Source organism: Paucisalibacillus globulus, assembly GCF_900184735.1.
Lineage (GTDB): Bacteria > Bacillota > Bacilli > Bacillales > Amphibacillaceae > Ornithinibacillus > Ornithinibacillus globulus_B.
The window spans coordinates 1-115,343 of record NZ_LT855395.1; the positions used below are offsets into that span (position 1 = coordinate 1).

A 115,343-nucleotide genomic window follows, 5' to 3' on the forward strand; every position below is an offset into this window, starting at 1 on the left:
GTCCGCCGCTAGATCCACTAACGTCATCCCGAAGGAATCAGTTAGTTTCACTCGCTCGACTTGCATGTATTAGGCACGCCGCCAGCGTTCGTCCTGAGCCAAGATCAAACTCTCCAAAAAAGTTTGTGTTTCTTAGCACTAAAAGCACGCTAGCTTTTAGAATTTCTTTTTAATAGAAAAAACAGGGTTGTTTTTTCTTACATACTGGTTGTTTTGTTCAGTTTTCAAGGAGCAAAATCTTTGTCGTTGTTTTAGCGACAAGAAATATCTTACCACACTAGCAATCTTAAAGTCAATCATTTTTTTAAAAAGTTTTTTTAAGAAGTTTTCACTAGTTCTTGCGGCAGATTTATAATATATCACGATTAAACACCTTCTGCAATAGAAAATATATATCCAAAATTATCCATTGTTATTATTATAACTATTTCTACTAAATTAAAAGGTCAATAAGCTAACCCCAACGCTATCCTCAATCCACGACATCTATAAAACCTCAACTCACTATAAAGCTAGAGGAGATACAATAGTAGAATATACTAAAGTACCCCCTCGTTATCCAATATCATTTAAATATAAACCTTAAACTAAAATACCAAACCCATAAATCATCTTTTCAATACTAAGAGTTACCTATCAACATACCTACCTAAAAACCGTTCCATCCTAACAACTGCTTCCTGCAATTGTTCAATCGAAGTAGCATAAGAACACCTAACATACCCTTCCCCACTCGGACCAAATGCACTTCCAGGAACGACAGCAACTTTCTCTTCCTTCAGTAAATTCTCCGCGAATTCTTCAGAAGTGAGCCCCGTCTTCTTAATAGAAGGAAACACATAAAATGCTCCACCAGGCATGTGACAATCTAACCCAATACGATTTAAGGATTGAACAAGCAGGTTTCTTCGTCGCCAATAGCTTTTCTGCATCTTCTCCACTTGCTCTGAACTATTGCGAAGGGCCTCAATAGCACCTAGTTGTAACATATGTGGTGCACACATAGTTGTATGTTGGTATATTTTCAACATGATGCTTGTCAACTCTTTTGGAGCAGCAATAAATCCTAACCTCCAACCAGTCATAGCAAACCCTTTCGAAAAACCATTAATTAATATAGTACGTTCAAACATTCTTGGTAGAGATGAGAAGCTAGTAAATGCTTGGTCATACGTGAGTTCCGCATAAATCTCATCTGAGACAACTATTAAATCATGCTTTTCCACTACTTCTGCAATAGCAGTTAGTTCTTCCTTGTTCAAACAAGTACCCGTGGGATTATTAGGTGAACAGATTAAGATTGCCTTCGTTCTTTTTGTGATGCTAGCTTCTATCAATTCGGGGGTTACCTTAAACCCATTCTCAGCATAGGTAGAAACGGAAACTGGAATACCACCTGCCATCGCTACGAGTGAAGCATACGCAACAAATGCGGGTTCAATAATCAAGACCTCATCACCAGAGTTTAATAACGTTCGAAATGTTAAATCGAGCGCCTGACTTGCCCCAACTGTAACAATGACTTCATTCTCCGGCTGGTAAGTGACATCGAACCTTCTATTAAGGTACGCACAGATTTCTTCCCGTAATTCTAATAATCCTGCATTTGCTGTGTAGGAAGTGAAGCCATCACTTAATGCCTCAATGGAGCGATCTCGAATATTCCAAGGCGTGATAAAATCCGGTTCCCCCACTCCTAGCGATATTACTCCCTCCATACCAGCTGCCAGGTCAAAGAATTTTCTAATTCCAGACGGTTGCAACTCTATTGCTCTTGTTGATATGTACTTATGGTAATCCCTAGTCATGGAGTGATCACCATTCTACGATCATCATCCTTGTCACCTTCCATAATTACACCATCATGCTTGTACTTCTTCAGCATAAAATGTGTAGTGGTAGAGACAACACTTTCTATAGTAGATAACTTTTCAGAAATAAATAATGCGATGTCCTTCATTGATTTCCCCTCAACCGATACCGATAGATCGTAGGTTCCTGACATCAAATATAAGGATTTCACTTCCGGATAACGATAGATTCTTTCTGCCACTTCATCAAAACCAACTCCACGCTTCGGAGTAACCTTGACATCTACCATAGCAACAATTGCTTCCTTACCTTCTATCTTGCTCCAATCAATTAACGCTGGATAACTAACAATAATTCCATCTTGTTCTAGTTGCTTAATGTGTTTCTTAACCTCTTCCTCGTCTAATTGAAGCTGCTCGGCAATAGACTTAGTTGAGACTTGATGATTTTCTTCTAGTATTTCGAGAATATCTAGTTGTTCTTGTAAAAGCTTCATTTGTGTTTTCACCTTCCGATTGGAAAATTTGACCCTCAGGCAATAGTATATTCTATTATTGCACCCTAAACCAACTATTCTTTAACTTGCCCAGCACCTTTGGGTATATGGACTCATTCGACAAATTAGGACAAAACTCGGGGAGTGCCAGGCACCATAAAATAGATAGTCGGTATATTATTTGGTACAATATTACAAGTTAAGAGTAATGTATTTTGGAGGAGATTGATGATGGAAGTTATTAGAGTGAAGGATTATGATGGGATGAGTGAGGAAGCAGCAAGCATTTTGGTGGAGCGAATTAATCGTCTTGATAATCCAGTTTTGGGATTGGCTACTGGTTCTACACCGGAAGGATTATATAAACGTCTGATTGAAGAATATAAACAAGGTAATGTATCGTTTAAAAATGTTAAATCCTTTAACTTGGATGAATATGTTGGCTTAGAAAAGAATGACCCCAATAGCTATTACTACTTTATGAAGGAAAAGTTATTTGACCATGTGGACATTTCACTTGAAAATGTTCGTGTTCCTAATGGGGTTGCCTCAGATTTACAACAAGAATGTAAGGATCATGAAGCAGCAATTCAAGCATCAGGTGGAATTGATGTACAGTTATTAGGAATTGGAGCAAATGGCCATATTGGCTTTAATGAACCTGGAACTCCATTTTCTAGTAAAACCCAAGTAGTCGATTTAGACGAATCAACCATCGAAGCAAACTCTAGATTCTTTGACTCCATTGAAGACGTTCCTACACAGGCAGTTTCCATGGGGATTGAAACGATTATGAATAGTAAAGAAATCTTATTACTTATATCAGGTGCAGGGAAAGCAGAAGCACTTGATAGATTAATCAATGGTGATGTGACAGAAGACCTACCAGCATCTGTATTGAAAAATCATCCAAATGTTACCGTAATTGCAGATGATGCTGCATTTACCGTAATAGATAGCAAATAAGAATATTCCCTGGGCGCTCCGGCTTTCTCTAAGCCAGAGCGCTTTTTTATATGGAATGAGATACACCTGTTAAGGAAAGATAAAAAGACGCACCCCCTTTTACCTTATTAAATATTGTCAACAACTTTCTTGCCAAATTACCATTATCATTCCATTGCTCCTATGGGAAAAAACTCCTACGATAAAGTTAAGGATTTATTATAAATACTATTTTTTGAAAGGGGTTTATTTAGATGGCTGAAACAAATGGTTTTCGTGCCAAAACACAGCGATTTGGTAGTTACTTAAGTGGAATGGTTATGCCAAACATCGCTGCATTTATTGCTTGGGGGTTAATCACAGCACTATTTATTCCAGATGGTTGGTGGCCAAATGAGGAGATTGCATCATTAGTTGACCCAACCATTAAATATTTACTTCCACTATTAATAGCATTTACAGGTGGACGAATGGTTTATGATTTACGAGGTGGAGTTGTTGGTGCCACTGCAGCAATGGGGGTTATCGTTGGTGCTGATGTTCCAATGTTCCTAGGTGCTATGATTATGGGACCACTTGCTGGTTACTTAATGAAGAAAATCGACCAATTATTCCAGCATCGTGTTCGTCAAGGATTCGAAATGCTTTATAATAACTTCTCCGCAGGTATTCTTGCTGCAATCCTTGCTATCTTCGGATTATGGGGAATTGGACCGATTGTAGCTGGACTAACTAACTTACTTGCATCAGGTGTAGAAGCAATTGTTGGTGCTGGTTTATTACCGCTAGCTAACATTATTGTAGAACCTGCGAAAATTCTATTCTTAAACAATGCTATCAACCATGGTATTTTAACACCACTTGGTTTAGAGCAAGCAGCAGAAGCTGGGAAGTCTATTCTATTCTTAGTAGAAGCAAACCCTGGACCAGGTTTAGGTATCTTACTTGCTTTCACTATCTTTGGTAAAGGTGCATCAAGAGCATCTGCACCGGGGGCTGCAGTTATTCAATTCTTTGGTGGAATTCATGAAATCTACTTCCCTTACGTATTAGCAAAACCAGCACTAGTATTAGCTGCAATTGCTGGGGGAATAAGTGGTGTATTCACATTACAGCTGTTTGATGCTGGACTTGTAGCAGCATCATCACCAGGAAGTATTCTCGCAGTATTAGCAATGACAGCTAAAGGAAGTTACCTTGGTGTAATTCTAAGTGTGGTTATTGCGACTGCTGTATCATTCATCGTCTCTGCTATAATATTAAGAACAAGTAAATCAGAAGAAAAAGATTTATCAGAAGCAACAAGCAAAATGGAAGAAATGAAAGGTAAGAAAAGCTCTGTATCAAGCGTATTAACAAACAATGCTACAGAAGCACAAGATGCTGAACCAACAGTCAAGAAAGCAGAAGATGTTCAGAAAATTATCTTCGCATGTGATGCCGGTATGGGATCTAGTGCGATGGGAGCTTCCTTATTGAAAAATAAATTCAAGAAAGCCGAAATCGATATCTTTGTAACCAATAAAGCAATTAACGAAATACCAAATGATGCTGATATCGTCATCACGCATAAAGACCTAACCGATCGTGCAAAAGCAAAGATTGCTACAGCGGAACATATTTCCGTTGAAAACTTCTTAAATAGTCCTAAGTACGAAGAGTTAGTGGATCGTTTTAAAAACTAATATGAAATAAATTGGCAAAGGGGGTGAACAGGTTTGAATTTTTCAAGTCGAGAACGAGAAATAATCACGTTTCTATTAAATGCAGAAAAGGATACAACGGTAAAAGCCATTGCAACCGAACTAGGCGTCAGTATCCGGACGGTCCATCGTGATTTGAAAAGTATCGAGAGTTTACTGTCTCACTACAACTTAGAGTTGAAGAAAAAATCAGGAGTAGGCCTTCATATTAACGGGAAAAAAGCTGATAAAGATGCATTTCAACAGGCAATTTCTAATGTGACTGTCGTTGACTTTTCACCAGAAGAAAGGCGAACCGTGATTTTAGCAACTCTTCTCGAAATGAATGAACCAATCAAACTGTTCACCCTTGCCAGTGAATTAAAAGTAACCGAAGCAACGATAAGCCATGATTTAGACCAGTTAGAACAGGAAGTATCCCTGTTCCATCTAACACTTATTCGTAAAAGAGGCTACGGTGTTGAAATAGTAGGAAATGAAACGGATAAACGAGCGGCATTAAGTGATTTAATTGCCAAATATGTTGATCCGTTTGAATTCGTTTCCCTGATAAAAGAGAACATCCAAAAGGAATCTGCCCATCAATTAAATGCCATTTCCAATCGATTATTGGATTTCATTAATCCGGACAGACTGAATATCATCGAAAAAGTTGTAGAAGATGCACGAGATGAATTGCCCTATGAATTAGCAGATAGTGCTCATATTGGTCTTGTGGTCCATCTTGCCCTAGCAATTGAGAGGTTGCAAAAGGGAGAGACAATTAAATTTGATCAAACCTTTCTACAGCAAATCGAAACAACCAAAGAATATGTAATTGCCAAAAAGATGATTGAGAAGTTGGCAGTGAAATTAAAGCAAACCATCCCAGAAGATGAAGTTGGTTATATTACCATGCATTTAATGGGGGCAAAAGTAAGAGTGGATCAGGACTATTTGCTTGAGGAATCAAGCATTGACATTGCTTTTCAGGCAAGGTCCTTAATTCACTATGTTAGTACCGGTGTTGGGGTTGACTTAACGAATAATTCAAGCTTACTACATGACTTAGTCGCCCATCTTAAGCCAGCAATCTACCGATTACAGCAAAACATGCGAATCGTAAACCCGCTACTTAATAACATAAGAAATGATTATTTGGATTTATTTCAGTTAATTCAAGACGGTGTACAGGAAACATTTCCTGATATGACCTTCCCGGAAGATGAAATAGGCTATTTAGTCCTACACTTTGCTTCCACTCTATTAAATGATAGGAAATCTGATTTACGCGCATTAGTTATATGTTCGACTGGAATTGGAACGGCAAAAATGCTCTCGACTAAACTCAGCCAAAAGGTACCAGAAGTGAAACATGTAGATAATCGATCATTTTTTGATTTGAAGCATTTAAATCTAGATTCATATGACCTCATTGTTTCAACTATCCCGCTAAATGGGTTCGAAGGAAAATATATTCAAACCTCCCCCATGTTAACAAACGATGAAGTGCATCGGATAAAGAAAATGGTCAATCAAAAGAAGCTAACAATCCATTCGAACAAGGCAACCTTTCAAAAAGAAGGTACCAAAAAACGTGATATGATGACAGAGTTGGAAGCACTAACGAATTACTCACAGGCTATCTTAGACCTATTACGCTCCCTTCATGTACAGAAGATGAAGGATAGACAAACAATGGAATCTATTTTACAGGTGGCCATGGCAACATTTGAGCGGGAAGAAAGAATTATCCATCCAAATAAGATTATTAAAAAATTGCAAGAGAGGGAAAAGCTAAGTGGACTAGGAATACCTGGCACATCTGCTGCGCTGTATCATACACGGTCAAAAGATATTATTCAGCCGATATTTAGCATTTTCACCCTTACATATCCATTAACAATTCAAGGTATGGATAATGAAAGCATGACAATCAACACGATTTTACTGATGCTTGCCCCAGAGAAGGCACAGCAAGAAGTACTCGAAGTATTTAGTTTCCTCAGTAGCCTCCTAATTCAGGACGAAGTCAGCTTAAGACTATTCTCATCAGGTGACCAGGAAAAAGTAAAAAACTATCTATCAGAGCAATATCGAACATTTCTGTTAGAAAAAAATCTATTATAAGAGGAGTGCATCATGGTATGACAAACGAAATTTTAAGTGTAAACAACATAAGGTTAAATCAATCATTCAGCGATAAAGAAGAGGCGATTCGTTTTACCGGACAAATTCTTGTCGATAACGGACATATTGAGGCTTCATATATTGAAAAAATGATTGAAAGAGAAAACCTAACTTCCACATTTATGGGTAATAACGTAGCAATTCCCCATGGTACGGAAGATGCTCGGGATCTTGTTCTAAAGACAGGATTATCTGTAGTTACCGTTCCTTCTGGTGTAGATTTTGGAGATGGAAATATGGTTAAAGTGTTAATTGGAATTGCCGGAAAAGGTGATGACCACTTAGAGATTCTCTCCAATATTGCAATCGTACTATCTGAAGAAGAAAACATCCAAAAAATCGTGGATGCAAGTACAGAACAAGAAATCCTCAGCATCTTTGAAGAGGTGAACTAAATGTTAGCTGTTCACTTTGGAGCGGGTAATATTGGCCGAGGATTCATCGGCCTTTTATTATCTCAAGCAAATTACGAAACCATCTTTGTCGATGTCAATGGGGCAATGGTGGATGAAATTAATCAAAAGCAAGAATACAATGTTGTACTAGCAGCAGAAAATAGTCAAACCGTAACCGTTAAAAACGTATCTGCTATAAACAGCATTGCTAACCCAGAAAAAGTAATCGAAGCCATTTCCAAAGCAGACCTTGTTACCACTGCAGTTGGCCCGAATATCCTTGCTATTATATCCGAACTTATAGCCAAAGGATTAAGTGCACGAGCAAAAACAAACAAGCAACCTTTAAACCTGATTGCATGTGAAAACATGGTCGGGGGAAGTGCTTTATTAAAAGAAAAAGTCTATAACCATATTTCAGCTGACGAGCATGCTGTATTCGATGAACTATACGGTTTCCCAAATGCTGCCGTAGATCGTATTGTGCCTAACCAAGTAAACAAAGATCCGTTAGAAGTGTCAGTTGAACCATATTTTGAATGGGTCGTCGAAGAACCAGCCTTCAAAGGAGAAGTACCAAAGATTGACGGTGTCACCTATGTACAAGACTTAAAGCCTTACATCGAACGTAAACTATTTACGGTAAACACCGGACATGCTGTACCAGCTTATGTCGGCCATCAACTGGGCTACCCAACAATCTATGAAGCAATGAAAGATAACCAAATCCAAGAAATCATTAATGGTGCATTAGCCGAATCCGGTGAAGCAGTCATCCAAACATACGGTTTCGACCGAGAAGAACACCAAGCATACATCAAAAAAATCATCGGCAGATTCCAAAACCCATACATCTCAGACGAGGTTACACGAGTTGCCCGCGGCCCAATCCGTAAGCTTGGAGCCAACGACCGCCTCATTCGTCCAGCAGGCATGTATATGGAAGTAACCGGTGGAAAAGAACCTACTTATTTAGCAAAAACAATCGCTGCAGCACTTAAATTTGTGAATGAAGAAGACGCAGAAGCAGTTAAATTACAGCAAATGATTGCGGAGAAAGGTATTGAGGCTACACTTAAAGAAGTCTCCGGATTAGATGCAGATAGTCCTTTACTGATGGTGATTATGAAAGAAATGGAGTAGAATTCCCGAGGATGGACATTCTACTTAATCTAATTGAATAACATGTTAAATAAAGTCGCGTGAAAGAATTACATTCACGCGACTTTTAATTTTATTAAGACATTTCTCGTTATATCGTATTGTCACGTGGTCGAACATAAATCCCACCCAATTTCTTATATCGATGAATTAAAACTAAAAACATAATCTCTATTACAATCCCAACTAATGTGGTAATTCCAATCAGACCTAAGAGCAATTCCTCATTTAAGTTAATCCCAATCGGGGTAAATAGATAACTAAGTAGCATAATCGTTATATAGATTTTAGAGAACTTCTTTGTCCAATTATATAACTCTTGATTCGTACTCTTTTCCGAGATTGCTAGCATGAGATGAAATAAATAGAATATGAGAATTAATCGTAATACACCCAGTGCAGTCTGATAAATCGACCATCCACTAAATCTATGTAATGTATTGATTTCCATGTTTGAAATGAAGACATCTGGGATGGAGAGAAAGATTAGAGCAAAAGCCCATGCCTTTGCTTTATTTCCAGCTGGAAATCTATTCGCTAAATAGGAAATACCCGTAAAAATCAATATATAGCCAATTGGATCAGGGAGGATATCTATAAACTCAAGATTAATTTCAATAAGAACGAATAAAAATCCCCAAAATATTTTACGAAACGCACTACTCATTGTCCTCCCCCTCTCTTTTCTCTGATAATTTCTCTGATTTGCTTTTCCTCTAGATAACTCAATTCATTAACATGTGCTTCTACATGAAATTCATCACCAGAGTCTGTAACTCCATAAATATCTATTGGGAATTCCAGTATGGTGGGATGATTAGGTCTTGCTTGTGTGTAGATACGTAACCATCCATCCTGGTCTATTGAGATTGGACCAAATGAATCGGGAAGTATACTCCCCACTTTTGAGTTCCATGATTCAAATTCTCCCTCTTCTAACCAACTTGGTAACTTCGACTCATCACTTGGCAGACTATTGCCACTTGCACTCACCTTGATCGCAACCTGATCTTCTACTTTCCCTTCAAATGGATGATCAATACGAATCACTTCATGTGGCATAGTTGAGGTGAATAACGTTTCTCCAAATCCATCACTACCACCTGACCCCCGTATAAATTGCAGGCCTTCTATTTTGGAATGCTGCGCTTTGGAAATAATCACTTCTCCTATATCCACCGTTTGCATTTCCCCATTGCCAAAATAAACATCCATCGAGCTGAATTGCCATGAGTCCTCCCCTTCAACCGGGATCGTATCTGCAGGGATTTCTATTGTTAAGGGTACCGAATAATAATAAGTAAATTCTTGGTGATAATGAAACTGAGGCTGCCCGTCAAATGACATCCCAGTGTAGTTATCGATCGTGTAACCAAATACATCTTCGATTATGACATAACTAACATGCGTTGGATTTTCTTTGTTAGTAAGATAATAGAATGTCAGTGTAACCATATCATTCCCTGGATACATTTCCTTTGCAATATAATGTTCTAGAAAAATAGGTTCTTCTAATTGGTGAGATTTATAGATTTGGTAATTAAAAACTCCACTTAGAATGATAGCTAAAATACCCATCCAAAATAGTTTCTCTTTCAAAATATCCCCCCTTGTTTGTTTAACACTTGCTTTCTGATCATGAACTTTCCTTTTTATATATTAAATATTCCATATATTCAACTGACTATTTAATCATAACCATTGATCGGTCAATATGTAAATAACAAATACGCTACCACGGAACCTGTCCCTATGGTATGCATTATACAAATGGATATGGCAAGTTCTAATATTATATAGACTTTATTGAAAATTCGATATATAATGTGCAGTTAACAGTAGCAAAGGAAAATACCGAAGAACATTACTGTAAGAACTATCGTGAGGTGAGTAGATATGAATCAAAGACGTCAATTTATTTCTGACCAATATCATTTTGTTGCCGAAGTGATTTTAATCGCTATCATTGTCGGACTACCAATCTATTATTACTATGATTGGATACCAACGTGGTACACTTTAATTCCGATACTCCCTCTATGTGTAATTTTTACCTGGTTAGAAAGAAAAGAAGTTGACTACAAACGGTATTACTTTATTTCGCCGTTCTTATTTGGGACATTTTTCTACTTAACTTTTCCTATATTTTTGAGTATGCTCCTTTCCCTTCTAATCGTGTGGCGATATTTACGTATTAGACGGCTTCTTCTCATTGGTCGGGAGACTAGATATATATTTTTAACGTCCTTATTTGCTCTTATCGTGTATTACATAACCGACAAGGCTATGTCTGTCGGTCTCCTAATCTTACAATTAGTCATTCTACTATTTGGTTATATGCTTAGTCATATTGCAATAATGGAAAAGAAGAAAAGAGATTTAGGGAGCTATCATGTAGTGTTATATACTGGCATTTTCCTCTTATTAGGTGGGCTGACAGCCTTTTGGGCTAGCGGTCAAGCATTTATTGGTAGAGCATGGGATAGCATGATTTATTTTTTCGCTTCTATTATAGGAAGGATTACTTACCTCTTTCAATTTGTTACTGATATTGGAAACGGGACGGAAGTGGAGGACCGTGAAACATGGGTTGCAATGGAACCCCAACTCGAGGAAGGCAGCTTTAGTATCTTTACTTTAATTGGGCTTGTTTATATTGGGATTTGTATCATTCTTGCCATTATATGTGTATTCCTTATGATACCAATCTTAACAAGAGATGACCCTGCACACGAAGGAACAGGAAAAAGAAATATCCTTAGAATTATAAAAAATGAGCTGAATATATATGATAAATTTGTCAAAGGTCTACATGGATCCAGACCTGGGGACAAGCACAAGGTAAGAAAAATGGTCCATGAATTCGAAAGAAAAACCATGCGGCAAAAAATTGGTAGAGGAAATTCAGAAACGTTAAATGAGTGGTTTGAGCGTATTGGATTGGGTGCTAGTGTGAATGTTTATCAGAAGGTAAGGTATGGTAATTTGGATGTGACGGATCGGGAGATGGAGTTATTGCGATTGGAGCTTGAGCGTGTGCAAGGACAGCATGACTAAGGGAAGGGAACAAAACCTAAATAATCACACCACTTCTATTCCCTCCCCTATTTTCTAAAAAAACATTGTCATCTCCACTTCAAACCTACAATATACTATACCGTCATTCATCTTAGACTAAGCAGGTGGTTAACCAATGGAATTCTACATCCACACCGCACTAAAATTAATCGCTGGCCTCATCGTAGTCGTCATTCTGTTCCGGGTACTAGGCAGAAAAGAACTTGCTCAAACTACTCCCATTGATATGGTATTTGTAGTGATTTTAGCTGATTTATTTGCTGGAATGGCTTCTGATAGTGAAGTTCATGTGGGAAGACTTATTTTTACTTTGCTACTATGGGGTACACTTATTTTGATATTGGAACGTATAAAAAGCCATAGGAAAATGAATAAGATATTAGAAGGTGAACCAAAGATTATTGTGAGAGATGGAAAAATAAACGAAGACTTATTAGATCGTGAGAATATGACGGAAAGAGAATTACTCATGCAACTACGTTCGAAAGGTATATTTGAAATAGAAGAAGTGGAACTCGCGATATTGGAGATTAGTGGGTATATCAGTGTGAAAAAGAAATGAATACCACGGAAAGAGGCTCCTCGGCACTTAAAAGACAAATAACTTATTTCACCTTTGAAGAGCTGAGGAACCTTTCTTTTAAATGGAAAAAAGATTTAAGTCAACAATTCTTCCACGACCAACTGAGACTTCAATCCCTCCGTACCATCCACTAGTGGTTTTGTGTCATTTGCAACACAGTCCACGAAATGATGGATCGCATCAACAAATCCTTTTTGCTTTAGGATAGTATCCCAGGCAGGTGACTTTTTTATCGTTAGCTCACCATGTTGTTCTATTTCCATCACATTTAAGTCCTTTACCCGAATGAGCGAACCATCCGTTAGCAGCTTGAGCTGTTCTATGTTAGTCCCCGCCTTTCGATGCATGGAAAGATGGAATGTACAATTATCTTCCCCTTCAAATAAATGCTGAGCAGAAGTTAATTGTTTCTCCGAGTTAGTAGTTAGCTGTTGATACTTAAGCTTTAATTCCCCACCATGAAACCATCTCATCAAATCAACAATATGTATGTAATCATCAAGCATCGTAAATCGATAATCTGCAGGACCAATACTATTTGCGCGATGTTTCTCCAAATAAAAAGCAGAAACATCCCCGGCTCTTTCTTTAGCCTCCACATACATTGGTGCAAAACGACGATTGAACCCAACCATCAGCTTTCGATGATGTTTTTCACTCAATTCTACTAGTTTTTCCGCTTCTTCAATTGTAGCGGCTAGTGGCTTATCGACATACACATCCTTACCATTTAGAAGCAACTCCGAAACCACTTCAAAATGGGACGCTGTTGAGCTATGGACAAATACCGCATCACTAGCTAGTATTAATGCGGACATATTATGAAAATCGTTAATTCGATATTGTTGGCATATCCTCTTCCTCTTTTCCGCATTAGGGGAAAAGGCCCCGACAAATTGCCAATTTGTTTCCTTCGTTAGAATGGGTAAATAAGCCTTTTGAGCAATATTACCTAACCCAATCATTGCAATTCTTGGTTGTCTCATGAAACCACTCCTACCGGGACGGGGGACAGGGAACCCTGCCCTCCCTTACCCTTCTATTCCTTCTAATCGACAAAAACTAACAAAAATCGGGGAGTGACAGGCACCTCTAAACCCAGATCCACACACTATCTTGGTAGGTTCTCCCCATTTGTTTCAATTATTTCTTTATACCAATAGTAGCTTTTTTTCTTGATTCTGCGGAGGTCGTGTTCTCCTTCTTCGTGTTGATTGACATAGACGAAGCCGTAGCGTTTTTGGAAGCCATTTAGCCAGCTTAGGAGGTCGGTAAAGGACCAGGTGCAGTATCCAAGCACTTCTACTCCGTCACTAATTGCCTCTTGTATTGCTTTTAGATGTGCTTGTAGATAATCAATTCGATAATCATCATGGATCGTATCGTCATCTTCTAGTTTATCATATTCGCCCAAGCCATTTTCACTAATCAAAACTGGCAAGTTATATCGATTGGTAATACGACGAAGCGCGATTCGAAGTCCGGTAGGGTCGATATTCCAATCCCAATTGGTTCTTTCCAAATGTTCATTTTGAGTAGTTTTAAATAGTCCTGGTATACCTGTATCTTGGCTAGTACCTTTCTTTCCTGATGTATTCATCTTCCCTTCGGATACACCGTCTAACGGATTCTTCTCAAAGGTTGTGGTTTGGTAGTAGTTTACTCCCATAAAGTCTGGTTTTCCTTCCTTTAATAGTGCCAGGTCACCACTTTCCATGGTAGGAGCCAAACCTTTTCTCACTAGATAATCCATTGCAACTTTAGGGTATGTTCCCCAGGCATAGATATCCATCCACCAATGTGCATTTAATTCCTCCGCATTTTCTGCAGCGAGAACATCTTCAGGTTTTGAGGATGATGCATAGGAAGGGGAATATGCAAAGCTCGGTCCGATCTTGCCGTTTGGTACATAGGTACGAAATGCTTTGATGGCACTTGCATTCGCTAGATTGGCATGATGATTGACTTGATAGAAAAGCTTTTCATCCTTCACTCCTGGGGGATGAAGTGCGGTTCGATATCCTAAGCCAGCAAATATATTCTGTTCGTTTAAAGTCACCCAATAGCGAACACGATCACCAAAATGCTTAAATAACGTAACCGCATAATTTGTAAAGTCTTGAATGATTTCACGAGATTCCCAACCACCATACTCATCTTGGAGTGCTTGTGGTAGATCCCAATGATAGATGGTTAATATCGGTTCAATATTGTACTTAATTAGTTCATCAATTAAATCGCTATAGAATTGGATACCCTTCTCATTTACTTCCCCTTTTCCTTTAGGAAAAATCCGGGTCCATGCCACGGAGAAGCGATAGGCTTTGAGTCCCATTTCGGCCATCAGCTTTACATCTTCCCTATAACGATGGTAATGATCAACCGCCGTATCACCAGTCGTTCCCTTAAAGGTTTTACCTGGAATTCGAACAAATTGGTCCCAATTAGAAGGTCCCTTGCCATCCTCATCCCAAGCACCCTCTACTTGATAGGCAGCAGAAGCAGAGCCCCACATGAATTCACTTGGAAAAGGTTTTAATTTATCATGTATCATCCTATTATCTCCTCCTGAATCGATTCTCTTTGTAAAAAGTGATAGAGTGCGCCAATTAAATTCGAGTCATTTCCAAATTGACAGGGATGTACTTGAATATCTAAGTATTCTTCATTTGGTTTCATTAGCGCGAGCTTTTCATTAATCTGATCAATGAGTCCTTCACGATTACTTATTGCCCCACCGATTAGTATTTTTTCTGGGTCAATAATGTACTGTAAATTATATATACCAACCGCTAAGCGTTTAATAAATTTTTCGATTTCATCCTGTACTTCCAGGTCCCCATCTTCTGCCATTTGAAACACTTTTAATCCATCCAGTGTATGAGGATCTATATTTTTCCGTTTGGCAACTTGCATAACTAATCCCCAGGTAGCTGCTAGTGAACTCCAAGTCTCTCCACTTGGTTGTTCCAAATAACCTTCGAGAATCATATAACCGAATTCACCACTAAATAAGTTAGACCCGTGTCGAATCTTTCTATCCAATACCAATGCTCCGCCAATCCCGGTACCGATAACAATACAAATATAATCATTAACTCCCTTGGCAGCACCAATCCATCCTTCTGCCAACCCTGCACAATTCGCATCATTCTCCAGTTCAACTCGAAGACCTGTACGTTCTTGAATTAGCTCCCTTATATTGGGACCGTGGATATAGGGAATAGCTGTAATACCTTTAATATAACCAGAGTCCACATCTACGGCCCCTGGCATACTTAAAGCGATACCACTTAGAACATACTTTTTTTGATACTCCTTCACTACTCCATCAATTACATTTACAAAAGAATCCATTCCGTCATGCGGTGTTGGAAGAGAAGATTTTTCTATAAAATGGCCTGCTTGATCCATCAAGGAATACTTGATTGCAGAGCCACCAACATCAAATACTGCATAATAGTTCACCAGAAAACCTCCTATCCCACACAATCCAAGTTGTTGTTATCTACTTAAAAGTCCAAACTATGGTCAGAATCTATTATTCGTTCCACATGATTCCCTAATAATGATTTCCGAGTCTGTAGATACTGGCTTTAACTTCGATTTTCCTTCAATTAAATCATTTAGCATATAAGCCGATAATTTACCGATTCGCTCCTTATCCTGCTTAACTGTCGTCAATTTAGGTTCACTATACCGGCATGCGGCAATATCGTCACATCCAACAACTCGAATATCACGAGGTGCACGTAACCCAGCTTCTTTTATTGCCCTAAGTGCTCCTAAAGCCATTAAGTCTGATGCAGCAAAAACAGCCTCCGGATAATCCTTCAACTCTAAGATTCTCTTCATGGCAATATAGCCACTTTCTTCCTGGAAATCACCATATTCTATCCACTCATCTTTTATATCAAGGTCAAACTGCCTCATGGCATCTTTGAATCCTTTTAATCGATAGTTCGAAATAACCGATTCCCGCATCCCACCGATATAGCCAATTTTCCTGTGAGAATTAAGATAAAAGTGTTCCACCACTTTTCTTGATAAATTCACATTATCTGTCATGACATAACTTGCTCTAGGGCCTTTCAACTCAATATCTATCCCAATACAAGGGAATCCACTTTCTGCCAGCTCAAACGTCGCACTTTCTACTTCTTCCCCCGCAATAATTAAACAACCATCTACATTAAAGTGCTTACACCTTGCTAAATAACTTCCTTTATCCTGAAGAAAATGTTCGTTAGAGAACATTAAGACATCGTAACCAAGTAATCCAATATTTTTCTTAAACGTTGAAATAACTTCATTAAAATATGGGTGTGTCATATCAACATTAATCTTACCCGCATAAATGAGGCCAATGAGATTGGATTTTTTCGTAGCCAGTGATCGAGCGGAGAAATTGGGTGCATACCCCATTTCATCAATAACGCTCATCACTTTGTTCTTCGTTTTCTCACTTACACCACTATAATTATTGATTACCTTTGATACAGTTCCTTGCGAGACTCCTGCCATTTTAGCAATATCTTTTATCGTTAACCCAAGCATGTTATCCAAGCCATCTAATCCCTTCTAATAAGTCTATCTATTACTAGATTACTAAGAGTCCTAACCTGAAACAATAGTGATTCAGGAATAATTCATTATTTTACAGAGCCCTCTGTAATACTAGAAATAAATAAACGGTTAAATAGTAGAAAAATAATTAATAATGGAACCGTTGCCCAAAATACTCCAGATAATATCATACCGAAATCAATATTATTCGTATTACTCAATTGCGCTAATGCCACTTGAATCGTGTAATTATCTGGATCTCTTAATATAGTAAACTGCCATAGGAATTCTCCCCAAACCGCAGTAAAGACAATGATTCCCAGTGTTGCGAAGGCTGGTAAGATAATCGGTAAAACGATTCTCCAATAGATTCTGAAGTTCGAACATCCATCTAATTTCGCAGCTTCTATTAACTCATCCGGAACCGCTCCTGAAATATATTGTCGCATCAAAAATATTCCTAGAGGATTCAAGAAGAATAAAATCATTACGCCCTGTAAGGTATCCAGTAGATCTGCTTTTGCAATTAAGAAATATTGCGGGATTAAACCTAACTGCGGCGGAATAATCATGGTTACTAGAATAGCGACAAAGAGAAAGTTCTTGCCGGGAAATTTAAACTTTGCAAACGCAAAACCTGCTAATGAACTAATAAATAGGACCACAATTGTAACAACAGCACAAAGTACAAATGAGTTCCACATTCCACCAAAGAAATCAATTTGATTTAATACCTTCTGAAAGTTCTCCACAAGCATATTTCCAGGTGTAAGGGTTGGTGGTATGGAATTATAAGCAGCACTTGGTCGTGTTGCCATTACAAACATCCAATAAAATGGAAAAAGGGAAAGAATAGAAGTGATAAATAAAAATACATAAACGAGTATTCTTCCAAATGATAGCTTTTTTCGATTTTTTAGAACCGGATTACTCATTTACTTCTCCCCCTTTTCTTCCCAAACCCTTGCGTTAATCTAAGATTAATGACTGCAAAGATCGTAATGAGAATCAATAGAATAATAGCTGTGGCGGATGCTGTTCCAAACGACTGTAATCTAAAAGCATCTCGGTATAAGTACATCACGATTGTCATCGCTTCATCCCTTGTGAATGCGTCAGCTCCTAAGAATACAGTTGGTTCAGAGAAGAGTTGCATTGCTCCTACTGTAGATGTAAAGACAGTCAGAATAATAAATGGCTTCATCATCGGAATGGTAATATACCTTAGTTGCTGTATCCTATTTGCACCATCAATAGTCGCTGCTTCATATAAGTCATTTGGGATACTTTGAATACCTGCTAAGTAAATAATCGTGTTATACCCTACCCATCTCCAGAACACCATCAGGGAAATGGCTATCTTCGTTCCCCATTCAGATGCTGCCCAAGCTATTGGATCCAGTCCAAAGAAATTCGTTAATACATAGTTGGCAAGAGATGATTCATGATTACTGAACAACACACTAAATATTAAGGCAACAGCAACCATGGAAGTTAAATAAGGCATAAATATCGTGATACGAAAGTAACTTTTGAACTTAAGAAAAGCCATATTCAGTAAATAAGCAAGAATTAGTCCGACAATCAATTGTGGTGCAGTTCCCATAATCCCCATGACAATCGTATTATAAACCGATTTCCAAAACAGAGGATCAGTCAAAACTAGTTCAAAATTTGCAAGTCCATTAAATGTCATTGGACTAAATCCGTTCCATTTTTGGAAAGCAAGATAGATACTAAAAAGCGCAGGATATAAGCCAATTAGTGCAAAGATAATGAAGAAAGGCGCTATATATAAATATCCTGAAATCATGTCCTTTTTTTCTTCAGACCTGAATTTCCTTCTTTTAAATATAGACACTTTCTTACTGCTAGAATCCATGGTTCACGCCTCATTTCCAATTCAAAATAGTATGGTGCCCTTTGACCCCATATCCTAAATCCATTTTGATGATCTATATATAGTCAGAATCACTCGATGTAAGGAGGTCGGCTTAATTACCTCCAAAAGTCATATTAAGCCGACCGGTTAAATTACCTTCTATCACTTCGACTCTATTAAAGTTTCTATCAAAATGGCATGAAAGTTTAATAGATTATCGTTTCATGAGATCTTCTGCACGCTTTATAGCTGCTTCCCATTCTTCTTCTGGATCAGAGCCGTTATTTTGAACATTTTTTAAAGCATTTAATATTTCGTTATGAATTGGGAAGTATTTTTCCCCTTTATAGCCAATACCCGCAATGTCTTGTGCAGCTTCTGCAAATACTGGAGCAGTGGCTTGACCGCCAAAGAATTCATCTTCATTTGTCTTGAATTCATCCATATCATATACAGATTGAGCAGAAGGGAATAAACCATGGCTTTGGAATGATTTCAGTTGATTTTCTGGTGAAACAAGCCATTCAATGAAATCATATGCTTCTTGTGCATATTCAGTTTCACTTGGCACTGCGATGTAGGAACCACCCCAGTTAGCAGCAAAATCCGTTGGCAAGGTAGCCACTCTCCACTTTCCAACAGCTTCAGGAGCATTGCCTTCCATCCAACCTTTTAACCAGCCTGCACCCAATTCTGCAGCAAACTCACCCTTATTTACTGCATTCGCCCACTCCGGACTCCACATTTCATATTTACCAACAATACCTAATTCATTTAAGTGAACTGCATAGTCATACGCTTTTTTCACTTCACTATCTTCCCCAAGGTTTAATTCATTATCAGGAGTTAGATAAGCTGTTTCAGCAGCATCTAAATAAGCTCTAAATGCCATTTCGATACTATCGACAAACGGCATGCCAGTTTCTTCTTTCACCTTGATCCCAGCTTCTTCAAATGCTTCTGGTGTACTGATCAGTGAAGCAACTTCATCCGGGTCTGTCGGAAGTCCTGCTTGTTCAAATAAATCGATACGATAATACAATGCCTTAGGACCGATATCCGTTGGAAGTCCAAACAGGAAGTCTCCATCTACATTCTCTCCACTTTTCCATTTCCAATCTAAATATTGATCCTTTACATCGTTTGCACCAAGATCATATAAATTCTCAAAGCGATCTTGCGCAACCTTGAAACGGTCAAATTGGTCAATCTCTAACATAGCGATATCTGGTGCACCACTTCCTGCTGATAATGATGTAAATAATGCATCATGATGATCAGCTGTTTCAGAGGATTTCACTTTAATCTTCACATTTGGGTTTTCTTTCTCATATTCTTTAGCTAATTCTTCATATCCAGTAGCACCAAACGTCCAAAAGTCCAATGTAATTTCTTTATCCCCACTTGTACCACTAGATTTCTCTGCATCCTTGTCACTACAAGCAGCTAATGTTAATGCAAGTAAAGAAGCCAGACCAAGCACAACAAGTTTTTTCATTCTTTTCAAGGTAATGCCCCCCATAATAATTTTTATCAGTTTACAAAATACCCATTAATGTACCTACACAGATGTTGTTAAACTTAATCATAAAGTTCTACAAACACCTCCTAGTATGAATAAGTCACTCTCTTTATGGAAACCGGTTTCCAAAATTCCATTAAAGAAATCGCTTACATTTTCATTTTAATGCCCTGTATGATAAAAATCAACTAAATTTTGAAACTATTTAAAATTATGTTTATAACGTTTTATCGATAGGATGATGGTGTTTTCGTGTTAGACCGCGGTGTGATAAGGGTTTTCTTGGGGTTTTTGTCATTTAGGACTAGTTGTTATATATAATCTACTATTTGGAAACCGCTTTCTAGATAGAGTATAAAAGGGACAGGTTCTCTTGGCTCTTAACCAAATGAGACGAGGAACCTGTCCCCATGGATTACCCACCATATTCACTTATAGCATCTAATGTTTTCTTCCGATTCTCCATTAATTGTTCATGATTTAATAGTTTATAAGTTAAGATGTCTAGTAAGAAAAATCCTGGTATTTGGGTGTTGATGAATTTATCATCCTGTATAAATTTATAGCTAGATATTAAGACAATTTCATCGACAACCTCTGTAAGCAAGGTGTCTTCGTAGTTTGTCACCGCAATGGTAGTGGCTCCATTTTCCTCCGCTAATTTAGCAGCGTCTATAACACATTGAGTTTTCCCTGAATTGGAAAAGCAGAATAATAGGTCATTCTCATCTAAGAGTGTACTTCTCATGAGCATAACATGTGGATCAGTAATGGCGTTCGAGTCCATACCCATCCGCTCAATTCTACTATTAAATTCTAAGGCAAGAAGTCCAGAGTTACCGATCCCGCAAAATAGGATCTTCTCCGCCTTCATTATTTTCTCTACAATCCCATTCACTTTTTCCTCAGAAATAAATTGCTGAGTAGACTTTAAAATCATATCGTAATAATGATAGATCGTATCAACGGTACCTTCTAATTTATTAGGTTCATCGGCATTCTTTGATAAAGAGTATTTCATTTCTTGAAAGGAAGAAAAGTGTATTTTTTTACAAAATCTAGTGATACTAGCAGCAGAAACATCCATTTCTTTTGATAAATCAATAATCGTTTTATGGATAATACTTTCTTTATTAGCTAACAAATATTCCGCAATTTTACGGTCCATTGCCGTCAATGCTGTGTTATATTGTTGAATTCGATTTTCAATATCCATGCTGTTATCCACTTCCCCAAATATTACTAATTCTACTATATCATATAGTATTGACATAAATGAAAGCGTTTGATACTATAACCTAGAAAATAATTTTCAAAAGGGTGAACAATAATGAAAAACTTTTTCGGTAAAGCACAACAATTTGGTAAGTCATTTATGTTACCGATTGCAATATTGCCCGCTGCAGGTCTACTACTAGGAATAGGTGGAGCATTATCGAATCCAAATACGATAAGCGCTTATCCATTCTTAGACACTGCATGGCTTCAAGCTATATTTACTGTCATGAGTGCCGCAGGAAACATTGTCTTTGCAAACCTTCCTGTTATCTTTGCAGTTGGGGTTGCCATTGGACTTGCAAAGTCTGATAAAGGTACTGCTGGTCTAGCCGCTCTAATCGGTTACCTGGTGATGAATGCAACCATTAATGCCGTCTTGATTATATCAGGTAATCTTGCGACAGATAATCTTGCAGGAGTTGGACAAGGTACAGCACTTGGTATTCAAACATTAGAATCCGGTGTATTCGGAGGTATTGTTGTAGGTATCATGGCTGGTATGTTACACAACCGCTTTAACAAGATTGAGCTTCCTCAGTTCTTAGGATTCTTCGGAGGGTCACGTTTTGTTCCGATTATTACATCGTTTGCAGCAATTATCTTAGGCGTTATCATGTATTATGTGTGGCCATTATTCCAAGAACTTATCTTTAATATTGGGGATATTGTAAATGCAACTGGCTACATTGGAACATTCTTCTACGGATTTATCTTACGTATGTTAGGACCACTTGGTCTACACCATATTTTCTACCTACCATTCTGGCAAACAGGATTAGGTGGTTCTTTAGAAATCGCTGGTCAACTCGTGCAAGGTACACAGAACATCTTCTTTGCACAATTAGGTGATGCAAATGTTACGCAATTCTTTGAAGGTACTTCCCGCTTTATGTCTGGTCGATTCATTACGATGATGTTCGGACTACTTGGTGCAGCATATGCGATCTATCGCACGGCAAAACCTAAGCATAAAAAAGTGGTTGGTGGATTAATGCTTTCAGCAGCCCTAACTTCTTTCTTAACTGGGATTACAGAACCATTAGAATTCTCATTCCTATTCGTAGCACCAGTACTTTACGTCGTGCACGCAATATTTGATGGATTAGCATTCATGCTAGCTCATATTTTCCAAATTACGATTGGACAAACATTCTCAGGTGGATTTATTGACTTTATCCTATTTGGTATCTTACAAGGTCAAGACAAGACGAACTGGCTATATGTCATTCCAATTGGTATCGCTTGGTTCTTCTTATACTATTTTGTATTCAAATTCTTAATCAACAAATTCAACTACAAAACGCCAGGTCGTGAAGATGAAAAAGCAGAGGAATCTTCTTCAAACGATGCAGCACCTGTTTCTAAAGAAGGTCGTCCATATGCTATCATCAATGCTCTTGGTGGTGAAGAAAATCTTGTCAATGTCGATAACTGTGCAACACGATTACGTGTAACAGTGAAAGACGGTGAAAAAGTCGATAAAGCAGCTCTACAACAAACTGGAAGTAAAGGTGTACTTGTGAAAGGTGACGGGGTTCAAGTTGTTTACGGTCCACAAGTATCCGTTATTAAAAATGAAATTGAAGAAGTATTAGAAGATAATTAAGTATTAGAAGATAATTAAGTATTAGAAGATAATTAGGAGTTGACATCATTGCTATTACCAAAACATTTAATTGTCTCATGTCAGGCTCTTCCAGATGAGCCGCTTCATTCCTCATTTATTATGAGTAAAATGGCCCTAGCCGCTTACCAAGGCGGCGCAAAAGGGATACGAGCAAACACAAAAGAAGATATCCTGGCCATTAAAAAAGAAGTTAATCTACCGGTAATCGGAATTGTAAAACGAGATTATGATAACTCAGATATTTATATTACAACAACATCCAAAGAAATTGATGAATTAATCGAAAGTGGTTGTGAAGTCATCGCAATGGATGCAACATTAAGAAGTAGACCAGAAAAAGATCTACAAGAATTAGTTAATTATGCACGTTCAAAAGCACCACATGTAGAATTGATGGCTGATATTTCTACAGTGGAAGAAGCAATAAATGCAGAAAAGCTCGGTTTCGATTATATCGGTACAACATTACACGGCTATACACCATATACGAGCGGTAAGAAGTTGTATGATAATGACTTTGCATTTTTAAAAGAAGTAATCGAAGCTGTTAACACCGCCGTTATTGCAGAAGGTAATGTAGCAACACCAGAAATGTTGAAACGTGTATTTGAATTAGACATTCATGCGGCAGTTGTTGGTGGAGCGATTACTAGGCCGAAGGATATTACGGCTAGATTTGTCGCTGAGATGTAGACAATTATAATTCTAAGAGACATGAATTGATTTTAAAAAGAGTAACTTCCTATATGGGAGTTACTCTTTTTGCCATGTTTCCACGATATATCTATGCAACTTTACTTCTCAATTTTGATAGGATTATTTGGAATAGATTCCTAATTTCTTAAAAGTGGGAGGGCTGATTGGTGGATGTTTAGCTAAACCTTTAATCTCCTAAAACAAAAAATCTTCCCTAACTCAACTAGTGAGCTAAGGAAGATGGTCTAAGATTCATGATTTACTACTCAATATTTGCCAATACAACATCATCGCCATCTTGGACAGCGGTATATTTCCAAACATATGAATTGGTTTCTTCATCGCCACTTTCATACATAACTTTTATTTCTTCATTTGTCGTGACAATCCAATTCTCCCCATCTTCTTCTATGTTGGAAATGGAGACACTAATCACTTCTTGTGTTACACCATTCTCATTTAGTCGCGCTACTAAATCACTTTGCATTTCATCTAAAGCACTGCCAACCTGAATATACGGACTGACCTTATCGTAATCATTAGAATTAATAGCCTCTACTAATTGGTATACATATTCTTCTGTAACTTGACTAATGAGGTCTGGGCTTACAGTATCCGACTTAGACACTGTCGTCACATTCGACTGGTAAAGTTCCTTAGAACCCTCTAGAGTTTTAGTAGCTTCAAAGTCGCCACTATACCATACATCTTCACATGCATTAATTAGCCATGTTTTATTATTCTTGTCATAGTTTAACTCAAGTAAACAATGGTCAATTCTTTCTTCTATTTCTGCCTTATCACCCGGGTCGTGAAAACCAGCAGTAAAATAAAACTTAGCTGGAACGGAAGCGCTAGTTTCGTCGTTAAAGTAGAATTGGTTAAAATCAATTTCTACTGAGTCTAATTGCCCTGTAAAGAGTTCTTCATAATCACGATAATAATCGAAGTTCGATGTGAATATATCTGCCAGTCGTTCCGTAACATTTGTAAACAGTGACACATCATAAGCTGCATGTGCTTTCACATAATCCTCACCATAAAGCAGAATAGAATCAGAAACAGTAGTAGTCAGCTCGTCAGGTACCGACGTTATTTCAATAGAATGGTAAGATTCTTCTAGCTTAATCGCGTCTACATTAATGGTTCCCCATTCGGTCTCAATGACAGGAGTCACTGTTGTTGCACCATCTAAGCTTACAGGTCCAAATCCTTCGATATAGAAATCTTCATTAAATTTCACCTGCTGGTCATTAACTTCTATATACGCATTGGTAATTGGCATATTGGTATAGTTCTCTAATTGTAAATAAACGTAATCTGCTTCAAGATTAATGTCATGGATAGAATAGCCATTGACAAGCGAGATCTTATCTTTACTATCAACTTCTGTGTAATCCCCTTTGAAACTACTTTCTACTTCATACACTCCTGGAGCAATTGGGCCATATACTGCCATTAAACCATCTTCTTGACTAGGTTTGAACTTTTTCCCATTAAAGGTAACCTCTACACCATCAAATGGAAGATATACTTCTATTGATTGTGGTTCTAGGCTAATTCGGTAACTATCGAATATACCTAACCACTTGCCATTTTTCTCCATGTCAAACAATGAATTGTAATCATAAAATTCCTTAGTAGTTTTAAAATCTAAATCTATGTATCCGTAATCCTTATTATCTAGTAATACAACAGCTTTAGCTTCTTCATCTGTAATAGCTTTATTCTCAACTAATACCAGTTTTTGTACTTTCTTGTAATCGTCTTCTGCCAATGCATCAATAAATCGTTCCAGCGTATTCTCTGGAGATGTATAAGATTTCCCCCATACAAATAAACCTGAAACCAATACTACTACAGCTGCTACGATACTATAGATTAATTTTTGTTTCGCAGTTAGTTTTTTTCTCTCTTTTGGCTTTGCCTCTGTTTCTTTTGGAACAACAGGGCTGGATTGCTCTAGTGATGCACCACAATGCTTACAAAACTTTACAGAAGCATCAAGTTTTCCACCACATTCCTTGCAGTACTTAACCATTCTCTACTCCCTCGCTTCACAAAGATAAAATTTGATAAAATTGTAATATTTCTACCAAATTATAATGTAATACCAATAGTTTGTTAAGCCTTTATACCCATTTATTTTTTACTATAATTCTTTTCACTCATAAATATTTATTCTAAATGAGTAAAAAATCCTAGCAATCTATTTAAAAATACACCATAATTTACTATAATTGTCATTGTAAGAAAAAGAGATTAATTCAAAATACCTATTAGGAGGGTAGCGAGGGTTATTATCTTGATTAAATTCATGAGTCTTTATTTATACAGCATTATTTTGGCGTTATATCTATTACATAAACAGAACTCATGAACTAAATCCAGTTAGATGGATATATACATATCCAAAGAATACTTATATGAGGAGAATTCGAATGTTAACTTGTTCAAACTGTGGTACAAAGCAGAATTCAGGAAAGTTCTGTGAAGAATGTGGTGGTTCTTTACAAATGGTAGAGACTTTGACCACGCCGGAAACAACTAATCAAACAAATCAAGCTACCCAGGCATCACAACAAAGTGCAGCGGCAACTGCAACAACCTCAAGCCAAAGCTCTAAACAAACACAAGAAACCGTTGAAGCGATTAAAGGTGGTTTATCTAATTATTGGTCTTATTTACTAGAATTAATTAAAAACCCAACAACTGCTTTCCAAACTAGCAGTGGAAACTTCATGAATGGAATCATAACGCTAATTTTATTTACGATTACATACTCACTAAGTTTATATTGGTTAGCTAATTCATTCTTCAAACAATCATTTGGTGGATTTTTGGAAGAGTCCCTTCCTTTCTTTGCCATAAATTCTAGATTAGTGTTCGGTGTCTTGGTTGTATTTGCTATTGCTCTTGGAAGTATCTTTGCTGTTACTAAACTAGCTAAGCACTCCGATGGATTTAAGACAGTGTTAGCACAATATGGTGCGCTTGTTGCGCCATTATTGGTGTTAAATGTAATTGCGATGATTGGTGGATTATCTACATCCGTTGTGATAACGATGTATCCTTTAGTTATTTCCAATATTTTAGCCTTTGTTATTATTCCTGTACTATATGTTTATGAGAAATCTTCCCAAGTGAATAATAAAGGACAAAAGGTATACCATAGCTTCTTAGTACTACTCATGATTACTATCGTGACCTATATTATTAGTAGCTCAATACTATCAAGTGCTCTAGAAGAAATAGAGGATTTAATGTATTACTTTTAATAAAGCTATGAGTATATTCTCTGCTTTTTAAATATATTGTTAGTTATACTATTATACATAGGTAAGGTACTTCCTTTCTGGTTTCTGTGGATTAACTAGAGGATTTACCTTACCTTTTTTATTTATTATTTATTTATACAAACTATTGTACGACACCGAGCATGCACCTGTAATCGAGGATCATGTGCCCGTCCAAGGTTACCATGTACCCGCAAACAGGAAGCTTGCGACCGGCCCAGGTTACCTTGTACCCGCAAACAGGAAGCTTGCGACCGCACCGGATTACCTTCTACCCGTAAACAGGAAGCTTGCGACCGGCCCGGGTTACCTTGTACCCGCAAACAGGAAACTTGCGACCGCACCATGTAATATTCCCCACCAGCCCTCCGCGTCTATTTTCCGCCAATTACGGAAAGAATAACTGCAGTCTTCCCCGTAATCTTTCCATCACTTCTTCTGGCACTTCCTTAATTTCGATATCTTCACCCAGAAATAATAGCCAATTTATTACTTCTGTTACTTCTTCTGACTGATTCACATCGATATAGGTCTTTATAATAGCCGTAGTTTGGAAAGGGTTGGTATAGGAAATAGTATATTTTAGTGGATGGTATTTTCTGAACTGGGCAATTGCTTTTGGTCCAAGTTCCAGGACGAGATTAATTTCTTCTTCTTGATGACGAATCTTTTCTATAATCTTTTTCCTACTCCACCTTTTTTTCGGAGAGTACGGTTCAACATTAGTCAGATTGTCAACGGAGAGAATCTTTCTCTGTTCATCATTCAAATCAAATCCTTCTAATAGCCATACGCTCTTTTCCCGATAGAGATGTAAAAGATAAATAGGGTAAGATTTTACAGTATTCTCTTCCTTGACCGTAATCCATAAATAACTATCCAATGAAAGAGTTTGAAAGAGCTGTTCTAATGTTGGATGTGGAAGGTCGGACAGTTCAAGCAGATCCGGGTTCTTGGGATTAGTCCCTTCAAAAAGCAGGATTTGGTTTAAGAAAACTAATGTTTCCTGCTGATTTTCCGATATTAGACCTAGTAATTTTTCCGCTAAAGATTGACGACTCTTTAGGTATGGAAGTTGAAGATTTCTTGACGCCATAAAGGCAATGAACAGTGCTTTCACTTCATCATCCGTGAAGCGTACCGGTGGTAATACAGAATTACTCATCACAAAATAACCACCATCTCTTCCAACTTCGGCTTCCAGTGGCATCCCCATCGCTTCGATTTCTCTAATATCTCGGATTGCTGTCGAACGAGAGATATTGAATTCTCGCATGATCTCTGAAATGGTAAAATGGGAGCGGTTATTGATATACCGCATAATGGTGTTTATCCGTTCAACTTTTTTCATGGGACCCCCTAAACAGTGTCACTTTTTGATACTATTAGATGCTATTATAAACGTAGCAAGTAAAAAAACAAATCTTTAACCCAATTTAAAAGGAGGATTTTTGGAAATGGCAAATTATTCATTAGAAGAAAAGGAAAGCTTTACGGTATTAGGTATAGGGACAGATCTTAAGAGTGATTACACCGATTATGCTGGTATTCATAAGGAGAAAGCGGACTTTTGGGAAACTGTACATCAGGATGGAAGTGTAGATCAGCTAAAAGAGATTGCTACAAATGAATATCTGTTTGTCGTGAATGAGGCTGTAAATAACAAGATGATGCATTATGTTGGTGTTATGACGAAGGAAACACTACCAGAAGCAACTAGACTGATCCAATTTCCTAAAGGAGAGTACATCGTTGTAAAGGGTGAGGCAAATTCAGAGGAAGAGTTAAGTAACACGCTTACTGGTATGGCCTTTGGCGAAGTTTTGGTGGAAGTAACCGATGTTGCTTATGTTGGTGGACCAAATGCGGCGGTTGTTATGGGACAGCGCGATGGCTTAAGCTATGGGGAAATGTGGATTCCTGTTGTTAGGAAATAGTTTAAACACCAGACTAGCTTAGCACACAAATTCTAACAAATAATTCTTCTAAAAGCAGCACTTGTCCATTAGATTTGGCGAGTGCTGTTTATTCATTTTGCAAAGACTTCTGCAACCTGCCTGCAATATTAGTTTAATCCGTCTACCCCCCCAACGTAGCAACGGAACGTTTCCAAAAAAAGCCCATAAAATGTTTTTAAGGCACTTGTGACCCGGTTATATATAGAATTCAAATAACCATTTAATGGAAAGATGGGTGGACTCTGAATGCAAGATTTCCTGCGATACAATCGACATAACCATCGCTCAAATCCTTTTAATCAAAATCGACAGCTAAATAGCAATGCATTTGGCGGGTCCACAGCAGATTTAGTCCAATTAGTGGGTAATTTATTTAATGTGGTGGGCGATTCTCTAGGGGTAATTGGTCAAGTTATGGCAATAAAAGATGCAGAACAACAAGACCAACAAGTGCAACAACAATTCCAAGACCTCCAACAGCAAATCGAACAGCAACAACAACAAATCCAACAGCTGCTAGAAATTAATCAAAACCAGCAAAGTCAACAAAACCAGCAACAAACCGGGCAGAATCAATTGCAAGTAGACCAATTTCTTCAACTCTTACAAACGCTCCAGCAAAATCAACAACAGGATCAACAACAAGAATTCCAACAGCAACTTCTAAATTTACAACAACAAGTGACGAAAACACAGGAACAACAACAGCAACAAATGGATTTGTTAAAGGAAATCATCCAGAAACTACCGGATCAGTGTTAGGTTGCATTCGAATTCAGGTATTGCACTTCCGGTTAGTCCTGCCCCAACAGATAGGACTAACTGTTCACATAAGCTCCCTCACAATAAATTAAACGTCATTATTTTAATAGGACGAGGGAAATTGTTTATCCCATCCAATCACTAGACACCCCCCAAGCGATCCAAGGTACCTGTCCCCGTGGCATGTTTCTTTATGAAATTCCCCTTGACAATTCTTTTAATATACTTTATTATTTTTCATAACTTTATGACAGAAATGCAATGAACTATTCTAGTAGCTTTTACATTCTTGAAAATTAGAGACCTGGTGGTTGCTGCAAACCAGGCAAGATGTATAGCGAAGTACAAATAGGGAGCTGATTTTTTTCCGGTTTCGGCCGTTATCTATTTGAGTGAGTAGAGAAATCTACTAATTAGGGTGGTACCACGGAGCTTTCGTCCCTTCTTTTGGGGATAAAGGCTTTTTTTATTTTCACTTTTTTGGAATATTACAACTTCATAATAAAATAAAAGCAATGAACTATTCTAGTAGGTGTACATTACTTGTAATCAGAGACCTGGTGGTTGCTGCAAACCAGGCAAGATGTATAGCGAAGTACAAATAGGGAGCTGATTTTTTTCCGGTTTCGGCCGTTATCTATTTGAGTGAGTAGAGAAATCTACTAATTAGGGTGGTACCACGGAGCTTTCGTCCCTTCTTTTGGGGATAAAGGCTTTTTTTATTTTCATTTTTTTGGAATACTACAACTTCATATAAGAATAAATGCAATGAACTATTCTAGTAGGTATACATTACTTGTAATCAGAGACCTGGCGGTTGCTGCAAGCCAGGCAAGATGTATAGCGAAGTACAAATAGGGAGCTGATTTTTCCGGTTTAGGCCGTTATCTATTTGAGTGAGTAGAGAAATCTACTAATTAGGGTGGTACCACGGAGCTTTCGTCCCTTCTTTTTGGGGATGATGGCTTTTTTTTATACAAAAAAGGAGGAAAATTCACATGAAAAAGGAAATGTCAGTTAGTCTTGCGTTATTACCAATTTTTGCAATCATCATTACTGGGTCATTATCTGTGTTTATTTGGGGAGCTGGTATGCACTTCCCACTAATATTTGGAATTATCGCGGCTGCAATTATTACGTTCTTATGTGGCTGGAAATGGGAAGAAATACAAACCATGATGGTTGACGGTGTAAGTAGGGCTTTACCAGCAGTTTTTATTTTACTTATCATCGGTACAATTATTGGTTCCTGGATAGCTAGTGGTGTAATCCCGACTATTATTTTCTACGGTTTAACCATTATAAAGCCTGAAATTTTTGTACCTATTGTTGCATTAGTGACTGGTATAGTCTCGGTAACACTTGGAAGTTCATTTACTTCAATAGCAACTATAGGGCTCGCATTTATGGTTATTGGTGAAGGTCTTGGTTTTCCCGCTGCACTTGTCGCTGGTGCTGTTATTTCTGGTGCTTACTTCGGGGATAAATTATCGCCAGTATCAGATACAACCAACGTAGCACCCGCAATGGCTGACACTGATTTATTTAGCCATGTTAAACATATGCTTTGGGATACCATTCCTGCATTTGCCATTTCAATCCTATTATTTTGGATTGTTAGTAATACGGATGCTGGGAACGGGATTACGGATGCATCAACAATTAATAGTCTGAAACAAGGATTAAGTGAAATATTTGTAATTCATCCACTACTGCTATTAATGCCAATCCTGACGATCGTTCTAATGATTAAACGTACACCCGCCATACCTACTTTGATTTCTGTTAGTTTACTAGGTGCCCTTTTAGCAGTTTTAGTTCAAGGGGTATCCATAGGGAACATTATTCAAACCATGACAAGTGGATTTACAGGTGGATCCGATTTCGATGCGATTAATTCTTTATTAAATCGAGGTGGGCTAACTTCCATGCTAGGAACGATAGCTATATTAATACTTGCTACAGCACTTGGTGGTATATTGGAAACCTCTGGGGCATTTCATGTCCTAACTAGAAAAATGATGTCAAAGGTTAGAAAAACTAGTTCCTTAATTACCTCTACGATTCTCACAACCTTTGTTGTTGCATTTTCTACTGGTGCTCAATTTTTAGCAATTATTTTACCAGCCAGAACTTTTGTAGATAAATATAAAGAAATGGGAATTGATACAAAAAACCTTTCTCGGGCAGTAGAGGCAGCAGGTACAGTTGGAATTAATTTAGTACCATGGGGAGTTCCTGCAGTGTTTGCGGCAGGCATTTTCGGTCTAAGTCCCGGAGAATTTATTCCGTATTCCTTCTTTGTATTTCTAGTACCTTTAGTTAATATTTTATTTAGTTTTACAGGTTGGACAATTTCTCGGAAAAATTATGAGTCTACGATAGAAAAAGGAGAGCATGCAGCATGAGTAAAGTTATTTTATCGGTTATTGGGACTGCACAAGATGGAGGTCTCCCACACCCAAATTGTTTTTGTAAGAATTGCAAACGGGCAATAAACGATCCCAAGATCAGACGTACAGCTTCTGCACTTGCAATTGTCTTACCTGAAGAGAAAAAATGGCACTTAATTGATGCAACACCTGATTTAAAAGAACAAATGAGCAAGCTTCAAATGAAATTTCAGTTAGAGGGAAAAATAATGAGTAGTACCTTTTTAACTCATGCACATATGGGGCATCTTCCAGGTCTGTTATTCTTAGGTAAGGAAGGAATAAATACGAACAACGTCCCTGTATTTGCCGGAGCTAAAATGAAAAATATGTTAGGGAATAATGCTCCTTGGCAACTGTTAACAAAACTTGAAAATATTATACTTAAGGATCTTCGAAATGAAGAGGCTGTAAAATTAAACGAACAACTTTCTGTCTTACCTGTATTAGTTCCACATCGGAATGAGTTTTCTGAGACATTTGCTTTTTGGATTAATGGACCAAATAAAAAAGTGTTATATATACCAGATATCGACCGCTGGGAGGAGTGGGAGATGGATATTGTTAATGCATGTAAGAAAGCAGACATATGTTTGTTGGATGGAACATTTCACTCTCCAAGCGATTTAGAACATATTGGACGTGATTTTAGGGAAGTTCCGCATCCATTAATGACAACGACAATGGATAAGCTTCAAGATTTAACATCGCAAACAAAAATATATTTTACACATCTAAATCATTCGAACCCTACCATAGTCCCAAATAGTGAAGAGCGAAAAGAGCTTTTAAAGAAAGGATTTTTTATTGCGGAGGATGGGCTAGAATTCGTTATTTAAAGGAAGGATGTAGAAGTGATTAAACAAGCTTTTGTTTAGAAATAGTAAGACATTCGCTCGTCTGTTGGCGAATGTCTTACTTTTTCTTATGTGGCGGAAAGAACTTATACTTCCTGACTGTAAAAAACATTAAACAGTTGGTTATGTTGATATATTCACGCCTCTAATCTAGAGCATACATTGCTGTGCAATTATTAATGGTGCTGCACAAGGAATGGGTGCTATGCACGGTCGCAAATTCGTAGAAGAAGGCGAGAAAGTAGCAATCACAGACCTTAACTTGGAAGGTGCACAAACACTAGCCGATGAATTAGGGGAAAACGCAATTGCACTTCAATTAGATGTTGCGAATGAAGAGAATTGGGTAGAAGTTGTTGCAAAAACAGAAGAAGCTTTTGGCCCAGTTAATGTACTAGTAAACAATGCAGGAATTGGTATTTTCAAAACACTAGAAAAACTAACCGTAAATGACTTTGAATTAACCTTTAAAGTGGACGAGCTTGGCGTATTCTTAGGAATGCAAAAAGTACTTCCTTCTATGAAGAAAGCTGGCGTCGGTTCAATTGTTAACATATCTTCAGTTGATGGTTTGGTAAGTGCTCCAACAGCGATTGCCTACAGTGCTTCGAAACACGCAGTAACTGGTATGACAAAAGGTGCAGCTACAGAACTTGGACAACATAACATCCGTGTAAATTCTGTACACCCAGGAATTATCAAAACACCAATGGCAGACCAACCAGATGTAGAAGAATACTTGAAACAACTAGAACAAGATATTCCATTAAGAAGAAGAGCAGAAGTGGAAGAGGTATCTAATTTAGTGGTATACCTTGCTTCTGATGATTCTAGCTATTCTACTGGAGCTCAATTTGTTGTAGATGGCGGAATGATTTCTGATCTTTAATCGATACCAAAAGACCCCTCGGGGTCTTTTTTTATTCTCTCTTCTAGAATAATCCCGTAAAATAAAAGAAACCAATCCCACCAATTATGGAGAGAATGGCTACCCTTCAATATATTTTCAAACTACCGATTACAGTTTTGCCCACCGTTCTTCTAACCAGCTCATAAATTGTTCGCCTTTATCACCTTCATAGGCATCATACACATCAATACGCATACGCTTTAATTTATCGGCAAATTCTTCTACGGTGTGATCCTTTGGTAAGCTTTTTTTCACGCGCAGAAAAATTTTATCTGTGCCTTTGAAAATATCAAAACGTGCAGGAGATGGCTTCTCTACGTCCTCACCAAAGGCCTTCAGTGCTTCATAGGCTGCGATTTGCACCTTGTATACAGTATCATGCTGCATACGATTTTTTAATAAGTCTACCACTTTGTCATGCTGATAAGCCGATAATGTTTCGACTGCTTCTAATCGCTCTCGCCAGCTAGACGTATAATTAGCTTGTTTCTTCAATGCTTCGTACTGCTCCGGTAAATCTGTCTTATACTGTTTCAAGTCATTGCACCTCTTTTTTTAACTAAAGGAAAAACGAATTCTTCTTTTGCTTCACTTATTATACGTGGTCCTCGTGAAAAAAGCGATAAATCGCAGTTAATAGGTCACCAAAAAGAATTTCACAACCATACGAGTTACCCTATCATGAATTATGTACCATTCTTCAGCAAAAATACTCTTCTAATTCAACAAGCACTTCCCCAATAAACTTTACAACCAACATTTCAGTTAAAGCTTGTAGACCATCATGAAAAAGTTCCACCTCTAATAGAATGATAAAAAGATCGCAACTATTGGAGGTGGAATGGTGTATTTTCTAAAAGATATTTCAGACGACGTCCGTTCTTCTCAATCAACTTTCTATCACTACAAAAGGACAAGGAAGCTTATTTTGGCATCCATTTTTGCATGCCTGGCTGCCATTTTCCAATCGGCAGGTGGCTATTTACCAGGGATAGGATATTTGATTAGCCCCCTTGCCACAGCACCTATTTTGCTATGCTCCCTGCTTTCCATTCCGTACGGCCTCATGTCTTATCTATTAACCATTATGTTGTTAGTTTTTCTTCAGCCCACAGAACTTATTATTTTTCCTTTTACAACGGGGATATTAGGTCTTGCTATTGGCGCACCCTTTCACTTTTTTAGAAAAAGAATCAATATTATCGCAACTGGCTCCGTTCTGTTAGCGTTTGGAATTATGAGTCTATTGTATCTGCTTCGTTTTCCTGTATTAGGTCCTGGTGTCTCTAATTCCTTTTCCCTTCTCACCATGTTGGGTATATTACTTTTTACTTTCCTTTACAGTTGGTTATGGGCTGAAATTGCTTTAGCCATCGTGAAACGACTAAAAGCAATTATCGTCGAATGACCATACTATCACTCAGTCTAAGGAATTATCTCAAAAACAGTGCCTTGGTTACGGTCTGTCACTTTAATAGAACCATAAACACCTAAATATAATCGGCTTTGATTCCAATTTGAACCCAAACTAACAAAGTAGGCTGACCCGGAACCAAAATCATGATTGACCTGAATCTCATGGAAATCATGATGTTGCCCATCAGAACCTACTGTAGTGTACGCTAAAGCCCCTCTAACTGGAGACTGCGGTACTTTCTTTGCCCCATCTGTAAATACAACACTACCTGTTAATGTAGGGATTTCATTCCCCATGTATGCTTGAACACCAGTGAGTGCTGTTCCTGCAAACTTATCTGGTCTGGCATCTTGATGAAAATAACTGGTTAGTGGCTGAAGACGGTTCCCCGAAAGTGCTACTGCCTCCTCGTAATAAGCCAATATTTTCTCATCCAAATTCGGATTAGTCGCACAGTCTCTTATGATTGGAGTAGGAAAGGCTCCTTCCCATCCTCGCCAGCCAAAATTAACTAAACTTTCACGGGGCGAAATAGCATTGGATTGTACAAGGCGTGAAACCGGTATCGGATTATATTGTATAAAAGAATACACCGACTCAACTAAATCTTGCCCGACATTGCCTACATATTTTATAAACTGGTTTTGAACCTGTTGATAAGATATGCCTGGAATATTCCGAACTCCCTTAGCCAATACCGTGAGCGTTTCTTGTAGACTAACAGGAAGTTCATTAAAACGCGTAGCAATAGGCGGATGATTGAAATTCGTATTCCTATTTATGTCTATTTCTATTATTTTCCCAGCAATCTCCATCTCATCTTGACTCAAATTGAAAGGGTCGAAACCAGACCCTCCATCCCCAGTTGTTAAAACAAGTCGCCCCGTTTCCGGTGAAAAATTTAGGCTATTGACACCATTATGGTTAGCAAATGGCCGTCTTAAATTAAGTAATGTTCGTCGCTTACTAGGCACGCCACTCGATGGTAAAAACCATTCCTCCACCGTATCAATATGGTCATATTGCGTCTCCCTATTTTCCCACCTTAAATTTAAAGTACTCGGATCACATGGGTCAGGCTGAAACTCCCCTTGTAACGCACCAGGTCCTTGGGTTCCAGCTACAGAATAATGAAGATAAAACAAACCATTGTCATAAAATTGAGGATGAAAGGCTAACCCAAGTAATCCCCGTTCATCATACCCACCGTCCGTGCCCAGAGTAATGATCCGATCGCGAATATCTAAAAAGAATACTACCTCACTATCCCCAACATAAAAAACCTCTCCAACCTGCGTTGCAATAAATAACCTTTCCACCTGTTCCCCCGGAAGAACTGCAGTTTTTATAACCGTAGGTAAATTCAACTTACTAACCAAAGGTCGTAATCTAACACGAACCTCACTCACCAACCATACCTCCTTCTTATAGCTAACTGTTAAAAAGAATATGTTAGTAAGTGTTCCATAAGTACAAAAAGCCATGAGGGCAAGTTCCTAGGCACGAGCCAAGGAACTTGTCCACATGGTCTATCATAAGTTTACGGCCAATACCAATACTGTGCTCCATACGAGTATTCTACCCGACTATCCGCATGAATAAAGGTACCTCCATTATAAACACCACTGAAACCGGAAGATTTTGCGGCATTCATGAGCGTTGTTAAGGATACTCCAGAAGATTTAATGTCCGCTGCAATTCCATATGTGTGCTGACTGTTTGACGCAGAACCCGGAATACTATTATTGTGAGAGATACTTCTAAAACCGGAGTTGACTGTGATTGGTTTGTTTCCGATTTTAACTCGAACCGCTTCTAGCTTATACATCATTCTACGCACATTTTCTCTAACCGTAGTCGAGGAGACTCGTCCACCACTAAAACCACTGCCATCCTTTGAATAGAATTCACTGTAACTAAAGTGCTTTGTACCATTAGAACGTTCTAAATCATTTAATTTTGCTTGCGTAGCCGGGCCAACAATTCCGTCAGCCACTAATCCATAGGCTCGTTGGAAACGCATGACCGCAACCTTTGTTCCAGGACCGAACTGACCATCAATAGCCACGTACGTACGTGTTGGGGAATCAGCAGCCCAACCTGCTACTCGTATTTGCAATTCACGAACATCCGAACCACTTGATCCTTCTTTTAATGTACGACTCCAACTATAGGCAGATGCTTCGTCTGTACTTATCACGGTGATCGCAAGTGTAATTAACAAAGTAAACCCAACAACCATCACTAGCTTCTTGAAAATCTTCTTCATTTTCCTACCTCCTAAGATTTTTACTTGTTGTATATCTTGGAAGTCTAAAAAACGGATTTGTCCTAAAACACCTCCCACTTTTATTAATCTCATGAATGATTAAATCTAGTAGTCTACGATAAGACTAACACGAAGGAGGACAAACAAGATATTCGTCAAATGGTCTAATTTTGGATAAGGACTTGTGGATGATTGACAAGACTGCGGTCAGACAAAGTAACCACGGGGACAGGTCCACTGGCTTCCCTTAACCACTTTTCTTACGCTTGAACTTCAAACTATACTCTTCCTCATAAATAATTCGATAGATACTAGTAATGAAGATTGCATTGGTTAAATTAAATGGGATATATAAAGGAACATCAAGTATGGTTAGCTCGATAAAGCTTGGGAAAAAGTACATCATGAAACACAATTGAAAAATAAAATATAAAGCAATCATTCCCAAAGTTCTAACAAACCTAAAAATCCACTCCTCATTATCCGGCTCATCATGGAACAAAAAATGGAAGATATCACGTTCATTCGGTAAACATTGCTTCACTAAGAAAAAGCTTAGTAGGGCATAAATAGGTATATGAATCGGGAAAAAGAAAACTTTAATATCGTTAAATTCATGTAAAAATAATTCCGTAAATAAATACAGATAGGTAAAACAGACAAAAACCACAATATAAAACTTTATCTTCTTTTCTATTTTTCTTGCAAACTCAAATTTAGTTTTGCTTTCCATCGAGAGAGACCATTCCTATCTTTAATGTACCCAGAACTAGTAAGGGAAGTGAGTGTCACGTTGATTCCTTCAGCCTCTGAGACACTATACTTGATATTATCTTAGCATATAAGCCGTAATATTCTGAGCAAATCTACTACATTCCGACAAATACCTAGCACACATAAATGTCGAAAAATACTATTTCAATAGAAAAAGTCTCCATTTTTGGGAATTTGTTAAGAAACAATACGAATCGTCTCCATTACATTCATTTATATTATCTGCTATAATAGGTAGAAGTTAGCACCTAGTACTAATAGGAGGGGATAGTATTGTTGAAAAGAGAAGATCTAATCGCACCCGAGAAGTATAATATCGTAATGGAATTCGAAAAGTATGCTCAAGATCCCAATCGACTTGCAGTTATTTGGGAAAATGAACAGGGTGACAGACGAGAAATTACCTATAAAAAACTCATCGAAAATGCCAATCGAATTGGTAATATTTTTCTAGAAAAAGGCCTTAAAAAGGGTGATAAACTACTCGTTATGCTCCCTCGCCTAATTGATACGTATGAGGTATACATCGCGGCATTAAAAACGGGAATAATCATTATCCCAAGTTCGGAAATGTTTAGAACGAAGGATTTACAGTATCGAATTACGCATGGTGAGGTAAACGGGGTCGTATGCCTTTCCGATTATAGTGACGAATTTACTGGAATTGAGCAATATGATGAGCTGGTGAAATTTACTGTCGGTGCGTCTGTTAATGACTGGCATCATTTAGATAGTTTAAAAGAATCAGCTTCTGACAAGTTAGATTTCCTGGCAACATCTAGGGATGACCTTGCATTTCTACCTTACACATCTGGTACAACAAGTAATCCAAAGGCCGTGATGCACACGCATGCTTGGGGCTTTGCCCATATGAGTTCTGCTCCTGAACATTGGTTAGGAATTAAGGATGGAGACACCGTTTGGGCAACGGCAGCACCAGGCTGGCAGAAATGGGTATGGAGCCCGTTCTTATCCGTATTAGGATCCGGTGCTACAGGATTTGTATATAGTGGCAAGTTTGACCCGAAAAAGTACCTATCCTTAATAGAAGAAAATAGGATTAATGTATTTTGCTGTACCCCAACTGAATATCGACTGATGGCGAAACTGAATAATCTACAAGACTATGATTTATCCGCAGTCCACAGTGCTGTATCCGCTGGTGAGCCACTTAACCGTGAAGTGATTGACCAATTTGAGAAGCACTTTAATATTACGGTTAGAGATGGGTACGGCCAGACAGAAAATACATTATTACTAGGTATCTTAAAGGGTATGACAGTAAAACCAGGTTCCATGGGAAAACCAACTCCAGGAAACAACGTACAATTAATTGATGAAGACGGAAATCCTGTTGCGGTTGGGAAGGTTGGCGATATTGCCATCCCACTAGATACACCAGCATTATTCAAAGGCTATTACAAGGATGAGGAACGTACAAGAAAATCACACCGCGGAACCTACTATATTACAGGCGACCAAGCTTCACTAGATGAGGATGGCTATTTTTGGTTTGAAGGTCGAAGTGACGATATTATCGTTAGTTCTGGCTATACAATCGGGCCATTCGAAGTAGAAGATGCCCTGGTCAAGCACCCTGCAGTTAAAGAATGTGCCGTGATTGCTAGCCCTGACGAGATTCGTGGAAACGTAGTAAAAGCGTACATTGTTTTACAGGATCATGTGGTAGATGCAGGAGATGAATTAGTAAAAGAACTGCAAAACCATGTAAAACAATCGACCGCACCATATAAATACCCGAGGAGTATTGAGTTTATTGATGAACTGCCAAAGACATCATCGGGTAAGATTCGTCGGGTTGAATTGAGACAGCGCGAGAAAATGATCTTAAAATAAATTGAACTTCCATTTACCAAGGTAGAATCCTTTGGTGAATGGAAGTTTTTTTATTGAAAATATATTATTCCTTTAACAGTTTCCTGAACCACTGGTAATTATTTAATGAAGTTAGAAAGGTAACCTACTCTTTTGCAATATGTTCATATTGTAAAAAGTTGATTTTTATAATACAATCATATTGTAAAAAAAGAAAGGAGTAATCCCATGCCTAAAAAAGTCGATGTTGTGGAAAGAAAAAATAAAATTGCTACCGCTACTTGGCAAGTTATTTTAAATAAAGGAATAGATAAAGCATCCATTCAAAATATTGCAGAGGAAGCCAATATGTCTGTTGGATTAATACAACATAATTTCCCATCCAAAGAAAAAATCATTCATTATGCGATGAGTCTAATAATCGATCGTATGGAGGAACGAGCAAAGGCGAGGTCTCATGCATTTTCTGGAACAAAAGAAGAAATGCTTAGGAGATTAATGAAATTCCTAATTCCTATCAATTATGAGGAAATTATGGAAGCAAGGGTCTGGATTTCATTCTTAGGGCGTTCATTTAGTGACCCCGAACTTTTCAAATTACAACAAAAGATGGATGGTTATTCGAGAAAAATGGTGCAAATGATTATTAATTTGATGAAAGAACTAGGATATCTAGATAAGGAAGAAGATAGTCAGCTTGAATTTGAAATTCTTTATTCATTTATTGATGGAATGGTCATCCATGCCCTACAAAGACCCGATTTTTATACGGAGAGTAAAGTCGATCAATTAAACGACTATTATCTAAAGAATATAAAAAGGAGGAAACGGAATGGATAAGTTTCATCTAATTATTCTCGTTGTCATCGGCCTATTAATATTTCGCCAATTTATACCGAAAGAAGTTAACCGCTTCGATTTCATCGGACTTCCTATTCTGGCCCTATATAAAACATATACGAGCCTCCCAAACACATTGAGCGCGCCTATTATGGTAGAGTTAATCATTCTTCTCCTATTAGGAGCCACCATTGGTTACATTCAGGCACGGAAAACCAGGGTGGTGTATCAGGATAATAAACTCCATACAATAGGTGGAATCAGTTATATAATTGGATTGCTCATTCTTATTATAGGTAGGCTTATTGTGATATTCATCTTTCACTCTTCTACTATAATCACCGCTCTAAAAAATGGAGGAGAATCCCTAGTGGTTGAACTTGCCAATATTCTCACAGGTTCTGGAGATTGGATTCTCTGGTCAACGATTGCTGCCTCCACGATTCTCTATAGTATTACCCTGTACAAAAATCACCCGAAAATAAGAAAATATATAAGGGAACAATTAAAAAGCTGAAAATGATGGGATGTTACGTTGGAATGAAACTAAGAAAGCGTGGGATGAACCCACGCTTTCTAGTAGTTATTTATTTTCCCAGAAATAGTTATCCATTTAAGTTCACTCACACCAACACAACAGCAATAAGCGAAACCACAACCGAAACAACCGTCATTGCAATCAATGGCCGCATTGCTTTATTCTTCACTTCCTTCAAACTAACACTCAATCCCAGTCCAACCATTGCAGCAGTTAAAAGCCAAGTAGTGAATGTGTATACCCCTTCTAACATCTGATCAGTCACAGGGATAACATCACCTAGGACGAAGCTTCCGAATAAACTCATGGCGATAAATCCTAGTAAAAAGTAAGGGAAAGCAATTTTGGTTCTTTCATCCCCCTTACCTGCCTGTTTCCGTCTCATGAAATAAATCAAAACGAAACAAAGTGGTACAAGTAAAAATACACGGCCTAACTTTGCAAGTAGTGCCATGGCTAATGCATCCTGTCCAGCTGGTGCTGCTGCTAAAGCTACATGGGCAAGTTCATGTAAACTCATCCCAGACCAGATTCCGTAATCCTCCGCTGAAAATGGCAATATTGGACGTAGCAATGTATAAATAATGGAGAATACGGTCCCCATCAAGGCTATGATTCCAACTCCAATCGCCGTGTCATCATCATTTGCTTTCACTATCGGAGCAACCGCAGCAATTGCTGCAGCACCACAAACCCCTGTTCCAACTCCTAATAATAAGGAGATATTAGCATCTGCTTTGAATACTTTCGCCAACCAAACCATAAACAAAATAGCTACAGTAATAATAATGGCATCTTTTAATAAAAGTCCTAGTCCATCACTTAATACGATTCCAATATTTAAACGGAGACCATATAAAATAATTGCCAAACGTAATAACTTTTTAGAAGAGAATGTAATCCCTGCTCGTAGCATATCTGGATAACCAAAGATTTGTCGGTATATGATAGCAATGATAATGGCGCAACCTAGCTGACCAACATATGTAAGTCCTGGTATGAGGGAAATGACAAACCCTAGTGCCGCTAGTAGAAAGGTGAATAGAACTCCCCCGACCCAAAGTATGTTCTTATTTTCTAGAAAACTTCCCAATACTGTACACCCCCAATGTAAAAACCATATCATACTCATCTACTTCTAAAAAGGATATTTTTTCTAGAATCTCATCACCATGCACAAAATACATAATTAAGAACCAAAGAGGCATAATGATGGTAATTCTAATGAACAAGGTGATCAAAATGGAAAACAATCTCAAACCAGGCGAAGTAGTCTACATAATCATTCGAAACCCTCACGCACAAGATGTCGCTCAAGTTCAACAAGCGGCGGTTGTAGAGAATCCGGATAACCCTTCCGAACTTGCCTTATTCGCACATGAAACATACTTTCCATTCTCCGAAGAATTTGCGGTATTTAAATCGGAGGAAGAAGCAGAAATGGCATACAAGGAAGCATTTGGCACACCAGAGGAGTTTGATGAATTCTATGGTTAAACCATTTGTCCCTCAACTAGTGTATGTTGAACCACGCGCCATGGAGTACCCATTAGGTAAAGAATTAGTAGATAAATTTGAAAACATGGGAATTGAGATCAGAGAAACAACTTCCCATAATCAGATTCGAAATCTACCAGGTGAAAATCATTTCCAAAAATATCGGATTGCTAAATCAACACTAGTGGTAGGTGTCAGGAAAACATTAAAGTTCGACACCTCCAAGCCTTCAGCAGAATACGCAATCCCTTTTGCAACGGGATGTATGGGCCACTGCCATTATTGCTATTTACAAACCACAATGGGAAGTAAACCATATATCCGTACCTATGTTAATGTGGAAGAGATCTTTGATGCTGCGGAAGAATATATGAAAGAGCGCGTACCGGAGATTACAAGATTTGAGGCGTCTTGTACTTCTGATATTGTTGGCGTCGATCATTTAACCCATACCCTTAAAAGAGCAATCGAGTTATTTGGAAAAACAGAACATGGAAGATTGCGATTCGTAACGAAATTTGCCCATGTGGATCATTTACTTGATGCCGAACATAACGGGAGAACCCGCTTCCGATTTAGTGTAAATGATGACTATATTATCAAGTACTTCGAGCCTGGTACTTCAAGATTAAATGAAAGGATAGAAGCTGCTGTCAAAATTGCAGAAGCTGGCTATCCATTAGGGTTTATTATCGCACCTATTTATTTACATGAAGGTTGGAAAGAGGGTTATCTGGAGATGATTGAAAAGCTAGAAGCCGCACTCCCTACCTTTGCTAAGAAGGATTTAACTTTTGAGATGATTCAGCATCGCTTCACCAAACCGGCCAAGCGTGTAATTCAGGAGAATTATCCCATGACGAAGTTAGAACTTGATGAGTCGAAGCGTAAGTGGAAATGGGGTAAATACGGGATTGGAAAGTATGTTTATACGAATGATGAACAGGAAGATATTAAGGATACTATTGGCGGATATATTGATAAGTATTTTCCTGAGGCTAGGATTGAGTATTTTACTTAAGAATAATAGTGAAAAGGTACCTTGGTTCATGCCAAGGTACCTGTCCCCATGGTCGTCTTTTATGGTACTACAGGTTCAACTTTTTCCTGAATCTTCCCCTGTTTCTCAATTTCTTCTACTGCTTTATCACTTGTATCTACTCGTTTGATAAATAATGCTAGTATTAGGGCAACCAGGTTGATTGCTAACGCTACGTAGAATGAATATTGAATACCACTAAGTAAAGCTTGTTGTGATATGGAAGCTCCTAAGCTTTCCGTTAATGTAGACGGATCTATACCACTCATTAATTTTTCACCCTTAGTTGTTGCAACAGAGTTCATAATCGTAACCATAATTGCAGTACCGATTGATCCTGATACTTGTTGTGCTGTATTGTTTATCGCTGTACCATGCGGGTTTAAGTGAGTCGGTAGTTGATTTAAACCGTTTGTCATAATTGGCATCATGACCATGGACATACCAAACATACGTAAAGAATAGATCAATATAATATAGGTGTAAGAAGAGTCAATTTGTAGATGAGCTAGCATATAGGTTGAAACACCAGTTATAGCAAGCCCGATAACAGATAGAGCCCGCGGACCGAATTTATCAAATAGCTTTCCAGTTATCGGTGACATAATTCCCATAATAAGAGCACCCGGTAACATGATTAATCCAGAATCAAGTGGTGAAATACCACGTACCTCCTGCACATAAGCAGGCGTTAGAATCATACCGGAGAACATCGCAACTGCATTGACCATTGCAATGATGGAAGCAAGTGTAAACATAGGATATTTATAAGGACGTAAATCTAATAATGGTTCATCTAATTTCAATTGTCGAGTAAGGAATAGAATTAAAGCAATTCCTCCAACACTTAAAGTTGTTATCACAACTGGATCACCCCAGCCTTGTGAACTTGCGCTACTTACTCCGTACAATAATCCACCAAAACCGATACTGGATAACACAACGGATAAATAATCAAGTGTTACATTTTTATCTTGTTCCATGACATTACCAAATTTCCAAATAGCAAATAATAAACTAATTATCGCTAATGGTAGTATCATTTCAAAAAGTAACCGCCAATCGTGATACTGAACAATATACCCTGATAATGTAGGTCCTATTGCCGGTGCAGCGATCATAACCATACCAAATACACCCATCGCAGCACCACGTTTATCACGTGGAAAACTTACTAACATAATATTCATCAATAATGGACCCATCACAGAAGACCCTGCAGCTTGAATCATACGCCCAGCTAACAAGAATTCAAAGTTAGGTGCAAATGCTGCAAGTGCTGTACCTAATGTAAATATCGCCATAGCTGTAATAAATAAGCTACGGTTAGAAAAACGTGTAATTAAAAATGCGGATGCAGGAATTAATATCCCACTAACAAGCATATATCCTGTAGCAAGCCATTGTACTGTAGAATAATCATCAATCCCTAAATCTACCATAATAGATGGCAATGCTACGTTTAATAATGAATTATTTAGAAATGATACAAAAGCACCAACAAATAGGATACTAAGCATTAAATACGGTGGCTTTTTCATTTGTGTATTCATCATGTCCCCTCAAATCTTCTTCTAATTTATTTGCATTTGCTTATTTTATACCCGTAGTTCAATTTTTGCAACATTTTTTTACCTATGGTATAAACCTGTTGTTTTTCCGTATAAAGAAACGTATACTAATTCCTATAGAAGGGACTGTTTAGGGAACAATGAATGAACGAAAAAGAAAAGTTGCCAATATTGCTTTAAACTTGTTTATCGAAAAAGGTTTTCAGCAAACATCCATTCAGGAAATTATTAACAGCGCGAATATATCTAAAGGGACATTTTACAATTACTTCACTTCCAAAAATGATTGCATTGCAGAAATATTGGAAAACATCCGATATGAAGCAAGCCAACAACGAGTCGCCATGCAAATCGGCAAGGACCCGAAGAATCGTGAAGTACTAATAGAACAAATCACTATAATCATGAAGCTGAATAAGGAAAATAATCTACAATCTCTATTTGAAAATATTCTTTCTACAAATCAAGTAGAATTAAAGAAGCTAGTGTTACAACATAGAGTGATAGAAATGGAATGGTTAGCAAATCGTTTGGTGGATGTGTTAGGTGAAGACATTCAAGAATATGCAACAGAAGCAACCGTGTTATTTTTTGGCATGTTGCACTATATGACCTTTACCCTTCAACTAACAAATAGTGACTATTCATTAACCGAATTGACTGAAACGATCTTTTCCTATGTGGAAATACTCCTACCACAAATGGAAAAGAGAAATACCACCATGATTAATAACTTTGCCTTGGACTTACTGCAGAAGAATGTCCACAAAAAGATTCCAACTAAAACAGAATTAGTAGAAATGGCAAATCAATTGATAGAGCACTATGAATTTAATGAAGAACAGCAAGATATGATTGACGTAATCCTAGATGAATTACAACGGGATCATATTCGTAAGATTGTGGTTAAGAAGCTATTAAAACCATTACTTCAATTATTTGAGGAAACACCTGTTTCTTCACAAGTACAGCTATTTACTAATGAGGTATGGAAATATATGAAGTCGATTTAAAAGCCATGGAGACAGGTTCCCTGGCTCACTAGGCCAGATGTGGAATTAAAGCAGCAGTTAGAAGCCCGTTATCTGTTATGGTTATCTCCCCCACAAATACACGTAAAGACCGTGCGGGGGATAAATTGATTTTGCAAAATGCTTAAAGTCGCGCAAGTATTTCATTTACTTGTGCGACTTTATTTACCAGCAACGCTTTCCCTATCCTACTTGCACGGGATTAAGGCATGTTCGCTCGAATTTTTTACCACCCTACACTATCCCCTTTCCTATCTCCTCTACTTATAGTACAAAGCATGTGAGAAATAGTCGAACCATCGATAAGCAACCCCATTTACTCCACAACATTAACCAAAACTTGTCCTATTTTATGGACAAGTCACATATCTTTGTATTAAAAAGCAGCATCGCTAGAAAGATTTTTCGTTGTATACGGAGATATTTTTCGATGTGAAAATGGAGGTTTCCCATGTATAAATGGACTGCTTTACTTATTTTTTGTTTATTTATCCTTAGTGGGTGTATGCAATCAGATGCATATCATGATGAAGATGTTGCCGCGATTGTTAACGGAGAAGAAATAACTGTTGGTTACTTGCGCATGTTGTATCCTGATGAAGAAATCGAAAATATGATAAATGAGGTTGTAAAAGCTAAATTAGCGGAACAAGAAGTAGAAAAAATGAATGTTGATGTGTCCAGGCATATTGATAAAATTGCGGACTCCTATGGCCAGTATCCATATAAGGAAGTACAAAGTATAGAAGCACAATCCATTCGTGCATTTGCTGATCCGCAGGCTGAGAAGCTTGGCATGGATCCAAACGAATACTATGAAGAGTACACCAGAATTTCCACGGAAATGGTTGGGTATATCAACGCTTATACTTCAGCAATATTAGGTGAACTTGAGGAAGATGTATACGGAATAGAAGAATATGCCGAACATGCCCATCATTTGTTTGAGGATTTAGTAGAACAAAACCAAGATAAAATTGAGATTAAAATAAATTAATAGGTTACCCTATGAAGGTCACAAAAGGAAGAAGGCATCATAAGGTGATAAACAAAACACCTTATGATTTCTTCTTCTCCTCCAGTACATCTGAAATAATCTCAATATGCAATGCCGCCCATGCTTTCTCTCTAAAGTGCATAAAGGTACTTAGTGTTAAAAGTATCAAGTATAAAGTGATAAACACCACAGCCCAAAGCATCTTACCATCCTGAAACAAGTATTCTTGTACTTTATTGGAGAACAAAAATAACAGCCATGGAATTGATGTCACATAGATTGGAATGATTCCTGTACCGTTTTGTTCCTTTATCATTCGGTAGTAGGCTAATTTTAGTGTTTCTTCGTCTAGAGATTCGTAGAAGGATTTGATAGTGGCAACTTCGCTTAGCTTTTTATTTGCGTTTTTGTCAGGTGATTTTTGCAACTCTAGGTAGATTTTATGTGCATCACCTCTAGTAAAGTGCATTACATTTCCCCCTTATATTTACTGTTAATCTACATTATTAGCAACGAGTTATGTAATTAGACCCTATTTCCCCACAACATTCCCTATTAAATCTTCCAAAAATTAATATAAACTAAAATCAAGCACACTACCAAAGGGGGAAACAAACATGTCAAAGATAGCAATCATTTCAGATATTCATGGTAATCTAACCGCACTAAAAGCAGTGCTTGCCGATATCGTAAAGAGAAAAGTAGACCTAATCTATTGCCTAGGAGACCTGGTAGGAAAAGGGCCACGTGGTTCTGAATGTATTCAACTAGTTCGAGAACATTGTGACAAAGTTATTTATGGAAATTGGGATGTATTTATTCGGGATGAGATTGATAATGAAGCGATTAAATGGACACAGAGCCGGTTAACTGATGAGGATTATGATTATCTGGCTTCCTTGCCATTTTATATCGAATTTGAATTAAACGGCAAACTAGCTCGTTGTTTTCACGCATCGCCACGTAGCGTTTTTGAACGAATCGCACCGGAGTATCATCCTACCGAAAAGTGTTTATCCCTTTTTCAGAATAGCGAAGAAACCGAGTCCCTCCACTCTACTCGCACACCAGATATGGTGTTTTATGGCGATATTCACCTGACCTGGTTAAGAACGTATGATATTGGGATCCTATGCAATGTTGGAAGTGTTGGTTTAGATGTTGTGGACGCTACCTATGTGATTGTTGATGGGTCGCATGGGGCGAATTCGATTAATTTTGTACGTGTTCCTTATGATAGGGAGAAAGAGCTCCGTGAAGCAAAAGAACTGGGTATGGTTGGTTATGAGGATTATTATAGAGAGATTATGTATGATCAATTTAGAGATACGCAGTGACAGTTAAAGTAGGCTTGTTGTGAAGTGGTCCAGGACAAGTACTTATGGCTTACCTTGAGCCAAGGTACCTGTCACCGTGGCACTTCTATGCTACTCTCTTCTCGTGGTATCCGCCATTCACACACATGACTTCAGTAAGAATGTTATACCCACCCTTTATATTTTTAAGAGCCTTTCTTGCTTCCTTTTCTGTTTCAAATTCATACATGGTAATATCTAAGCCTATATAACGAGTTACAATCCACATAGTGATTTCCCTCCTGTTTTTTATAAATATGTGAAATATAATCCTCCTGAACCCATACAGCATTCATGAGGTTTAAAGTAAAATTAGGATTATCTTTGCTACAACTTAATCATAGTACATGTATGAGTATAAGTAAAATACTTAATTATTATCATTTTGTATAAGTTATTATTATACATACATGCATTCATACTTACTACCAAGGGTACCTGTCCCCATGGCACTATTCATTTGCCTTTAACCAAAATAACAATTATGGTGGACTTAAGGAGTGAATAACATGCTTGAAATCATCGCTACAAACCTTACCGATGTCAAAGATGCCGAAAAATTTGGGGCCGATCGTATTGAACTTAGTCCTGCTATGTCTGAATTGGGAATCACACCGAGCTATGGCTTAATCCAAGCAGCAGTGGAATCCGTAAACATACCAATTAACGTGATTATCAGACCCCATAGTCAATCATTTATTTATAATAAGAATGATATGGAAGTAATGAAAAGAGATATCAACATGGTGAAGAGCCTTGGGGCTAACGGGATTGTGATTGGTGCACTAACGAAAGACCATACCATGGATGACGATGTACTTACCGAGTTATTAGCAGTAACGGATTCGTTAGATGTGACCATTCATCGTGCATTTGACTTTGCTCGTGATCAAAAAGAGGCCTTGTTGAAATTAGCTGAGTATAAACAGATTACGACTATCTTAACGGCGGGTGGAAATTACAGAGCACCTGAAGCTGTGGAACAAATAAACGAATTGATGGCTATGGCAAGTGAAACTCATTTATCTATCATGACTGGACATGGACTTAGATTGGATACATTTGAGACATTTTACAAGTCAACTAAACCAGAATTTGTCCATTTTGGGACTGGCGCACGAATTAATGAAAGTTTTGACTTCGGACTTGATGAAAGTAAAATCAAGGAAATTAACCAAATAATGGCATCAAACTAAACAGAAACCGTAGAAGCACTCAACTTCTACGGTTTCCTTCTTTCTTATTATTATAATTTCACACGATCACGATACTTATCAATTAACTCCTGATTATGAGCATCGGCCCCTTCAATATTCCCACTTAGGAATACTGGAGGCTTAAAGCCATTCTCAGCCATTAATTTAACCGCTTCGCCAAGAATTGCATTTAAAATTGTTGCACCAATTACTGTCGAGCTAGGAGAAAAGTTTACTTCTACCTGCTCATGTGATAATAATGCGTCCCCAACAGGTGCGTGGTTATTAATCACTAAGTCAACGGCGTCAAATAAATGTTTCCCACTCGTGTGACGAGATGGCTGGCTCGAAGAATATTCAATAGAAGTAATCCCAATCACATAGGCACCTTTTTCTTTTGCCATAGTTGCTACATCTACAGGAACTGGATTTCTTCCAGATGTTGAAATAACAATTATCGTATCACCTTTTCGAATGTCCTGTTCTACCATAAACTCCTTAGCATAATCATTTTTTCGTTCTAGGGTTGAAGAACGTACAGCTCCTTCATGTAACATAAGTGGCTCATGCAGGATGGGATGTATCGGAACAAGTCCACCTGCACGGTAATACACTTCCTCGGTTAATATATGGGAATGACCACAACCAAAGAGATGAATAATACCATCATTCTGTATCGTTTCTGCCACCTTTTCTGCTGCTGCTTCTAAACGGTCTTTCTCTTTGTTCTCCACTACAGATAATAGTTCGGTAATCTTTCCAAAGTATTGTTCAATCATACTAATCCCTCCACGGCTAGATATATTTCTTTCACTTTTGTTGGAATGGTAAGACCTGTTTCCTTATCAATGGTGGAACCAAAAATATGTGGCATGAAAAACTCAATATCAATATCCCAAACACCTCTCAAGATATCACCAATATTGGATTCATCAATTCCACCTGCTGGTTCGACTCCTCGAAAGCCCTTTTCTGCAGCTACTTTTGTTAAATAAATTAATTCCTCCAGATGCTGTCTTCCTTTTATCGGCATCATCTTAATACTTTCTACGCCTAGGCTCTTGGCAATCTCTAAAAACTCCTCAACCTGATATACCTGTCCAGTCGTTGCAAGTTTAATCTTACCTACTTCACCAGTCGGTTGAACCAATGCATTAACGAGTTGGTCCGATATTCCTTTGCCATCTAGAAATCCTTTTGTATAGATTGCTGTTTCAAACGGTTGATTCAAATGACCAGGTTCAGATATTACCGCAATGTCCAATACACGCTTCCAATTTTCTGTATTGCCTCCTCCACCAAGACCAATACTTACTCTACTAGCAACGGTCTTGATGTCCTCAACAACTATAGCCGCTTCTACTATACTGTTATACTGATCCGATACAATTCCTGGTACCACAAACCCGTTTGCAGCTTCCATCACATCCGATGCATTACTAGCATCCTTTGCTAAGAAATTGAACAAAAATTTATCATAAAGTTTAATCTGTATCACTACCTTAGTCACCTTCTACCTAATTAGTAATCAATTTCACCATATTGTCTAATGCGATATCAATAATATATTTACCTTTTTCCTCTGTAGCGAGCTTTGCGTCCCCTAATACTGCCGTGCTGGTAAATTCCTCCCACGGTGTTGGTGTGACATCAGCACTCATTGGAATCTCTGGAATATCGGTAATAGCTCGGTCCATATTCACATGTTCGGGAGCCAAATAAAGCATATAAGATGTTTCAATTTCACACGCGTGGAAATACGTACCATGCGAAGATTTGGTTTCTCGAACTTCAGCGGCTGCTTTATTCATACCAGGGTAGAATAAGTACAACACCTTCATTTCCGGACAAGTTTCAAACAACTCACGAGCAGCCTCTTTCATTGCTGTAGCATTTCCAAGGTGACCATTCACCATAGCAAAGGTCTTAAACCCTTGTTTATAAAGACTCTCACCAATATCGACGATGAAGTTAATAAGCGAATGATTACTTATATTGATACTTCCAGGGAAATTGCGCAGACTCCACACTTGACCATACGGTAATGTAGGTAGAACCAAGCCATTGACACGTTCTGCAAGCTTTTCAGCTAATCGCTCAGCTAATATATTATCCGTACCGAGTGGTAGATGACCTCCATGGGCTTCAACTGCACCAATGGGCAAAATAGCAATTTTTGATTTCTCTATTTTTTCTTTTACATCAACTGAATTTTCAAATTGAAAATGCATGATAGACGACTCCATTCTGACATTATTTCTTGAAGGTAAAGCATCTTGCTGGATTCTGAACAAAGAATTTGTCTACTAATTTATCTCCATCGTATCCTTTTTGGTTCGCTTCTTCGATAAAACGAGGTACCCATTTCCCTAAAATATTTTCTAGACCCAACCCATAATCATAGTGTTTGTAATAGCTCTTTCTTGCGGTGTCTCCACTAATAAGAATTTGATCTTCATACCCTTTATCCACTAAATCTAAGATATTTTGGATTCGAGTACTTTCCGGTGCATACTTAATTTTTGAAATGCCGTCAAAGGATAGAAATGCCCCTGTACTTGCAATTTTCGCATGATAGAATGGATCCGGATTACGGTCCATATGTCCGAAACTAATATATTCCAGATTAACTCCTTCACTCTTTAGCAGTTCCATTTGTTCTAGCCCCATTGTTCCTGCTTCTGTATGCGAATGAAGTGGCGCCTTTGTTTCGTGATGTGCTCTGGCTACTGCACGTAACGTCTTCTCTTCTAAAGGGGTAATGCGATTGTAGCCTGTTCCAAATTTTACTTGCCCGCCTCTAACAGTTGTTCCTTCTAATCCCTCTTCAATTTCTCTAATAACAAAATCGGCAAGTTCATTAATCGATTTCGCTTCAATCCACTCGTGGAATGTCCGATAGTCACCTGTCACTTTTTTTAAGTGTTCTGGAATCGAAGCATCCCATAGAAAACTTTTATTAAATCCTGCGGTACCAACAATGGTTATCCCAGTTTCCTCTGAAATTTCTTTCACCGCTAAAACATCACGGCCATAGTCAATAGCTGTCGCGTCAACAATCGCCTGTCCACCAAGATTTTTAAAATCTAATACATCCAGTTTTGATTTTTCTTTATCATCAAGCAGTAAATCATCAGCTTCTCTTTCTACCCAATATTGCGGCCTACATACAATATGCTCATGTGAATACGTAACACCTAGTTTAGTTGGTTCTATATCACCATGAAATGTTCGAATAAAACTCATTAAAATCAACTCCCTAATGTAGTTACATGATGTTATCCAAATATAAAAAGGGAGAAATGATATCTCCCCGTAATGTTATGAATTAAAAGAATAGTTGTGCTAGGAAACGGATAATCGGACCTAGGATAAACATATCTGAATCCGCTGCCCACATTGCTGTATCAGGAATTGTATCGGAAAGTAAAAACTTAACCATGATAAATTGTCCCCAAGCAACAACTGTTGACGTTATAAAGCCTGCTAGTAACGCACCCCGTACACCACCAGTAGCATTACCGAATACACCGGCTGTTGCAGCGTGGAAGAATAATACGATCATAGTTGGAACGAATACGTATCCTACTGTATTTCCTAAAACAACTAACCAGATTAATGCCCCAACAAATGCACCTAGGAAACCTAAGATAACAGCGTTTGGTGCAAATGGGAATACGACTGGACTATCTAGTGCAGGTTTTGCACCAGGAACGATTTTAGTTGCAATCCCCTTAAAGGCTGGAACCATTTCACCGATGAACATACGAACCCCAAGTAATACTACCGCAATACCTGCAGCGAAAGTCAGGGATTGAATAATGGCATAAATAATAAAGTTCTTATCGCCAGCAGCTGCCACTAATGCTTCAGCACCTGGTGTATCTTTAAGAGATACAATAATTGCTCCTACTAAGAATAAAATTCCCATCGTTAAAGCTGTGATAACGTTTGAATCCCTTAGGAAATCTAATCCCTTTGGTAATTTGATTTTTTCAGAATCATTTTCTTTATTTCCTAAATATTTACCAGCAACTGCACCAAGTAATGCTACCGATGCAGACGTATGACCTAGCGCTATATTGTCATTACCCATAATCTTACGCATAAATGGTTGTGTCAAAGCCGGTTGAAGTGTCCAATATAGACCCATAATGACAGCAAGGAAGATAACTAATTTACCGAAAGAAACATCCCCAACTGCTTGAATCACAACACCTGCAAAGATAGTCGTGGTCCAGAACATCATATGTCCAGTTAAATAGATATACTTAAATCGTGTAAAACGAGCTAATAATACGTTAATAACAAAACCTAATGTCATTGCTAATGTTACAGCACTACCGTATTTCGCATTAAAACCTTCTTGCCCCATAAAGTCACCTAAAGGTTGGTCGGACAGATTAAAGACTTCCTTCCATAACGGTTCAAAAACTACTAGTGCATTAACAATTACTCCAGACCCGGCACTGATAATTAAGAACCCAATTACTGCTTTAAACGTACCACTTATTGTCTGACTAGCACTTTTCTTCTGTAAAAGTAATCCTAATAGTACAATGAAGCCTAAAAGAATTGCTGCTTCCCCAAAGACATTCGTTGCAATCCATATAATAGTATCCATCAAAAAATCCTCCCCCATTACTATTGCTAATAATTAATTAATGTTTTCCTCAATTGCTGACTTAATCTCATCCATATCAAAGTAGTTATTCACAATAAATACCTTTGCACTATGGCCAACTAAGCTTTCTGAAAGCTCATTGCTTGTAATAATATAATCCGCTTGCATGCTAGAAGCAGCTGATACGTCTGTATGCTCTACATCCGCCTGAATCCCTTTCTCATTCAGTACTTGCTCCACATTCATTTTTAAAATTAAACTTGTACCTTGTCCTAATCCACAAACCGTTAAAATTTTCAACATAACTTAATTCCCCATTTCTAATATAGTTTTTATTTCTTCTTCCTTTGTTGCTTCCAATAATTTGTTTACATTATCCGGGTTATTTAAAAGTCCCGTTAATTTTTGTAAAAGAATTAAATGCTCATCACTGGACGATGCACCTAATCCAAACACAAGTCGGACCGGATCATTCATCGCGTGGCCAAACACAACTGGCTCCTTTAATTGGATGAGTGATACCGATGCTTCGTTCACACCATCCTCAGGTCTAGCATGAGGTATCGCAATATGTGGTGCTAACACAAAATATGGCCCATTTTTGCGATAAGCGTTTTTCATAGCCTCAATATACGACTCTTCCGCAAGCCCTTCTTGTACTAGAAGCTGTCCAGCAGCATGAATCGCTTCTTCTGCATCCCCAACCTCAACACCTACCTTAACAATACTGGAATCTAAGAACTTCATAATCGTCATCCCTCTCTTCATGATGCATAGCTAATCTGTTGAATAAGATTCAATTACATCCATTATTTCTCTTTTTTCTTTAGCCTTGATGATCACTTCTTTATTTGCTTTATTCGTAAATAACTTGGTTAATTGGGAAATCGCTTTTAAATGCTCTTCATTGTCCTTGGTTGCAAGAACCACAATAATATGGACAGTCTTTCCAAGCATATCTACTGGTTCTCTAAGCTTTAGCAGACTAAGTCCTGTTTTCATCACACCATCATCTGGACTAGCATGAGGTAAGGCAATGCCATCCGAAATCACGATGTACGGTCCTTTTTCATGAACGGTGTGAATCATCTTATGAAGATAGGACTTTTCAACATATCCTTGATCCAGCAGTGGACTTGTAGCAATTTCAATTGCCTCTTCCCAATGACTAATACGGTCTTTTAAGACAACTCTATCCTCTGGTAATAGATCTAATAAATTAGGTTTCATCACCTTGTTTTCCACATTTGATGGTGCTTTTAGATACCATCTTAGTTCTTGGCGTAGTCCCGCTTCATCCTCGATTGTCCCGTATCGATTAAATAAATCCATTAAGGCATCAACCGAATAATTTTGTTGCTGTTCTGTATCGGAAAACAGACTATTTACCTTTCGAAGCAATTGTTCTTTATCCTGATTGCTTAAAACCGGATTAACAACAAATACTGGAATTCCTCTGTCATGAAGTGGGATGGTCGAGATAATAAAATCGACTAAGAGATCCATACTTTCATACTCTCTTAAAGAAGTAACACCCTGAATCTCAATGTTTGAGAATAATCCTTCTAGCTGACTTTCAAGTAACCTCGATGTTCCTAATCCATTAGTACAAACAATCAGTAGTCTCTTCTTTCGCTGATCAATGACCACGCCTTCTTTACGTAACCATCCACCAAAATGCATAGTAATATAGGCAACTTCATTTTCATCAATGGATTGCTCCAGTAATTCCTCGAAATGATGAACCACTTGTTTGGTAATATGAAATACTTCTGGATAGTTCTGTTTGACCGAGTCCTTTAGTTCATTTTCAATTTTTATTCCATATTTGATTCGGAAATACGCTGGTTTAAGATGAAGTAATAAATTCTGCATTAAACTTTCCATATCATCAAATTCAATCGCAGCAATTCTTTCAAACTCTACAACCATTTTCCGAATAACTTCTACTAATACCTTCATTTCTTGCGTTTCTTTTTGCAGACTTTGGTTATAGTTAACCTTTGCGCTTAATAAATACTTTGCAAAATAGCATACTTCATCATCCGAGAATCGCATGTGACTGAATTTCGATAAGTGCTCACAAATAATATTTGCGCCATCATACTCTTCCGTAGTTTTAATGATCTTTTTTTCTATTTCATCAACTTGAACCGTGTTCCCTTTACTAATGCGCTGATAGAAGAAATAAAATAAAACAATAAATTGATGAAGAACTTCATCCGTCATTTCAACTTTAATCTGCTGCTCATATTTATATAGAAGTTTCTGTAATTCTAGTAGGACATCCGTATTAAAAATAGAATACGGTTTAAACAATGCTTCTACCGATGACTTGTCCTTCGTCGATATAGTAGTTAATAAACCATGCCATCCATCCTTGGGAACTACTTTCCTTAAATAATGGATGAGCATTCTTCTAACACTATTTTCACATCCAATCACTTGGTAACCCATTCCACGTTTTGAGGTCAGGCTCAATTCGTATGGTTGGATTTCTTCCTTAAGCTTTTTAATATCTTCCAGTACCGTATTCCTACTTACTTCAAAAAGCTCACGAATATCTTCCAAATAGAAAGGTTTCTGGCTTGCCATGATGTGAATAAAAGCCCATGCTTTTCTTTCTTCTGGGGAAAATTCATAATAGAATGTCCCTGAAATATTTTGTATCTTGAGGATTTCCTTTTTGGTTTCCTTTTTAATGTATAAACCTTCAGATCTAACTTGCTTTATCTCCCGTAACCCATTCTCTTGTAGCCAATGATTGATTTTATCTAAATCATTATAAATAGTACGTCGAGATACATTAAATAAATCCGCTAGTTGTTGAACGGAGATATAAGAATCCTCTTGTATCAATTGATTTAGTATTGCCATAGAGCGTTGATCCATCTTAATCCCCCTCTCGGTAGTTCATAAGTAGGATGCCTTATATAAAATATATATGAATTAGTATCCCAAGATAAGACCAAATAACTAACAGAACTGTGTGCAAAATTGGACTTATATTAGACCGAAGTAAACATAAGTATCGATTCTTCTGTCAACTAACCTACAAATCCACTACTTCCAACCGATATAATCAATATAGGAAAACAAAGGTCCGAGTAATTAAAACCATAGAGACAAGTTCCGCAGCCATACCATATAAAAAAGAACCATACCTGTCCCCATGGTCCAGTTAGGAGAGTACATATTGAATCCCAATTTACATAATACAAGAATCTGGAAAAGCTACTGTGAGGTTAAATTCCGTCATAGGGATTTCAAGCGTTATACTGATTTTATTTTAACGGATAGAAAGATTTATTTTACAGATGAAGCAATAGAAGATATATCCTTTGAAAATGTGGTTGATGTCGTTGTTGTCGATACACTGTTAATTCTTAAAGGTTCTTTCTATCAAGATAATCAAGTCGTTCATGAGATACAACTAAATATTTTTAAAGAATGGGTACGTGAAAAAACATTATCTTATTTAGGGTATTCAAAGGAGACCCACAGCAAAGGAAAGTTAGTTTTAACAAACGAAGAAACGTATAGAGAGTTTCCTGTAAATATAAAAAAGGATAATTCCACCATTACCATAATCGAATCGAAGTTAAAAAAAAAGCTTTTAGTTATTCAACAACATGATCATATTTTCACATCTGGTAATAGAATGTTGTTGTTTAATCAAAAAGGGTTTCCTATTTATTTGATTTTTGATGATAAGCCCAAATTAGATTTAACAGACTTCAATTGTCATGAAACTTCCTATTTCCATTCCGGACTTCAATTATACGGTTCCATGGGTCCTCTTCGATTTAAGGGGGAAGAAATAGGGGTCTTAGTAAAAGGACAAGAACTGATTATTTTTACTGATTACCATGAATTGTACTCTTTTGACCAAAGTCAGTTAACAGCTCGTTACCAGAATAGCCATAATGGGCAAGTCATTTATCAATTTATGACTTCTCATGGTGAGGAAACATTTGTAACTGCGTTGAAATCGCCTGATGAAATAGATCGTTTATTTCCGGTAAATAAAGACAGATTAAATGATCAGTTTATCTTATTGGATAACGAGCCATTTAAGTTGAGTTTTATAGAAAGTGGCATCTACTTTTATCAGTCAGAGGAAGTATCTTTTATCATTAATTATGGTGATTTGAAATATCTTGAGGTTGTGGAGAATCATGTTAATGGATATAGTTTGGTCTGCCTTCATGTGAATAGTGTTTTGGAGAAATTCCATATCGTGGTTGACGATTCTTTACTTGAGGAATTAATTAGCACTTCTTTCAGAAAAAAGAAAGAACCTCTTTTAAAAGAAGCGACCATAACGGGACTTTATTCCAGTCGAAACAGACAAATCAATGACTTTTTAATGTACAGTTTGTTTGGTCAATTGATACTGTTACAGGAAGGAATAGAGGAAATTCATGCAAAAACAACTATTTCCAGGGAACAAAAAAATAAACAAATCTTAAACTTTATGTATTATGCACTACGGGAGCAGAAAAGGCAATTAGATATCGTATCAATTCATTTCCCACAAATGCTTGTACAGGAACAGGGATTATTACATAACAACAAGGAAGAAATCTATGAACAATTACAGAGACAAATGGTATCCTTATCCAATCAAATGCAAAGGCACTTTGTCGATATTGAAAGCTCACTTAATACATTATCCTTTGCCATTATTCCTAGAAAAACGTTCAAAAAACAACAGGAGAAAGTAACAAAAAGAAATTATATCGGAGCTGCTGGTTTAGGTGGATTAGGTCTTTTGACCGGGGGTACTGCATTAGTTGTTGCTAGTGTTTTCTTCGGAGTTAAAAATTATTTTTCAAACCAAGACCGCAAAAAGGCAGATCAACTAGCAGAAGAGAACAACAATCAAAAAATAGAATTTTTCATGAATAAAGCATTAGACTCATTCGATCATCTGATGGAAACCATGTTACCATATTATGTTACTCAATATAGTAAGACGTATTTTTCTTTCACTCAAAAGCAAAGTAAATACCTCTTAACACTGGATGAAGAGAAAATGATTCAAGGTAAACATATGCTATTCAATCAATTAGTTCACTATTACACAGTAAAGCAACTGCCTTTAGAAAAGGGGAATTTACTCAATAGAGAAACAGTTATTCAAAAGCTATTATCATCATCTGATAGTAAAATTAACAGATTACTAGGAACCATTTCAGATTAGGAGGTAGGTAACTATGTTAAATAAGAATCCTTTTCGGCCTGAAGGGTGGACACAAACAGACCCTTTTCTTGATATGAACCAAAATACGATTCCAGATCAGCATGATTTATATGCTGACCTAGATTTAAATGGGATCGATGACACACATCAGATTTCAATGGACTTAGATAAAAACAATATTAATGATCAGCATGATCCATTTTTTGACTTAGAAGATAACGGAATACCGGATCAAAATGATCTGTTTATCGATATGGATGGAGATGGAATTCCAGATGAACATGATATTCATGTGGACTTAGATGGTAATGGAATAACGGACGGGATGGTTTAGCGAGACCATGGGGACAGGTACCTTGGACAGGTCTACGATGACCCTTAAAATCATATAAGCTAGTCCTTTAATTTCTTTTATTATTACTTTTCTATTAATATTTATTTAATTTTATAGAACCAAAACCATCCCTTCCTAATATCAGTATAAGAATATAAAGGTCCAAGTAATCAAAAGAGACAGGTCCCGCGCCCACAACATTTTGCCGAGCCGAGGTACCTGTCCCCGTGGTAGGTTGGAATCTCCAAATCAAGTCGTATAACCATATTTATTTCCCCATATACTAACAGTCAAACTAGTTATAATAAACTAATGCATACGCTACAACTGACGAATCAATTCAATATTCTAGTTCCTTACTTTTAAAGACAAATCCTTAAATAAAAAGGCGAAGCAATATCCCCTACAATGGAGTGATCAATATGTCAATTAATGACCCTAGAGAACAAATGGAAGAAACCACGAAAAAACTCATAAGAAAAGGCATTCCAGAAAGTGCTGCTGTTTTTGCCTCTTCTATGGGATATTTAAGACATTTAAGAAAGAAAAAGAAATAGTGGATAGGCTCTCTGCAAGCCATAGGGACAGGTCTACTTGCACGATTTTTAAAATATGTGAACCAGTCGTCCCACACCAGTACCACCCACCAGATCTTTACACATGGCTTTCTAATTAATAGAAGGCATGACTAGCGTAATAATACGTTGTCATGCCTTCTTTATTACTCAATATCCATAGACTTACCGTCATTATCTCCTGTGATCCATTCAAATTCAATCTCAAACTCGTGCTTATCCCCTTTTACCTCATACTCGTACTCCACTTTCAATTGATTGGAAGGGAAGACTTCAATATGTTTCGTGCCTTGGACAAACGTGAATTTACCTTCTTCTTTCAACTTTTTTGCCATTTTCTCTAGTATTGTTGCAAACTCAATGACGCTCTGCTTCTCCTTGTGTTTAACTAATTTTTGTGATGTACTTTTATTCTCTTCCATAATATCTCCTCCTTTTACCGGTGAAAGAAGTATTTATGAAGTAACCGAATTTCGAATAATCTTTTACCCAGTTCACCATTAATTTCTTGATACCATATATTAGAAACAATAGCAAATGTATACAACGATAAAAAGCACGTTCTTAGCCATCCCTAAACAAAACCAAAAATTATTAAAAAGGATAACTTAATCTTATTAGAATAAAATAGACAACAAGGAGGTTATGATATGATGTACTTACTAGCAGTTGTATTACCACCAGTCGCAGTTTTGTTTTCTGGTAAACCTATTCAAGCATTACTTAATCTAATTCTTACCGCATTCTTTTGGTTACCTGGAGCAATACATGCCATCCTTGTGGTTAAGGATAAGAAGGACGATAAGCGTATGAAAAGACAAGTTAAATTGCAAGCAAAATATAACAGGAAGTCAACTAACTAGAAGTGACACCTTCTTGTAAAGCAATAGAAGCCACTGGTCGTTCAGGTTCTGTTGCTCTATTTTAAGTACGCTAACAAAAAACTTCTAATTTCAAAAATGCCAAGGTACCTGTCCCATGGTTCTTACCTTGGTACTATTTTTTTGTTAAAATTGGTGTATATTCTAGTAATCTATGAGGGGCGGTATCTTATGGCGATTCTTTTTGGTCTATGTGCAATGAGTTGTTTTCTTTATGTTTTTTCACTTTACTATGTCAGTGGAAATATTGATTTTGGAATTATCGTTATTACAACAGCAGGAATAACCTTCCTAATATTAGCCTTTTTCCATAAACGCATTTTTTCTTTTATCCGAAAAAGAAAATGGCTACGATACCTGCTCAAGGTTGTTCTAGTTACATCTATTGCTACTATCGTATTTTTTGAAATTCTTATGTATCAGGCACAAGAGGATCCGCTTCCGAATGGCGATGTTCCTATTCTAGTACTGGGTGCAGGTTTGATTAACGGAGAACCATCCCCTACACTAAAAAGAAGATTAAATAAAGCTTATGAAATATATCAACAAAATCCAACGACCATTGTGACCTCTGGCGGAGTGGATTACAATGAGGAAATTTCCGAAGGCGAAGCGATGAAAAGGTACTTGGTCACGCTTGGGGTAGAGCCAGCTGATGTTTTAGTAGAGGACAAGTCAACCAGTACTCATGAGAATTTCTTATTTACGAAGGAATTACTTGCACTATCTGAGCCAAATCCAGAAATCATTGTGATTACGAATGATTTTCATATGTTTCGAGCTAAAATGATTGGTGGTCGTGTAGGGTTTACGGTATATGCAGCACCTTCGGAAACTCCAACACATATTCTGGTGCAGACTCATATTCGGGAGTACTTTGCGATTGTTAATTCGTATTTGTTTCAAAAGTAGTGGGGTCGTAACGTAATGTAGGTTGACACCTAAAAAAATAAAGTACCTTGGCTCACATTGAACCAAGGTACCTATCCCCATGGCACCGCAATTAAAGTTTAAACTTCCTAACCAACATATTCAGCTGTTCTGCTAAGCTAGCAAGTTGCTCGGAGCTTCCTGCTACTTCTTCCATGATACTTGTAGTTTGTTGAACGGATGCAGATGTTTGTTCAATCCCTGCTGCAGATTCTTCTGATACAGCAGCGATTTCTTCAATGGAACCATTCATTTCTTGTGTACTTGCGGTAATATCTGCTAAGCCTTCAGAAATAGTGGTAATACTGTTTACCATTTCTGTGATGGCTTCACTAATTCCACCGAAAGTCTCACCAGTTGATTCTATTTGTGCTTTACCTTGTTCCACTTCTTTATATCCACCTTGTAAGGATGCTGTTACTAGTCCGGACTCTTCTTGAATATTACCTACGATATCGGTAATATCTGTTACGGAATCTGATACTTGTTCAGCTAATTTTCTAACTTCATCCGCTACTACGGCAAATCCTTTTCCATGTTCCCCAGCTCTTGCTGCTTCAATAGCCGCATTTAGTGCAAGGAGATTGGTTTGGTCTGCCACATCTTTAATAACCGTTACTAAATTTGATATTTCTTGTGTTTGTTTATCCAGCCCTTGTACCTTTATAACGGAATCCTGTACAATTGAATCAATTTTTTCCATTTGTTGAATAGACTTCATCATTAATTCTGAACCATTATTCGTCATGTTTAATACCGTTTTAGAACTTGTTTCAATTCGCTCACCATATTCATTGGCAACTTGAACTTTCTCTGCAAAAGTATTCATACCAGCTGATAAATCACTTGTACTATTCGCTTGCGTGTCAGAGCCAGCAGCTAATTCTTGCATTGTGGATGCGATTTGTTCTGAACCAGTTTTCACTTCTGTTGCGGATTGTGTAAGTTCTTCACTTTGTGCTGAGACCGTTTCGGATACTTCACTAATCTGATTCAAAAGATCTTTCATCTGTTGATTCATTTCATTGGTAGCATCTACTAACTGACCTGTCTCATCTTTAGAATTAGATGGAAGATTATCTAAGCTTAAATCCCCACTTGAAATTAATTTCATTCGTTCCATCACTCTTTGAATTGGCTTGGTAATGGAAACAGAAGTTACCCATGCAATAATAATTCCTAGAATAATAACTAAGATAGAAACAATTAAGCCAGTATATAATACGGAAGCTCCAGAATTTATATTTTCTTTACCTTGCTCTTTTATAAATTCTTCCTTTTCTGCAGCAAGTCTCATATATTCAGTTAGAATTTCTGTCGACATAGGTCCAGCAACTTCAGTAATTGTTTGATTTGCCTTGTCAACATTACCTCGTTTCATTTCGTTAAATACATCATTAACAACAATGCTATTCAATTCCGTCATGTTATCCAATAATGCTCGATTACCTTCAGTATCTCTAAGTTCGATAATATATTCCTGGTTTTTTCTAATGTCTTCCCCGTATTTTTCAAAGTCCTCTATAAATGTTTCTTTCCCTGAATAGAGATACCCTCTCACTGCTGAAATCTGTTGTGAAATACCAAATACGATTTTTTCATCTGCAATTAACAATTCAAGATCTAATTGAATCATCTCTTTTGTTCCATTGTTCATTTTGTTCACGGAATAAAAGTTGATTCCAGCTAATATTAAAACAAAAACCAATGATACCGAAAAACCAAATAAAATCTTGGACCTAATGCTTTTAAATTTAAATATTTTCTTCATGTCTATATCCACCTAACGAGTTTATTATGTGATTCTCACGTTGACCATTGCTATACCCATCCCGTAGCATGCATGATTAGAAGATTACCCCAAAACCTTCTCCAATGCTTCTTGAACACGGTCCGCACTAAAAGGCTTGACGATGAAATCGGACGCACCCGCTTGAATTGCGTCCAGAACCATATTTTGTTGTCCCATTGCTGAACACATAATCACCTTAGCAGTCGAATTGAACTTTTTAATTTCTCTAACCGCTTGTACGCCGTCCATTTCAGGCATGGTTATGTCCATGGTAATTACATCTGGTTGTAGTTCTTTTACCTTATTTACGGCGTCTAACCCATTTTCCGCTTCCCCAACAACCTCATGCCCTAACTTACTCAGGATATCTTTTAATTGCATACGCATAAACAAAGCATCATCCGTAACTAATATTCTTGCCATGTCTAACTACTCCTCCTCAACCTTTTCCAGTTGAATTACTTCCTCTGTTTCTTCAAAGTTTAAGATCGTTTGTAAATTTAGTAATAGTAATAATTCCTCGGCGCGTTTCGCAATACCAGCAATGTACTTCTCATTTACAATCCCTGCCATTTCAGAAGCACGTTCTATCTCATTCGTATCGATATCCAGCACATCCGTAGCAGAATCAACAATCAACCCCACCGTTACCGCATCAACCTGAATAACTAATATTCTACTTTGGTTAGTTGGCTCTGACGTCTCCAGTTGAAGTCTTTCCTTTAGGTCAATAACTGGAATGGTTTCACCACGTAGGTTAATAACACCTTTAATAAATTCTGATGTGCGCGGAACTCTTGTAATCTCTTGCATTTTTTCTATAGATAGAATTTGTTGAACATTGATTCCATAACGTTGATTATTTAATGTAATCACGATAACCTTTAATAAATTCTCCATATTTTATCCACCTTTAATCTTGAATTAGTGCATTCGGATCCACTATCAGAGCTACATTTCCATCTCCTAGAATCGTAGCACCAGATATGCCAAAGACATCTTTTATGAAGTTACCAAGTGATTTTAAGACCACTTCTTTCTTCCCAATCAACTCATCGACTAGTAATCCAGTTAATTTATCACCTTTCTGAACCACTACGACGTTATAGTTTTGATTAGTTCCTAGCGATTCTACTGGTACTTGAAAAATGTCTGATAAGGACAGAATCGGTATTACTTTCCCTCTAAAATCCATAACCGACTGACCATGGACAAACATCAGGTCATCCTTAGACAAGGAAACTGTTTCAACTATAGACGATAACGGAATAGCATACGTTTCACGTTGTACCTGCACTAATAATGCAGAGAGAATTGATAGGGTCAATGGTAGTTCAATAGAGAATTTACTACCCTTCCCTTGCTCGGATTGAACGATAATCGATCCACCCAAGGATTGTATCTTATTTTTAACGACATCAAGACCAACCCCACGTCCCGATATATCCGATACGACATCAGCAGTACTAAAACCGGATGCAAATATAAATTGATAGATTTCTTCATCCGTCATACGCTTTGCTTGTTCCTCTTGAAGTAACCCTTTTTCAATTGCTTTTCTTCCTACTTTTTCGCGATTAATCCCCGCTCCATCGTCTTCAATTTCAATAAACACATGATTCCCACTATGATAAGCTCTTAACTCTACGGTGCCAATTGGTGATTTTCCGACTTCTTCCCTAACACCAGGAATCTCAATTCCGTGGTCAACCGAGTTTCGGATGAGGTGGACTAGTGGATCACTAATTTCCTCAATCACAATTCGGTCTAATTCCGTTTCCTTACCAGAGATTTTCAGTGTAATTTCCTTCCCTAGATCCCTGGCTAAGCCTCTTATCATTCGAGGGAATCGATTAAATACTTGCTCAACCGGTAACATTCTCATCGATAGCATAAGCTCTTGCATGTCCAAGGTAACCCTAGACATATTCTCTACTACCGACACTAAATCTTGGTTATTTAGTTTGTTCGCGATATCTTGCAGACGACTTCTATCAATGACTACTTCTTCAAATAAATTCAATAACGTATCGATTCGGTCTAAATTCACACGAATAGTCTTTGATTTTTGACTTTGCTTTTCCTCTGAAGGTACAGACTGACTGGATGAGGATGGAGCTTCCTCTATCTTTATTGCTTCTTCAGTTGTTACGGAATTCACATTTGAAATTTCCGATATGCTGACAAGTTCAATCTCTGATACATTTTCAATCGTAGCCTGAACATCTTTTTCAGATACTTTCGTTACGAATACTACAGAAAATGCTTGATCAAAATTCCCATCTTCTATTTCCTCCACTGATGGCATGGTCTGAATAACTTCACCTAAACTCTCCAACTTTTCCATTACCATGTACGCCCTAGGGCCCTTTAAGATACAATCATCACGTAACTTCACCATGATCGATAAGGCAAGATACCCTTGTCCTTTTGCTTGGGAAATGACTTCTAATTGATAATCATCGAATTCAAATGAATTGCTAGTATGATCCTGTGTAACCTGTTCATCTACTGCATCTTGACCCTTTTCAATACCTTCAATCGCAGAAACCAGCGCAGTTACATCTTTTTTTCCATCTCCACCATTGCTAATATCACTTACCACCACTTCCAACGCCTCAACAGAAGCAAAAATAATATCCACGATAGCAGTCGTTGCAGATCGTTCTTCGTTTCTTATTTGGTCTAGAACATTTTCCATTTTATGTGTCAATGCAGCAATATCTTCGAATCCCATCGTTGCTGACATGCCCTTTAAGGTATGAGCAGAACGAAAGATATCATTGACAATAGACAGGTTCTTTGGGTCTTTCTCCAACTCTAGTAAGTTGTCATTTATCGCTTGTAAATGTTCTCGACTTTCGTCCAAAAATATATCAATATATTGATCCGTATTCATGTTATCTCCCTCAGTTATGATTAATTAAGTAGAAAGTAAACACCCAGTTGTCTATCAGAAGGATAATGCATATCAATATGAATAGCTTTTTTGTATCCGGATAATGTCGTATGACCCTCCATGATGGTTGGGGGTGTTATATCAACCTGAATACCGTGTCCTCCAATGTTCGTAGCAAGGCCTCCTGCGATCATATTGCCCAGTTCCCCACTGAACGAAGTAAGCATCTCTCCTTCTAGCGGCATGCCAAACATTACTTCTCCAATCGAACCAAAGACTGCAGATTCTCCCGAGAAAATTAATTGACCTTTCACATCGCCAGTTATTCCAATTAGTACTCCATATGGAAGGGAAAGCTTATCCATCACACGTGTCGGTCTAGAAAACTCATGCTCCAGAGGAATAACACTTTTTAAAGAGGAGATGGTTCCATTTAACAGTAGGGTAATAGATTTACTATTTTCTGTTTCTACCAAAATAAAAAACACCTTTCTATAACAAGTTTGATTCATATACCCGTAAGTATCATCCTTAAAATCTATTATTATGATAAACAGAATTGTGAACATATGCACATTTAGGAATATTTACCTATAAATATAAAGTCAATTCTAGTTTCATTAATTAAAAATTTCAAGTTTAACACTACAAATTACGAAAAAGAATCTTATTTAGAGTTCTTCCTAATGTCGTTATTCTCCTTACTTTTTCTATAAGAAGAATGATAAAATTATAGGATTGAGGAAATATTTGTTGATTTGATATCCCATTTCAATAGTTATAAACTAAATGCGCATCCATTCCTTCCTACTCTATATTCTAAGTAACCAAAAAACTTTCAGTGACAAAGGAACTAATCCGATATACCTACTATATATTTCGACATATTCCGGACATATTAAAATGGTCGATTTTAGCAATTATGGGACTAAATTGGAATTATAGGGAGGAGCACGGGTCTGGTTCAATGGTTCAGTACCAATGGACCTGACCCCGCGGCTCTTTTGAACTCGTTTTTTAACAAAAGTAGTGGTGTTTTTCTAAATAAAAGCACAATCATCAGAATAGAACTACAAAATTCGACCACAATAACCCTATAGAACCATAACTTAATTTACAATCAACGGAGGGATATTCATGGTTAAAGATTCAAATCCATCAAAGGATAAGCAAAATAAGGCGAAACGGCCGAATGAGCAGAGACGTAACAAAGGCAAGTCTAATGCCAGGAATACGGACAATTAAATTTAAAAGAGAGGAATACCCCAACAATGCTTGGAGCCTGCCTCTCTTTTTTTCAACCATATCAATCCTTAAAAGAAGACCCACCGATTATATTCCAATACCATGATCACTTCCTTATCTCCCTATCCCGCAACCATCGACTCCTCCTCTCTTTTGCCTGATGAAATAATTCCTCTTCTTTATTTGTCTCGGGAATTACTCCAGGTACTGGAACTGGTTTACCATTCCTATCTATTGCTACCATCGTAATAAATGATGTCGTAGTCAGGCTTTTCACCCCGGTTTCTATCTGTTCACATTCCACTTTCACATACACTTCCATCGATGTATTTCCGGTTGAGATGACTACTCCTTCTAATGTGAGAATATCACCGACTTTTGCAGAAGATAAGAAGTTCACCTCATCAATGGATGCGGTCACTACTACATTTCTACTATGCTTCATCGCAGCTATAGCAGCAATTTCATCAATGTAGGCTAATACCTTTCCTCCAAAAATAGTATCCAAATGATTCGTATCTGGCGGCAACACTAACTTTGTCTGAATAGTACGTGAAACATTCGTTGATATCTTTTCCATAACTCTCCCACTTTCTATTTGTTGATATAGGTTTCTTGATAGGTTCATGGGCAAAATAAAATCCGTCACTCTACATCGAGGACGGATTGATGGGAAAGGACACAGTAAAATATAAAATCAGCAAATTAATGAGTTTATCTGTTACTATACCTTAATACCCAACCTTCTTAGCTCCCGAAGAAGATGATACAAAGTAAACATGGCAGGTCTCCTGACTTGTGCCTCCTCCTACTATAAGCCTTCCCATCCGAAGACAGTGGTCGCTCTTATTTCGTCAGCACTTACAGTTGCGGGTACAGTTCTGGACTTTCACCAGATTCCCTTTTTAAGTCTAATCACACCATTTTTACCGGTATAAACCTATATGTAATTGTAATTTCAACTATGAGTCATAGTCTATCTATAATTTAGTATACTTTTTTCATTATGCCAAGCAGGAGTTGTACATCTTAAAATTCTTACAAATAGGAATGACTTCTCCTAATTTATTTGAACAGTATAACCACTAAGAACATTATTACTTTTTGGGGCGAGGATATTAAATAACTGAATTTATAGATTGTAACAAATGTTTTAAAAACGAGGTATTCTTCCTAAAAAAGTCTAATTTCAACAAAAAACTCCAAATTTCAGGACTTACTTTCCCAATATATAGATCACATTATTACTGTTACCCTTGAATAGAGGAGTAACAAAATAAAATCATCTGAGGGGGAAAACACATGAGAAAAGTCACGTTATTTACGATTTCTGTACTATTTTTTGCTATATCTACAAATGTAGTAGATGCAGAGGAATCAATCAAATTAACTAATAGCAATGGGATACAAATTAATGAGGTAGAATATGAGAGACTCATTAATTTAGGGTTTACAGCTAAAGAAATTAAATCTATGGAAGTCGAGGAATTTGAACTTAATAAAGACCTTGACGGACAAGTCGCTTCTGAATCAACTAAGTATTACGAATTTACAGAAGAAGTTAAAGAAGAGATAAATTTATTAAGGAGCACAGGCACATTATTTTGTGATGACGTTATTGCTGTATCTACATCTAAGAAGGGTGCAGTTATTGGATTATACATGACTCTAATCATAGTTTCTTCCCAGATATATTGTCTTGGGTTGGTTTCGTCTATTCTTATCCTTAAGGGAATATATCCTTTTTCTTTAGTTCCATCTAATATTGGTGGTAGTGGATTATTAGGAGACAGTTGGTTTCTGTGATCATATATCATAATTTCATATGCCTCACCACTTCCGCTTTTGTAATGCTCCACCTCAACACCCTTTCTATCCAGTACCTTAAAAGTTCCATTAGAAAATAATGAGCAGGAATTTCTCGTATTTGACATTCGTGTGGAAAAAGTAGAAAAGAGCTTCTATGTAGATAAAAGCATGGCACTTATTTGACTACTCCACAAACAACAATTATTCTTTTCTCTGTGTATTCTAGCAAAGCAAATTTAGTAATGGCATCTTTAGTAAAAATAAAAAAACCACAACAACATATCGAAATAACCCCCGACATGTATTGTGGTTTCCCAATCTCCATCAATAATCTATTAATTCTCGCTCAATCTTCTTCCTAAAATCCAATACATAAGTAAAGCAAATAATGCAACGATAGATAGAACAAATAATACGACCTGATACGAAACTGAATCAATCATTGCTGCTGTATAAGCAATACCAATAGATGCAGCGACATTTAATATTAAATTATAAAATCCAATCGCAGTTCCTACTTTTTCTTTAGGCGTTGTTCTCACACAAGAATCTAACATCGGCGCATACATTAAGGCAAATGAGCCGGAAAATAGAATCATAGAGATAACAAATATAACAACGGAACTTTCTACAAATAGTCCTGGTAATATTAAGCTAGTTGCAATCGCTATCATTGCGATGAAAATTGTTTGCTTACTACTTAATTTATTAGCAACTTTTCCAGACAGTGCACCGATAATAACGGCTGAAATGTACCCTGGAATTAATAATAAGGAAATGGTGTCTAATTTTAACCCATATAAATCTTCTAGTAAAAATGGAAATAAGAAGATATACCCTAATTGAACCGTGTAAATGATAAAAGCTACGGTGAGAATCGAAACAAAATTTCTATTCTTAAAGAAGTCAATTCCAATTAGTGCTTTCGAACTCTTGCCAATATACATAATAAACAGTACCACTGCTATAAATAATACGACGATACTAACCCAGTTGAAATTAGTAATGTATAACATCACAGATGTAGCAATAACAGCAATTAAGAATAACCCGATGATGTCTACATGACTCTTCCTCGCTGCTTCTTTAGGTAGATATTTTAAGATAAATGGCAGAATCAAAATCGTAAGCAACGGAATTAAAAATAAGGTTGTCCAGTGTAAATGGGTTGAAACATATCCACCTGTTACTGCCCCAACCACTAAAGAAAGGGAGTAACTACTTGTACTAAATCCTAAGAACTTCTTTTGTTCTGCTTTTGGCATATGCTTCGTAACGTAAATAACGTATAAAGTCTCTGCTGAAGCCAAACCAGCTGTTTGTATGATTCGCGAAATCAGAATCATAGAAAAAGAATCTTGGAATAGATAACCCATGATAGACCCAGCAATGATGAAAACAATTCCTAGACTTAAAAGTGTCCGTATACTGATGGTGTCCGCTAAAGATGCATACACCACAGCTCCAATACCGATGATGAGTCCAGCTAATGTTGCTTGCCAACTAACAGTTGATGCTGATATACCAAGATCATTAGCCATCTCCACCGAAATTAATTTAAACGAATTATCAATAATTAATGCAAATACAAAGAAAAATAAAATGACCGGTACGGCCTTTTTGACATTATGACCTTGTTGTCCTTCTAATCCTCCACTAATTGCTGTCATATTCCCTGCTCTCCTTCTGATTACAAATTTATGAAACGAAGCGCCTCGTCAGCGCTTCGCCTAGATTAAGCAAGCTCTAAAGCAATTTCCATCATTTTGGTAAATGAAGTTTGTCTTTCTTCTTGCGTCGTTTGTTCATTTTTGAAGATGTGATCACTAATTGTTAAAATACAAAGCGCATTAACACCAGCTCTTGCAGCATTTTGATAAAGTGCAGCAGATTCCATTTCTGCACATAGAACCCCCATCTCACTCCACTTGTTCATTGCCGTTTCATCCGCATTATAGAACACGTCACTAGAAAGAACATTACCTACACGTACCGGTTGATTTTTCGCATCTGCTACTTTCTTCGCTTTTTCTAATAACTCGAATGAAGCTGTAACAGAATAGTTTCCTGGTAAGTGGAATTGTTGTCCATAATTAGAATCTGTTGATGAACCCATTGCAAAGACGATGTCATATAAATTCAAGTCATCTTGGATGGAGCCTGCAGATCCAATACGAATTAAGTTTTTCACGCCAAATACATTAATTAATTCCCAAGAGTAAATCCCCATACTTGGAGCACCCATACCGGTACCCATCACCGAAATACGCTTACCCTTATACGTACCAGTAAACCCTAACATTCCACGAACTTCGTTGAATTGAACAACATCTTCTAAATAAGTTTCCGCAATAAACTTGGCACGTAATGGATCCCCTGGTAATAAAATCGTTTCCGCAATTTCTGCTCCATTTGGTTTAATATGTGGTGTTTCTTTGTATACTGTTGAACTCATGTTATAACTCTCCTCGTAAGTGATTTATTTGTCTATCAAAATTCCAAGTCGTTATATCGAAGTAACCATGGTTACGTTTACATTTTGTACAAAACACTTCTCTATAACACTTGTATACAACATCCAACTTGTATTAAACGTTGTATAATTGGTATGAATTTATAATACCACATGATTTTAATTCTATCAATCACAAATCTCTTAAACTTAAAATTTATATCGAAAAATGTAGTATTAAAAGAATCTAACAACAAAATAAAAAGGAAGCAAAACCTTCCAGCAAAGGCTTTACTTCCATTTATCACGAACAGAAACTATTTAGTTGCATTTATTTTTAGAAGACTGAATTCTACAGGTATATAAAATTTATTGTAAGCGATGGGGTATTTATCATTTCTATACAAGCTTTCTAAGATCAAATCACATTTTTCCCCACCTATAATCGTGTGCTTTTGTGTGGATGAATTAACAGATGTAGAATGCTTTATCTCCAATGTGGCTGTATTTGCTAGTTCATAGATTTCACCTTCAAGCATGTTTAGTAACTGCTTTTCATTATGCAGGTCTATGTTCAATTCTGTGACCGCTTCTATCGCCATAAATGTAAACGCATAGGCAACAATATTACCATTGCTTTTATACCAGCGTTCAATAGCTACAACTGCCGCTGCCTTTCTATTTAAGACTTGCCGAGTATAATCACTTTCTAAGTCTAATCTAAATTCTATTTCCACATCATCGATTTTTTCCGAATGACACTTTTCAATGGGATTACCAATTTTCTCCAAACCAGCAGTCATATTTTTGGGTTGTGGGTTTGTAATAAAATTGCCTTTTCCCTGGATACTCTTAATTAACCCATCATCCTGTAAAAGTGATATCGCCTGTCTTAGTGTCACCCTACTCACACCTAATGATTTGGCTAACTCGTTTTCCGTAGGCAATTTACTATTTCTCGGAAAATTTCCGTCTATAATTTGTTTATACAATTGATCATATACATTGATATATAAAGGTTTTTTACCTTTAGGATCATTTTCTAGCATAGGTCACCATCTCACATTACTTGTTTTGCATTTTTCAATTCTTATCTTGGTTTGTCTATATGTATTATAGCATGAACACGAATACAATCATCAAAAAACTCTTTATACACTAGAATAAATGAGGTTGTGACACCAGAGTGTTTGGATAGTTCTCTGACTCTAATTAAATAACTTCCGAGTGCGTTTTCGAATAACTTGTTCTCTTCTAACTAATATGGAATCCACTTCCAATGACTGGCCCCGTATATAACGCTCTTATTTTACATTACTAAAGATCTATTATGTATTATGTTGGATAAACTATATTCTAGGACCGTTATTTTGTGTAAAAACACGTTAAAATAACCCCAATATTTTCCTCCTAACAAGCTGTGGTTCATTACGATACACGTCTTTTCCTGCAATAAGCATCTCCGCATTTTCCATAAACATATAGAAAATCTCGTTACCATACCTCTTACGAATTAATAAATAGGCTTCCTGCAATGCAAAGCCCCTCGAATTCGTATTATGGGCATCTGAAGCAATAAAATGAGTTAGATTGTTATCAATTAATTGATGGGATAGTTTTTGAATGGCCTTCCCAAACTTTCCTATTATACTTGCTGCAGTTACCTGAGTGAGTGAACCTTTTTGAACAAGATTATATAGAATGGAAGGTTGCTCGGCAATTTGAAGGTTACGTTCCGGATGAGCAATAATTGGAATGTACCCAGCTATTTGAATATCAAAGAGTATTTGCTCAGCATAACAAGGAACTTCTCTTGGTGGTAATTCAATAAGGACATACTTAGTGCTATTTAGAGTTGCTATGTCGCCTGATTTTACTTCTGTCATTATATCACTATTAAGTCTAGTCTCCTGACCTACAAGTACAGTTAAAGGTATATTTTCAATCTTTAATTGATTATTCAACTTACTAACATGTATGTCAATATCATTTTTTAAATTTATAAATCTTCCATTTTGATGATGTGGTGTTGCAATGATCGTATTAATTCCTTTACTAACGGCATCTTGGGCCATTACAAGACTGTCCATCATTGTTTTTGGACCATCATCAATTCCAGGTAGTATATGGTTATGGATATCAATCATATTCTCACTTCCAATCTATTAGAAATTAATATTGTTACTAAAACAGATTAGTACAAATATTAGTGTTATGACACAAACACATACAAAGAACTTTGCATCTAATTTAGTCAGACTAATATTTGAAGGAATTTAGTGAGCCTTCACAAATGGAGGATACATCAGAGGGTTTATCACTAGTTTCAGGTAATTTACTTTAATTATATGACGTTAGGGCATTTATAATTAATGTCCTTAAGCCATATTATTTGGGTTAGAATTTAATTCATCATCTCCGGCAACGAATGAATCGACTCAATTAGCGTATTCAACTTCCCTTCAATCCGGTGTAATAAATAAAACGTCACCGCTATCGGAATGCTGACTTCAGTTATGAGCGTTGAAGTAAACGCATAGGTAGCATTAAATTTTAATTTACTACTTTTATTTGGTTTACTTCGAATAATAGATGAAGAAACATTTATATGGAAGAGCAAACTTGGACATTCGACAAGATGTGCCAAATATCGAGGAGTGACAGGCACACCTTCTCTCACGCAGCCAAAAATAAAAGCCGCGTGAGTTCCAAATACTCTCACGCGACTCCATCTCCCTGGGGGGATCATATAAACTTCATTTATCTAAAAAGCTACGCATAGCTTTTATTTCCAGTCTCATAAAACCGAATCTTACGTACATCTTTATCAAAGAAGATAATCACACCAAACAATACAATCCAACCTCCGGCGAATATATATAGTATACTCGCTGAATACACATCAGCTAATAATCCGCCTAAAAGCGTAAACGCTGGGATAAATAAAGCTGATAAAGCTGCAGTTAAATTCATAACCCTCCCTCGATATTGATCTTCCACCAAGGTAATTAGTAATGATGAAAATGCAATATTGAAGATCGTCAGCATATAACTCAACATAAAGTAGATGGCCATTCCAATTAACTTGTTCGTTAACACGGCCAGGATGACAAACATGAACCCAGCTACTGTGACGGCAACTCCGAATAATAAGAAAGGCTTCATTTTCTGTACAAGGTTCTTTGTGGTGAATCCTGCTATAATTCCAGCTGCCACACCAAACACATTGAACCATCCGAATGTAACGGCACTGCCATTATATTGTTCGCTAACTAATACGACGAATAATGGTCCTACAATCGATGCGATGTTCAGTAGCATTCCAAGCATAATCGTTTTAAATAATGGTCGATTTGCTTTAATGATCACAAACGCTTCTTTAATTTCCTTCATATAAGAACTTTTCTTCTTTTCCTCTTGAGTTTGTGTAGCTTCTGGTTGTTCCGGTTGATCGTCTCTTTTTCGCTCCTGACTAGATAGATTAACTAGGAATGACAGGAGTAGACTTGCTAAGATATAGAGAACAGAGTGTGTTAACATCACACCCACAAATCCAATCAACGCGATGACAAATCCACTAATGGCATTTCCCAATATCGTTGCAGCACTTGAGGTAGATGTAATATACCCATTCACATGAACGATTTTTTCCATTCCTACGATACGAGGCAGTAATTTATTTTTCGCTGGTGCAATCAGAAACATCCCGACATCATGAATCAACAACCCAAGATAGACTAGAATTAGAAAGTAATCTGCTAGGAAGAAGTAGAACACAGAAAGTGACACTCCCACCACTGTCATTAAGAGAAAGCCGATCCGCATCGTTTGCTTCGGATTCTTTCGATCGGCGATGACTCCTAAGAAAGGGCCGATTAGAATTTGTGTGGTGAATGATAATGCAGTAATTAATGATGCTAATAACGCACTTTGCGATTCATGGTATACATACCAGAAAATTGTAATATCGTAAATACTATCTGCCAAAGCAGTTAAAAATTGATTGGAAACGATAACGGACATATTTCGTTTTATTGAACTCATATGAATCCCCCACTTAAGATATCTACTACTTTTAAAGCTACCATTTCATTATTTTTTCTTAATCGTTTACTTAACATCTCTTCACATCTCCGTATTGATGATCGAATTGATAGAGAGTTAGACTATAATACACCCTTAACATTATGTAACATTTAAAATAAAATATAAAGTATGTTTACATTTGTTAATATCCTCTTAAAGTGATTTTACAATTACTTTATAGCATTGTCAACACTTATTAACAAAATTAATAAAATACACATAATGTTAAAAATGTTAATAAAGTCTGTTATAATGAATTTAAAGGAGTTGAGATTATGAGTAATCATGTATCTAATAGAATAAAAGAGCTCAGAATTGAAAAAGGGTTTACTCAGACCGAGTTAGCAGAAGGTATTATTACAAGAAGTTATCTCAGCCAAATAGAACGGGGATCTATAGAACCTTCTTATGAGGTGTTAATGAAACTTTCGGAAAAGTTAGGGGTGGATGTATCCGAATTAAATAAACGTCCATTAAACAAAAACCTCATCCATGTTCAAATTAAAAAGGACATTAAATACGCAGAAAACAGTGTCCAAGAGGCAAAAATAGATCGGGCTGAGAAAATAATCGAGAATGCCACACTAAATGTTATGATTGAGGATATCGATACCAATGAACGCGGGGTATTATTCTGGGTAAAAGGAAGAATTGCAGAAGGTAAAGGGGAATATAAGAAAGCGATTGACTACTTTAATGAAAGTGTTTCCTACCTTGAAAATGGAACGCTGCATGAGAAAACAGTACGCTCCTTAACATCATTAGGGGATATGTATTCCATCCTGGACCAGAAGGAAAAAGCACTCGAAGTACTTAATAAGGCATACAGATTGGCAATCCATGAACATATCGGTGGTACAACTCGCGTATCACTTCTTCTAGTGCTGGGAGTTTTACATGGTAAACTGAACGAATTATATTCAGCTATTAACTTCCTAACCCAAGCACTAGAATTAAACATATCATTAGATTCCTTCTATAAGTTTGGACAAATACACATGGCGCTCGGCATTTGCTATATGCAGTTAGAAAACTATGCCCTTTCGATGAAATCCTTCGAACAGGCAAAGGAATTCTTCTCCTTAAAAGAGGATGAAGTCAACCAAGCAGGTGTTTACAATAACTTAGGAATCCTTTACAGAAAAGAAGGCGACTATGATACAGCCATTCAATTCTTTAAAGAATCCATTTTCATGTACAATAACCTGAACAACTCTAATCAACGAAACAATGTAGAGATCGAACTTGCCAAGACTTACTTTGAAAAAGGCGGACTGGAAGAAGCTAGGCGTGTATGTTTAGATGTTCTAGAATTAGCAAGCATAAACAAATATAAGTATGAAGCTTATATCATTCTAGGAGACATTGAGACAGAGAATAATAACTTTTCGTTAGCGATTGAGTATTATAAAAATGCGCTAGCAGAGCTTGGGCCTAATCAGGAGAATGTTTATAAGAAGTTATTGGAAAAGCAGGCTAAGGTTTATCATAAGCTGGGTGATTATGAGAGGGCTTCTTCTTTGTTGTTGGATGCTGTTTCTTGATTTGGGGACGCGACTTGGGGTCGCGTCTTTTTTTATTTTATAATCGTTCGATATTAACAACATATCTAGCGACTCCCAAAATCCCCATGAGCACAGCTCTTCTTCGACAAATTTCACCAAATATCGGGGAGTGACAGGCACCTTCAAACCATGTATAATTTTATACAATATTGATATTAATCTGTGTTTTTGGGGGAATTGTTTTGGAGAGTATAGTTGATTTGGTTCAGTCACAGGTGATTGCTTCTGTGAAGCATGGGGAGCATTTAGATTCTGCAGCGAAGTCGCATTCTAATATTGTGTTTTTGTTAACTGGGGACTTAGTGACAACACAGCAGTATGTAGATGAATTAAAGAAATATAATAAAACAACATTTGTTCATGTTGATTTTATTGATGGATTATCCAATACGAAAAGTGCCATTAAATACATAGCTGAGGTCTGGAAACCAAAGGGAATTATTACAACAAAGAGTAATCTCATTAAATTCGCTAAAGAAGAAGGACTTATGACGATTCAACGTATTTTCTTGATTGATAGAAATGCTATGAAAAAAGGGATTGAAATTGCCCATTCCTGTAAGCCAGATGCAATTGAAGTGCTTCCAGGAATCATGCCTTCTATTATCGATAGTTTAACGAAACTAACCCACCTGCCAATTATCGCAGGAGGGCTAGTGAGTTCTGAAAGTCAAATTGATGATGGATTAAAAGCTGGAGCTCTGGCTATTTCTTCTGGGAATCCAAAGCTTTGGAATCTTGATCTCTAGTTATTGCTGGTAATTCAGTAATACTATTTAACACATAATTCGGTTGATCATTGGCATGCTCTAGCATGCCTTTTTCTGTAATACCTGTGAGTACTAGTACAGAATTTATTCCATAATCATTTCCCATTCGAATATCAGTTTCTAGCCGATCACCAACCATATAGCAGTTACTTGGAGGCAAATCCAAGATATCCTCTACTATAAATTTTGCAGCTAGTGGGGAGGGCTTCCCGAGAATCAGCTCCACCTTTTCCCCGGTAGCTCCTTCCATCGCACCAATCATTGCACCACAGTCTGGTATTTGACCACCTTCTACTGGGCAGGTTCTATCTGGATTCGTTGCAACTACAATTGCACCATTTTTCCAAGCCTGAAAAGCTCGATTCAACTTATCATAAGTGAATTCTCGGTCCCAACCTAATACCACATAGCTAACATCTGATGCATCCTCTGAGATGTGGATACCCATACTCATCAGCTCATCATAAAGTGGTTGTTCACCAATCACCATTACCTTCTCACTTTCACTCAACTTTGACGCTAGGTATCGCGCTGTGAGAAAGTTAGAGTTTACTACATCTTCTCGCTTTACACTAATTCCAAGACTGGATAACTTTTTAACATAGGCATGAATGGTTTCAATAGATTTATTTGTTAAGAAGACTATCTTATCTCCACGGTCGCGAAGTTCTTGTATTGCTTCTCTTGCACCATCAATTAATCTATTATCTAAGTAAACCGTTCCATCTAAATCAAAGATAAACCCCTTTTGCATCATAATCCCCCTTATGCAGACCTATGATTTATTTCCCCCAGATAGTTTATTCGCAAGGGCCTGTAAAACAAGGACCATAACAACTAATATGACGGACATTGCGGCAGCAGAATAGTATTCCGCTCGCATCACATTTTGGAAAATAGCTAAACTCATTGGAGCCCACTCGGCAGGGGCCATTAAGATAGAAATACTTGTTTCCTTAATTACGGTTACAAAGACAAGAATAGAACCCGCAGCAATACCTGGTAACATTAAAGGACCAATTACAGTAATCGCTGCCGTTAGGGTAGTTGCTCCCAGATTAACCGCTGCTTCTTCAATGTCTTGTTTAATTGCTTTCATCGTCCCAACAGTAGAACGAACCATATACGGTAACCTACGAATACTATAGGCAATCACTAAAATGAAAGCAGTACCTGTTAATTGTAGAGGGGCTGTATTAAACGTTTGGATTAACGCAATACCAAAGGCAATCCCTGGTACAATTAATGGAACAGTCGTCATAAAGTCTAACGTTGTAGAACGCTGACGAACAACGAAATAGGAAACGAAGGTAGCAATGATCACACTAAGAATCAAAGCACCAGCTGCCAAGATTAAGCTATTCTGAATGTTTCCTAATGAAGAGGTGAAAATAGTTCGATAATGTTCTAGTGTATACCCACTAGGTAGAGGATCTTTCCCCCATGTTGTCGCGATAGATTGTAAGAATACTGTTCCCATCGCAAGGATTGGAATTAATACGACAAAGCCTGAGAAAATAGCAAGTGGAATCGTTAATGCTTTATTTTCACTTAGCTTGATTTTCTTTGGTTTACCTGATAGTGTGTCATAATTTTTTCCTTTTAGTAGGTAGTTTTGTAGCCAGTAAACAACCCCAGCAACTGCAATCATGATAACGGTTAGAATGGCAGCGCCACCCCAGTTAAAGAATCCAGCGATTTCACGATATGCATCCACCACGATTAAATTCAAATCACTTGGTGCCAAAATTATAGGTGTACCAAAGTCAGAAAAACTTACTGCAAAAATAACTAAAGCAGTCGATAACATTCCTGGTATCGCTAATGGGAAAGTAACGGTGATAAACGTTAACCAACCCTTTGATCCCATATTTCTTGATGCTTCCTCTAGTGATACATCACTGATTTTGAATGCAGCAACCATTGGCCATAAAGCATATGGGAAGAAGAAGAATATCTGTACGATAGCGATTCCCGTCATAGAATAGGGATCCAGTAACATTCCTTCTCCACCTAATTTTTCGTAAATATACGTTACCCAACCAGCACGACCAAACATAATAATGAATGCATACGCTGAAATGAACGTCGGGATTACTAGAGGGATTGTACATAAAGCACTAATTGTCTTTTTAAATGGCATCTTCGTACGTGCAATTCCGTAAGCAATCGGAATACAAATCACCAGCACCCATAATGAAACAATTAGTGATAGCTTTAAACTATTAATCAGCCCTTTAAAATAACTACCATATGAAAATATTGATTTAAAATTATCGATTGTAGCATTTTTAAACTGATCAATAGAAATTTGCATTTGTTCCCAACTAACCAGGGAACCGAATACATTAATTGGCTCATTCGTAAAACTAACAAGAAATACCGAAACTAACGGGATGATTAGAAATAGTAGAAAGAATCCATAGATGAGTAACTTAACTAACCCAATTCCGGTGAAATTTTGTTTGAGTCTGTTCATATGATTAACACCCTTTCAGGTGATACGCCCAATTTAATGGTGGAACCATTCTTCTTAATACTGTCACCTGATTCATAGGTGGTGTCCACTACTATTTGGTGTTCGCCAACTTTCACATCATATCGAACCGTTGACCCAAGATAGGTAGCAAATTGAATTACCCCTTCAAAGGCATTACTAGTATCTTCCGTACCTTCACTTAACACATTAATATTTTCCGGACGGATAATAACTTGAACATCTTCCTTACTAGTTTTCGTAACAGATTGAATTTGTTGGTTGCCTACTTTTACAGTAGTCAGGCCATTTTCACTTGCAACAACCTTGCCTGGTAGGATATTGGATGTACCGACAAAGTCTGCAATAAATGAGGTCTTCGGATTACTATATAAATCAGTTGGTGTACCGATTTGTAGAATTTCTCCGTCCTTCATTACGGCAATTCTATCCGCCATACTCATGGCTTCTTCCTGGTCATGCGTTACAAAAATTGTCGTAATCTTCATATCCTGTTGAATGCGTCGAATGGTATTACGCATCGTATGACGAAGCTTCAAGTCTAAATTGGATAATGGTTCATCCATTAGCAATACTTCTGGCTCCATAACAAGTGCCCTCGCCAATGCAACACGCTGTTGCTGACCACCGGAAAGTTCACTAGTAAGTTTTTTCGCGTGATCTGTCAATTCAACGTACTCCAGAATATCCATAACCTTTTTCTCAATTTCTTTCGGGTATTTCACAATCTTACTGTTAAGCATTCTTGTATAAACCCCGATTTTCTTAAACAAGTTCGCTTTACGTAATTCCTTTATATTTAGACTGTATGCGACATTATCAAAGACATTCATATGAGGAAATAGAGCATAGCTTTGAAATACCATTCCGCAATTTCGCTCATTTGGTGCTAATTTCGCAACATCTTTATTACCAATTTTAATTGTTCCACTTGTCGGACTTTCAAAACCAGCTATACATCGCATAGTTGTTGTTTTACCACAACCAGATGGACCAAGGAGGGCAAAGAATTCGCCCTCTTTAATGTCCAAATCAATGTTTTGAAGTACAGTTACTCCTGAGAAATCCTTCCTTAGTTGCTCGACTACAACTGACCCCATATTATCAACTTCCTTTAGTTAATTTTATTCTTCCACTCGTTACGAATACGGTCATAGTTTTCATTTACCCAATCAATATCTAAGTCCACTGCATTTTCTTTTAATGAATCAATGTTCAATGGAGTCTGAGACTCTACTTCAGGATTGATTGGAATGTGTTGCCAGTTTGCTAGAATTTGTTGTGCTTCTTCACTTAACATAAAGTCCATAAACTTCTTACCACCCTCAGGGTTTGGTCCACCCTCTACAAGTGATGCAGGATTTACTAGAATAGGAGTTTTATCAGGAACAACGAAGTCTACTGTTTCTCCCTTTGTTTGATGCTCGTAAGCCATGAAGTCAAAGCCAATCGCAATATGCGCTTCACCCATTGCTACCCCTTTTGTTGGAGCAGAACCTGAATCTGGAATAGAATTCGCTTGATCAGCTAGTGCTTGGAAATACTCCCAACCTTCTTCTTCCCCATGTTGCATCATATAACTTAATACCATTAGTGTAGCTGTACCAGATGCCGCCGGGTTAGGGAACTGAATTTTTCCTTCCCATTTCGGATCTAGTAAGTCTTCCCATGTTTTTGGAGCTTCTTCTTCTGAAACAAGCTCTGTGTTATAAGAGAAACCAAGTACAAATAATTCCGTTCCAACATAATATCCATCTTGATGTTTCATTTTAATTCCATTCTCTACAACTTCCCAATCTTCTGCGCTCTCAGGTATGTAAGATGTAATAATTCCTTTGTCAACTGCAGATTCAAATGGAAGGATACCGCCACCACCGTACCACACGTCTGCTTTTGGACTACCTTTTTCAGCCATCATTTGGTTAACTAATACGTTTGTACCCGCATACTGAACATTAACCGTTTGTCCATATAATTCTTCATATTTTGCTGCAAGTTCCTTAGTCAAGTCTGGCGTTTCAGGTGAATATAGTGTAATCGGATCACCTGATTCACTATCTCCTCCATCTCCGGATGATTCACCTGCACAAGCAGCTAGAAATCCTACTAAAAATACTAACGATAACAACGTTAATGAAATTTTCTTCATGAGTTTTCCCCCTTTGTTTGGTCCGACTATCCCTCTGTAAAGAAGAAAAAAGAGCATGAAAAACAAACCCTATTAATAGGGGGTTCTTTTCATCCTCTTCTCTTCTATTCTCCGAGAGATATTCGATTGAGTATAATCATAGCAAACGTTTACATTATTGTAAATAGAAAATTTACAAAAAATTTACTTGACGGAAAAACAGCCAATTTTTACTACTCTAGTAAACAATTATTCGTAAAAATTCAGTACATAATCATACATATGACCTATAGACTAAATGCGATAATGATAGCATACTAAATGATAACTTCATATTCTGGTAGGAGCCTAAGAGAAGATGCCATACTTATCTCCCTATTTTCATAGGGGATATTTTGGTGTCTTCTCTTTTTCCTTTGGAATAAAAAAGGAGGGATTAATTTTAGTATGACCCGACCTCTTAGAATTTACTTCCATAGAAACCATTTTAAGGAGGAATTTTAATGAAGAAGAAGATCCTTTGGCTTGTACCACTTCTAGCTATAACTTTTTTTGGTTTGGGGTTAACCCAAAACCAAGCAACCATGGCAAGTGAAGACATTTTAGTAGATGAGAATTTTGAACAAGGCGTATTACCAGATGGATGGGAAGTCATTGAGGGAAATGCTAGTGTTCAGAACGGAGCACTTGAGTTAACATCAACTAGTATCTCTGACCCTTCAAGAGTTATATTCCCAACTCCAGATGGATTAGGGGATTATGTATTTGAAGCTGATGTAACGTTTAAGTCTGCTGTTAATAGCGCTCGCTGGGCATCATTAATGTACCGTATTCAAGGTGAGGACTATCCATATTACCAATTTGCAGTACGAAAAGGAACATCCGCCTTAAATGGTTTAGAATTTGCACTTCGTACAGAGAGTAATACATGGAGCGTACCAATGAAAACATTCTATCCGGAGGACTTTGGTTATAATGAAACTTATCGCTTAAAAGTTATTGCCAAGGGAGAACGTGTACAACAATTTGTCAATGGACAACTTGTTATTGATACCGACCTTGCTAATACGTATTTAGATGGCGATTTAGGTTTCCAGGTTTCTGGTGCAACAGTTGAATTTGACAATGTACGTGTCACAACACGAACAAATGACTTACCACCATTAGCAGATTCCAATGCATTTTTACCTGCAGAACCTGAAACCAATATGATTAATGCACCGACTATTATCTCTAGTTCCATACCAGATAATTTTGAAGAACTACATGGTGTCTCTTCTGTCTTGCTTAAAGCTGAATTAAATGAAAGCGGTAACATTGTTGTTGGTGACTCTTCATTGAATGATGTATTAACCGCTTCAAGAGGAAAATCTATTCCTGTTATTCAAGTGGATCAAGAGGACGCAGTTGATGGAGTTATTGACGCCTTAGAGATTGCTTCGCTTAAGGATGTTCACATCCTATCAACCAATCTTGACATACTAGCTCAAATTAAAGATGCTTACCCAGCTGCACGCGGAGCAGTTCTTTATGACAAAAACCATTTGAATAAACATGATCTAAAACAATTAGTAAAAGACGCTAATAGCAACAACTCTTTTACAATAGTACTACCAGAGAAACACGTGTCAGTTGATACGGTACATTACTTCCATGCACGTGCCATATCCGTTTGGGGAATTGGCGAAAATGCGCACTCCCTGATACACGCTGGGGTAGATGGGATCGTAACGGAAAATCCAACGGAAGCTGTAGCAGCCTTTGGTAAATATCCTGAAAACACCATTGTCCAAAGACCACTAGTTGTTGCACATCGCGGGGTGCCATCTCTTGCACCGGAAAACACAATGGCTGGTTATCATTTAGCTTATGAATTAGGTGCTGATTTAATTGAGACTGATGTTCAACGTACAAAGGATGGGCATTTAGTCATCATGCATGATTATACAGTCGATCGGACTACAAATGGTACAGGAACTGTCACAGACTTAACACTAGAAGAAATTCGTGCACTGGATGCTGGAATAAAATTCGGAGAAGAATTCGCTGGTGAAAAAGTACCAACTTTCCGGGAGTATTTAGAAGCCTTTAAAGATCAGGATGTTGTGTTACTAGTGGAGTTAAAAGGAATTGGTATTGAGGAGCAAGTATTAGAAGAAATCATGGAAGTAGGAGTCGAGGATCAAGTCGTCCTACAAAGCTTTAACATGGAAAGTGTGAAAAAATATCGTGAAATTTCACCAGAGATTAGTGTAGGTTATCTATATTCCGCTTCTGTTCCAGGTTCTTCAGAGCAACGAATCAAAGATGCTGAACAGATGCTAAACTATGCTACAACCATCGGAGCACGTCTAAACTCTAGTTATGGTAGTCTTTCAGAAGAATCCATTACTTATATGAGACAACGCGGATTACTTAATATGCACTGGACATTCCGTAGCCAAGAACCATTTGAGAATTTATTGAAACAAGGGCTAATTGGACCAATTACAGATTATACACAATGGTTAACGGACGGACCGACCCTAATTGAAACACCAATTAAAAAACGTAATCTAAAGGTAGGAAAATCTGCAACTATTCAGGCGAAAACTTTCGTTAACTACCGAGTAGATCAAACTGAAAATATTGAAACCACCTTATTTGTTTCGGAATCCGAGGACGAGGTCGAAGTAATCGGAAACACAATAACTGCAATAGCACCAGGAAATGCTGAGGTATTCGCTGTTCATAATTTTAGTATGCTAAATGAGCAATGGAATCTAGTTTCCGAACCTATTGAAGTTAAGATAACGGAATAAGGAAAAAAAGAAATAGAGACAGGGTATTTCCCCTGTCTCTATTTTTTTATTGGTTCATATAACGATTTAAGCATATTCCAACTGACCACTAAAACCTATTTCCTCCAAAGCTAATTCAAGCTCCTTCTTGTAAAGCTCACTTGTTGATTCATCCCATTCGAAATAATCTCTCATATAACCTACAACATTATCTTTATGGGCTTTTACGGTATCAATATCGAATAGAATTGCACTTATTCTGCGATTAAAGAAATCATTTGGCGTTGCTGCCAGTTCATGTTCTAATGCATATTGAAGTTTGGAATATAAGGTTAATGGTAGATTGTATTTTTCCGCTACTTCAGAGCCTGTTTTTATTATGTCAAACAATACAGGAACATTCGACCCATACCTAGCCGTTAGATGTTCCGCTTCAGCTTCAGTTAATCCAACCATTATACCTTGTTGTATTTGTTCTTTTATAAACTGTTTAAAAAGGGCTGCCCCGCCTACGTCTCCCCCTGATATACGCAACAGTTTCGTTTCGCATGGAGAAAATAGAATTTGTTCCTCTGTTTTAAACTTATCTGTCAGCAAATCAACAATTTTTTCCGCCATTTTTCGATATCCAGTTAATTTTCCACCAGCAATTGTTATCAATCCAGAGTCAGATTCCCAAATTTCATCTTTACGTGAAATCTCAGAGGGATCCTTTCCTTCTTCCCAAATTAGCGGGCGTACTCCAGCCCAGTTTGATTCCACATCTTCCCTCGTAACTTGCACATCAGGAAACATATAGTGAATGGCCTCCAGTAAATAATCGCAATCCACCGTGGTCATTTGGGGATGAATTGGATCATCACTATAGAAAGTATCCGTGGTACCTATATATGCCTTGCCATCTCGCGGAATAGCAAATACCATACGGCCATCTGGTGTATCAAAGTAGACAGCTTGCTTTAAAGGAAACTTTGATTGATTAATGACGATGTGCACGCCTTTTGTCAGTCTCAGCATCTTTCCTTTTCTTGAATTATCTTTTTCACGTATGGTGTCCACCCATGGTCCCGTTGCATTCACTATCTTTTTTGCATGAATCTCATATTCTTCTCCCGTTAATTGGTCTTTCACAATAGCCCCAATTACTTTCCCATTCTTATAAACCAAACTTTCTACTTTTGAATAATTAAGAGCAGATGCTCCTTTTTCAACGGCAGCCTTTACCACTTCCATGGTTAGTCTTGCATCATCCGTACGATATTCCACATACATACCGCCACCTTTTAGCCCTTCTTTTTTAACAAGTGGTGCTTTTTCTAAAGTTTGTTCAGGTGTTAGCATATATCTTCTTTCACTTTTCTTAACCCCTGCTAAAAAATCATACATCCTTAAACCGATGGATGTCATAAATTTTCCAAACGTTCCACCTGAATGAAAAGGAAGGAGCATCCATTCTGGAGTTGTAACATGTGGTCCATTCTCATAAACTATCGCGCGTTCTTTTCCAACCTCAGCAACTTGTTTTACATGAAATTGCTTTAAATATCGTAGACCACCGTGTACTAGCTTAGTAGAGCGACTTGAAGTTCCAGCTGCAAAATCCTGCATCTCAACTAATGCAATGTTCATCCCACGAGTTGTTGCATCTAATGCAACTCCAGCACCAGTTATCCCCCCACCAATAACAAGCACATCAAACTGGTCTTTTTTTAATGATTGGATTATTTGTTGACGGTTTTTATTTGAAAAGTTCATCAGGTTCTCTCCTTTACTACTTCGGAAAATGTTAAATCAAGGTATTTACACGCAAAAAAAGAGACCACAACAACATAATCGAAATAATTTCGACATGTATTGCGGTCTCCAAGTCTCTACCGTGATATTAACTTGAGTAAATTATATCACAGAGAATTTCAAATGTATAGAGTTAGGAAGGTTGGGATTTCCCATTAAACATAATAGCACTGTACCAACCTATTTCATCCTCTCTGGTAATGCATGGATCGACTCAGTCAACGTATTTAGCTTACCTTCAATCCGGTGTAATAGATAAAACGTGACCGCAATCGGAAAACCTACTTCTGTTATGAGCGATATCCAATTATCCAACTTGATTCACCTCCTCGTTTTTAGAAAAAAAGAAGTCACCAAGGGGAAACTCCCCGAGGCAACTTCCTCTTTCTTCATTAAACTAATTCAATATCTTCCACATTACGTTCGACAACTCGAGCGCTTTTCTTAGCAACTAAATTACCGCCACTAGATGTAAACGCATTTTCAGCAATAATAGTATCCATTGCTGCCGCCACCGCTGCAGGATCAACCGGTTCAATTGGTTTTTCCAGTGAATACGTAACGATTTTGCCATCGGCATTTTCAAACTTTAATTCTAAAGTTTTCATTTATGGACCTCCTTCCCCTTTAAATTTTATAAATTGTTACTGTCCTGAACGTATATCAGAACTGTCTTTACGCTCAATATTGAATAATGGGCGTTCTTGCAATCCAGTAAATGCGTTTGCGATTGCATACAGTTGATCTGCCGTTGCATCAGTCTTCACGTTGTTAAAGCTTTTTGCTTTGTATACTGGATCACCTGAAATTGGGTCGTTTCCGTCATGAAGAACGAGACGTAGCTGGGAGCTTTTCATATCTGCTACTGCCATGTTAAGCACCTCCTTTCACCTATATAATCGGTGGGAGGTAGGGAAAGGTGGCATTAAATTTTAATTTGCTACTTTTATTTGTTTTGCTTCGATTATATAGATGAAGAAACAATTATTTATAGGTGCAAAATACTTTTGAGGATTCGACAAAATGTGCCAAATATCGGGGAGTGACAGGCACCCCCCCAAAAAGGCCAGACACTTCAAAAGTGCCTAGACCTCTTCTCAAGCTGTATTTATTTAACTACCGCGTCTAACTTTGATAGTGTTTTTGCTCCTGCTATTCCATCTGCTGGGAGTTTATATTTCTTTTGGAATGCGATGACGGCTGATCTGGTTCCTGGTCCATAACTCCCATCTATTTTACTTTTATATAGTCCAGCTTTTTTTAATTTTGTTTGGAGGTCTTTTACTGCTGTCCCTTTTATTCCATATTTTAATGTTGGATACTTTTTTGCGCTAGACACCGTCTTAGCAGTGGTGGTTGGTTTAGTTTTCATTTGCGATGCCAATACCCAACCAGTTGTTTTGCCTGATTGTACCTTTAGCCACTTCACTTTAGATTTATCCGTGTATTCTTGTAAAACCTTTAGTGAATCAGTGGTCTTCAGTGTCTTTACAATTTTGTTTTTAGATGATGCTCCACTTCTCATGTAGGATTTAGTCACCTTTGGTAACATGTATTTTCCTACAAGACTTGACTTAGAAACGGTCGTGGTAGGTTTCGCCTTTACAAGTGATGCTAATATCCAGCCATTTGTATTTCCAGATTGTACCTTTAACCATTTCACCTTAGACTTATCCGTATATTCCTGTAACACTTTAAGAGAGTCCGTTGTCTTTAAGGTCTTGAGCACTTTATTTTTTGTAGATGCACCGCTTCTCATATAGGATTTCGTAACTTTCGGCACCATATATTTACCTACCAGTGTCGATTTCGGTGCAGTAGTAGTTACTTTAGGCTTTGTTTCAACCGGTTTAGCCGGTGCAGTAATAGCACCTGGAGTACTGGCTATTGGTTCAGATATAACTACCTGTCCAGGTGCAGGTTGTGTTTTGGGAATCAGTGATAATACCTGTCCAACATATATAACATCCGACTTTAGCTGGTTATACTCTTTGATTTGATTAATAGTTAAATTAAATTGGCTCGCTATCTTCCAAAGAGTATCTCCAGATTGAACCGTATAACTTTCCTTTGAAGTTGGTTGGATGGTTCCAGTTTGTTCCTTTGGTTGTTCTGGAACGGATGGGGAAACGGTGATGGCACCGTCATGGGCTAGCCATGCCTTGTAATGCTGCCACACCGATGCACTTTCTTGTCCAAGGCTCCAGCTTCCTGTCCCCTTCAGATTGTATTTATGTAAAAGTTCCAACTTTGCTTGAATGGACTCATTGTTCTCATACCAAATATGATAGGTCCCAGGGCCAAATGTTTTTCCAGCAATCGTTGTAGTTGGATCACCTTTGTCTATGGTTATGGTAGCCTTTGGTGACTTTGATGCAGCATCAAAGGTTACCTTCCCCCCATATTTGGCTAGTAACTCATCTACTCGATGATTGGAAATACCCTGTCCACCTGTTGTATCCCCTTCTTTCCAGTACCTGCCATAGAACGGAATTCCTAGAACCACCTTTTCTGGGGGAACACCCTGCTTCAACGTATACTGGATGGAGCGTTCTACCCAACCATAACTTGCAACAGGTCCCTCTGGTCCGCCGGTATAGCTTTCATCATAAGCCATAATCATCAGATAATCGGCATGTTGTGCCAAGGCTTTATAGTCATAGGAACCATGCCATCCTTTTGTCCATCCATTTGGATTAGCAGCTACAGCAACAGACACTTCTTTATCAGCAGGGAGTTTCTGGTTTAGCAACTTCACTAAATCCGTATAATTTTCTCGATCAATTTCGGTCACATTTTCAATATCAACCTGTACGCCATCTAAATTATTCTTCAAGATGAAATCCGCAATTTGTTGGGCAAGCTTTTCCCTATTTTGCAATGCGGCACGACCGAGGTTACGATCCCAGTGGTTGCTAAGAAAAGGAACCACTTTAATTCCTCGTTTATGCATTTCATTAACAAAATAAGTATCAAATTGATTCGTGATTTTTAGGGTTCCATCTGTATTAAGATCAAAATAGCTTGGAGATACATGATTCAAATTGCCCTGCGTTCGATCGATTTGAGATATATAGGATTGGGTATTCCCAAAATATAAATAGGACATATTGAACTCAATCTCATGGGCCTCTGCTTTATGAAATGGAAAACTGGTCAGAACGAGTGTACCAGCTAGAATAACAATCGTAGCCGCCTTGAGTTTTGGAAACTTTCGCTTAACTAAACTACGAGCAGTATTCCTAATATCTACCTTCTCATTTTTTGATTCTAATAATTCTGCACTAAATTCTGTATCAAATCTATCCTGTGGTATACGTAGTCTTAGAACCACTTGACCATCTTTAACTTCCACTATTTCAAGATCGCTCGTATAATCCATCATCCATTACTCACCACCTTAAGGTTAGTATGGTTCGTTATGGATAGTTGTATGAAGAATTTCGACTGGAATCGAGCTTATTCGAGGAGTGACAGGCACCCAGAATACTGGCAAGACAAAACGTCTGCATGACAATTGCTTTAACACAAATACTAAGTGTAATTGACTTAATTTCAAGGAGTGTTTGATTTGGATGTTATTGAGAGATATGAATTGAAAGAAAGTGGAGATGGGTATACGCTGGTTGTTTATATGGACCAAGGGTTATCAGAGTTTTCACAGGAATTCGGTGAAGCTAGTACTACCCGCGAATCGTTGAGTAAACAATTAAATCGTTTCGCAAGAGAGAAATTCCCTAGACTTAAAATCGTTAATATTAAAGTAATGGTAGGATCCATTTTAGTTACCTCCCTACTATTGGGTAACACGGTCAATGCTTCAGCACAGTATCTTACTAATTCGAATCAACCTTTGGCAGAATATACTGTTCAAAGTGGTGATACACTTTATAGCATCGCCAAAAAGAATAATGTAACGGTTGATGAAATCAAAGAGATAAATCAATTATCATCCAATACCATTTCCATTGGGCAATCAATAGCTTTACCTTATACGACTTATAAGGTTAAAGCTGGGGACACCTTATATCGTATTGCCTTAAACCATAACACCTCCGTAGATGTTATTCTACAATTCAATGGAATGAAGTCGAATACACTCTCGATTGGGCAACAACTGAAAATCCCTGTTTCGGCATCGGATGTTAAAGTGGTAGACGAAGCAACTGTAGTGAAAGAACCAGAAGCGCCAACTCAAGTGGAAATAAAACCTAGTGAACCTACAGACACCGCATCTACTACCTACCAGGTCAAACCAGGTGACACACTATATTCCATTGCAAGAACTAACAATACGAGTGTAGATACATTAAAGACACTAAACAACTTAACATCTAATACCCTATCCATTGGACAAACATTAATCGTTTCCCAACCAGAACAGGTTTCACAGCAGACACCAACTCCTGAACCAATACCAGAAACCACGGACCCGCCCGCTAGGGAAACCGAAGAATCAGTCACCACTTCTTATACTGTTGTAGCTGGCGATTCATTATTTATAATTGCTAACAAATTTGGAACAACGATAAGTGCTATTAAAGCGGAAAATAATTTGGTAACCGACACCATAAACATTGGTCAGATTCTTAAGATACCTGCTTCTAACACTCAAATTACAGAACCAGAAATTCCAGATTCTGAAGCACCACAACCAGCTCCTGACCAATTAGTGGTAAGCCCAACATCATCTTATACGGTTGTGGCAGGTGATTCTTTATTTATTATCGCTAATAAGTTGGGAACAACCATTGATGCTATTAAAGCTGAGAACAATTTAACAACGGATGCAATATTTGTTGGTCAAACCCTTAAAATACCAACAAGTGATAAGGTTGAAGAAACGACAACGGCAGAGGAAGTGGTACAAGAACCGGTGATCAACGTTCCAGACATGCCTAATTTAGAGCTATCTGGGCCAGTTACTAGTAATAATCAAGAATCCTATAAAGTTAGCGGCAAAAGTACCCCAAATACAGAGGTTGATATTACAGTACAGGATGAGAAGGGTATATCACTTATCAAGAAAATAACAACTGATGAAAATGGGCTATTTAAAGTAAACTTTGACCTGACTTCATTCTCCGATGGTAATCTTCAGCTCTCTGCAACCGCTGGTAATGAAGCAGGGAAAAGCGAAATACAGAAAGCCAGCATACTAAAAGAAACCCTAATCGAGACTCCAGTAGTTGAGGCAAATGAAACAGCAAATCAAGAAACTGCACTGACTTATATTATAAAGGGGACTGGAAAAGCAGGAGCATCTGTTTCGTTCAACGTACGTGACACGACCGGACTAGAAAAGTCCTTTGAAACGACAGTAAAAGAAGACGGAACTTTTTCGACAAATATTAACTTGGAGAGTTTTGCTGACTCTCAACTGACCGTACGAGCATATCAGCAAGATCAACTTGGAAATAAAAGTACACATATGCTCCTATATGTTGAGAAAGATTCAACCGCACCTGACGCACCTATCATAGATAGTAATGAAAATGTAAATAACCAAAATCAAAGTTCCTACCAAATCCAAGGAACCGCCGAAGCTGGGGCAAGTTTAACGGTAACACTTCAGGATAGTGAGGGGAATTCAACTACATTTAACGGGCAAGTCGGTTCAGATGGACATTATTCTATACCAGTAAACTTTTCAGAATTAAAGGATGGCCAAGTTTCCGTTCAAGTACAACAACAAGATTCGGTTGGAAATACAAGCTCATTAACTAGTACAAATCTAAGTAAAAACACAGAAGTACCAAAGGCATCTCTAAAAGAACTGCCAACTGTCTATAGTGAAAATGAAGATGCATACATGATTGAAGGTATAGCAGACAACGATACAGAGTTAGCTATTACGTTAACAGATGGAGAGACTACGATAGAGGCAACCACAACTTCGGATCAACGTGGTAATTTTAGTTTGCCGATAAATCTTGGATCCTTGAAGGATGGAAATGTAACTCTAACGATAACGCCAACCAACCAATATGGCAATGTCGGAGAAACCCATTCGATAGACATTCAAAAAGATACAACTGCTCCAACTGAGTTAAACCTGGATATGGATGAATACATTAATAACACCAATCAAGAAGACTTTGTCATTCGTGGAACGACTGATGAGGATGCACTGACGGTTACATTACGGATTACGGACGGCGAGAATACTATTGAAGAAGAAGTTAATACAACTAATGGTGAATTCCAATTCAATGCCAATCTTACTGCATTTAAAGAAGGAATAATTACTCTCGAAATTATGCAGACAGATCAGGCCGGTAATCAAACCGGACCACAGACCCTCCAAGTAGAAAAAGATATTACGATTAGTACACCAACTATTACCCGTAGTGGATATGCGACTATGAGTGATGGCTCTACCGTATTTAATATTGTTGGAACTGCAGATCCAGCGTCTACTGTAACAATTAAAGTAACCGACCAGGATGGTAATCTTGTTCGAACTGTAACCCATACGGTTGGTAAAAACGGCATCCTTAACGTTGATATTGACATGAGTGGATTGGATAGAAGCAAGTCCTATACCTTCTCCATCAGTCAGGCAGATAAAGTTGGAAATATAAGTGATGTGGTAACGCCAACAGCAAACGTCTATACCGTTCAAAGTGGCGACACCTTATCATCTATTGCTAAGAAATACAATACTACCGTTGAAGCCATACGAAATCTTAATTCTATAACAGGGGATTTAATACTTGTTGGACAACCATTAAGATTACCTGTTACAGCAAGTACCACATTGAGTTTAGGTTATATGTACTTTGGAGACGTGAAAAGCTTTACCAATCAAGTCCTGAGCACTGAAAGGTCCTTCAACACGGTATCACCTAGTTATTTTGATTTAAATCGTGATGGAACATTAGCCCTAACCCATCTAGTCGATCGTACTTTCGTAGAGAATATGCATCAGCTAGGAATTCGGGTTGTTCCTTTTCTAAGTAATCACTGGGACCGTGATGTTGGAAGAGCATTATTGGAAAACAGAGAAATTGCCGCGCAGCAAATTGCTGATGCAGTCTTGCGATATAATCTTGATGGTGTCAATATCGATATTGAAAACATTACCGATACCGACCGGGAAAACTTTACTGACTTTGTCCGAATGGTTCGAGAACTTCTTCCTGCATCTAAAGAAGTCTCTGTTGCCGTAGCAGCAAACCCAAATGGATGGACACTTGGCTGGCATGGTGCCTATGATTACAATGCATTAGCAAAGCATTCTGATTACCTCATGATGATGACGTATGATGAAAGCTACGAAGGGTCCGACCCCGGATCTGTAGCAAGTTATGACTGGGTGGATCGCTCTATCCAATATGCCATCAAACAAGGCGTTCCGCGGGATAAAATTGTCATGGGACTTGCGCAATATGGACGTTTTTGGAAAGAAGGAGAATCTACTGGAGGAAAAGGTATTTCCAATTATCAGGTCCAAGAAATGCTGGATAAATACGAACACACCGTTACCTTTGATGAAACCACAAAGAGTGCTAAGGCAGTTGTAACGATAAAAGATGGAGACCCTAAAATGTACCTTCTAGGAAAAGCGCTGCAACCCGGAACTTATACAGTTTGGTTTGAAAATGACCAAGCTTACCAAGCCAAGATAGGTCTAGTGGATAAATATGATATCCATGGTGTTGGGAACTGGAGTATTGGACAGGAGGATAAATCCATATGGAGTGCTTATTCTACTTGGTTTACGGATAAGGATGATACGTACTATGATATACCAGTGGAAGTAACGGAGCCTGTAAATGCAGCACCTGAAGAAACTGGTAAAACTTATACCGTTGTTTCGGGAGATAGCTTATGGCGAATAGCAACTAATAATAACATTACTGTAAATCAATTGAAAGAAGCGAATGGCATCACGAATGATATGATTTATGTAGGGCAAGTACTAAAGATACCACAAAGCTAATATTAGATAGAGAGCCAAGACTTACATCTTGGCTCTCATAAAATCTTTATTTATTTTACTCGTATCAAATCTGCAGTCTTTAAAGCCAAACGTACAGCTTTTCTATTTAAGGTTGCTTCTTGCCTTTTAATTTTCTTGTCCTTAGCAGCTATTTTCGCTTTAAGCTCTTTTTGTTTTTGAACATTTTTCTTTTCCGCAATCGGATAATAACTTTCCCATCTTTCCACCATTTCTTCAAAACCACAACCACTTACTGGTGTTAAAGGTAAAAGAAGCTGTATTTCTGCTAACTTTTCATCTAAAGGAACAAATGATGGTTCCAAGCTATCTTGATAGATATGCTCCAAGTTATTCTTCTCTAGAAAACTGATAAAATGATCGAAATTATGACCTTGATTCTTCTCTGGTGAATGAAAATCACTTGTTTCGATTAATTCACTAAGTGTGGTTTTCTCTGTAATTTCATTATGCCAAACCTGAGTCAGGCCATGATAATCGGCTAATTCTCTCATTCTAGCATCTTTCGGAATAATAATACTAGGTGTTCCTGCAATCGTTGCCGTTATATTCCCATGTAATCTAGCACCGAAACTTAAATCCGCTTCTTTTATAAAATCAATCCAAGTTGGGGCATTCAAGAAAAATCGAACTCTATTATCCATATAAGCTGAATCAGACATCTTAATCGGATAATTATCAATCTCTTTTTCAGAAATTGGCGGTGAACCAGCATACGTCAACTTCATTTCCTTCATCCATTGTGGAATAAAGTAATGATTCGGAAACTCTTCCATCCCTCTAGTAATAAAATCTAATACATTTTTCGGTGAAAGTAATGAGGAATTAACCGTCACCATAGAGTCTTTTGTGATGGTTGTATCGCGTATTTTTAATTCTCTTCCAAAACTATACATGGAAGGACAGCCGATCACCGTATGGTCTATCCCTTCTCGGAATCCTAGCCTTGTTAAATATTTAGCAGTAATCTCACCACGTACCCCAATGATGTTTGACTTCTCCAATACCGCTTCTACAAAAGCTTTTACATCTTTATCGAATGGAAAGCCTTCATTTAACTTCGGTTCAAAAGGTGCTCTTAATCCTACACCAATAACCACGACCGGAATCGTTAGTTTCTTAATTAATTTCGTGTACTTTCGCAGACTTGGAACAAAATCCTGACGAAAGGCGTCTGCTAAAGGTATAATATAGCAATCATATTTTTCATTTATTTCATCAGCGTTATCTGGGTCTATTTTGTAATAATCTGGGGTGATTGTAGTTTCTTCCGTCATTAGCGTGCGAAACACACTATATTGATAAATTAAATTCCCTACATTACCACCAATCGAGTTATTTAGGATCATATAAGATGCGTCAAAGTTATCCAAAGGTGAAATTCCTGCTCTTATTATGATGTTTCTCTTCACTCTAATTCACCATCCATTTTTTTAGTACTAATTAAATTCCATTACCTATAGTTTTCGGAATGATATCTCCATATGTGTCTCGAACATACTTATCCATTGATATTTACCCTTGATATAGCACACTTAAACATATATGGCATATGTAGACTAACTTATCCTGTTCATTTAGTATCCTATACTAACATACTAATAAGGATTTACGAAAGAATTTATTAGTAGTAAACTGGTACCAAATGGATTTTTATTAAGGGGAATTTACAATGAGTGAGAAGGAAACAAGAATAAGTAAGAGGAAAAACAAGAAAAAAATAAGTAAAAAGAAAATATTACTTTTTATTGCTATACCTTTAAGTGTACTTTTAATTGGCGGAGCCGTATATGCTGCTTCCATCTATTCACAAGCAGAAAAGGCAGTCAGCGAGTCCTTTGAACAAGTAGAACGTAAAAATAATAAAGAAACTTCTGATTTAAGAGAAGAAGTGGTAAACCCAATTGAGGACAATGTTTCCGTTCTAATTATTGGGGTTGATGATAGTGAAAAGAGAAGTTTCGATGAGAATAGTCGCTCCGACACACTTATATTAGCAACATTTAATAAGGAGCACAATGATGTTAATTTACTAAGTATTCCGAGGGACTCCTATGTATTTGTCCCTGAGGTACAATACTATACCAAAATCAATCATGCACATTTCTTTGGTGGTCCATCAGCAACGATAGAAACTGTTGAAGAGTTTCTCCATGTACCGATTGATTATTATGTTCGTATTAACTTTGATGCCTTTATCGAAGTAGTCGATTCTATTGGTGGCATTTATTATAATGTACCTTTTGAAATGTATGAACAGGACTCTAAAGATAAGAAGGATGCCATTCACCTTCTACCAGGGTACCAGAAATTGAACGGCGAAGAAGCCTTAGCATTAGCCCGTACTAGGAAATACGACAGTGACCTGGAACGAGGACAAAGACAACAAGAAATTATTAAAGCAGTAATGAAAGAGGCAGCTTCGGTAAAATCATTATTTAAGTTGGATAATTTAATTGAAGCTGTTGGGGACAACATGACAACCAATTTAACATTCGATGAGATGAAATCTTTTGTTAGCTATGGTTTAACTAAAAACATTGCTATAAATTCCGTGAGCCTGGAAGGAAGTGGTGGCTATATGGATGATGGTCTCTGGTATTACCAAGTCGATGAAGAAAGCCGGCAGACTATCGAAAACAAACTTCGAAACCACTTAGATCTACCAACTAGTAGAAACAATACGGAATTTAGCGCAGAACAATAATTTCATACAATAAAAGGGTGATTTCTATATAAAGAAATCACCCTTTTGTTTTAAAGATTTTCATCATCTTTCATTGTACGTTCGAACAATTCAATTCTAGACTTCGGCGGAGTTAATCTGGTTTCTTTTGACTCCATATGATGTGTCTCTAAACTAGAGATAATTAAATCATCCACAACATTTTTAGATGCCGTTCCTAGTGTATCACCGAAAAAGTACTTCACGAATGGTTTTACTTTTTCTAATTGATAATCTTCGTTTTTGATACTTGTAATAATGTCATCCGTCGATTTTAGTAATGGACCTGGAATAAAGTCGAAGAAATTATAATAAAAATCTCTAGCCTCTATATATTCTTCCACATCAAAAGCAAAGAATAACATTGGTTTATTTAGCAACGCAAACTCAAAACAAACAGAAGAATAATCCGTTATCAAGATATCCGTTATGAGCAACAGATCATTAATCTCCCTATAGTCACTTAAGTCATAGAAAAAGTCAGCATACTCATACGGAATAGTTAATTTGTTATTAACAAATGGATGAATCTTAAATAAGAAAACATACTCTTCATGGAATTCTTCATATAACTTCTTAAGGTTTAGTACTTCAAATGGATAATGTGCAGATGCTTGTCCATTCCCCCTAAATGTAGGAGCAAATAGGATTACTTTCTTACCTTTTAAGAAGGAATATTTAGTATATAGTGTATCACGAACTTTAGCTTTATACTCTTCATCGAAGAATATATCTGACCTCGGTACTCCAGTAGGATATACCTTGTCTACAGATACACCAAAGCCTTCTGCATAGTTTTCTCTTACCCCTTCACTACTGACCGCAACCTTTGTATAATTCTTATGGTTCTTAGATCTTGGTGAAGGTCCACCAGGTCTCCCCATTCGACTGTATCCAAACGTTTTAAATGCACCAGCAGCATGCCACACTTGAATTAAATCCGCATCTTTGCGAATTTTAAGTGGGTACACTAATGGGTAGAAATCATCTAGTAATATAATCTTGGATGTTGCAAATTGATAGGCAATCTTTATCAAATCCGTGATTGTTTTTTTACTATTGATTCGTTCATTAAAGACAAATTTAATATCCAAATCCAGGTTACGCTTGTATAATTCCTCGTAAACAAAAAAGAAATTACCATTTAGTTCGCTTCGGCTATCTGAAGCAAAGGTTACTTTAGACTTTTGGATTGGTAAGATACAAAAGAGCTTGTACATCATCCTGAAAAATACTCGTTTAAATTTCTTGATGTATTTATTTTCCTTTGTTTCTACCGTATCAGGCATATCTCGCGGGTCAAATTCCTGTAGTAACGTATTTTTAAACTGAAGCGTTTTACTATATTTATTAAATGTCACTAACAAATTGTATTTCATCACTTTGGATGCTGAGAAATAGTTTAACTTGGTATTCAAAATATCATTCCGCATAAACTCTCTTACATTCGATAACGAAATAAGCTTCTCAAATTTAACTTTATCATTATCCTGAAACATCTGTTCCAACTTGATAAAAGTATCATATTCCCCACTCTGCAATGGTTTGCCATGACTAATGACAGATAAATCAATATTCCCTTTATAGCCACCTAACATCGCTAAGTCGCTATTACTCACTTCTACATCACCGTCAAGTTCTGAAAGACTGCAGTTATCTAGGGAAAGCTTAATGATATGTTGTTCTAAAATTTCCTGTTCGGATAGTTCCGTATACTTATCAGGCTCCGCTTCTACCATTTTTTCTATATCTATATTCGGTACCAACAGTAGTGTTTTTCTGATTCTATCTTCTTTATAGGACGTAACTCCTTTGAAGTAGGCAAATCCTTCTATTTCCAGATAAGATCCATTTATCTCTAATTTTGTTACGTCACTTATCACTGGCTTGTCTGTATTAATGGTTATATTTTTGCTATCCATTAAGGAAACTAGCATATTTCTCCCCCCCTTTTTACGATGTAAAATGTTTCACTATTTTATGTGAAATATTCTCTATATCATCGAAGTTATACTCTATCATTCTAGTCGTATTATAGTATTCATTCTGTTTTCTTGCATTCATCCAATCTAATAACTCCGCTTCATTCCATAGTATAGTTCCATCAGACATTATTTCTATCTCTTGATAGAATCCTCTATTGGACTGATATTCCTTATAATCGGGAATATAGTGTGCTAATGGCTTCTTTAATAAGGCAAACTCAAATATAGCGGAGGAGTAATCCGTAATAAACGCATCCGATACTAGCATCCACTCATTAATCGTATGACCCGTAGCAATCATTACATTAGGACAATCACGTAATCTATCCATTTCACTACTCTTCACGTAAGGGTGAGGCTTGAATAAAATACGTATATCCTTATCGAGGCTTTTGGATAGTTTAATAATCGTATCCATCAAATCAGCTGTAGACTCCGTATATAGCCCTTCTGCCCGATACGTTGGGGCTACGAGAATATTAATCTTGTTATCGGTATCGGAAAAGTTATACTCCTGATAAAGTACTTTCTTAATCTCCCGACATAATGGTTCATCTGTAAACAGGTCAACCCTTGGTATCCCAAAAGGATAGATATTTGCTGGTGTCATATGAAATGCCTCAGCATAATAATCGGTAAACTTTGCAGCGGATATATAGACATGTGTGTAATTTGCATGTACTGGTACAAGTCTTAGATATTCCTTCGATGGCCCGAATTTCGTATCGGCAGTGCTATGTCCAAATTTCTTGAAGGCACCTGCTGCATGCCAAAGCTGAATGATTTTTAGTTTAGCTTTTGGTTTCAATAGATACACAGGCAAATAATAATCATCAATAATCACGTATTTCGCATTTGATAGTTGGACTATTTCCTTAAATAGCTTGAGGTTCATTTTATTTTCACTATAAACAAAATGAACCTCAAGCTGTGGAAATTGTTCTAGTAGTTCTTCATAGATAAAATGAAGGTTTCCTTCTAGTTTACCTTCTCTGTACAAAGCAATGACCACTTTATTTTGATCTTGTTTTAGCAACCTAGATAGGACATTGTACGTAATTTGGAGGATAACCTTGTATAACATGATGTAATACTTTTTTATCGGATTCATGCCTCATATCATCCATTTCATTACAGTTTTCCCCCAGGAATTAGACAGATCACTTTCAAATGCTTCCGTAACATCCGAGATTTTCATGACATCATGTACTTCACCAACTAGAGTTCCTAAGTAATCGACGATTTCAGGGTATTGTTTATATACGTCAATTGTTCTTTGAAAATCAGCTGTACCACTACGGCTACTTCCGAGTAGGGTTAAGCCTTTTTCTAATACCATTCTTGTATTGATTTCAATCGGATATTCACTAACCCCTAGTAAACTAATAGTGCCCTCAGGGTTGATATGATCAATTATCTGCTCAATAGCATACTGACTACCTTTACCTCCAGCACACTCAATGGCATGATCAATGGTTAATTCTTCTGGAATTTCATCAATCTTTATCATGTTATCAACGAAAAAGAAGTGATTCAGTTTATAATCTGTTTTTCCAAAAATAATGACTTTACTTTCCGGGTATAATTGTTTCAATAATAAACAAGTTATATAACCAAGATTTCCATCTCCCCATACACCAAACGTTTCCTTGATGGGATGAGATTTCTTTTCAAACCGACTAATTGCGTGAACAGCAATCGTCACTAATTCCGTAAAGGCAGCTACATTCATATTGATATTTTCAGGGAGCTTTACAACACGGTCCCGATTAAGAAAGACGTAATCTTGCATAAACCCATCATATCCACTAGATCGAAACTTACTGGAACGCAAGTAATTTTCAGAAATGTACGGGTTCTTCTCTGTTGGTATATTGGGAACCATGACAACCTTTGTCCCAACTTTGACCTCACCAAGTGGGTCAAACACAACCTCTCCTACCCCTTCATGAATCAGAGCCATGGGAAGTTTTTTACGCATTGCTTCTTTCCCTCTTGTCCCTGTGTAATAGCGTTGATCTGCATTACATATGGAGAGATGGGTTGGGCGTATGATCAGTTTGTCCGAGATAATTGATTTATCCTTATAGGTCACTTCAAATTGTCTAGGAGATACTAAACGATACACTTGGTTAATCATTTATCTAAACTTCCTTTTATAATGGAATTGGCAACGTTCAAATCAAATGGAGTAGTAATCTTTATATTAAAGTTCTCTCCTCGGACTAACTTTACCTTTTCACCCTTCAACGCAAAGATTTTACAGGCGTCCGTCAGTATCTCTTTTTCACTGTCAGACAAGCCATAATACAACTCTTGTAGTTTCTTAATATTAAACGACTGAGGGGTTTGTCCTTGGTACATATAATCTCTTCTCGGTATCGAACTGATAAATTCATTGTCTTGTGATTCAACAATTGTATCAACCGCTTCTATTACCGTATCAACGGAACCATACTCCAGTGCGTTATCAATATTTTCTTGGATAATGCGATGAGTTAGAAATGGTCTTACCGCATCATGAGTGACAATAATATCCTCCTCACTTACGGAATACGTCTCTTCTATATAATTCACTATCGACATAATTGTCCCATTACGATCACTTCCACCAACAATAACTGTAATAGTCGGTAAATCTAAGTTAAACTTTTTCAGAATATCTTTAGTATGATTGACCCATTCTTTTGGAGTTGCAATCACTATCTTTTCAAATTTACTATTTAATACAAACTTCTCAATGGTATGCACAATGATCGGTTTCTCATTTAGCAATAAAAATTGCTTTGGCATTGGTACATTTCCCATTCTTGAACCAATACCGCCTGCTAGAATACCTGCGTAAATCAATTTCTTCACCTCATATTATTTAGGATATTTATTTGATTTAGTAGTTTAATTTCTTTTAAAGATGATGCGTATCATAAATTCCATTGCTTTTAGGATTCGCTTCCAGCGAAATGGTTGTTTTAACAATCTGTACAACCACTCTAAGTTTAACTTAATCCATTTATCAGGCGCTCGCTTCACTTCTCCAGCTAATACATCGAAGCTACCGCCTACTCCCATAAATAAGCCTTTTGGGAACTGGTCAAGATTGTTGGTAATCCATTTGTCTTGGTTCGGTGAACCTAAGGCTACAAAAACAATATCGGGTTCAGATAGCTTTACACGTTCCGCAACTTCAGGATCTTTCACCGAAAAATAACCATGATGTCTTCCAGCTATCCTAACATTGGGATACCGCTTCTTAACCTCTTCTACCGCCTTTTTATTGACCTGTTCCTCTGCACCTATAAAGTAACAAGAAAGGGCTTCTCTATTAGCAAATTCAAGTATATCCAACATCAAGTCAAATCCAGCTATCCTTTCCTTGATTGGTTGTTTCATATACTTAGAAGCTAATACAACACCGGCCCCATCTGGAACTATATAGGTTGCTTGTTTCACCATTTCTTGGTATCCGCGGTCTTCCCGTATTTTCATAACAATTTCTGGATTAGCGGTTACGATGTAGCACTTTTCCTGATTCATCAAAAGTGGCTGGATATGATCCCTTACAAATTCTTTCTGTGATAAATTAATGAAATCAACATCCATAATTGTCACAGTTTCTATTTTTTTTCTTTTACTAGTGTCTGGAATTTTTATCTGTGTACTTATAGACATAATCTACAACCTTTCAGTTATATCAATTACATATAACTAAGATTTTTTCTATCAACCCGTCTCTAGCTGTCTAAGTACATCTTCCCTATACTTTTCTTTCTCTGATTTGGACAACTTTTTATACTCTTTAATAAACTCTTCATATAAAGGTAGAATTTCTTCTTTTGTACCATATTCTTTTACTCTACCAAACTCTAACCATAGAATTTTATCAGCGAACTTCTTCATTTGGACCGTTGAGTGGCTAACAAAGACTATTGTTTTTCCTTTTTCCTTAAATGATTTCATTTTATTAAAACACTTCTCTGCAAATGCCTTGTCTCCAACGGATAAAGCTTCATCAATAATGATAATATCAGGATCAATAGAAACCGAAATGGCAAACCCTAGTCGTGACTTCATACCACTTGAATAAGACTTAACTGGTTGGTCGATAAATTTCCCTAACTCAGCAAACTCAATGATTTCAGGCTCTAGTTGTTGAATCTCTTTCTTGTTAAAACCAAGCATCAGGCACTTCAATTCAATATTTTCCCTACCAGTTAGATTCTCCTTTAGGCCGGCTGCAATTGCAATTAAGGATACATCGCCTTTTACAGTTACCGATCCAGATGTTTCTGGTAAGATTCCAGCAATTATGTTTGAAAGAGTAGACTTTCCAGCTCCATTTACTCCGACAAATCCTATAACCTCTCCCCTATTCACTTCAAAGCTTACATTTCTCAGTGCATAGAAATCTTCCCCATACCCTTTACGGAAGAGAATATCTTTTATTTTGTCAGATGTATTATCGTATAATTTATGTTTCTTGGTTACATTAGAAACGATTATTGTTTTTTCCATAGCAAATCCTTTCCACTTTCTATGAAACTAGTATTATATGAAATCTATAAATCTTCTTCTAAACTTCACATGCATGACGGACCCTATTAATAAAAGCACAAAGGTAACTGCACAGAAATATAGAGTATATTCCCAATGATTAATAAAATACCATTCTTTTCCTAATAAAGAATAGCGGTACCCTTCTACCAAATAATACAAAGGGTTAATTTTAAATACAGTTTGAATCCACACAGGCAAACTAGACGTTGCCCATAAGATAGGTGTCATGTATAGTAGCATTCTTAGTGTTGCTTGAAGAAACATTTGTAAATCACGAATAAATGTGTTTAGTGTTGACGTAATGAGGGATACTGAAAAAATAAATAAGTACCCACCAAATATATATAATGGTAATTGTAAATAATAGATACTAATTGGATACCCTAGGAAATTTAAAAGAACCATCACGATAACCAAAAGTCCAATATGAGAATAGAACTTAGAAAATATAATGATATTCGGAATTAAACTCATAGGGAAATTCATTTTCGAAAGCATTTTAACTCGCTGAAATATGGACTTTGATCCCTCAATGATTGATGGGTTAAAGAAGAACCATATGACAATACCGGATAACATCCATGGAAAGAATGGGTCCCCTTCAATAGGCTGTCTCTCTCGGATACCGAAACCAAAAATAAACCAATAAATGAATATCTGAATGGCAGGATTAATTAATTCCCACGCAAGTCCTAGATAATTATTCTTATTCGCTATTTTAATCTCGTATAATGCAAGTCTTCTTAATAAATAAAAGTACTTAACTTGTTCTGATAAAACTGTGATTACTGATTTCATCTTGAAAACCTCTCATATCTAGTGTCTAATCATTATACTGTAAACAGATATAGATGACTCAATTGTAAACCGAATGTTAATTTAATGTAAAGGTATGCTAATATAATTATATATTAAATATATAGTTTTACCATATGGGGAGGTAGAGATTGTGAAAAAAGTTATCACATATGGGACTTTTGACTTGATTCACACTGGTCACATTAATATACTCAGGCGCGCGAAGGAAATGGGAGACTATTTAATTGTTGCGTTATCAACAGATGAATTTAATGAACTAAAGAATAAAAAGGCTTATTACACCTATGAAGATAGAAAAACCATTTTAGAGGCTATTAAATATGTCGATAAAGTAATACCCGAAAAAAGCTGGGAGCAAAAAAAACAGGATATTCAGGAATACAGTGTAGACATATTTGTAATGGGTGATGATTGGGAAGGAAAGTTTGACTTTCTAAGGGAATTATGTGAAGTAATCTACTTACCTAGAACCATTGGTATTTCAACCACCAAAATTAAAGAAGACTTCATGAGAACAAATGGTTAGAGAGTTACTCATTTTTATATACCTATTCCTTTTTCAAATCATTTTTAGCCTTTTCAAGTTATTCCCACTAAAAACCAAGACTGTCTGTGTCGCTTCTTTTGGGGACAACATTTTTTACACTACTCGTGCTTTAAGAAAGGAAACCGATGAAGATATTATTATCTTAAAAGAGGATTCTTGTAAGTACCCTTTCGATAATTCTATGACTACTATTGTTCCTTTCACATTAATAAAACCGCTAACTTATTTGAAATCTATTTTTCATTTAGCAACAGCATCAACTATATTAGTAGATAACTACTTTGGTTTTTTAGCAGTGACAAAGTTTAAAAAGGAAACGAAGTGTATTCAATTATGGCATGCAGCCGGAGCAATTAAAAAGTTTGGCTTTCAAAAACCTACTACTGAAAACCGAAGTACCCATTCGCATAAACGTTTTGCAAAGGTATATAGCCGTTTTAACTATACCATAGTTGGCTCAGAGAGAATGGCAACCATTTTTCAAGATAGCTTTGGATTAACCGATGATCGGATTTTACGAACAGGGATTCCTAGAACGGATTTCTTCTATAGTAAAAGGGCGGTAGAAAAAGTTCATCAACAGCTTATTACTACTTTTCCAATCACTCGAGAAAAGAAAGTAATCTTATATGCTCCTACATTTCGAGATCATAGTCTAAGTGGGTACCATATAAGGCTAGATATAGAAAAACTATATAAAGAATTAGCCAATGATTATGTACTTTTCATCAAAGCACATCCCGCCGTAACATGCGAGTTCAATGCTAAGCATAAAGAGTTTGTATACGATGTCTCCGATTATTACGATGTAAATCATTTACTCCTTTGTACGGATATATTAATAACAGATTATTCATCGATACCATTTGAATTTGCCTTATTAGAGAAGCCAATGATTTTCTATGCTTATGATATAGACGAGTATAAAGATACAAGTGGACTAATTGACGATTTCGATAATCAAATGCCAGGACCTATTGTACGTACAACAGAAGATATTATTAAGGTAATTATCCATCAGGACTTTCAAATTGAGAAAATCAAACCATTTTCTGAGGAATGGAATCAATACTCTGTAGGTCGTTCAAGCATTAATCTGTCTCAGATCATTACTGAGTCTAAGAGATAAACTTAATTTCACAAAGAAGAAAAGCTTTCTAGAACTTCAATGAGTCTAGAAAGCTTTTTTATTGTTAATTATTTTGAGAAGTAATCTAGGATTGCATCTGCAATTCTTTCAGATGCCTTACCATCACCATATGGATTAGAAGCAGTTGCCATTTTTTTATGCGCTTCTTCATTAGATAAAAGTTCGTTAGCTAAGTTGAAGATTGTATCTTCATCTGTTCCAGCTAATTTTAAGGTACCTGCTTCAATTCCTTCTGGTCTTTCCGTTGTATCCCGTAAGACTAATACCGGCACTCCTAGTGATGGTGCTTCTTCTTGAACGCCACCTGAATCTGTTAGAATTAGATGTGCTTTAGAAGCAAAGTTATGGAAGTCCACTACACCAAGTGGTTCGATTAACTTAACTCGGTCATTATCACCAAGAATTTCTTTAGCAGTTTGTTGTACTACTGGATTTAAATGAACTGGATAAACTACTTGAATGTCAGCATGCTCTTCAACCAATCGTCGAATAGCACGGAACATTTGGTTCATATTCTCCCCAAGGTTTTCACGGCGATGCGCAGTCATTAGAACCAATCGCTTATCTCCAAGATCATCTAGAATTGAATTGGAATAAGACTCGTCAATTGTGGTTTTTAAAGCATCAATAGCCGTGTTACCTGTTACATAAATACGGTCTTCTGGTTTGTTTTCGTTTAAAAGGTTTTGTTTCGACTTTTCAGTTGGTGAGAAGTGTAAGTCTGCCATAACCCCAGTTAATTGGCGGTTCATTTCTTCTGGATACGGAGAATACTTATTCCAAGTACGTAGACCAGCCTCAACATGTCCAATTGCAATTTGGTTATAAAATGCAGCCAGAGAAGCAGCAAAAGTAGTAGATGTATCACCATGGACTAATACTATATCCGGTTGTGTTTTTTTCATCACTTCATCTAGGCCTTCTAGAGCTCTAGTCGCAATTTGTGCAAGGGACTGTTGTTTTTTCATGATATTTAAATCATAGTCAGGCGTTATTTTAAAGATTTCTAGAACTTGGTCCAGCATCTCTCTATGCTGTGCTGTAACTGTTACAATTGATTCAAATTCTTCTGTTCGCTTTTGTAGCTCTAAGACTAGAGGGGCCATTTTAATTGCTTCTGGTCTTGTGCCAAAGATTGTCATTACCTTAATTGGCTTCTTCATATGTGCTACCTCCTAAAAATATTCCATTTTTTATATAAGATTCCTTATGTATAACATTTAAATACCACATTATTCGACATTATATCACAATAATAACATCCTTTCAGGAAAAGAAAACTTTTCTTGCCTTTATCATAATAACTTTATACTTTTTTAATGAATAAAAGTGATTGTAACGTATATCCTCCGATATAGAATTAATTCTCTGTATAAAGGTAATAATGAAAGGTACCCATTATTTCTATAGTTTTCAAAAAACAATAGTTTACTCTACAATTTTCAAAGGGGAAATTGGATGTCTTTTGAGAAAAAAACAACAAGAAATCACGCAAATAAAAATAAAAGAAGAATAATCAAAGTATCTATTCTAACTATTCTTTCCTTAATGGTTATCACCATTGGACTCTATGCATTCTATATATATAATAAAGCGCAAGATACGGCAAACGATTCCTATAAGGAAGTTGAAAGAGAAAATGAAAGGTCGTCCTTACGCAATAATACAGTTAACCTGGTCGAGGATAATGTTTCTATTTTAATTATAGGTATCGATGATAGTGAAGATCGTAATTTTAATGAGCAGAGTCGTTCTGATGCATTAATGTTAGCTACCTTTAACAGAGATAAGAATAGTGTTAAGCTGTTAAGTATTCCACGGGATTCCTATGTCTATGTTCCAGAGTTAGGATACAACACAAAAATTAATCATGCACATTTTTATGGCGGTCCAAAGGCAACAATTGAAACAATTGAGCATTTCCTAAATACCCCCGTAGATTATTACATAAGGTTCAACTTTGAAGCTTTTATAGAAGTAGTCGATTCTTTAGATGGAATTCACTTCGATGTTCCTTACGAGATGTACGAGCCAGATTCGCATGACAATAAAGATGCAATTCATTTAATGCCTGGTTATCAAAAACTAAATGGTGAACAAGCCTTAGCTCTCGCTAGAACACGTAAATATGATAATGATGTTTCCCGTGGAAAGCGACAGCAGGAGATTATTAAAGCATTAATTAACAAAGCTACCTCCGCTCCATCTGTATTCAAAATAGGTAGTGTAATGGAAGCTATTGGAAACAATATGAAAACCAATTTAACCTTCGACGATATGAAGTCTTTCGCAACCTATAGCTTGACTAAACAACCTACTATAACAACTCTAAATCTTGATGGTCATGGAGGCTATTTTGAAGATGGACTTTGGTATTATGAAGTAGATGAAGAAAGCAAGGAACTTGTAAGTGAAGAACTTCGCTTACATTTAGGAATTATGCAATAAGCATTAAAGTCCCTTTAAAGATTTGTGTATTATGCGTTTTCTATAGAGAATTCATTGTTTTCTAACGTGTAATACACAAGTTTTTCACTTCAAATAAAGTCGATTAATTTGCCTATTATCCGACATGATGAGATAATATATGATTTATTTCTTGATATTTTTTTACAAAAAACCTTAGGATTGTAATCAAAATTATATAGTAAACGTCCTTTTAGTATGGTATGCTAAATGTTGATTGTATGATTAAGTATTTAGTCATATACTAGACATATAGATTCATATTTTAAAGGAGTTAACCTTATGGGACGTTCTGAACGAAGAGTGGAAAGAAAAAAAGTCAAACGAAAAAGACGACTTCGTACTTCCTTCGTAGTTTTTTTAATCATATTTTTTAGTTTACTAGGATTTGGAACTTATATAGCATTACAAACTTATCAAGCAGCGAGCAGTTCATATAATGATCTTGGTGGAAGAGAAAAGTCGGATAAGCGGGAAGAAGCTGTATCGATCAGTAAAGATCCGGTTTCCATACTACTAATGGGCGTAGAGGACTACTCTTCAGGTGGACAAAATGGGCGTACCGATACTTTGATGGTTGCTACATTTAATCCTGAAGATGAGAAGTTAAAGTTACTAAGTATTCCTCGTGACACTTTGGTTGAGATTGCAGGCAAAGGCACACAAGATAAAATTACACATGCTCACGTATTTGGCGGAAAAGAAATGACCATAGAAACTGTGGAGAACTTTTTAGATATTCCAATTGATTACTATGCTTCGGTTAACTTTGAAACCTTTAAAAATATTGTAGATATCTTAGGCGGCATTACAGTTGATGTACCATTTAACTTTAAACAAAATAGTGATGACCGTATCGCAGAAAAACTTCAATTCTATGAAGGTGAAATGGACCTAGATGGTAGATATGCTTTAGCCTATGCTCGTATGAGATTAGAAGATCCACGTGGTGACATTGGAAGAAACGAACGCCAGCAACAGGTAGTAGAAGCCATACTTAAAAAGGCTTTATCTGTTGGAACAATCACTAAAATTGATGATTTAGCCGAAGAAGTTGGTAGTAATGTGGAAACTAATATGAAAGTAACGGAAGGGTTATCTTTCTTCAAGAACTATTCTAGCTTCCGAACTAGCAATATTGATAAATTGGTATTGGAAACTAATGGAGAAATGATTAATGGTGTTAGTTATCAGATTGTGGATGAGTTATCATTATCAGAAGTACAAAAAGAACTACAACACCATTTAGGAATTGGAACATATTAATATACTTTTAACCATCCTTGGAAGTGAGACGTATTAATTCATTTTCCAAGGATGTTTAATTTACCAGAAAAAAGGTAAATAATAACTAACAAACTAACCAAGGGGGATACTATGCATATTCTTATTCCAGTTTATTTTAATGCTGATATGGGTGGCTTACATTTAAATGTATTCTCAACTGCATTATATTTAAAAAATAATAATCATGAAGTAACCGTACTATGCAAAAACGGGGTTTTTTCAAAGAAACTAATTGAGAATGATATTAGAGTCATAGAAACAGACTTTGATATAACTAGCTATAAGGAAACTTTGTTAAAAATTGTAAGACTACATAATGATAATCCTATCGACATAATTCACACACACCCATTCAAAGCTCGTAAAATAAGTTTGGCTATTTCAAGGCTTCTCAACAGACCACTGTTTCTCACTATACATGGAAGATATACCGATGACTTACCACTTTACTTAGACAAAGTTTCAATGGTGTTTACTGTTTCAGAAGGTATTAAGGATTATATTTTTGATAAAACGAAAACAAAAGATAAATATAAATTTGCTGTAATCCCAAATGGTGTTGATGTTAAGTTATTTGAGCCCCCTTTAAGAAAGTATCAAAATAATAACCAAGAAGAAAAAAGTAATGGTGAAGAAGTTAAAATTGCCTTTGTATCGAGATTAGATAAAGATAAACAATTTATTATAGATGTATTTTATAGAGCTCTTGAATTTACCTACAATAAATATGGGACAAATGTAAAGTGGAAAATTGTCGGAGATGGTACTGAAAAGGATACAATGAAAGACAAGATATCAAGCCTTATTTCAGATGAGAACTATGTAGACTTTGTGGGTTGGAAGAATGATATCCAACTTTATCAGGAATATAGCGAGAGTAATATCGTTATTGCACCCGGGAGATCTGCTTTAGAAGGATTGAGTTGTGGAAAGCCTGTAATCGCTATCGGAAGTAAGGGTTATGTTGGGCTCATAAATCATGATAATTGGCTTAAGGGTGTTTATAGTAATTTTGGTGGAATTGGAGACAAAATAAAAAGTTATGATGAAGGTTCTATAGAGAAAGATTTAGAAACCATATTAGACAATAAACCATTAAGACTGGAATTAAGTGAGTTAGGAATTAACTTAATTCAACAATACTATAACGAAGATACTATTAACAAAAGGCTAATGTCCTTTTACACCATCTTCAAATTAAGCAATAACAAAATAGACAAAATTAATTCCTCTAGAGTTATGGAATTAATTGAATGCCAAGTAAGTGACATTAAAATTGAGAAATTGTCTGATAGTGAATTTGCTGCTAATATCAATTGTTATGAAAGTAATATAAACCCTGAATTTGCTTGGTATATTTACCATAATGACAAACTCATAGAGAAGTTTATGTATTCCAATAGTAACAGTATAACGTATACCATAAAAGAATCCGGCTCATACCAAGTTCAAGCTTTTATTAAAAATGGTAACGATAAGTTTTCATTCCTATTTGACAGAATAACATTCTAAATTGAAAAGCAACTTATAAGTGTGGAAGTAACTTATAAGTTGCTTTTTTTTGTTGAATCTCCTAATTAGCTAAAAGGTGACTTACTATTATTTTAGTTCCTGTTCTTGTGCATCAGATACTGGATAGGTATCAAATTTATAATTTTTTCCATATAAATGGGTGCTGTTATATACAAAAGCGACTATATCAAAGTCCATTTCTTCAATATACTCCTGAATAATCTGATCTTCATTGTATCTAGGGTCATAAATAGTTGTTTCATAAAAGTGCTCAGCAAGTTGATATACAAGTGGGTTTGCATAAGAGTCCTTTATAATTAGTATTTTATTATCAAGCTTTTTATTTCTCTCATTGATAATCTTTAGTTCACTATAGTTATAAGTAAAAAGGTCACTATAATTTACTATACTACTTTCTTTTCTTATTCCTTGTCCGTAAACCTGTGAGGGTTCTCTCTCCTGACCATTCAAGTATATGGTGTATTTATCATAATCAACCTCTTTAGATTTATAGTAACATTTTAATTCTTCACTTTCATCTACCACTCTGTAGACTTGCTTATTATAACTACCATCAAACTCGACTGAAGAATCACTGCATATCTTCTGGTAATCCTCTATTCTAACTTCTGTATCGATAAAATGATCAGAATGTACATTTAGGGTATCTACTATTCTCTTATATCCTTGAAATGCTCCATTTAAGTTCCAGTGATGATCAGTTCTAAAATACATTTCCGAAAGCTCTTCTTCTGAAAAAGTTTTAGTAAATTCATTTGTCAAATCGACAGTTACAAAATTCTCATCAGTATATAAATTACTCATAAATACATTTATATTTTGCAAATAATTGCCTGGCTTAATATAATCCGGTAGCAAAAAAGACATAACAGTCGTTCGATGTGGTACAGAAAAATAATACAATTCAATGTCCTTGTCCTTCAAGAAGTCTGCAAATAGATTCAATCTATCTGTTGATTCTTCTATTTCAGCTGAATAGATATCGTAATCAGGCTTAGGATATATCCAGTTTTCTTTCGTTATAAAGTAATCAAAAATATAAGTTTTATTTGTCAGACGTTGATAATCAATATAACTTTTCAGCCATCGATCTCTACCAGGAAATTGATCAGTAAAATAACCTTCAAATTCCTCCATATAGGAACCATCTTTCAATTTTTCTATTGTTAACTCTGGTTTTTGAGCCAACTTTCTATTTTCAGTTTTTGAAATATCATGGTCATTCGTACTGAACATATATACTCCAAAAATCATAATAAACATAACAAATAGACTAGATAATAAAATATTACCAAAACGGTTCATATACTAACATCTCCAAGTTAGAATCTAAAATATATAAAGGGATTATAGGTTGAATTAACTAATAGAATCATACAAAATCCCATTATCAACATGTAAATAATTGGCATAATCACAGATTGTACAGGAACGATTTGTTTCTCATAAAAGCTAATAG

Annotated in this window: 105 protein-coding genes, 1 rRNA gene, 1 riboswitch and 3 other annotated features (1 of these 110 running past the window's edge); of the genes, 41 read left to right on the forward strand and 65 right to left on the reverse strand. The window is 37.0% G+C overall.

Annotated features, from left to right (window positions below; all coding sequences use genetic code 11):
• From BN999_RS14340 to BN999_RS14355, 3 genes are all read right to left on the reverse strand, one after another.
• Positions 1-120 (reverse strand): 16S ribosomal RNA (locus tag BN999_RS14340); the annotation flags it as partial.
• A gap of 509 nt (positions 121-629) precedes the next feature.
• A complete protein-coding gene (locus BN999_RS14350; RefSeq protein WP_096272475.1) occupies positions 630-1,808 on the reverse strand; it encodes an aminotransferase in 1,179 nt (392 codons plus the stop codon).
• Positions 1,805-2,308 carry an Lrp/AsnC family transcriptional regulator gene (locus tag BN999_RS14355; RefSeq protein WP_096272477.1) on the reverse strand — a complete coding sequence of 168 codons (504 nt, stop codon included), beginning with the start codon at positions 2,306-2,308 and terminating at the stop codon, positions 1,805-1,807. The genes BN999_RS14350 and BN999_RS14355 overlap by 4 nt, the downstream gene beginning before the upstream one ends.
• A gap of 231 nt (positions 2,309-2,539) precedes the next feature.
• Between BN999_RS14355 and nagB the strand changes: the two genes are divergently transcribed.
• The 5 genes from nagB (at position 2,540) to BN999_RS14380 (ending at position 8,663) form a co-directional block, all read left to right on the forward strand.
• Positions 2,540-3,274 carry a glucosamine-6-phosphate deaminase gene (gene nagB / locus BN999_RS14360; RefSeq protein WP_096273181.1) on the forward strand — a complete coding sequence of 245 codons (735 nt, stop codon included), beginning with the start codon at positions 2,540-2,542 and terminating at the stop codon, positions 3,272-3,274.
• Positions 3,275-3,507: 233 nt separating this feature from the next.
• Complete coding sequence (locus BN999_RS14365) at positions 3,508-4,938, forward strand: PTS mannitol transporter subunit IICB (RefSeq protein WP_096272479.1); 1,431 nt, start codon at positions 3,508-3,510, stop codon at positions 4,936-4,938.
• A gap of 33 nt (positions 4,939-4,971) precedes the next feature.
• Positions 4,972-7,065, forward strand: a complete 2,094-nt coding sequence (locus BN999_RS14370) for a BglG family transcription antiterminator (protein WP_096272481.1) — start codon at positions 4,972-4,974, stop codon at positions 7,063-7,065.
• A gap of 17 nt (positions 7,066-7,082) precedes the next feature.
• The gene (locus BN999_RS14375; RefSeq protein ID WP_096272483.1) at positions 7,083-7,520 is read left to right on the forward strand and encodes a PTS sugar transporter subunit IIA; all 438 of its coding nucleotides are present in this window, start codon (positions 7,083-7,085) and stop codon (positions 7,518-7,520) included.
• On the forward strand, positions 7,521-8,663 hold the full coding sequence (locus BN999_RS14380) for a mannitol-1-phosphate 5-dehydrogenase (RefSeq protein ID WP_096272484.1): 1,143 nt from the start codon (positions 7,521-7,523) through the stop codon (positions 8,661-8,663).
• 109 nt (positions 8,664-8,772) lie between these two features.
• On the opposite strand, the gene BN999_RS14385 is transcribed toward BN999_RS14380, so the two are convergent.
• Both BN999_RS14385 and BN999_RS14390 read right to left on the reverse strand, forming a co-directional pair.
• Positions 8,773-9,348, reverse strand: coding sequence for a hypothetical protein (locus tag BN999_RS14385; protein WP_096272486.1), 576 nt, complete (start codon positions 9,346-9,348; stop codon positions 8,773-8,775).
• Entirely contained in the window at positions 9,345-10,280 is a 936-nt protein-coding gene (locus BN999_RS14390; RefSeq protein ID WP_096272488.1) for a hypothetical protein, read from the reverse strand. The genes BN999_RS14385 and BN999_RS14390 overlap by 4 nt, the downstream gene beginning before the upstream one ends.
• A 297-nt stretch (positions 10,281-10,577) precedes the next feature.
• On the opposite strand from BN999_RS14390, the gene BN999_RS14395 reads away from it, so the two are divergent.
• Both BN999_RS14395 and BN999_RS14400 read left to right on the forward strand, forming a co-directional pair.
• Positions 10,578-11,738 carry a hypothetical protein gene (locus BN999_RS14395; protein WP_096272489.1) on the forward strand — a complete coding sequence of 387 codons (1,161 nt, stop codon included), beginning with the start codon at positions 10,578-10,580 and terminating at the stop codon, positions 11,736-11,738.
• A 136-nt stretch (positions 11,739-11,874) separates the two neighbouring features.
• Positions 11,875-12,321 carry a DUF421 domain-containing protein gene (locus BN999_RS14400; RefSeq protein WP_096272491.1) on the forward strand — a complete coding sequence of 149 codons (447 nt, stop codon included), beginning with the start codon at positions 11,875-11,877 and terminating at the stop codon, positions 12,319-12,321.
• Between the two features lie 95 nt (positions 12,322-12,416).
• Here BN999_RS14400 and BN999_RS14405 read toward each other — a convergent pair whose 3' ends face one another.
• The 8 genes from BN999_RS14405 to BN999_RS14440 form a co-directional block, all read right to left on the reverse strand.
• Complete coding sequence (locus tag BN999_RS14405) at positions 12,417-13,328, reverse strand: Gfo/Idh/MocA family protein (RefSeq protein WP_096272493.1); 912 nt, start codon at positions 13,326-13,328, stop codon at positions 12,417-12,419.
• A gap of 125 nt (positions 13,329-13,453) precedes the next feature.
• Positions 13,454-14,896: a glycoside hydrolase family 1 protein gene (locus tag BN999_RS14410; RefSeq protein ID WP_096272495.1), complete on the reverse strand. Its 1,443-nt coding sequence runs from the start codon at positions 14,894-14,896 to the stop codon at positions 13,454-13,456.
• A complete protein-coding gene (locus BN999_RS14415) occupies positions 14,893-15,810 on the reverse strand; it encodes an ROK family protein (protein WP_096272496.1) in 918 nt (305 codons plus the stop codon). Before BN999_RS14415 ends, BN999_RS14410 begins: the two co-directional genes overlap by 4 nt.
• 63 nt (positions 15,811-15,873) lie before the next feature.
• Positions 15,874-16,899 carry a LacI family DNA-binding transcriptional regulator gene (locus BN999_RS14420; protein WP_096273183.1) on the reverse strand — a complete coding sequence of 342 codons (1,026 nt, stop codon included), beginning with the start codon at positions 16,897-16,899 and terminating at the stop codon, positions 15,874-15,876.
• Positions 16,900-16,994: 95 nt separating this feature from the next.
• Positions 16,995-17,843, reverse strand: a complete 849-nt coding sequence (locus tag BN999_RS14425) for a carbohydrate ABC transporter permease (RefSeq protein WP_096272498.1) — start codon at positions 17,841-17,843, stop codon at positions 16,995-16,997.
• Positions 17,840-18,790, reverse strand: coding sequence for a carbohydrate ABC transporter permease (locus BN999_RS14430; RefSeq protein WP_096272500.1), 951 nt, complete (start codon positions 18,788-18,790; stop codon positions 17,840-17,842). The genes BN999_RS14425 and BN999_RS14430 overlap by 4 nt, the downstream gene beginning before the upstream one ends.
• Positions 18,791-19,004: 214 nt before the next feature.
• On the reverse strand, positions 19,005-20,288 hold the full coding sequence (locus BN999_RS14435; protein WP_096273185.1) for an ABC transporter substrate-binding protein: 1,284 nt from the start codon (positions 20,286-20,288) through the stop codon (positions 19,005-19,007).
• Positions 20,289-20,727: 439 nt separating this feature from the next.
• On the reverse strand, positions 20,728-21,585 hold the full coding sequence (locus tag BN999_RS14440; protein ID WP_096272502.1) for a MurR/RpiR family transcriptional regulator: 858 nt from the start codon (positions 21,583-21,585) through the stop codon (positions 20,728-20,730).
• A gap of 57 nt (positions 21,586-21,642) precedes the next feature.
• On the opposite strand from BN999_RS14440, the gene ptsG reads away from it, so the two are divergent.
• On the forward strand, positions 21,643-23,196 hold the full coding sequence (gene ptsG / locus BN999_RS14445; protein ID WP_096272504.1) for a glucose-specific PTS transporter subunit IIBC: 1,554 nt from the start codon (positions 21,643-21,645) through the stop codon (positions 23,194-23,196).
• 48 nt (positions 23,197-23,244) lie between these two features.
• Positions 23,245-23,910: an N-acetylmannosamine-6-phosphate 2-epimerase gene (locus tag BN999_RS14450; protein ID WP_096272505.1), complete on the forward strand. Its 666-nt coding sequence runs from the start codon at positions 23,245-23,247 to the stop codon at positions 23,908-23,910.
• A gap of 265 nt (positions 23,911-24,175) precedes the next feature.
• Here the strand turns inward: BN999_RS14450 and BN999_RS14455 are convergent, their stop codons facing one another.
• Positions 24,176-25,954 carry a zinc ribbon domain-containing protein gene (locus BN999_RS14455; RefSeq protein ID WP_096272507.1) on the reverse strand — a complete coding sequence of 593 codons (1,779 nt, stop codon included), beginning with the start codon at positions 25,952-25,954 and terminating at the stop codon, positions 24,176-24,178.
• A gap of 400 nt (positions 25,955-26,354) precedes the next feature.
• Here BN999_RS14455 and BN999_RS14460 point away from each other — a divergent pair, with 400 nt between their 5' ends.
• A complete protein-coding gene (locus BN999_RS14460) occupies positions 26,355-27,191 on the forward strand; it encodes a zinc ribbon domain-containing protein (RefSeq protein WP_096272509.1) in 837 nt (278 codons plus the stop codon).
• A 406-nt stretch (positions 27,192-27,597) separates the two neighbouring features.
• Here the strand turns inward: BN999_RS14460 and BN999_RS14465 are convergent, their stop codons facing one another.
• On the reverse strand, positions 27,598-28,560 hold the full coding sequence (locus BN999_RS14465; RefSeq protein WP_096272510.1) for a helix-turn-helix transcriptional regulator: 963 nt from the start codon (positions 28,558-28,560) through the stop codon (positions 27,598-27,600).
• 106 nt (positions 28,561-28,666) lie between these two features.
• On the opposite strand from BN999_RS14465, the gene BN999_RS14470 reads away from it, so the two are divergent.
• The 5 genes from BN999_RS14470 (at position 28,667) to BN999_RS14490 (ending at position 34,107) form a co-directional block, all read left to right on the forward strand.
• Positions 28,667-29,146: a GyrI-like domain-containing protein gene (locus BN999_RS14470; protein ID WP_096272512.1), complete on the forward strand. Its 480-nt coding sequence runs from the start codon at positions 28,667-28,669 to the stop codon at positions 29,144-29,146.
• A 267-nt stretch (positions 29,147-29,413) separates the two neighbouring features.
• Positions 29,414-29,929, forward strand: coding sequence for a hypothetical protein (locus BN999_RS14475; protein ID WP_096272514.1), 516 nt, complete (start codon positions 29,414-29,416; stop codon positions 29,927-29,929).
• Between the two features lie 252 nt (positions 29,930-30,181).
• Positions 30,182-30,375 (forward strand) — a binding site (T-box leader).
• Positions 30,376-30,435: 60 nt separating this feature from the next.
• Positions 30,436-30,628, forward strand: a binding site (T-box leader).
• A 60-nt stretch (positions 30,629-30,688) separates the two neighbouring features.
• Positions 30,689-30,879, forward strand: a binding site (T-box leader).
• A gap of 48 nt (positions 30,880-30,927) precedes the next feature.
• Entirely contained in the window at positions 30,928-32,337 is a 1,410-nt protein-coding gene (gene nhaC / locus BN999_RS14480; RefSeq protein WP_096272516.1) for a Na+/H+ antiporter NhaC, read from the forward strand.
• A complete protein-coding gene (locus BN999_RS14485) occupies positions 32,334-33,200 on the forward strand; it encodes an MBL fold metallo-hydrolase (RefSeq protein WP_096272518.1) in 867 nt (288 codons plus the stop codon). Before nhaC ends, BN999_RS14485 begins: the two co-directional genes overlap by 4 nt.
• A 175-nt stretch (positions 33,201-33,375) precedes the next feature.
• Positions 33,376-34,107: an SDR family NAD(P)-dependent oxidoreductase gene (locus tag BN999_RS14490; RefSeq protein ID WP_255247497.1), complete on the forward strand. Its 732-nt coding sequence runs from the start codon at positions 33,376-33,378 to the stop codon at positions 34,105-34,107.
• A gap of 129 nt (positions 34,108-34,236) precedes the next feature.
• On the opposite strand, the gene BN999_RS14495 is transcribed toward BN999_RS14490, so the two are convergent.
• Entirely contained in the window at positions 34,237-34,665 is a 429-nt protein-coding gene (locus tag BN999_RS14495; RefSeq protein ID WP_096272521.1) for a HEAT repeat domain-containing protein, read from the reverse strand.
• Between the two features lie 304 nt (positions 34,666-34,969).
• Between BN999_RS14495 and BN999_RS14500 the strand changes: the two genes are divergently transcribed.
• Entirely contained in the window at positions 34,970-35,536 is a 567-nt protein-coding gene (locus BN999_RS14500; protein WP_306419010.1) for a hypothetical protein, read from the forward strand.
• A 17-nt stretch (positions 35,537-35,553) separates the two neighbouring features.
• Here BN999_RS14500 and BN999_RS14505 read toward each other — a convergent pair whose 3' ends face one another.
• The 3 genes from BN999_RS14505 to BN999_RS14515 form a co-directional block, all read right to left on the reverse strand.
• Complete coding sequence (locus BN999_RS14505) at positions 35,554-36,954, reverse strand: PQQ-dependent sugar dehydrogenase (protein ID WP_096272525.1); 1,401 nt, start codon at positions 36,952-36,954, stop codon at positions 35,554-35,556.
• 131 nt (positions 36,955-37,085) lie between these two features.
• On the reverse strand, positions 37,086-37,814 hold the full coding sequence (locus BN999_RS21155) for a D-Ala-D-Ala carboxypeptidase family metallohydrolase (RefSeq protein WP_096272527.1): 729 nt from the start codon (positions 37,812-37,814) through the stop codon (positions 37,086-37,088).
• A 247-nt stretch (positions 37,815-38,061) separates the two neighbouring features.
• Positions 38,062-38,547, reverse strand: coding sequence for a hypothetical protein (locus BN999_RS14515; protein WP_096272528.1), 486 nt, complete (start codon positions 38,545-38,547; stop codon positions 38,062-38,064).
• A 317-nt stretch (positions 38,548-38,864) separates the two neighbouring features.
• Between BN999_RS14515 and mbcS the strand changes: the two genes are divergently transcribed.
• The 3 genes from mbcS (at position 38,865) to BN999_RS14530 (ending at position 41,781) form a co-directional block, all read left to right on the forward strand.
• Complete coding sequence (gene mbcS / locus BN999_RS14520) at positions 38,865-40,445, forward strand: acyl-CoA synthetase MbcS (protein WP_096273187.1); 1,581 nt, start codon at positions 38,865-38,867, stop codon at positions 40,443-40,445.
• A gap of 207 nt (positions 40,446-40,652) precedes the next feature.
• Positions 40,653-41,264 (forward strand): TetR/AcrR family transcriptional regulator, encoded by a 612-nt coding sequence (locus tag BN999_RS14525; protein WP_096272529.1) that lies wholly within the window; start codon positions 40,653-40,655, stop codon positions 41,262-41,264.
• Positions 41,257-41,781 carry a hypothetical protein gene (locus tag BN999_RS14530; protein WP_096272530.1) on the forward strand — a complete coding sequence of 175 codons (525 nt, stop codon included), beginning with the start codon at positions 41,257-41,259 and terminating at the stop codon, positions 41,779-41,781. The genes BN999_RS14525 and BN999_RS14530 overlap by 8 nt, the downstream gene beginning before the upstream one ends.
• A gap of 106 nt (positions 41,782-41,887) precedes the next feature.
• Here the strand turns inward: BN999_RS14530 and BN999_RS14535 are convergent, their stop codons facing one another.
• Entirely contained in the window at positions 41,888-42,895 is a 1,008-nt protein-coding gene (locus BN999_RS14535; RefSeq protein ID WP_255247484.1) for a YeiH family protein, read from the reverse strand.
• Positions 42,873-43,034 carry a hypothetical protein gene (locus BN999_RS20880; protein ID WP_217988495.1) on the reverse strand — a complete coding sequence of 54 codons (162 nt, stop codon included), beginning with the start codon at positions 43,032-43,034 and terminating at the stop codon, positions 42,873-42,875. Before BN999_RS20880 ends, BN999_RS14535 begins: the two co-directional genes overlap by 23 nt.
• 10 nt (positions 43,035-43,044) lie before the next feature.
• Between BN999_RS20880 and BN999_RS14540 the strand changes: the two genes are divergently transcribed.
• Both BN999_RS14540 and splB read left to right on the forward strand, forming a co-directional pair.
• A complete protein-coding gene (locus BN999_RS14540; RefSeq protein WP_096273189.1) occupies positions 43,045-43,299 on the forward strand; it encodes a transcriptional regulator SplA domain-containing protein in 255 nt (84 codons plus the stop codon).
• The gene (gene splB / locus BN999_RS14545; protein ID WP_096272532.1) at positions 43,292-44,320 is read left to right on the forward strand and encodes a spore photoproduct lyase; all 1,029 of its coding nucleotides are present in this window, start codon (positions 43,292-43,294) and stop codon (positions 44,318-44,320) included. The genes BN999_RS14540 and splB overlap by 8 nt, the downstream gene beginning before the upstream one ends.
• A gap of 59 nt (positions 44,321-44,379) precedes the next feature.
• Here the strand turns inward: splB and BN999_RS14550 are convergent, their stop codons facing one another.
• Entirely contained in the window at positions 44,380-45,891 is a 1,512-nt protein-coding gene (locus BN999_RS14550; protein ID WP_096272533.1) for a DHA2 family efflux MFS transporter permease subunit, read from the reverse strand.
• Between the two features lie 158 nt (positions 45,892-46,049).
• Between BN999_RS14550 and BN999_RS14555 the strand changes: the two genes are divergently transcribed.
• Both BN999_RS14555 and BN999_RS14560 read left to right on the forward strand, forming a co-directional pair.
• Entirely contained in the window at positions 46,050-46,922 is an 873-nt protein-coding gene (locus BN999_RS14555) for a TetR/AcrR family transcriptional regulator (protein WP_096272534.1), read from the forward strand.
• Positions 46,923-47,391: 469 nt separating this feature from the next.
• The gene (locus BN999_RS14560; protein WP_096272535.1) at positions 47,392-47,937 is read left to right on the forward strand and encodes a hypothetical protein; all 546 of its coding nucleotides are present in this window, start codon (positions 47,392-47,394) and stop codon (positions 47,935-47,937) included.
• 61 nt (positions 47,938-47,998) lie between these two features.
• Here the strand turns inward: BN999_RS14560 and BN999_RS14565 are convergent, their stop codons facing one another.
• Positions 47,999-48,406, reverse strand: coding sequence for a hypothetical protein (locus BN999_RS14565; RefSeq protein ID WP_096272536.1), 408 nt, complete (start codon positions 48,404-48,406; stop codon positions 47,999-48,001).
• A 148-nt stretch (positions 48,407-48,554) separates the two neighbouring features.
• On the opposite strand from BN999_RS14565, the gene BN999_RS14570 reads away from it, so the two are divergent.
• Positions 48,555-49,274 carry a metallophosphoesterase family protein gene (locus BN999_RS14570; protein ID WP_096272537.1) on the forward strand — a complete coding sequence of 240 codons (720 nt, stop codon included), beginning with the start codon at positions 48,555-48,557 and terminating at the stop codon, positions 49,272-49,274.
• Positions 49,275-49,359: 85 nt separating this feature from the next.
• Here the strand turns inward: BN999_RS14570 and BN999_RS20695 are convergent, their stop codons facing one another.
• Positions 49,360-49,521, reverse strand: coding sequence for a hypothetical protein (locus BN999_RS20695; protein ID WP_176481993.1), 162 nt, complete (start codon positions 49,519-49,521; stop codon positions 49,360-49,362).
• 280 nt (positions 49,522-49,801) lie between these two features.
• Here BN999_RS20695 and BN999_RS14575 point away from each other — a divergent pair, with 280 nt between their 5' ends.
• On the forward strand, positions 49,802-50,488 hold the full coding sequence (locus BN999_RS14575; RefSeq protein ID WP_096272538.1) for a copper homeostasis protein CutC: 687 nt from the start codon (positions 49,802-49,804) through the stop codon (positions 50,486-50,488).
• 50 nt (positions 50,489-50,538) lie between these two features.
• Here BN999_RS14575 and BN999_RS14580 read toward each other — a convergent pair whose 3' ends face one another.
• The 8 genes from BN999_RS14580 to BN999_RS14615 all read right to left on the reverse strand — a co-directional run bounded on the left by BN999_RS14580 (position 50,539) and on the right by BN999_RS14615 (position 58,004).
• Positions 50,539-51,267 carry an SIS domain-containing protein gene (locus BN999_RS14580; protein ID WP_096272539.1) on the reverse strand — a complete coding sequence of 243 codons (729 nt, stop codon included), beginning with the start codon at positions 51,265-51,267 and terminating at the stop codon, positions 50,539-50,541.
• The gene (locus BN999_RS14585; protein ID WP_096272540.1) at positions 51,264-51,986 is read right to left on the reverse strand and encodes a KDGP aldolase; all 723 of its coding nucleotides are present in this window, start codon (positions 51,984-51,986) and stop codon (positions 51,264-51,266) included. Before BN999_RS14585 ends, BN999_RS14580 begins: the two co-directional genes overlap by 4 nt.
• A gap of 19 nt (positions 51,987-52,005) precedes the next feature.
• The gene (locus tag BN999_RS14590; RefSeq protein WP_096272541.1) at positions 52,006-52,719 is read right to left on the reverse strand and encodes a creatininase family protein; all 714 of its coding nucleotides are present in this window, start codon (positions 52,717-52,719) and stop codon (positions 52,006-52,008) included.
• 22 nt (positions 52,720-52,741) lie between these two features.
• Positions 52,742-53,734, reverse strand: a complete 993-nt coding sequence (locus BN999_RS14595) for a phosphotriesterase family protein (protein WP_096272542.1) — start codon at positions 53,732-53,734, stop codon at positions 52,742-52,744.
• An 82-nt stretch (positions 53,735-53,816) separates the two neighbouring features.
• Positions 53,817-55,112 carry a PTS ascorbate transporter subunit IIC gene (locus BN999_RS14600; RefSeq protein WP_096272543.1) on the reverse strand — a complete coding sequence of 432 codons (1,296 nt, stop codon included), beginning with the start codon at positions 55,110-55,112 and terminating at the stop codon, positions 53,817-53,819.
• 33 nt (positions 55,113-55,145) lie between these two features.
• A complete protein-coding gene (locus BN999_RS14605; protein WP_096273191.1) occupies positions 55,146-55,412 on the reverse strand; it encodes a PTS sugar transporter subunit IIB in 267 nt (88 codons plus the stop codon).
• Between the two features lie 6 nt (positions 55,413-55,418).
• Positions 55,419-55,859 (reverse strand): PTS sugar transporter subunit IIA, encoded by a 441-nt coding sequence (locus tag BN999_RS14610; protein ID WP_096272544.1) that lies wholly within the window; start codon positions 55,857-55,859, stop codon positions 55,419-55,421.
• Positions 55,860-55,889: 30 nt separating this feature from the next.
• Positions 55,890-58,004, reverse strand: coding sequence for a BglG family transcription antiterminator (locus tag BN999_RS14615; protein ID WP_096272545.1), 2,115 nt, complete (start codon positions 58,002-58,004; stop codon positions 55,890-55,892).
• A gap of 304 nt (positions 58,005-58,308) precedes the next feature.
• Between BN999_RS14615 and BN999_RS14620 the strand changes: the two genes are divergently transcribed.
• The 3 genes from BN999_RS14620 (at position 58,309) to BN999_RS21080 (ending at position 61,209) form a co-directional block, all read left to right on the forward strand.
• On the forward strand, positions 58,309-60,318 hold the full coding sequence (locus BN999_RS14620; protein WP_096272546.1) for a hypothetical protein: 2,010 nt from the start codon (positions 58,309-58,311) through the stop codon (positions 60,316-60,318).
• Positions 60,319-60,331: 13 nt separating this feature from the next.
• Positions 60,332-60,652 (forward strand): hypothetical protein, encoded by a 321-nt coding sequence (locus BN999_RS14625; RefSeq protein ID WP_096272547.1) that lies wholly within the window; start codon positions 60,332-60,334, stop codon positions 60,650-60,652.
• A 422-nt stretch (positions 60,653-61,074) separates the two neighbouring features.
• On the forward strand, positions 61,075-61,209 hold the full coding sequence (locus BN999_RS21080) for a hypothetical protein (RefSeq protein WP_255247485.1): 135 nt from the start codon (positions 61,075-61,077) through the stop codon (positions 61,207-61,209).
• 164 nt (positions 61,210-61,373) lie between these two features.
• Here BN999_RS21080 and BN999_RS14630 read toward each other — a convergent pair whose 3' ends face one another.
• Positions 61,374-61,649 carry an amphi-Trp domain-containing protein gene (locus tag BN999_RS14630; protein ID WP_096272548.1) on the reverse strand — a complete coding sequence of 92 codons (276 nt, stop codon included), beginning with the start codon at positions 61,647-61,649 and terminating at the stop codon, positions 61,374-61,376.
• Positions 61,650-61,877: 228 nt separating this feature from the next.
• Here BN999_RS14630 and BN999_RS14635 point away from each other — a divergent pair, with 228 nt between their 5' ends.
• Together BN999_RS14635 and BN999_RS14640 are read left to right on the forward strand one after the other, a co-directional pair.
• Complete coding sequence (locus tag BN999_RS14635) at positions 61,878-62,090, forward strand: YqaE/Pmp3 family membrane protein (protein WP_096272549.1); 213 nt, start codon at positions 61,878-61,880, stop codon at positions 62,088-62,090.
• 216 nt (positions 62,091-62,306) lie between these two features.
• A complete protein-coding gene (locus BN999_RS14640) occupies positions 62,307-63,020 on the forward strand; it encodes a YdcF family protein (protein WP_176481994.1) in 714 nt (237 codons plus the stop codon).
• A gap of 91 nt (positions 63,021-63,111) precedes the next feature.
• Here the strand turns inward: BN999_RS14640 and BN999_RS14645 are convergent, their stop codons facing one another.
• From BN999_RS14645 to BN999_RS14670, 6 genes are all read right to left on the reverse strand, one after another.
• Positions 63,112-64,809, reverse strand: a complete 1,698-nt coding sequence (locus BN999_RS14645; protein ID WP_096272551.1) for a methyl-accepting chemotaxis protein — start codon at positions 64,807-64,809, stop codon at positions 63,112-63,114.
• An 84-nt stretch (positions 64,810-64,893) separates the two neighbouring features.
• On the reverse strand, positions 64,894-65,253 hold the full coding sequence (locus BN999_RS14650; protein ID WP_096272552.1) for a response regulator: 360 nt from the start codon (positions 65,251-65,253) through the stop codon (positions 64,894-64,896).
• Positions 65,254-65,259: 6 nt separating this feature from the next.
• Positions 65,260-65,730, reverse strand: a complete 471-nt coding sequence (locus BN999_RS14655) for a chemotaxis protein CheW (protein ID WP_096272553.1) — start codon at positions 65,728-65,730, stop codon at positions 65,260-65,262.
• A 13-nt stretch (positions 65,731-65,743) separates the two neighbouring features.
• The gene (locus BN999_RS14660) at positions 65,744-67,729 is read right to left on the reverse strand and encodes a chemotaxis protein CheA (RefSeq protein WP_096272554.1); all 1,986 of its coding nucleotides are present in this window, start codon (positions 67,727-67,729) and stop codon (positions 65,744-65,746) included.
• 20 nt (positions 67,730-67,749) lie between these two features.
• Positions 67,750-68,205, reverse strand: coding sequence for a chemotaxis protein CheX (locus tag BN999_RS14665; RefSeq protein ID WP_306419012.1), 456 nt, complete (start codon positions 68,203-68,205; stop codon positions 67,750-67,752).
• Between the two features lie 875 nt (positions 68,206-69,080).
• Positions 69,081-69,554, reverse strand: a complete 474-nt coding sequence (locus BN999_RS14670; protein ID WP_096272556.1) for an acyl-CoA thioesterase — start codon at positions 69,552-69,554, stop codon at positions 69,081-69,083.
• A gap of 184 nt (positions 69,555-69,738) precedes the next feature.
• Positions 69,739-69,914, reverse strand: a riboswitch (cobalamin riboswitch).
• Between the two features lie 362 nt (positions 69,915-70,276).
• Between BN999_RS14670 and BN999_RS14675 the strand changes: the two genes are divergently transcribed.
• A complete protein-coding gene (locus tag BN999_RS14675) occupies positions 70,277-70,780 on the forward strand; it encodes a hypothetical protein (RefSeq protein ID WP_096272557.1) in 504 nt (167 codons plus the stop codon).
• A gap of 338 nt (positions 70,781-71,118) precedes the next feature.
• Here BN999_RS14675 and BN999_RS14680 read toward each other — a convergent pair whose 3' ends face one another.
• The 6 genes from BN999_RS14680 to BN999_RS14705 all read right to left on the reverse strand — a co-directional run bounded on the left by BN999_RS14680 (position 71,119) and on the right by BN999_RS14705 (position 77,279).
• On the reverse strand, positions 71,119-72,453 hold the full coding sequence (locus tag BN999_RS14680) for an MFS transporter (protein ID WP_096272558.1): 1,335 nt from the start codon (positions 72,451-72,453) through the stop codon (positions 71,119-71,121).
• A 65-nt stretch (positions 72,454-72,518) separates the two neighbouring features.
• Positions 72,519-73,238: a purine-nucleoside phosphorylase gene (gene deoD, locus BN999_RS14685; RefSeq protein WP_096272559.1), complete on the reverse strand. Its 720-nt coding sequence runs from the start codon at positions 73,236-73,238 to the stop codon at positions 72,519-72,521.
• A 314-nt stretch (positions 73,239-73,552) separates the two neighbouring features.
• Positions 73,553-74,284 carry a GntR family transcriptional regulator gene (locus BN999_RS14690; RefSeq protein ID WP_096272560.1) on the reverse strand — a complete coding sequence of 244 codons (732 nt, stop codon included), beginning with the start codon at positions 74,282-74,284 and terminating at the stop codon, positions 73,553-73,555.
• 336 nt (positions 74,285-74,620) lie between these two features.
• Positions 74,621-75,382: a tyrosine-protein phosphatase gene (locus BN999_RS14695; protein WP_096272561.1), complete on the reverse strand. Its 762-nt coding sequence runs from the start codon at positions 75,380-75,382 to the stop codon at positions 74,621-74,623.
• Between the two features lie 257 nt (positions 75,383-75,639).
• Positions 75,640-75,753: a YvrJ family protein gene (locus BN999_RS14700; RefSeq protein WP_096273193.1), complete on the reverse strand. Its 114-nt coding sequence runs from the start codon at positions 75,751-75,753 to the stop codon at positions 75,640-75,642.
• Positions 75,754-76,007: 254 nt separating this feature from the next.
• Complete coding sequence (locus BN999_RS14705; protein WP_096272562.1) at positions 76,008-77,279, reverse strand: MFS transporter; 1,272 nt, start codon at positions 77,277-77,279, stop codon at positions 76,008-76,010.
• A 317-nt stretch (positions 77,280-77,596) separates the two neighbouring features.
• On the opposite strand from BN999_RS14705, the gene BN999_RS14710 reads away from it, so the two are divergent.
• Positions 77,597-78,865 (forward strand): helix-turn-helix transcriptional regulator, encoded by a 1,269-nt coding sequence (locus tag BN999_RS14710; RefSeq protein ID WP_096272563.1) that lies wholly within the window; start codon positions 77,597-77,599, stop codon positions 78,863-78,865.
• A 203-nt stretch (positions 78,866-79,068) separates the two neighbouring features.
• A complete protein-coding gene (locus BN999_RS14715; protein ID WP_096272564.1) occupies positions 79,069-79,635 on the forward strand; it encodes a glycerol-3-phosphate responsive antiterminator in 567 nt (188 codons plus the stop codon).
• On the opposite strand, the gene BN999_RS14720 is transcribed toward BN999_RS14715, so the two are convergent.
• From BN999_RS14720 to BN999_RS14735, 4 genes are read right to left on the reverse strand one after another with little or no spacing between them, the layout of a single operon-like run.
• Complete coding sequence (locus tag BN999_RS14720; RefSeq protein ID WP_096272565.1) at positions 79,592-80,410, reverse strand: HAD-IIA family hydrolase; 819 nt, start codon at positions 80,408-80,410, stop codon at positions 79,592-79,594. The genes BN999_RS14715 and BN999_RS14720 overlap by 44 nt on opposite strands.
• 21 nt (positions 80,411-80,431) lie before the next feature.
• Positions 80,432-82,135 (reverse strand): ABC transporter permease, encoded by a 1,704-nt coding sequence (locus BN999_RS14725; RefSeq protein WP_096272566.1) that lies wholly within the window; start codon positions 82,133-82,135, stop codon positions 80,432-80,434.
• Entirely contained in the window at positions 82,132-83,253 is a 1,122-nt protein-coding gene (locus BN999_RS14730) for an ABC transporter ATP-binding protein (RefSeq protein WP_096272567.1), read from the reverse strand. The genes BN999_RS14725 and BN999_RS14730 overlap by 4 nt, the downstream gene beginning before the upstream one ends.
• A 14-nt stretch (positions 83,254-83,267) precedes the next feature.
• Positions 83,268-84,302: an ABC transporter substrate-binding protein gene (locus BN999_RS14735; RefSeq protein ID WP_096272568.1), complete on the reverse strand. Its 1,035-nt coding sequence runs from the start codon at positions 84,300-84,302 to the stop codon at positions 83,268-83,270.
• A 482-nt stretch (positions 84,303-84,784) separates the two neighbouring features.
• Between BN999_RS14735 and BN999_RS14740 the strand changes: the two genes are divergently transcribed.
• On the forward strand, positions 84,785-87,082 hold the full coding sequence (locus BN999_RS14740; protein WP_096272569.1) for a glycerophosphodiester phosphodiesterase family protein: 2,298 nt from the start codon (positions 84,785-84,787) through the stop codon (positions 87,080-87,082).
• Positions 87,083-87,148: 66 nt separating this feature from the next.
• Here the strand turns inward: BN999_RS14740 and BN999_RS14745 are convergent, their stop codons facing one another.
• The 5 genes from BN999_RS14745 to BN999_RS14765 form a co-directional block, all read right to left on the reverse strand.
• Positions 87,149-88,816: a glycerol-3-phosphate dehydrogenase/oxidase gene (locus BN999_RS14745; protein ID WP_096272570.1), complete on the reverse strand. Its 1,668-nt coding sequence runs from the start codon at positions 88,814-88,816 to the stop codon at positions 87,149-87,151.
• 219 nt (positions 88,817-89,035) lie between these two features.
• The gene (locus tag BN999_RS14750) at positions 89,036-89,170 is read right to left on the reverse strand and encodes a YvrJ family protein (protein ID WP_096272571.1); all 135 of its coding nucleotides are present in this window, start codon (positions 89,168-89,170) and stop codon (positions 89,036-89,038) included.
• A 77-nt stretch (positions 89,171-89,247) separates the two neighbouring features.
• Positions 89,248-89,463: a DUF2922 domain-containing protein gene (locus BN999_RS14755; protein WP_096272572.1), complete on the reverse strand. Its 216-nt coding sequence runs from the start codon at positions 89,461-89,463 to the stop codon at positions 89,248-89,250.
• A 36-nt stretch (positions 89,464-89,499) separates the two neighbouring features.
• Positions 89,500-89,727 carry a DUF1659 domain-containing protein gene (locus BN999_RS14760; RefSeq protein ID WP_096272573.1) on the reverse strand — a complete coding sequence of 76 codons (228 nt, stop codon included), beginning with the start codon at positions 89,725-89,727 and terminating at the stop codon, positions 89,500-89,502.
• Positions 89,728-89,963: 236 nt separating this feature from the next.
• Positions 89,964-92,240 carry a glycosyl hydrolase family 18 protein gene (locus tag BN999_RS14765; RefSeq protein WP_255247486.1) on the reverse strand — a complete coding sequence of 759 codons (2,277 nt, stop codon included), beginning with the start codon at positions 92,238-92,240 and terminating at the stop codon, positions 89,964-89,966.
• 186 nt (positions 92,241-92,426) lie between these two features.
• Here BN999_RS14765 and BN999_RS20885 point away from each other — a divergent pair, with 186 nt between their 5' ends.
• Positions 92,427-96,800 (forward strand): LysM peptidoglycan-binding domain-containing protein, encoded by a 4,374-nt coding sequence (locus BN999_RS20885; protein ID WP_096272574.1) that lies wholly within the window; start codon positions 92,427-92,429, stop codon positions 96,798-96,800.
• Positions 96,801-96,850: 50 nt separating this feature from the next.
• On the opposite strand, the gene BN999_RS14775 is transcribed toward BN999_RS20885, so the two are convergent.
• The gene (locus tag BN999_RS14775; protein ID WP_096273197.1) at positions 96,851-98,167 is read right to left on the reverse strand and encodes a polysaccharide pyruvyl transferase family protein; all 1,317 of its coding nucleotides are present in this window, start codon (positions 98,165-98,167) and stop codon (positions 96,851-96,853) included.
• Between the two features lie 323 nt (positions 98,168-98,490).
• Between BN999_RS14775 and BN999_RS14780 the strand changes: the two genes are divergently transcribed.
• Positions 98,491-99,525 (forward strand): LCP family protein, encoded by a 1,035-nt coding sequence (locus BN999_RS14780; RefSeq protein ID WP_096272575.1) that lies wholly within the window; start codon positions 98,491-98,493, stop codon positions 99,523-99,525.
• A 50-nt stretch (positions 99,526-99,575) separates the two neighbouring features.
• Here BN999_RS14780 and BN999_RS14785 read toward each other — a convergent pair whose 3' ends face one another.
• Genes BN999_RS14785 through BN999_RS14815 form a run of 7 tightly spaced genes read right to left on the reverse strand, consistent with a single transcriptional unit; the run spans position 99,576 to position 106,880 of the window.
• Entirely contained in the window at positions 99,576-101,480 is a 1,905-nt protein-coding gene (locus tag BN999_RS14785) for a CDP-glycerol glycerophosphotransferase family protein (RefSeq protein ID WP_096272576.1), read from the reverse strand.
• Positions 101,481-101,496: 16 nt separating this feature from the next.
• The gene (locus tag BN999_RS14790) at positions 101,497-102,639 is read right to left on the reverse strand and encodes a CDP-glycerol glycerophosphotransferase family protein (RefSeq protein ID WP_096272577.1); all 1,143 of its coding nucleotides are present in this window, start codon (positions 102,637-102,639) and stop codon (positions 101,497-101,499) included.
• 3 nt (positions 102,640-102,642) lie between these two features.
• Entirely contained in the window at positions 102,643-103,668 is a 1,026-nt protein-coding gene (locus BN999_RS14795) for a ribitol-5-phosphate dehydrogenase (RefSeq protein ID WP_096272578.1), read from the reverse strand.
• On the reverse strand, positions 103,665-104,378 hold the full coding sequence (locus BN999_RS14800) for an IspD/TarI family cytidylyltransferase (RefSeq protein WP_096272579.1): 714 nt from the start codon (positions 104,376-104,378) through the stop codon (positions 103,665-103,667). The genes BN999_RS14795 and BN999_RS14800 overlap by 4 nt, the downstream gene beginning before the upstream one ends.
• Before the next feature lie 45 nt (positions 104,379-104,423).
• Complete coding sequence (locus BN999_RS14805; protein WP_096272580.1) at positions 104,424-105,197, reverse strand: WecB/TagA/CpsF family glycosyltransferase; 774 nt, start codon at positions 105,195-105,197, stop codon at positions 104,424-104,426.
• 51 nt (positions 105,198-105,248) lie between these two features.
• On the reverse strand, positions 105,249-106,040 hold the full coding sequence (gene tagH, locus BN999_RS14810; RefSeq protein WP_096272581.1) for a teichoic acids export ABC transporter ATP-binding subunit TagH: 792 nt from the start codon (positions 106,038-106,040) through the stop codon (positions 105,249-105,251).
• Positions 106,041-106,073: 33 nt separating this feature from the next.
• Positions 106,074-106,880 (reverse strand): ABC transporter permease, encoded by an 807-nt coding sequence (locus BN999_RS14815; protein WP_096272582.1) that lies wholly within the window; start codon positions 106,878-106,880, stop codon positions 106,074-106,076.
• Between the two features lie 151 nt (positions 106,881-107,031).
• Here BN999_RS14815 and tagD point away from each other — a divergent pair, with 151 nt between their 5' ends.
• The gene (tagD, locus tag BN999_RS14820; protein ID WP_096272583.1) at positions 107,032-107,427 is read left to right on the forward strand and encodes a glycerol-3-phosphate cytidylyltransferase; all 396 of its coding nucleotides are present in this window, start codon (positions 107,032-107,034) and stop codon (positions 107,425-107,427) included.
• 202 nt (positions 107,428-107,629) lie between these two features.
• Positions 107,630-108,577 (forward strand): CDP-glycerol glycerophosphotransferase family protein, encoded by a 948-nt coding sequence (locus tag BN999_RS14825; protein WP_255247487.1) that lies wholly within the window; start codon positions 107,630-107,632, stop codon positions 108,575-108,577.
• A gap of 68 nt (positions 108,578-108,645) precedes the next feature.
• Here BN999_RS14825 and wecB read toward each other — a convergent pair whose 3' ends face one another.
• On the reverse strand, positions 108,646-109,761 hold the full coding sequence (wecB, locus tag BN999_RS14830; RefSeq protein WP_096272585.1) for a non-hydrolyzing UDP-N-acetylglucosamine 2-epimerase: 1,116 nt from the start codon (positions 109,759-109,761) through the stop codon (positions 108,646-108,648).
• 295 nt (positions 109,762-110,056) lie between these two features.
• On the opposite strand from wecB, the gene BN999_RS14835 reads away from it, so the two are divergent.
• The 3 genes from BN999_RS14835 (at position 110,057) to BN999_RS14845 (ending at position 113,863) form a co-directional block, all read left to right on the forward strand.
• Positions 110,057-111,046 carry an LCP family protein gene (locus BN999_RS14835; protein ID WP_096272586.1) on the forward strand — a complete coding sequence of 330 codons (990 nt, stop codon included), beginning with the start codon at positions 110,057-110,059 and terminating at the stop codon, positions 111,044-111,046.
• A 300-nt stretch (positions 111,047-111,346) separates the two neighbouring features.
• On the forward strand, positions 111,347-112,330 hold the full coding sequence (locus BN999_RS14840; RefSeq protein ID WP_096272587.1) for an LCP family protein: 984 nt from the start codon (positions 111,347-111,349) through the stop codon (positions 112,328-112,330).
• A gap of 111 nt (positions 112,331-112,441) precedes the next feature.
• Complete coding sequence (locus tag BN999_RS14845) at positions 112,442-113,863, forward strand: glycosyltransferase family 4 protein (protein WP_096272588.1); 1,422 nt, start codon at positions 112,442-112,444, stop codon at positions 113,861-113,863.
• Positions 113,864-113,950: 87 nt separating this feature from the next.
• Here the strand turns inward: BN999_RS14845 and BN999_RS14850 are convergent, their stop codons facing one another.
• Complete coding sequence (locus tag BN999_RS14850) at positions 113,951-115,189, reverse strand: alginate O-acetyltransferase AlgX-related protein (protein WP_096272589.1); 1,239 nt, start codon at positions 115,187-115,189, stop codon at positions 113,951-113,953.
• A gap of 17 nt (positions 115,190-115,206) precedes the next feature.
• Positions 115,207-115,343: the 3' end of an MBOAT family O-acyltransferase gene (locus tag BN999_RS14855; protein WP_096272590.1), read on the reverse strand. 1,288 nt of this gene lie beyond the right edge of the window; only the last 137 of its 1,425 coding nucleotides appear in the window; the start codon falls outside the window, past its right edge; it ends in the stop codon at positions 115,207-115,209.

Coding starts and splice junctions, on each gene's coding strand:
- BN999_RS14740 (WP_096272569.1), top strand. CDS start 84,785: ATGAAGAAGAAGATCCTTTGGCTTGTACCACTTCTAGCTATAACTTTT.
- BN999_RS14765 (WP_255247486.1), bottom strand. CDS start 92,240: ATGATGGATTATACGAGCGATCTTGAAATAGTGGAAGTTAAAGATGGT.
- BN999_RS14460 (WP_096272509.1), top strand. CDS start 26,355: ATGTTAACTTGTTCAAACTGTGGTACAAAGCAGAATTCAGGAAAGTTC.
- BN999_RS14485 (WP_096272518.1), top strand. CDS start 32,334: ATGAGTAAAGTTATTTTATCGGTTATTGGGACTGCACAAGATGGAGGT.
- BN999_RS14785 (WP_096272576.1), bottom strand. CDS start 101,480: ATGCTAGTTTCCTTAATGGATAGCAAAAATATAACCATTAATACAGAC.
- BN999_RS14465 (WP_096272510.1), bottom strand. CDS start 28,560: ATGAAAAAAGTTGAACGGATAAACACCATTATGCGGTATATCAATAAC.
- BN999_RS14675 (WP_096272557.1), top strand. CDS start 70,277: ATGAGAAAAGTCACGTTATTTACGATTTCTGTACTATTTTTTGCTATA.
- BN999_RS14600 (WP_096272543.1), bottom strand. CDS start 55,112: ATGGATACTATTATATGGATTGCAACGAATGTCTTTGGGGAAGCAGCA.
- ptsG (WP_096272504.1), top strand. CDS start 21,643: ATGAAAAACTTTTTCGGTAAAGCACAACAATTTGGTAAGTCATTTATG.
- nhaC (WP_096272516.1), top strand. CDS start 30,928: ATGAAAAAGGAAATGTCAGTTAGTCTTGCGTTATTACCAATTTTTGCA.
- BN999_RS14640 (WP_176481994.1), top strand. CDS start 62,307: ATGAGTTGTTTTCTTTATGTTTTTTCACTTTACTATGTCAGTGGAAAT.
- BN999_RS14575 (WP_096272538.1), top strand. CDS start 49,802: ATGCTTGAAATCATCGCTACAAACCTTACCGATGTCAAAGATGCCGAA.
- BN999_RS21080 (WP_255247485.1), top strand. CDS start 61,075: ATGTCAATTAATGACCCTAGAGAACAAATGGAAGAAACCACGAAAAAA.
- BN999_RS14680 (WP_096272558.1), bottom strand. CDS start 72,453: ATGACAGCAATTAGTGGAGGATTAGAAGGACAACAAGGTCATAATGTC.
- BN999_RS14470 (WP_096272512.1), top strand. CDS start 28,667: ATGGCAAATTATTCATTAGAAGAAAAGGAAAGCTTTACGGTATTAGGT.
- BN999_RS14835 (WP_096272586.1), top strand. CDS start 110,057: ATGTCTTTTGAGAAAAAAACAACAAGAAATCACGCAAATAAAAATAAA.
- BN999_RS14555 (WP_096272534.1), top strand. CDS start 46,050: ATGAATGAACGAAAAAGAAAAGTTGCCAATATTGCTTTAAACTTGTTT.
- BN999_RS14425 (WP_096272498.1), bottom strand. CDS start 17,843: ATGAGTAATCCGGTTCTAAAAAATCGAAAAAAGCTATCATTTGGAAGA.
- BN999_RS14525 (WP_096272529.1), top strand. CDS start 40,653: ATGCCTAAAAAAGTCGATGTTGTGGAAAGAAAAAATAAAATTGCTACC.
- BN999_RS14840 (WP_096272587.1), top strand. CDS start 111,347: ATGGGACGTTCTGAACGAAGAGTGGAAAGAAAAAAAGTCAAACGAAAA.
- BN999_RS14745 (WP_096272570.1), bottom strand. CDS start 88,816: ATGAACTTTTCAAATAAAAACCGTCAACAAATAATCCAATCATTAAAA.
- BN999_RS14670 (WP_096272556.1), bottom strand. CDS start 69,554: ATGGAAAAGATATCAACGAATGTTTCACGTACTATTCAGACAAAGTTA.
- BN999_RS14780 (WP_096272575.1), top strand. CDS start 98,491: ATGAGTGAGAAGGAAACAAGAATAAGTAAGAGGAAAAACAAGAAAAAA.
- BN999_RS14380 (WP_096272484.1), top strand. CDS start 7,521: ATGTTAGCTGTTCACTTTGGAGCGGGTAATATTGGCCGAGGATTCATC.
- BN999_RS14385 (WP_096272486.1), bottom strand. CDS start 9,348: ATGAGTAGTGCGTTTCGTAAAATATTTTGGGGATTTTTATTCGTTCTT.
- BN999_RS14645 (WP_096272551.1), bottom strand. CDS start 64,809: ATGAAGAAAATATTTAAATTTAAAAGCATTAGGTCCAAGATTTTATTT.
- BN999_RS14805 (WP_096272580.1), bottom strand. CDS start 105,197: ATGTCTATAAGTACACAGATAAAAATTCCAGACACTAGTAAAAGAAAA.
- BN999_RS14400 (WP_096272491.1), top strand. CDS start 11,875: ATGGAATTCTACATCCACACCGCACTAAAATTAATCGCTGGCCTCATC.
- BN999_RS20695 (WP_176481993.1), bottom strand. CDS start 49,521: ATGTGGATTGTAACTCGTTATATAGGCTTAGATATTACCATGTATGAA.
- BN999_RS14725 (WP_096272566.1), bottom strand. CDS start 82,135: ATGAACAGACTCAAACAAAATTTCACCGGAATTGGGTTAGTTAAGTTA.
- BN999_RS14365 (WP_096272479.1), top strand. CDS start 3,508: ATGGCTGAAACAAATGGTTTTCGTGCCAAAACACAGCGATTTGGTAGT.
- BN999_RS14710 (WP_096272563.1), top strand. CDS start 77,597: ATGAGTAATCATGTATCTAATAGAATAAAAGAGCTCAGAATTGAAAAA.
- BN999_RS14720 (WP_096272565.1), bottom strand. CDS start 80,410: ATGCAAAAGGGGTTTATCTTTGATTTAGATGGAACGGTTTACTTAGAT.
- BN999_RS14375 (WP_096272483.1), top strand. CDS start 7,083: ATGACAAACGAAATTTTAAGTGTAAACAACATAAGGTTAAATCAATCA.
- BN999_RS14405 (WP_096272493.1), bottom strand. CDS start 13,328: ATGAGACAACCAAGAATTGCAATGATTGGGTTAGGTAATATTGCTCAA.
- BN999_RS14790 (WP_096272577.1), bottom strand. CDS start 102,639: ATGAATCCGATAAAAAAGTATTACATCATGTTATACAAGGTTATCCTC.
- BN999_RS14455 (WP_096272507.1), bottom strand. CDS start 25,954: ATGGTTAAGTACTGCAAGGAATGTGGTGGAAAACTTGATGCTTCTGTA.
- BN999_RS14735 (WP_096272568.1), bottom strand. CDS start 84,302: ATGAAGAAAATTTCATTAACGTTGTTATCGTTAGTATTTTTAGTAGGA.
- BN999_RS14500 (WP_306419010.1), top strand. CDS start 34,970: ATGGTGTATTTTCTAAAAGATATTTCAGACGACGTCCGTTCTTCTCAA.
- BN999_RS14580 (WP_096272539.1), bottom strand. CDS start 51,267: ATGATTGAACAATACTTTGGAAAGATTACCGAACTATTATCTGTAGTG.
- BN999_RS14435 (WP_096273185.1), bottom strand. CDS start 20,288: ATGAAAAAACTTGTTGTGCTTGGTCTGGCTTCTTTACTTGCATTAACA.
- BN999_RS14610 (WP_096272544.1), bottom strand. CDS start 55,859: ATGAAGTTCTTAGATTCCAGTATTGTTAAGGTAGGTGTTGAGGTTGGG.
- BN999_RS14825 (WP_255247487.1), top strand. CDS start 107,630: ATGACTACTATTGTTCCTTTCACATTAATAAAACCGCTAACTTATTTG.
- BN999_RS14650 (WP_096272552.1), bottom strand. CDS start 65,253: ATGGCAAGAATATTAGTTACGGATGATGCTTTGTTTATGCGTATGCAA.
- BN999_RS14595 (WP_096272542.1), bottom strand. CDS start 53,734: ATGAGTTTTATTCGAACATTTCATGGTGATATAGAACCAACTAAACTA.
- BN999_RS14615 (WP_096272545.1), bottom strand. CDS start 58,004: ATGGATCAACGCTCTATGGCAATACTAAATCAATTGATACAAGAGGAT.
- BN999_RS14755 (WP_096272572.1), bottom strand. CDS start 89,463: ATGAAAACTTTAGAATTAAAGTTTGAAAATGCCGATGGCAAAATCGTT.
- BN999_RS14845 (WP_096272588.1), top strand. CDS start 112,442: ATGCATATTCTTATTCCAGTTTATTTTAATGCTGATATGGGTGGCTTA.
- BN999_RS14760 (WP_096272573.1), bottom strand. CDS start 89,727: ATGGCAGTAGCAGATATGAAAAGCTCCCAGCTACGTCTCGTTCTTCAT.
- BN999_RS14350 (WP_096272475.1), bottom strand. CDS start 1,808: ATGACTAGGGATTACCATAAGTACATATCAACAAGAGCAATAGAGTTG.
- BN999_RS14705 (WP_096272562.1), bottom strand. CDS start 77,279: ATGAGTTCAATAAAACGAAATATGTCCGTTATCGTTTCCAATCAATTT.
- BN999_RS14630 (WP_096272548.1), bottom strand. CDS start 61,649: ATGGAAGAGAATAAAAGTACATCACAAAAATTAGTTAAACACAAGGAG.
- BN999_RS21155 (WP_096272527.1), bottom strand. CDS start 37,814: ATGAAGAAGATTTTCAAGAAGCTAGTGATGGTTGTTGGGTTTACTTTG.
- BN999_RS14625 (WP_096272547.1), top strand. CDS start 60,332: ATGTTAAATAAGAATCCTTTTCGGCCTGAAGGGTGGACACAAACAGAC.
- BN999_RS14560 (WP_096272535.1), top strand. CDS start 47,392: ATGTATAAATGGACTGCTTTACTTATTTTTTGTTTATTTATCCTTAGT.
- splB (WP_096272532.1), top strand. CDS start 43,292: ATGGTTAAACCATTTGTCCCTCAACTAGTGTATGTTGAACCACGCGCC.
- BN999_RS14410 (WP_096272495.1), bottom strand. CDS start 14,896: ATGATACATGATAAATTAAAACCTTTTCCAAGTGAATTCATGTGGGGC.
- nagB (WP_096273181.1), top strand. CDS start 2,540: ATGGAAGTTATTAGAGTGAAGGATTATGATGGGATGAGTGAGGAAGCA.
- BN999_RS14815 (WP_096272582.1), bottom strand. CDS start 106,880: ATGAAATCAGTAATCACAGTTTTATCAGAACAAGTTAAGTACTTTTAT.
- BN999_RS14795 (WP_096272578.1), bottom strand. CDS start 103,668: ATGATTAACCAAGTGTATCGTTTAGTATCTCCTAGACAATTTGAAGTG.
- tagH (WP_096272581.1), bottom strand. CDS start 106,040: ATGGAAAAAACAATAATCGTTTCTAATGTAACCAAGAAACATAAATTA.
- BN999_RS14420 (WP_096273183.1), bottom strand. CDS start 16,899: ATGCTTGGGTTAACGATAAAAGATATTGCTAAAATGGCAGGAGTCTCG.
- BN999_RS14475 (WP_096272514.1), top strand. CDS start 29,414: ATGCAAGATTTCCTGCGATACAATCGACATAACCATCGCTCAAATCCT.
- BN999_RS14440 (WP_096272502.1), bottom strand. CDS start 21,585: ATGTCAATACTATATGATATAGTAGAATTAGTAATATTTGGGGAAGTG.
- BN999_RS14430 (WP_096272500.1), bottom strand. CDS start 18,790: ATGGATTCTAGCAGTAAGAAAGTGTCTATATTTAAAAGAAGGAAATTC.
- BN999_RS14775 (WP_096273197.1), bottom strand. CDS start 98,167: ATGATCCTAAATAACTCGATTGGTGGTAATGTAGGGAATTTAATTTAT.
- BN999_RS14660 (WP_096272554.1), bottom strand. CDS start 67,729: ATGAATACGGATCAATATATTGATATATTTTTGGACGAAAGTCGAGAA.
- BN999_RS14515 (WP_096272528.1), bottom strand. CDS start 38,547: ATGGAAAGCAAAACTAAATTTGAGTTTGCAAGAAAAATAGAAAAGAAG.
- BN999_RS14695 (WP_096272561.1), bottom strand. CDS start 75,382: ATGATTGATATCCATAACCATATACTACCTGGAATTGATGATGGTCCA.
- BN999_RS14635 (WP_096272549.1), top strand. CDS start 61,878: ATGATGTACTTACTAGCAGTTGTATTACCACCAGTCGCAGTTTTGTTT.
- BN999_RS14690 (WP_096272560.1), bottom strand. CDS start 74,284: ATGCTAGAAAATGATCCTAAAGGTAAAAAACCTTTATATATCAATGTA.
- BN999_RS14565 (WP_096272536.1), bottom strand. CDS start 48,406: ATGCACTTTACTAGAGGTGATGCACATAAAATCTACCTAGAGTTGCAA.
- BN999_RS14395 (WP_096272489.1), top strand. CDS start 10,578: ATGAATCAAAGACGTCAATTTATTTCTGACCAATATCATTTTGTTGCC.
- BN999_RS14355 (WP_096272477.1), bottom strand. CDS start 2,308: ATGAAGCTTTTACAAGAACAACTAGATATTCTCGAAATACTAGAAGAA.
- BN999_RS14590 (WP_096272541.1), bottom strand. CDS start 52,719: ATGCATTTTCAATTTGAAAATTCAGTTGATGTAAAAGAAAAAATAGAG.
- BN999_RS14655 (WP_096272553.1), bottom strand. CDS start 65,730: ATGGAGAATTTATTAAAGGTTATCGTGATTACATTAAATAATCAACGT.
- BN999_RS14550 (WP_096272533.1), bottom strand. CDS start 45,891: ATGAATACACAAATGAAAAAGCCACCGTATTTAATGCTTAGTATCCTA.
- BN999_RS14730 (WP_096272567.1), bottom strand. CDS start 83,253: ATGGGGTCAGTTGTAGTCGAGCAACTAAGGAAGGATTTCTCAGGAGTA.
- BN999_RS14850 (WP_096272589.1), bottom strand. CDS start 115,189: ATGAACCGTTTTGGTAATATTTTATTATCTAGTCTATTTGTTATGTTT.
- BN999_RS14570 (WP_096272537.1), top strand. CDS start 48,555: ATGTCAAAGATAGCAATCATTTCAGATATTCATGGTAATCTAACCGCA.
- wecB (WP_096272585.1), bottom strand. CDS start 109,761: ATGAAGAAGCCAATTAAGGTAATGACAATCTTTGGCACAAGACCAGAA.
- deoD (WP_096272559.1), bottom strand. CDS start 73,238: ATGAGTTCAACAGTATACAAAGAAACACCACATATTAAACCAAATGGA.
- BN999_RS14530 (WP_096272530.1), top strand. CDS start 41,257: ATGGATAAGTTTCATCTAATTATTCTCGTTGTCATCGGCCTATTAATA.
- BN999_RS14540 (WP_096273189.1), top strand. CDS start 43,045: ATGGAAAACAATCTCAAACCAGGCGAAGTAGTCTACATAATCATTCGA.